Source organism: Phaeobacter sp. CECT 5382, from assembly GCF_001457775.1.
Classification (GTDB): domain Bacteria; phylum Pseudomonadota; class Alphaproteobacteria; order Rhodobacterales; family Rhodobacteraceae; genus Pseudophaeobacter.
On sequence record NZ_CYSG01000003.1, the window covers coordinates 168,110 to 283,452 of the forward strand.

Genomic DNA, 115,343 nt, shown 5'->3' on the forward strand with positions numbered 1-115,343 from the left:
GGCTTGATGCACTGGGGTGAACCGCCTTCCTGTCACAGTTGGCGATATCAGTGTTCTCCTGCCGACCTGTTTAGCCCTTTGGACATTGTTTCAGTTCTCTGGATTTCAGCTCTCTGGGTTTCAGCCCCTGGCGTCAACAGGTGCCGCAGCAGTGCGACCGGATGCGCCTTGAGCGACAGGCGCATGGCGACATAATCCTCGACCACCTCTTCCCCCACAGTCATCTGCGGCAGGTGAGCCTCTGGCTCCTGAATGCTCTCGCCTTCCATTTCGCGCGCAAACAGCGGTAGCGGTTTCTTGGCGGTGATCGCCTTGGCCGCCCACAGCGCCTCGCGCCGATTGAGACCCAGCGCGGCAAAGGCATCCGCCTCGGCCAGCCGGGTGATCACCGGCGGGTTCAGGCCCGCACGGCGCCACAGATCCTCGACCTCCATGTAGCCATTACCGCGCGCGGCGGTCAGCCAGCAGGCATCGTCCTCGCTGAGGCCTTTGATTTGGCGAAACCCCAACCGCAGGGCCAGATCACCCTGGCCGTCCGGCTCCATCACATTGTCCCAGTAGCTGGCATTGATACAGATCGGGCGCACCGTCACCCCGTGTTCGCGGGCGTCGCGCACGATCTGGGCCGGGGCGTAAAACCCCATCGGCTGGGAATTCAGCAAGGCGCAGGCAAACAGGCCTGGATGATGGCATTTGATCCAGGCCGAAGCATAGACCAGCAACGCAAAACTGGCCGCATGGCTTTCGGGAAACCCGTAGGAGCCAAAGCCTTCGATCTGGGAAAAACAGCGCTCGGAAAACGCATCATCGTAGCCGTTTCGCTTCATGCCGCGCAAAAACAGGCTGCGGAATTCGCTCACATTGCCATGGTTTTTAAAGGTCGCCAGTGAGCGCCGCAAACGGTCCGCCTGTTCCGGCGTGAAATCCGCCCCGACCATGGCGATCTGCATTGCCTGCTCCTGAAACAAGGGCACGCCCAGGGTCTTGCGCAGCACCGCCCCCAGGGCATCGGAAGGGTACTCGACGCTTTCTTCACCATTGCGACGGCGAATATAGGGATGCACCATATCGCCCTGAATGGGACCGGGGCGCACGATGGCCACCTCGATCACCAGATCATAGAAATTGCGCGGCTTCATCCGTGGCAGAAAGTTCATCTGCGCCCGGCTTTCGACCTGAAACACCCCAAGACTATCGGCCCGGCACAGCATGTCGTAAACTGCTGGATCATCAGGCGGCAAAGTGGCCAGATCATAATCCAGTCGGTGATGCTGGCGCATCAGGTCAAAGGCTTTGCGAATGCAGCTAAGCATACCAAGGCTCAGCACATCCACCTTGAGAATGCCCAGCGTGTCGATATCATCCTTGTCCCAGCAGATCACCGTGCGCCCCTCCATGCTGGCATTCTCAATCGGCACCAACTCGTCCAGCCGCCCATCGGTGATGATGAAACCGCCCACATGCTGGCTCAGGTGACGCGGAAAGCCGATGATCTGCTGCACCAGCTCCAATGTCTGACGCAGACGCCGCGCCGTGGGATCGAGGCCAATTTCGGTCAAACGCTGCGTGGTGCTGCCAGAGCGGTCAAAACCGCCCCAAAGCTGCGAGGACAGCGCGCCGATAGTGTCTTCCGACAGGCCCATGGCACGACCCACCTCGCGAATGGCGCGCTTGCCACGATAGTGGATCACCGTTGCGCACAGCCCGGCTCGGTGGCGCCCGTAACGCTCATAGATCCACTGGATCACTTCTTCGCGGCGTTCATGCTCAAAATCCACGTCGATATCGGGGGGCTCATCGCGGGCCTCGCTGACAAAGCGTTCAAACACCATGGTGCCCATCTCGGGGCTAACCGAGGTGACGCCAAGCGCGTAGCAGGTGACCGAATTGGCAGCCGAGCCGCGGCCCTGACAAAGAATGCCGCGAGACCGGGCAAAATCAACGATGTCATGCACTGTCAGGAAGTAGGGCTCGTACTTCAGCCGGGCAATAAGGGCGAGCTCATGCTCCAGCATGGCGCGCACCTTGGGTGGCACCCCGCCTGGATAACGCCAGATCAGCCCAACCTCAGACAGGCGCCGCAGGCGGGCAGTTGGGCTTTCGCCGTTCAGACCCTCATCCGGGTAGTCATAGCGCAGCTCGTCCAACGAAAAACAGAGCTTTTGCGCCAGGGCTCCGGCCTCTGCGACAGCCTCTCCGTAGTCCTTGAACAAATGTTTCATCTCAGCTTGGGAGCGCAGACGCTGCTCTCCGTTAGTCAGGGCAGCCCGTCCCAGATCCTCGACCCGGCAGCGCAGGCGGATGGCGCTCAGCACATCCGCGAGACGGCGCTGGCAGCCGTGATGCATGCGTGGGGCCGCACTGGCCAGAAGCGGCAGTTTCAAGGTCCGCGCCGCCGTCGCCAGATGGGCGAAACGCGCCCTGTCTCTGCCATCATAACGCGGAGCGATCAGCAGATGCATCCTGCCAGCAAAGCGGCGCGTCAACGCCTCGATATGTGGGGCCCAACCATGCGCGCCGCCAGGATCCTGCAGCGCCTGTGGCAGCAAGAGCAAGTGGAGACCTTCGGCGTGCTCCAGAAGATCTGCCAAGCAGAGCTGACATTGCCCCTTTGGCGCCCGCAACCGGCCAGTGGAAATCAGGCGCGCAAGCCGCCCCCATCCCGCGCGATTCTGTGGCAGTGCGATCACCGCTGGCGCATCCGCCAAAATCAGCCGGGCCGCCGGAATCAGCCGCAGGGTTGCATAAACCGGAAAAGACGGCGGCGGCACTATATGATCAGGGCATGGTGGGCCAATCGCTGCATTGCGCTGGTCCCAGGCTCGCCGCTCGCGCACCCGGCGGGCAATATCCAGACACTCAGCATGCGCCCGCACGATGCCAGCTACGGAATTTTCATCGGCAATGGCAATCGCCTCCAACCCCAGCATCAGAGCACGGTGCACATAATCCTCGGGGTGCGAGCCCCCGGTGAGAAACGTGAAGTTGGACAGACAGGAGAATTCGGCAGGCATGAGAGTACAGTATTCTTGTTTTGTTCTCATGACGAGTCCCATGGCAATTCCCAACGGCTTCTTACGCCTTGCCTTACGACCCTGTTTCTGACCTGAGCACAAACCTAGCCGACAACCAGCCCGCGCTTCGGTTAGACAGATACGCCCCGCGCAGCACTCCACAGGAGGGCTGCGCGCCAGGCCCAACGGGTGGATGGCGCATCTTTGATGCACCATCACCGGGCGGGAGCCCCCGCTGCAGCTACACCCAAATGCGCATGATTCGGATCGCCCGCTCAAGGCACTTTGGGCAAATGTCATGGAAGTACGCCAAAATCACAAAGGAAAGCCGATGCCCAGAATCACTGCTCTGCCCACCGATCTAGTCCGACAGGTACAAAATGGCGGATCAGACGCCCATGGCCAGATCCCCGAACGCGTCATCGCACAGGGAAGCGCCAACCCCTGTCGTCACTGCCTGCGCTACATACCCGAAGGTGCCGAGATGCTGATCCTCGCCCTGCGCCCCTTTCCTGCGGCCCAGCCCTATGCCGAAACCGGCCCGATCTTTCTTTGCGCTGCCCCCTGCGCCCGTCACGTGGGACCGGAGCTGCCCGAGATCTTGCAAGACTCTCCGGACTATCTGATCAAGGGCTACAATACAGAGGATCGTATCGTTTACGGCACCGGTCTGGTGGTGCCACAGGACGCAATGATGCAGCAGGCCGCAACAATCTTTGACGACCCACGTGTCGACTACATTCACATCCGGTCCTCACGCAACAATTGCTACCAGGCCCGTATCGACAAATCTTGAAGCCGCCAAACAGAGTGCAGTCTGCGTAAAAGCACTGCACTCTCGACACGAGCACTCTCAACACAAAAAAGTACCGCAAGCGATATATATTAAAGGGGAAAATGGGGCGACTGATGGGGATCGAACCCACGACAACCTGGACCACAACCAGGGGCTCTACCACTGAGCTACAGCCGCCGCAATTGGGGGAGTACTAGCCCAGGTCCAAACCATTGTCCATACATTTTCGAAGGCTATTTCCACCAATGTGAAAAGATTTTCACGCCCCTACTGACGCAGGCAAAATCACATTGTTTCAGATAGATAAGGGAAATCTGAACATCGTCGGCCTTCCTGTGGCACCCATCTCCGATCAAAACCGTCCTGTTTCCTGCGATTCTCTCAAGCCTCCTTCGACATCAGGCCTTGTAGAAATCAGCCCCAGTAGAAATCGGGCATAAAAAAACAGGCCATGGGATATGGCCTGTTCCTTGATCCTGTCATTTTGCGCCGACGGCCTCCGCAAACCCGACCCGATCCAATCCGACCCGGCAAACCCGCTCAGCCCTGTAAATCAGCCCTGTAATCAGCCCTGTGGCGTCCCGGAGAAACTGCCCAAATCCACGCTTTGCTGATCACCGGTTTCCATATTCTTCAGGAACGCGGCTCCGTCGCGGATAATCCAGACAAAGGGAATACCCTTGTTGTTGGCATATTTCAGCTGTTTGTCCAGCTTGGCCACACCAGGCAGAGTTTCGGCGTTCCAGCCCAACTGGCGCAGTCTGGCGGCTGTCGCCGTCAGGGTGCTGTAGTTGTCCGGCGCGTCGCTCGCAACCAGCACCTGTGTTGGCGTTTTGCGGCCCACATCCAGCAAACCCTCTTTCAGCAGCTTGGTAAAGATCCGGGTATGGCCGATCGAGATCCCAACACCGGGCAATTTACGGCGCATGAAAGATCCCACGAGGTTCTCATACCGCCCGCCGGCACAAATCGACGGATAATCCGGAAAATCGATGAATTTGGCCTCGTAGACCACACCGGTATAGTAATCGAACCCACGCGAAATCGACAGATCACCCAGGATCTCGACCTGTTCAGGTCGGCTTTTCTCCACGCTTTCCAGCGTGTCGCAGAGCTGCTGCTGGCCTTCGCGAATGTGGTCATTCATCAGCCCCAGACGCGCCAGACCGTTTTCAATATCGCCCGCATTGCCGCGGATCTGCGAAAAGGCGATGCAGGTATCGATACCCGCCTGATCCAGCTCTAGCTCGGTGCTCAGACGCGTTGACAACTGTTCGGTTGTCAGCTTGTCCACCTTGTCGAGGATACGCGCCAGCAGGGTCGCATCCGCAAGGCCCAGCGCTTCACCGAGACCATTCATCAGGCGACGGTTGCTGACCTGAAACCGGACCGGTCCGGTTTCCAGCAGACCAAAGGCGGCGGCTGCGATTTCCAGCATCTCACCATCATAGGCCAACGAGACACTTTCGCTATCGATCACATCGATATCGCATTGGGTGAACTCGCGAAAACGCCCTTCTTGCGGGCGTTCGCCGCGCCACGCGCGCTGCATCTGATAGCGCTTGAACGGAAAGGTCAGCTGGCCGTGGTGCTTGGCAACATAGCGCGCGGTGGGCACGGTCATGTCATAGTGCAGGGCATATTTCGCCTTGCTGTCACCGTCGTCAGCCAGACGGCGCAGCGCGTAGATCTCTTTGTCGACATCTTCGCCCTTGGCGGCAAGGGTTTCGACCTTTTCGACCGAAGGCGTTTCGATGCTAGCATAGCCATAGCTTTCGAACAGCTTAGAGAGCTGGTTGAGCCATTTCAGTTCAACATCGCGCACCTCGGGGGTGTATTCCGGAAAGCCGCTGATCGCAAAATCAAGCTTCGTTTTTGCCTTCACCATCTGGATATACTCCGCGTCGCTATCAATAGGTCTGTATTTTGGGGTCGCGCGGTGAATAGCACGCGCGCGCGCAATTGCAACCTGCAAGCCCTCATCCCCAGCCCGCCCCAGTCTGGGATCAGTCTGTGATCAGACGCCTTTGGCCGTCAGCGCCAAAAAGACGTCCTCGAGATCCGCCTCGGCGGTTTTGACGTCCCGGATCGAAATGCCTGCCGCACGGACCGCCGCCAGAACCTGTTCGGCGCTGGTCTCATTGCCATGATAGCGCAGCAGCACCGCGCCGTCGTCACGCAGCTCGGATGTAATACCTGGCCCCTGCGGCAGGAGCGTGACCGGGCTGGCGGGATGTACCACCATGGATTTGGCATCCAAGCGTCCCAGCAGATTGGCGGTGCTGTCGCGCGCCACCACTTCGCCCTGGTTGATGATGGCGATCTCGTCGCACATCTCTTCGGCCTCTTCCAGGTAATGCGTCGTCAGGATGATGGTCATGCCCTGCTGGTTCAGCTTGCGGATGTTCGCCCAAAGCATCTGGCGCAACTCGATATCCACCCCTGCTGTAGGCTCGTCCAGCACCAGAATATGCGGATGATGCACCAGTGCTTTGCCCAGCAGCAGGCGCCGCCGCATGCCGCCAGACAGGGTGCGGGCATAGGCATGCGCCTTATCCGTGAGGCCGATCATTTCCAGGATCTCGTCGCTGCGGCGTTCCGGTTTTGGCACACCATACAGCCCCGCCTGCACCTCCAACGCGCCGCGCGGAGTGAAGAACGGGTCCAGGTTCAGCTCCTGTGGCATCACTCCGATGGCAGCGCGACTTTGGCGGGGATTGGTATCCTGATCAAAACCCCAGATGGTGACCTTACCGGATGTTTTGCGCACCAGACCCGCCATGATGTTGATCATGGTTGATTTCCCGGCGCCGTTGGGCCCCAGCAGACCAAAGACGGATCCGCGTGGGATGGTCAGATCAATGCCTTTCAAAGCATGCTTTTCGGGCTGGCCTTTGCTGCCTTTGTAGGTTTTGCGCAAGCTTTCGATACGGATTGCCTCATCTCTCATTGCAGCTCTTGCCCCCGGATTTTGCATCAGACATACATGGTTCCAACATGCGCCTAGCCGAAAACCGAGAGGACTGCCAGCGATGACCATCCAAGCGCCCGAAACCAAGATCGTTGATACCTACCGCGTTGCCTGCGACGGCGGCGAAGGCGCACTGGGCCATCCCCGGGTCTACCTGCAGATCCCAGAGGACGTAGGTTTCGTGGAATGCCCCTATTGCGACTGCAAATACATCCACAAAGATTTCGCTGACAACGCCGAGTGATCCTCACTTAAGACACAGCGCCTTTGCTGTGCGGCCTCTGGCACGCCTGCGCAGAGTTGCAGGTTGGCTGAAAACACCTTCATCCACGTCGGCCATCCACGTCGGCGAAAGTTTTTCGTAGCTTTTTCTCGTAGCTTGCTGAACGCAGTTCTGGGTTTCAGGACTGCGTTTACGTGCCAGTGGTTATGAGTCTGTGGTCTGATCCGGTCCATCGCGATGGACCAAATGCGCAGACTGCGGTATCCTATTGTACGGCCCTGCACCATATTTCGAGTCGCAGGGTCATCTTTTTTCGACGCTGCGTGTAGATGCCTCATTATTTCATGAGTGCTGACGCTTTGGTTTTCTGCCTCTGACCCAGCTCCGGTCTGCTTCGGTCTGCCTTTCGTCCGCCCGCAATCTGCCTTCCGTTTGGCCAGCGTCACCCTTGTTTGTGAGTTGTTTTTGCATGACCGATCTATTGCCCACGAAAGAGCGTGAAGAGGCCCAGACCTCGCTGATCCAGGCGATCTATGAGGTCGCGATCGACCCCAATGTCTACGACAAGCTGGTTGATCTCTGGGGGAGGCATTTGTTGGCCACATTAGGCGAGGACCTGCAGACCCCGCAGGATTTGTCACCCGTGGTGGCACAGCATCTGTTGCGCGCCTTTGAAATTCTCAACCGGCTGGGACGTCAGGAGCAGGCACAGGCGCCAGCGCAGCCAAAATCAGATCGCGCCGAACTGCGTCTCTCGCAGAGCGGCGAAATCCTCGACACCAGCCCGTTGGCGACCGAAGTCCTGGGCGCCGCCCCACAAGGGTCGGTCTTTGATCTGGCGCTCTCCTCAGAAAGTGCAGCCCGCCTGCGTCTGGAGATTGGTGGCAAGAAGGCCAGCGCCCTCGCCAGTAACGCCGCCGATGACGCCGCCAGCGAGATCTATGTGTTTTTTACCAAAGGCGACAAACACCCCTATCCGATGGTGCGCGAGCAGCCAGCTGAAGGCGGGACCGGGCAAGACTTCATTCTGGCTGGCCTGCATAACAAATGGACCGAGGCCCATGATCAGATCCTGCGGAAGATGTTCGGCCTTACTGACGCCGAGACCCGCGTTGCCCGCGAGCTGCTGACCGGCGCCACCCTGCCGGAAATTGCCGCCACCACCGGGCGGTCGGTGGATACACTGCGCACGCAGCTCAAATCTATCCGCCGCAAGACCTATACTTCGAACCAGCAACAACTGGTGCGTATCATGACGGGGCTGGAAACCTTGATCAAAACCAGCAGCATGTCCAGCAACAGCAGTGACAGAACCGATCACCATTTCATTTTGCCAGACGGGCGCAAAATGGCCTATCGCTGCTTTGGGCCGGAACAGGGACAGCCCTGCCTGTTTATACACAACATGCTGAACGGACCCAATTTTCCCGATGCCTTGATCCCTGAAATCCACCGGCTGGGTCTGCGCCTGATCTGCCCCATTCGCCCCGGTTTTGGCAGCAGCGACCCGGATCCCGTCTCCAGACGCCACCCGCGCGAAGCCCCGGATCGCTTTTGCGCCGATATGAGCGCCTTTCTGAAACATCTGGGGCATCGTCGACTGGTCGCCATCGGCCATATGTCCGGCGCTGTTTTTGCCTTTCGGCTGGCGCAACTGCATCCCAAGCTGATCACCGGGGTATTCAACATTTCCGGCGCGGTGCCGCTCACCGATATGGGCCAGATCCGCGCCATGCACTATCGCCAGCAGATCATGGCCCTCACCGCCCGGTTTACTCCGCGCATGCTGCCGACACTGCTGCGGGCCGGCATCGCCCAGATCGATGCAGGCGGGGTCGAAGCCTTTTTGAACGCGCTCTATCGCCAGGGTACCCCTGATCGCGCTATTGCCGAGCATGCCGAACACCGCGACATCCTGTTCACGGGGTTTCGTCAGACCGTCCAGCAGGGACATTGGAGTTTTGCCATCGATTCCCATCACGTGGTCCGTGACTGGTCGCGCTATTGTGCCTTTCTGGCACAGCCGGTGATTCTGATCCATGGCACGGCCGACCCCGTGGTCACCGAGGCCAGCGCCCAAAGCTTTGCGGCCCGCATGGGGTTTCAGTTTCACAGCTACAGTGATGTTGGCCAACTGGTACTCTACCAGCAAAGCCGCGACGTGCTGCAGCGGCTTAAACAAATGGCCAGCGCAACGCTTGAATGAAAACGCCCCGGTTTTCGCAAAAACCCCCCATCCCTACCCCATCGGGGGTATGACGGCGCGCCAAGGCTCTGACTAACCTCCGGCATTGTTTACGGAGTTAATTATGCGAGATTTCATTTCCTTTATTCAGGGTTACCCTCAAATCCTGCAAGTCATTGGTGTATTTGGATTTTCATTGTACATCACAGTCTTCACCTTGCTGCAGACCGGGCGTATTTGCGGCAATAGTATCGGCTATACCTGCTTTGTGGTGACTGCCGCCTCCTGCGTTTTGATCAGCCTTGTCACCGCCTTTAACCTTGCCGCCTTTCTGATCCAGTCCAGTTATGTTTGCATCGGGCTGTTTGGTTTGGCGCGGCGTTTTGTGATCCGGCGGATGCACCAGACCCGCTATCACCCTGCGCCGATACGGCAATCCTTTGCTGCCGCCATGCGCCAGTCACGATAGGCCAGTCACGATAGGCCTTCACGACATCATCGTCGTCAGGGCCACCTACCTCAGGGCCAATTTTCCGTAGACGATCTCTCCACCTGGCCCTGTGCCCTGCCCCGGCGGTTTTACCTCCTGCCGGGGCAGGTTTTGCACCTGCGCGTCTCGGGTCACCTCGTACCCCAGCAACAAACTGACAACGACGGGAATGGCAATTGCCCTCGGATGCCGGATCACCGATAACGGAGGTCACACGCGCAACACCCGGAGCATCAGGCCATGAGCGAGACCAAATTCGGCAAAGGCTGCCATCTGCATTTGATCGATGGCTCAGCCTTCATTTTTCGCGCTTATCATGCGCTGCCGCCGCTGACGCGTAAATCCGACGGGCTGCCCATTGGTGCCGTCGCCGGGTTCTGCAACATGCTGCACCGCTATGTCGAAGGCAACACAGGCCCGGATGCACCAACTCATGCAGCGGTGATCTTTGATCATCCCGGCAAAAATTTCCGCAACGATCTTTACGATCTCTACAAAGCTAATCGCCCCCCCACCCCGGAGGATCTGCGCCCGCAGTTCCCATTGACCCGCGATGCCACCCGCGCCTTTAATATCGCCTGCAAAGAGGTCGACGGGTTCGAGGCCGATGACATCATCGCCACCCTCGCCCATCAGGCCCGCGATGCCGGTGGTCGCTGTACCATTATTTCCTCCGACAAGGATTTGATGCAGCTGGTTGGTGGCGGCGTCGAAATGCTGGATGCGATGAAAAACAAACGCATCGACAGTGAAGGTGTCGTGGAAAAATTCGGCGTTGGCCCCGACCGGGTGGTGGATGTGCAGGCTTTGGCTGGCGACAGCGTCGACAACGTACCAGGTGCGCCGGGGATCGGCATCAAAACCGCAGCACTGCTGATCAACGAATTTGGCGATCTCGAAAGCCTGCTGAACCGCGCCGAAGAGATCAAACAGCCCAAGCGCCGCCAGACCCTGATCGACAAGCGCGACCAGATCGAGATGTCAAAACAGCTGGTACAGCTCGATTGCAATATGGATCTGGATTTCACCATCGAGGATCTGGAGGTTCTGGACCCTGACCCCGAGGCGTTGCTTGGCTTTTTATCGGAGATGGAGTTTCGCACCCTCACCAAGCGGATTTCCGACCAGCTGGGCGTAGAAGCGCCGGTCATTCCTGAGACCACAGGACTGGGCAACTCGGCCACAGCAGAAGCGCCAGAGGCCGTCGCTTTTGACGCCGAAAAATACGACTGTGTGCGCGACGCGGCCTCTCTGCAAGGCTGGATCGACCAGATCATCGAACGCGGTTATGTCGCGGTGGATACCGAAACCACCGGCCTCGACTCAATGGTGGTGGATTTGGTTGGCATCTCACTCTGTGTGGAGCCCGGCCAGGCCTGTTACATCCCACTGACTCACAAACAGGGCGGCGATGATCTGTTTGGCGGCGAGGGCCTTGCCGAGGGGCAGATGCCGCTGGAGCAGGCGCTTGCGATGCTAAAGCCAGTGCTTGAGGATCCCGCGATCCTCAAGATCGGCCAGAACATGAAATATGACGCCAAGATCCTCCACCGCTATGGCGTTAAAGTTTCCCCCATCGATGACACCATGTTGATGTCTTATGCGCTACACGCCGGTGAGCATAATCACGGCATGGATATCCTGTCAGAGCGCTATCTCGATCACAAACCAATCCCGATCAAACCCCTGCTGGGCACCGGCAAATCCGCCATTACCTTTGACCGGGTGCCGATCAAAGATGCGGTGCCCTATGCGGCCGAAGACGCTGATGTCACGCTCCGGTTGTGGCAGCATTTCAAGCCCGAACTGCACCGGGTCCGGGTCACCACCGTGTATGAAACCCTGGAACGCCCGCTGGTGCCGGTGCTGGCCGAGATGGAGATGAACGGTATCAAGGTCGACCGCGACACTCTCAGCCGGATGTCCAATGCCTTTGCCCAGAAGATGGCCGGGCTGGAGGCAGAAATTCACGAACTTGCCGGCCAAAGCTTCAACGTCGGCTCTCCCAAACAGCTGGGTGAGATCCTGTTTGACAAGCTGGAACTGCCCGGCGGCAAGAAGGGTAAAACCGGCGCCTACGCCACGGGTGCTGATATCCTAGAAGATTTGGCCACCGAACATGACCTGCCGGCCCGTGTGCTAGATTGGCGTCAGCTGAGCAAGCTGAAATCCACCTACACAGATGCCCTACAAGACCATATCAACCCCGAAACAGGCCGGGTGCATACGTCTTATATCCAAACCGGGGCCAACACTGGCCGGATGGCGTCGTCTGATCCCAATCTGCAGAATATTCCCGTGCGATCCGAAGAAGGGCGTCGGATCCGCGAAGCCTTTATTGCTGAGCCAGGCAATGTGCTGCTGAGCCTCGACTATAGCCAGATTGAGCTGCGCATTCTTGCGCATGTCGCAGGTATCGACACGCTCAAGCAGGCCTTTGCGGATGGGCTTGATATTCACGCAATGACCGCCTCTGAAATGTTCAATGTGCCGATGGAAGAGATGACACCGGATATCCGCCGTCAGGCCAAGGCAATCAACTTTGGCGTCATCTACGGTATTTCCGGCTTTGGTCTGGCGCGGAACCTGCGTATCCCCCGGGCCGAAGCACAGGGCTTTATCGACCGCTATTTTGAGCGCTTCCCGGGTATTCGTACCTATATGGATCAGACAGTGGAATTCGCCAAAGAGCACGGCTATGTGCAAACGCTGTTTGGCCGCAAAATCCACACCCCCGAAATCGCTGCCAAAGGCCCACGTGCGGGTTTCGCCAAACGTGCGGCCATCAACGCGCCAATCCAAGGCACCGCCGCCGATGTGATCCGCCGGGCCATGGTGCGGATGCCCCAGGCCATCGCGCATCTGCCTGCCCGAATGTTGCTGCAAGTCCACGACGAACTTTTGTTCGAAGTACCCGAAGCTTCGGTGGAGGAAACCATCGAGACTGCGCGTCGTGTGATGGAAGGTGCCGCCGACCCGGCCGTTCACCTTGATGTGAAACTTTCTGTAGATGCAGGGCAGGGCAGCAACTGGGCCGAGGCGCACTAACCCCACCGAATTTGTTCGCTAAAAAGGCAGGGTTCCCGCGCGCTGCAGTCCATCACCGAGATCGGCGCCAAGACTAACCCGGACGCCTGCTAGGCAGAGCTACCGCGCCGCGCGAAAGCGCGGCGCCATGCCCAACAAAGGCGTGACATCCCTTGGGATGTTGCCGATTTGGCGGGAGAGCTACCGGCAGCCTCTCCAAAAAATGCACAGGGCAGAATCTGGTGCGCGGGTGTAGCCTCTTTGTTAGCCCCGCTGCGAAGGTTTTACGAATTTCCCAACCCAGTTTCGCACGACAGGTGACGCCACCAGAACAACGCAGAACGCAATTGGCCACCCAAACATCCAGGCCTCCAACCAGACTGAGAGGGTCTGAGCTCCCACTCCAACATTTTTCAACGCAGCGACAAGCGTCACGATGCAAGACATCAACCCCGATAGGATCAGGCTGACAACAGCAGGTGCGAAACGGGCAGGGATCATGGCAAAGGCTTCCGATTAGAATGGCAATCACCAGACAAATACATTCCAAAAAGAGAATGTAAATATCACTCTGCCAACTCTCTGACCAAAATCTGAAAGGCCCGCCTTATCCCATCCAGGCGAGACTATCCTCAGTACGCTTGGTCGATGGCGTATATTCGGCACTCACCCAGCCTTGATAGCCGCTGGCATCAATAGCCTGAAACAGCGCGTCAAAATCGACCGGGCCGGTTCCCGGCTCACAACGGCTGGGGGCGGCACCGATCTGGACATGAACCGCCCTATTGCCAAAGCTCTCCCAGACCTGCGCGGCGTCACCGTGGATCATCTGGGCATGATAGGCGTCATACTGCAGACCAACATTTGGCCGATTCACAGCGTCCAGAATCTCTGCTGCCAGATTATAGTCATCCAGAAAATACCCGGGCTGATCCCCGGTATTCAGCGGCTCGATGGTGAACTGCTGTTCCGGCGCGCGATCCGCAGCCCAACGCAGATTTTCGACAAATGTCTCCTGCGCCTCATCGCCCTTGGCATAGCCCGCCATGATATGAATGGCTCCTGCCCCCAGCACGTCCGCATAGCGCAACACCCGCCGAATATCGCGCTGAAAGCGATCGCTGCCGCCAGGCTGTGCCGCATAGCCCGGTGTGCCGCCTGTGTAGTTGGGCGGAGGTGCATTGATCAGCAGCAGCTCGAGATCATGACGCAGCAGCGCCCGCTTGGTCTCTTTTGCGGCCAATTCATAGGGAAACAGGATCTCCACCGCCTTAAACCCTGCGGCGGCTGCCGCAGAAAAGCGTTCCAGATAAGGTAGTTCGGCAAAAAGCATCGAAATATTCGCCGCAAATCTTGGCATTCTGGAGATCTCCTGTCTGTCTGTACCCTTGGTCTAGCTTCGCTCGGCAACTGCGCCAAGCAGAGAAAACAACGCATTTTTTCTAACAATTTGCTGAAACAGAGATGCCAGATCCAGATTTTTTCAGATCCCGGTTTCGCAGAAAACGCCTAGTCTCAGCTCTCGGGTAGCTCCTGCGATGGAATCACCGGAAAGAAAACGCCACCGGACCACAGTCCGAACCAGCCATCATGATGCACGCCAAGATCCACCAGGCGGTAAAAGCTTTTGCGATCAATCAGCGCTTCCAGATCCGCACGCACCAGCACATAGGGCGATGGCTCGCCGGTCTCGGGGTCGCGTTCAACGCGAATCGGATGCGCCGCCCCGGCCTGCATCTGATCCCCGACATGGGTGGTAAAGGTGAGGGTCTGCGCAGCACCGCTGCCATCGGCCTCAAAATCCACCGCAACAAAGGGCGCATCATCCACGGTAATGCCGACCTTTTCCACCGGCGTGACGAGGAAATACTTGCCGTCTTCGCGCTTCAGAATCGACGAGAACAGCTTGACCAGCTCAAAACGTCCGATGGGGGTCCCAAGGTAAAACCAGGTGCCGTCGCGGGCAATCCGCATATCCAAATCACCGCAAAAAGGCGGGTTCCACAGATGCACCGGCGGCAATCCGCCTTTGCCCGCAACCTTGCCTGCCGCATTTATCGACGCCGCAAGCCCATCTGCTGATGGTGTCACAGTTTTTTGTCCACTCATTGTTTTTGCCATTTCTCTCAACCGCGATACACTAAGATCATATATGCGCCGTGAAAGGAATGTCATGTCCGAACCCCACTCCGAACCCGATGATCTGCTGGCTGCCATCGAAACGCTCGAGGCAAAGCTGCAATTGGCGCGGGACTCGATCACCCGCCGCTTTATCGGACAGGAACGCGTGGTCGACCTGACGCTGGCCACCCTGCTGTGTGGCGGCCACGGGCTGCTGGTCGGCCTGCCTGGCCTTGGTAAAACCCGACTGGTAGAAACCCTGTCCACTGTCATGGGCTTAGACGGCAACCGGGTGCAGTTCACCCCGGATCTGATGCCGGCCGATATCCTTGGTTCAGAAGTTCTCGATACCAGCGAAGATGGCAGGCGCGCCTTTCGCTTTGTGCCTGGTCCGGTGTTCTGCCAACTTCTGATGGCGGATGAAATTAACCGCGCCAGCCCCCGCACACAGTCCGCCCTGCTGCAGGCCATGCAAGAACGCCAGGTGACGGTCGCTGGCGAAGATCGCCCGCTGGGACAGCCCTTCCACGTGCTGGCGACCCAGAACCCGATCGAACAGGAAGGCACCTACCCGCTGCCCGAAGCCCAGCTGGACCGTTTTTTGTTTCAGATCGATGTGCCCTATCCCAACCGGGACACCGAACGCGAGATCCTGCTGACCACCACCGGCATCGACGAAGAGGTCGCGCATCAGGTGTTCACCACCGCCGAACTTCTGGAGGCGCAGACCCTGCTCAGACGGATGCCAGTTGGCGACTCGGTGGTCGAAATGATCCTCGATCTTGTCCGCGCCTTCCGACCCGATGAGCCGGGCGTGTCGGACCGGGTGGCCCAGACCGTGGCCTGGGGCCCTGGCCCCCGTGCAGCACAGGCCCTGATGCTGGCGGTGCGCGCCCGCGCCCTGCTGCAAAGCCGCCTCGCCCCCAATGCCGAAGACGTTCTGGATATGGCTCTGCCGGTGCTCAGCCATCGCATGCAGCTCAACTTTGCCGCCCGGGCCCGTGGCGACAACCTCAGTGATCTGATCCAGACCACAGCAGCGGATCTGGCCCAAAACGGAATTGCCGCATGAGCAATCGCACCGGATCAGCGGCTGCAACAGCGCCTTTGCCCCTGCGTGAACGCGCAGAGTCAGAGGCCAGCGCACTGCCGCCGCTTCTGGTGCAGGCGCAGCAGCTGGCGGGATCGGTGCTCAGCGGTGAACACGGGCGCAGGCGGGCCGGACTGGGTGATGATTTCTGGCAATACCGCCCTCTGCAACAAGGGGACAGCCGCCGCATGGTGGATCACCGCCGTTCTGCCCGCGGAGATCTGCAATTTGTTCGGGAGCGGGAGCTCCAGATTGCCCAGACCGTGCATCTATGGGTGGATCAGGGGGCCTCGATGCGCTTTGCCTCAGCACCGGGTCTGCCACAAAAGATCGACCGGGCGCGCCTGTTGGGCCTGGCGCTGTCGATCCTGATGCTGCGCGGCGGTGAACGGGTTGGCCTCACAGGTGGGTCCCTGCCGCCCAGACGCGGCAATCAGCAAGTCCTGCGTCTGGCCGAAGCCTTCGGCCAAGACAACACCGAAGACTACCAGCCCCCTGAAGACCGCGCCATGGCACCGCACGCTCGCGCCCTGTTCATATCAGATTTTCTTGGGCCCTTTGATGCGCTGGAACGCGCCCTATCCAAAGCGGCTGATCGTGGTGTACGTGGCGTCATTCTGCAGGTTCTGGATCCCGCCGAAGAACAGTTTCCCTTTGCCGGGCGCACCCGCTTCGAAAGCGTCACAGGGACGTTCAGTCACGAAACCCTCAAGGCTTCCGCGCTACGGGATCGCTATCTTGACCGGCTCGCGGCGCGTCGTGATGCCCTGGAAAGGCTTTGCCGGGCCGCCGGCTGGCGCCTCGGTCAGCATCACAGCAATGACAGCGCGCTCAGCGCCCTGCTCTGGCTCTACCACGCCATGGATCGGAGCGCCTCATGATTGAGTTGGCCGGTATAGGCTTTGCCAGCCCCTGGCTGCTGCTGGGGCTCTTGCTTCTGCCGCTGCTGTGGATTTTGCTGCGCGCCGTGCCGCCAGCACCCAAACGGCAGGTCTTTCCTGCCGTCACCCTGCTTTTGGGGCTTTCTGATTCCGACAGCCAATCCGACCGCACGCCCTGGTGGCTGCTGTTGTTGCGCTGCATTGCTGTCGCCGCTGCGATCATCGGCTTTGCCGGACCAGTGCTGAACCCCGACAAGACCAGCAGCGCTTCCGGGCCTTTGTTGGTCGTACTTGATGCCTCCTGGGCCGGGGCCCAGAATTGGCAGGCCACGCAAGAGCAAATCTCAATGCGACTGGATGAGGCCGCCGCTGCCAACCGTCGCGTCGCCCTGCTGCAGCTGAGCCGCCCAACAGAGATCCAGTTTCTCGCGGCCACTGCTTGGCAACAGCAACTGCCCGGCGTGATGCCCATGCCCTGGCAACCCGGTCCACAACAGATCCGTTCCAGCCTTGATCAACTAGGCAAGATCCCCGGCGACTTTGACACGCTTTGGGTCAGTGACGGGCTCAGCTATGAAGGGCAGGAGAGCCTCACCCAGGCTTTGGTCGCACGCGGCGCTGTCACCGTTTTGAGCAGTGGCCTGCCGGTCTATGGCCTGCTGCCCGCTCGCTATGTGGATGGGGTGCTTGACCTTACTGTTTTGCGCAGTCAGCTCGCCACCGGGGTGCAGACTGACAGCGTCACACTTCTGGCACGCGGGCGCGATCCCAATGGTACCCAGCGCAATCTGGCGCAGATCACGGCGACCTTCGCGCCGCAGGCAGTGCAGGCCGTGGCTCGTCTCAGCCTGCCAGCCGAGTTGCGCGCCCGCATCGACAGGTTCGAAATTGCCGGTCAACGCTCTGCCGGCGCTGTTGGCTTGAGCGATGACAGTCTGCGGCGGCGTGAGGTCGCGCTGATCAGTTCTGGTGCGGCGGACGAAGGTCTGGCGCTGCTGTCCCCGCTGCATTATCTGCGTAAGGCTTTGGCCCCCAGCGCTGATCTGCTCGAAGGCAGCTTGGGGGATCTGCTGCCCGCCAACCCCGATGTGATCATTCTGGCCGATGTTGCCCGGCTGTCTCCCGATTTAGAAACCAACCTCACGGATTGGGTCCAAGACGGCGGCTTGCTGGTGCGGTTTGCCGGGCCCAGACTGGCTGCCAGCGATACCGCCCGCGACACCGAAGAGCCCCTGATGCCCGTGCGCCTGCGCATCGGAGGCCGCAGCATTGGTGGCGCCATGAGCTGGGGCGAGCCCAAGACTCTGGCGCCTTTTGCGGAAGGATCACCTTTCTTTGGCCTCGGCATTCCGGAAGAGGTTTCCGTCGCCTCGCAGGTGGTGGCGCAGCCAGATCCCCAGCTCGCCGATCGTGTCATTGCCGCGCTCGACGATGGCACCCCGTTGGTCACCCGCAAGCCGCTGGGCCAGGGGCAAGTGGTACTGTTTCACGTCACCGCCAATGCGGAATGGAGCAGCCTGCCGCTGTCCGGTCTATTTGTTCAAATGCTGGAGCGGCTGGCAGTGTCTTCTGCGACAAAACCACCCGAGGCACGCAGCCTCGAAGGCACCAGCTGGCAGCCGATTTCTGTGCTAGATGGGTTTGGCCGCAGCACCGAAGCTGCAACCCTGCCCGGTGTCGCAGGCCCCGATCTGGTCACCGCCCAGGTCGGCCCGGCCTTGCAACCAGGTCTCTATGCAAGCGAAGACCGTCGTCTGGCCCGCAGTGTTTTGCGCGCAGGTGACAGCCTCTCTGTCGCCAGTTGGGGAAGCGGTGTCAGCTTGACGGGATATAGTGCCGTCCGGGAGCAGCCTCTAACCGGAGCCCTTCTGGGGCTCGCACTTGCCCTGCTGGCTTTGGACATCATTGCGACCCTGCTGATCACCGGCCAGCTTGTGCCACCACGCCCGGTTGCCATGATCGCCACACTTGGTCTGGGCCTTGCATTCGCCCTGTCAACGCCAAGGCCTTTGCTGGCGCAAAACAGCTCCCCCCCCCCGCAGACCGAAACGGTGACTGAAACGCAAAGCCCGGCAGAACATGTCGACCGCGCTGCCGAGCTTACTCTGGCCCATGTCCTCACCGGGGATGCACGCGTGGACCGGGTGGCACTGGCCGGGTTGCGTGGCCTGTCGGACACCCTGTTTTTTCGCACCTCGGTCGAGCCATCGAACCCGGTAAGTCTGGATCTTGAACGCGATGATCTCGCGCTTTATCCGCTGCTCTACTGGCCGGTCACAGCGCGCCAGCCGCTGCCTTCGCCCGCAGCCTACGACCGGCTGAATGGCTATCTCAGTTCTGGCGGCATGATCCTGTTTGACACGCGCGATGCCGATCTTGCCAGCACCGGGGCCACCAGTGCTGCGGCACGCCGCCTGCAGCAACTGGCACTGCCGCTGGACATTCCCCCGTTGGAGCCAGTGCCGGGCGATCATGTTCTGACCCGCGCCTTTTATTTGTTGCAGGATTTTCCCGGTCGCCATCCCCGCGGACCTCTCTGGGTCGAGGCCGCCCCGGCGGATGCGCAGCAGATCGAAGGCATCCCGTTTCGCGATCTCAATGATGGGGTGACACCTGTGGTCATTGGCGGCAATGACTGGGCCTCGGCCTGGGCAGTGGACCGCGACGGACGTCCCCTGCTGCCGGTCGGGCGCGGCTATTCCGGCGAACGCCAACGCGAGCTGGCCTACCGCTTTGGCGTCAATCTGGTGATGCATGTGCTCACCGGCAACTACAAGTCCGATCAGGTCCATGTTCCGGCCCTGCTGGAACGGCTGGGGCAATAGGCGCGACAATGACTCAAACCCTGCTCTTTGATCCGCTGCTGCCCTGGCCTATCTTGTGGGTACTGGCTGGGTTTGCGCTCATAACAATTGCACTGGCCGCCTGGCGTCAGCTGCCCGGCTGGGGGCTGCGTGGCCTGGCTGCACTCTGTCTGCTGGCGACCCTCATGGGGCCTTTGGCGCAAAACGAGACCCGGGCACCGCTCAGCGATATCGTTTTGGTCGTCGTCGATGAAACCGCCAGCCAGAAGCTGTCCACCCGTCCCGTGCAGACAGCCCAGGCACGGGTTGACCTGGAGCAGCAGCTGGCCACACGCGCAAATACCGAAACCCGCTGGATCACCCTTAAGGATGATGTGGGCGACGGCGGCACCGCCCTGATGCAAGCCGTTTCGCATGCTCTTGCGGATGAGCCGCAGGGGCGTGTGGCCGGGGTCATCGCGCTTTCGGATGGTCAGGTGCATGACACCGACCAGCAACTTACCCTGCCCGCGCCAATGCACCTGTTGATGACAGGCCAGGCACAGGACTGGGATCGCCGCCTGATCGTACGCAACGCCCCAGCCTTTGCTATCATTGGTGAACCCGTGACACTGACCCTGCGGCTGGAAGACAGTGGCGCAACACCCGAAGACTTCCGGCAGGCACCGCTGGATATCTCGATTGATGGGGCAGCCCCCCAGCGTTTCAATCTGCCTCTGGGAGTAGATTTTGATCTGCCCCTGACACTGCCCCATGGCGGGCGCAACGTGATCCGGTTTTCCACCCCCGAGGCTGCAGGCGAAATCACCGATCGCAACAATTCCGCCCTGGTGCAGATCAATGGCGTGCGCGATCGCTTGCGGGTGCTTCTGGTTTCAGGTGAGCCGCATCCTGGCGGGCGTACCTGGCGTAACCTACTGAAATCGGACAGCTCTGTGGATCTGGTGCATTTCACCATCCTGCGCCCTCCCGAAAAACAGGACGGTGTGCCGGTGGATGAACTGTCGCTGATCGCCTTTCCCACCCGCGAGTTGTTTTTGGAAAAGATCGAAGATTTCGACCTGATCATCTTTGACCGCTACAAACGGCGCGGCATTCTTCCGGCCATATATCTCGACAATGTCGCCAACTACGTCGAAAAAGGCGGCGCGGTTCTGGTGGCAGCAGGGCCGGATTTCGCCAGTGCCTCGTCGATCTATCGCTCGCCCCTGTCGCGCGTGTTGCCCGCGATGCCAACCGCGCGGGTGATGGAACAGGCCTATCGCCCCAAGATCACCGACCTGGGGGAACGCCATCCGGTCACCCTTGGGCTTGACCCAACTCCCGGTGATCTTCCCAGCTGGGGCAGTTGGCTCCGCCAGATCGAGGTCACAGCCCCCGAAGGCCATGTTTTGATGAGCGGCGTCAATGATCGCCCTTTGCTGGTTCTGAACCGGGTTGCCGAAGGCCGCGTAGCCTTGCTGGCCTCGGATCATGCCTGGCTCTGGAGTCGGGGCTATCAGGGGGGCGGACCGCAACTGGAGCTGCTGCGCCGCCTTGCACACTGGATGATGAAAGAGCCAGAGCTCGAAGAAGAGATGCTTTGGGCAGAAGTAAGCGGTCAAAACATGCAGATCTTTCGTCGCCGTATGGAGGGCGCAGCTGGCAAGCTGACGATCACCGCCCCCGACGGCAGCGAGGCAGAAGTCCCCTTGCAAGAGCGCGCACCGGGACTGTGGGAAGCGCAGTACTTGGGCGACCAGCAAGGTCTGTATCGCCTGCGTGAAGGCGATGTAAGCACCGTCGTTGGCCTAGGCCCGGCAGCCCCGCGCGAATTCCAAGACCCGCTTGCCACTGACACGGTGCTGGCCCCGGTGATCGCGCCCCTGCGCGGTGGCCTCATGTCGATCGAAGGCGGGGTGCCGAGGCTGCGGGATGTGAAACCGGGCCGCCCGGCTGCCGGGCGCGGCTGGATCGGCCTGACGCCGCGTGCTGCTTATGAAACCCTGTCTGTCTCGCAAAGCCAGCTGCTGCCGGCTTGGCTTGGCCTTTTGTTGGTTGCCGGCCTCGCACTGGCCGCCTGGTTACGTGAGGCGCGTCGCTAGGAAGTCGTCTGAAAAACCTGCCGAATTAGTCGATCCGCACGGAAACCTGACCACTGCGACCGGAGCTGTCGACCACCGACAGGCTGGAAAACCCGGTACCGGGATTGGGAACCTCGAACTCACGTCGGTGCTGCCCTTTGGCCAGCACACGCCCGTCCGCCAGCAGGGTAAAGGGGGCGGTGCCGCCGCGCAGTTTCACCACAAGTGCGTCGCCCGCCAGATCCAGCCGAGCCCCTTCCGGTGGAAACAGAACCTTTGGGTCGGCGCTGTCCTGCGCAAAGGCCGCATCCCGGCTGCGAAACCGCCGCAGGGGGAGCGGCAACTCGGCGGCAGTTACAATCAGCGTCGCCGTAGGTGGCGCGCGGTGTTGCGCGAAATCCGGTTTCAGCCGACCAAAGGCCTCGAACAACACAGGCGCTGCCAGATCGCCACCAAAGGCCCCCGGCACGGGCGTGCCATCAGCGCGCCCCATCCAAATGCCAATCACATGACGCCCGTCCCAGCCGATGGCCCAGGCATCACGATGACCATAGGAGGTGCCGGTTTTATAGGCCAGCACCCCGGCCCGCGCACCTGGCGGCGGTGCCAGACCTCGCAGGATATCGCTCAGCTGCCAGGCCGCCACATCCGAGATCACCCGTGGCAATGCAACAGGCAACGTGCCTTGCCGCACCCGCAGCGTCAGCCCCTGACCGCCTGCTGCCAGCCCTGCATAAATCTGCACCAGATCCTGCAGCGACGTGCCGATGCCGCCAAGACTGATCGCCAGTCCTGGCTTGCCGCCAGGCAAAGCAGGCCGCGCACCTGCACGACGCAGGGCTGCCAACAGCTGTGCCGGACCCAGCTCGCGGGTGAGTTTCACAACCGGGATATTCAGCGACTGCTGCAAGGCAGCCCGCACCCGCAGATCTCCCCGGAAAACCCCATCGAAATTCTGCGGTGCGTAGCCATCGATCTCGATTGGCCCGTCGTGGATCAGGCTTTCGGGATGCACCAGCCCCTGATCAAAAGCGAGCCCGTAGACCAGCGGCTTCAAGGTTGAACCCGGCGACCGCAGCGCCTGGGTCATATCGACAAATCCCTGCCGTCCGCTGTCCTCGTATGAGGGCGATCCAACCGAGGCCAGTATTTCGCCGGTCTGATGGTCCACCGCCATGAGCGCCGCCGAGATCCGTGGCCCTGCCCGGGCAGCAGCCGTCTGAACAAGATGCTCCATCTTGGTCTGGATTTCTGCATCCAGTGTCAGGGAAAGGCGGGTCTGAGCTGGCGCCTCTACGATAACACGATCCGCCAGATGCGGTGCCAGCCGTGGAAAGCGGCGCATCTGTCTTGGGACACCTGCCTGCAGGGCAACGGCGACCTCGGCCTGCGATATCAGATCCTGTTTCACCAGTCGCACCAGCACCCGGTTGCGGGCTGCCACCGCCGCGCTATGCGCCCGGTCCGGGCGGCGTTGCTCTGGCGACTGTGGCAACGCGACCAGCAGTGCTGCTTGCGATGGCGTCAGGCGTTTGGGCTCTTTGCCGAACCAGGCAAGGCTCGCGGCGCGCAGCCCTTCGAGATTGCCGCCATAGGGCGCATGGGTAAGGTACAGTCGCAGGATCTGTTGCTTGCTCAGACGGTGTTCCAGCGCCAGTGCCAGACGCATCTGACGTAGCTTGCCGGCCCAGCGTCCGGTGCTGCCATCCTCCAGCAGGCGCGCCAGCTGCATCGTCAGGGTAGAGCCGCCTGAAACCGCACGCCCATTCCAAATCGCCTGCCCCACCGCGCGCAGCATCGCACGGGGGTCAACGCCCGCATGGCTGTAAAACCGCTTGTCCTCATAAGCGATGAGCATTGCCAGAAACAGCGGGTCGACCTCGTCCAGTGGCAGGGACATGCGCCAGATGCCATCCGCCACCGGATAGACCCGCAGCAAAGCCCCGTTGCGGTCCAGCACCTCGGTCGAGGTTTCCGCCAGAGTGATCGGCAGCTCCGTCGTCGCGACCCAGCGATCAAAGGCTCTGGTGCCCGTCAGCAAGGCCACTGCCAAAGCAACAGGTGCAAGAAGCCACCACAGACGGCGGCGCCCTGATGAAGTGGCGTCCGTCACCGGACCTCAACCCGGCTCGCAGCGGTATGTGCTCGGTAAGCCGGGCGATACATGTCCTCGACCTGTGCTGCCGGAAGATGGAAGACACCCGGCGTTACCGCACGGGCAATATAGGCCAAAGTCACCGGTTTGTGGCCTTTAACATCTATGGCCGCCAGAAACCGGTCACTGCGGAATTCGGCATGCTCGGCCTCGGCCAGCTTCAGCCAGTCCAGATCTCGCAGATCCCCCGAGCGCAGCAGATTGGGGTTGTCGATCTCAAGACCCGCAGCAAGCGGATCATTGACCATCAGTCGCGCGCCGACCGTCTCATGCGGAGTGATCCGCAGCACGGTGACAAAGCGTGCCCCCATCTCGAAACTGCTCCCGTCAAGCTCTTGCCCATCTAGCGCATAGAAGCTGCGATCAATTGTATATCCATAGCCGCCTGCCGGTGGTGCCACCTCTGGCACCCCAAGCGTGGTCAGGGTCAGATCTGTGGCCGCACCCGATGCGGTGGAAATGGCCTGATCCACTGCAGCGCCATCTTCCATGATCTGCACCATCGGGCCTTGCGTGGGCTGGCCATTCACCAACAGGCCCGATTCTTCGGGATGTTTGATCAGGGCATGGGCCGCCAGCAGCGTCCAGCTGGCCTCTTGGGTGGACATCTGGCTGGCATCGCGCAGCAACGGTCGCGTCAGGCTCTCGTGGCTTATGGCCTCGGATCCGGCCTCGACCAGCAGGGCAAGGACAGCAGCGGCATCCCGGCGATGAGTGCCATAGTCAGCCCGCCAGACAGGTGTTTCCCCCTTGGCCTGCCGCAGCAGTTCACCGGCACGGGCAAACATCCGGTCCGCCCGGCGCTGATCACCATAGGCTGAAAGGGCCGCGCCCAGCTGCGCCGCCGCCAGAGGGGTGGCAAAGGCTTTCGCCTTCACATCAGCATAGTAGCGCAGATCGCCCATGGCTGCGGCCCCTTCACGGGACAGAACCAGTAGCGCATAGGCGATATCCTCGCCACCGTGATCAAAGTCCGAGGCGTAGTTGATGCGGTTGCGCAGATTATCCATGGCACGGGCAAAGGCGGCTTCGGGCACTGCATGCCCCTGCACGCGGGCCCGTGACAAAAAGTCAGAGGTATAGGCATCCAGCCAAAAGTCCCCGCTTTCGGCCCGCCACAGCCCAAAAGCACCATTGCTGGCCTGTCGGGTCAGAACCCGGCGAATGGCGGCCTGAATGCGCGCGTCGACCAGAGGACCTTTGCCCAGCCCCATCGCATCGGCCACCGAAGACAGATAGAGCAGCGGCATCGCTTTCGAGGTCACCTGTTCGGTGCAGCCATAGGGGTATTGATCCAGACTGGCCAAAAGCCCCGGCACATCGAATTTCGCCAGCGGCCCGGCAGACAGAACTGCCCGCGCGGTGCCCGGTCTGAGCCCGTCAAAAACATCACTGGTGAAATGAAATGTGCTGCCTTTTTCAAGAGTGAGGCGCCGGGTCGTGGCAACCACCGGATTATTGGCCCGCACCGGCAGGCGCAGCACCTGTGTCAATGCCTTGCCATCCGGCGTTGTCAGCGACAGCACCACCTCAGGGTCGCCCACTTCGATCGCGGTGACCGGCAGTTCCAGCACTGCCTTGCCCTGATCCGCCAATGTGATCGATCCCGGCAAGGCACCAAGCGAGAGCCCGGCGCCAAGGCTGCTTGCCAACAGGGTCATCTCGCCGCTCGGCCCATCGGCATGCACCAGTTCAATGCGTACGCGGCTTTGATCTCCGGGGGCCAGGAACCGCGGCAGTGCCGCTGTCACCACCACCGGATCGCGCACCAGCATGTCGGCCTCGGCCTGACCAACAGCGCGCTGCGACCAGGCGATGGCCATGACCCGCACCGTGCCGTTGAAAGCCGGTAGATCCATCGGAAAGGCGACCTGCCCTGCGGCGTCAACCTGCAAGGGACCAGAGAAGAACGCCACCAGATCCTGCGTCGGAGGCGGCGATTGCATCTGCATGCCACGGTTTGCGTCACCGCCAGACCGGATCTGCCCGAGCACCCCATTGCCCGGATCGATCAAGCGACCATAAAGATCACGCAGCTCCATGCCGAGACGCCGTTGGCCATGGTAGTATCCACTGGGGTCAGGGCTTTCAAAGCCCGTAAGGTTGAGGATCCCCAGATCCACAGCCGCAAGCGTCAGCCAGACCTCTTCGCCGGGCTGCGCCCCAGATACCGTTACCTGCGCCACTTCTTGGTGGCGCGGGCGCGCCACTTCCGGCACTGCGATACTGACAGACAGTTCCTGCCCCGGCTGTTCCACGCGCGCATGCGCCAGCCCCAATGCCCGCGTAGGTGTGCGACTTGCCTGGCCCGAAAGTGGCTGCAGCACCATCGCCGTGACATAGGCCCCACTGCCCCAATCCTTGCTGACCGTGAGGGGGATGATCGCCTCGCCTGCCTGAACCTCGACCGCGTGACGTTCGATCACTCTATTGGACAGCACAGAGATCAGCGCGGTACCCGCGCTTTGCGATACCAGACGCAGCTTGGCAGTGTCTCCGGGCTGATAGCTGTCGGTATCCAGCGACATCTCCAACCGGTCCGGTGTGGCAGAGCCATCCGCCGGGGCATACCAGCCCGCGTAAAAATCAACTGCTGCTTCGACATAATCACCATCAAGCCGTTCCACCACCAGCTCGTATCGGCCCCAGTTTACCGGCTTGGACAGAACCAGCGGATCCGCGCCCAGCGTGACTTCGCCCGAGGCCACCGCATGGCGGCGCGTGCTCGGCTCCCAGTTCCAATTGCCATAGAGCTGATACCAGTGGTAGCGGGTCTCGACCCGGTTGAGGCTCCATTTCACCCGCATCGGCTGTGGGTTCAGCTGTTCCGACAGAGCGATCAGCTCGAAGCCTGCTTCGGTGCCCTCGGCCACTACATCCTCAAACAGCGGCTTGATACCAAGGATGGGGCCTGCGGGTTGCACCGCCAGGTCCAGGCTGCGTTCCACCGGGCGCCCGGATCCATCCGCAAGCCGGGTTATGACAGAAACCTGCAGCGGCATGCCCATTGTTTCGGTTTCAGGCAGATCAACGGTCAGACGCGCCTTGCCTTCGGCATCGGTGACATCGCCACCGAAATAGCTGCTTTGACTGTTGCGCGCCGCATCATAGCGGCCAAAGCGATAACCAGGCCATTTTGCCAGTTCCGCGGTCGGGCGCAGGCGCAGATCACCATCGATGGTCAGATCCGCTCCAGGTGCGCCAAAGAGATAGCGCGCAGAGATCTCCAGCTGGGCGGCCTCACCAGGGCGCAAGATGGCAGCATTTGTGATCTGCTGTTCGAAATCTATCCGTTCGGGCAGGAAATCCTCTACCAGGATCTGACGGCTGGCCAGCGCCGGTGCCTTTGGGTCGCTCTTGATATCCAGCCGCCAGGTGCCACGTGGGGCCGAGGTTCCCACGGGCAAGGCAAAGACATGACCGCCCATCTTGTCGCCGCTCGAGATATGACGACTGTATTCGACCCCATCGGGTCGGGTCAGGATGGCGCTTAGCGGCAGATCTTCGATGGCCTGCGCGGCACCATCACGGGTCAAGACCGTGACATGAAGGGTCTCACCTGCGCGGTAGGCACCGCGATCCGTGGCCAGAAACACATCCACGGGCCCCGGCGCCGGACGCCCCTCGACGCCGCGGTCCGACAGGTCAAAGGCTGCATCTTTCAGCGATAGAAAGGCAAAATCATCCTCGCCTTGTTGCGCCAGAACCATGGCCGGAGCGGCCCCTGCCCGCCCACGGGACAGGCCGGGAGCAAAATGCGCATAGCCAGTGACATCGCTGACCGTTGTGCCCAGCACCGCATTGGCATTGGAGATCAGCGTCACCTTAACCCCCGCGCGGGGGTTTGCATCCGTCAGGCCCTGGACCTGCACATGCAGCCCATCGCTGCCTGCCATGCTGCTCAACCCCAGATCTGTCAGCACAAACCACTGGGTGGCACCGGGATCGTCATAGGGGTCTGCCCCGGGAATACGCGCCGACAGCGCATAGATGCCCACTGGCTGATCGGCGATCGCCTCGACCAGAGGCAATCGCGTGGTCATGTCCTGGTTCAGCTCATTTTGCAGCACCGCGCTGCCGGTCCAGACCTCTTCGGCGATGTCACTGGCAAAATGTTCTTCCTGCCATTGCGACAGGGGACGGCCAAAATAGCCATCCTGAATGCTGCGCAACAGGTTACGGTCACTGATACGACGCAGGCGCAGATCTATTTCTGTCAGGTTGACGCTTTCAATCGGCAAGGCTGCCTGATCGCTTTTGGCCAGCACATAGGCCCGCCCGGGAAACCGCACTGACGGGCTGCGATCCCCAATGTAATGCGTCAGCTCCACGTCCTTGAGCAGGGCTTCGCCACTGCTGGCAGGAAGGCCCCGGCGCAGCGTCAGGGTGTAGCGATTGCCGTGCTGCAAGCCATCAACGCAAAGCTGTCGCCCCTCAGCTGAGGCAACAAGCCCCGGATCCGGCAGTTTAACGTAATCCCCATAGCTGATACCACTGCGCACCAAATCTTCAGAGAATTCAACACAGATGCGCGGCGCGGCACTGTCGTTTTCGACCTGACTATCTGTGATGCGAAAACCATATTTGGCAATCGCCTTGTCCAACATGCGCGCCGTATCGCGACGCGGGAACCGGTCTTGCGCCAGACGCAGCATCGGCAACATGTCACGACCACGTCCCAATGCCTCCAATGCCTGCGCAGCAGCAATCAGGCCGTTGGCCTGCACCGCCTCAGAAGGGGCGCGCAGATAAGCATTTAGTCCGGCGACAAGCGCCTGACCGCGTGTCTGATTTTTGTTGCGTTTTTTGGCATTGCCATAGTCCAGCAAAACTGCGGAGTATTCCGCCCAAAGCCCAGCTTCGTCGCTCAACGCAACGGCCTGTCCTAGCCAGCGCAGCGCCGCCTGATAATTTCCGGCCCGTGCCTGTGCCTGCCCCGCAGCCACCATGTCGTCAAGCCCGGCGTCACCCGCCGGATAGCGCAGCGCTATTTGCTCGGCTTCGCGATAGGCGAGGACCAGATCCTGTTCGTTTAGAAATTCCAGTGCCTTGGCCCTGTTCCCCCCCTGCGCCAGCAGCTCCGGAGATTGTTGCTGTTTCAGCGCAGAGATCGCTCCAACATATGGCGAGGGCGTCTGCATGCTTTGCTTTGGGAAACAGGCATTGGATCGGGCATTGAAAGAAAACCCGGCGCAGGCCTCTTGTGCCGAGCAGGCTCGCTGGCAGGAGGCCAGATCCGTTTCAAAGAGCGCCTGCAGATCAGACCCAAAATAATCAGTATCGGCCAATGTCTGATAGCGCAGCGGCGGAATCGCCTGGCTCTCCTGAGCGGAGGCAGCGGATGATCCGCCAATGAATACGAAGCTTAAAGACAGTAACCCTAAGATGATAAGAACAAAACGCGTCATAAAATAACCTGGCATGACTTCCTCCCAAATCCCTCACAGGCTGACACGGGCTTAACGCCATAGCAAGAAGTTAGCGGGTAAGACTCAGCCTCGACATTTAATTTCTGGCACAGCTTTCGGCACCTTCTTTTTCATGGAGCCGGTTTGATTTTTGGTGGAGCACGCAGGGATGAGCCTTGCTGACAAAATCGCGGAAGAACGCCGGGCACGACTGGCGGCAGAACGGTTGCTTGAGCTGAAGCAGGCCGAGCTGACAGCCGCGAATCGAAAGCTTGGCCGCCACGCCCTGGCCCTGACCAAACAAATCGGTGCCTCGCAAGCAGAAGTTGCCACCGTTCGGGACGAAAATGCCAAGGTCAAATCCGACCTCAGCATGGCAAACGAAAAAATCGAAAAGGCCGAGCGACGCCTTTGGCACTCGATTCAGGCCTTTCAGGATGGTTTTGCCTTTTTCGATGCCGACAGCCAGCTCATCGGTGCCAATACCGCCTACTTGAATAATTTTGACGGGCTAGAGGAGGTCACACCGGGGATTTCCTATGTCCGTATCCTGCAGATCCTCACCGATGAAGGACTGGTCAATACCGGGGAGATGAAACCGGATGCCTGGCGCGCCATGATGACAGATCGCTGGATGTCATTGTCCCCCAATCCGATCGTCGTTCAGCTCTGGGATGATCGCTATCTGCGTCTGATTGACCAACGTGGGCACGGCGGCGATATGGTCAGCCTGGCCCTCGATATCACCTCGACAGTCCACTACGAAGAAGAGCTGCGCAGCGCCCGCGAACATGCTGAGGCCGCCAACCGGGCCAAATCCGCCTTCCTGGCCAATATGTCTCATGAGATCCGCACGCCGATGAACGGGGTTGTCGGCATGGCAGAGCTGCTCAGCGATACGGAACTGTCCGAAGAACAAAAACTCTACGCCAATACCATCCGCAATTCCGGCGAAGCTCTGCTGGTGATCATCAACGACGTTCTCGACTACTCCAAGATCGAGGCCGAAAAACTGGTGCTGCACGAAGAACCCTTTGATCTGGAACGCTGCATCCATGAAATCGTCATGTTGTTGCAGCCCAATGCGCGGGAAAAGGGTCTGACCATGCTGGTCGACTATGATCTCTTCCTGCCAACGCGGTTTGTTGGCGATCCCGGGCGCATCCGACAGGTTCTGACCAATCTGGCAGGCAATGCGGTCAAATTCACCAGTCAGGGCCATGTCACGCTGCGGGTCACCGGCATTTCAAACCCGGACGAACACACATGTTCGGTGCATTGCCTGATCGAAGACACCGGCATTGGCATTCCCGCAGAGAAAATCGACCACGTCTTTGGCGAATTCAACCAGGTTGAAGATGAGCGCAATCGCAAGTTCGAAGGCACCGGCCTGGGGCTGGCAATTTCCAAGCGCCTGATCGAATTGATGGACGGCGAAATTTGGGTGGAAAGCGACGAGGGCAAAGGCTCCTGCTTCGGCTTCCGCATTCCGCTGCCTATTGTCGAGGGCCCCTACGCCGCGACACCCAATCTTCCCGAAAGCCTGCGCCATATCCTGCTGGTCGATGATTCTGCATTGAATTGCGAAATTCTGCAGCGCCAGCTCATGCTGCTGGGGATCGAGGCCACAACGACTGATAGCGTTGCCGCCGCGATGGAGATAATGAGCGATACCTTTGATCTGGTGATTTCTGATCATGCCCTGCCCGGCGGTGGCGGCCTGCAGTTGGCGCGGAAGCTGCGGCAAAGCCAATGGCAGGAAATACCGATCCTGCTACTGTGTAGCAATCTCCATGAATTTGCCGCCAACGACATCAAAGAACTGCAGTTGGAGCTCCTGCCCAAGCCGACCCCGAGGGACGAGCTTTTTGCCAAGCTCGCGAGCCTGGGGGCACAGCTATCCACACTGGACCAAAGCGCCGATCAGCCTGATACAGCGGCGGCACCCGGAACCGCAGTCCCGGTATCAGACGTCCCAGCAGCAGTCCCACAATCTGTTGGATCAGATCCTGTCGTACCGCCCCCCAGCGGTGAGTCTGAACCAGAACCACATGTGCAAACGCTGGAAGAAGCCTATGCCGCCGACAATGCCGCAGCAGCATCGGTCGCGCCCCCTGCATCACAGATCCCGGCGGAAACCAGCGCACCGCGAATGCGCATCCTGGCCGCCGAGGACAACAAAACAAATCAGCTGGTGTTTCGCAAAATGGTCAAGGCGCTCAATATCGATCTGCGCTTTGCCAACAACGGGCTTGAGGCCGTCGCGCTTTATCAGGATTTCGAGCCAGATCTGATCTTCATGGATATCTCGATGCCTGAAATGGATGGCAAAGAGGCCACCGGTGCCATTAGAAAGATCGAAGAAAAAACCGGTCGTCACGTGCCGATCGTCGCGCTCACCGCCCATGCCATGAGCGGTGACTCCGAAGGTATTCTGGCCGCAGGTCTGGATTTCTATCTGACCAAACCACTGCGCAAGGCATTGATCGTCGAACGCATCCTGGAACATGTTCCAGAAAACGTCTCGCCGGTCGAAATTACCTCTGCAGCCTGAACCAAAGCCCCGTCTGGCACCCCATCAGATCCAAATTCTACTGTGCGTTCCGCAGAAACACCGGCTTCAAAGGCTCCGACAATTGCGGCTGATAGGCATAGCCACCGCTGTCAAACTCCTGCAGCGCTGCAACGTCCTGCAACCGGTTTTGTATCACGTAGCGCGCCATCGCCCCCCGTGCCCGTTTGGCGTAAAAGCTCACGACCTTTGGCGTACCGTTCTTGTTTTCCATAAAGACCGGCGTCACCACCTGTAGCTTCAGCGCTTTCAAATCCACCGCGCCAAAATATTCCTGGCTGGCACAGTTCACCAAAATCTGCGCGCCCACGGCTTCTGCCTGCGCATTCAGCGCCTCTGAAATCTGGCTGCCCCAGTATTCATACAGGTTCTTGCCACGCGGATTTTTCAGCCGTGACCCCATCTCCAACCGGTAGGGTTGCAGCGCATCCAGCGGACGGAACAGACCATAAAGCCCTGAAAGAATGCGAAAATGATCTTGAGCCCAGGCCATTTCATCTGGATCGAGCGAGGCCGCTTCGAGTCCCTGATAGGTGTCGCCGGCAAAGGCCAGCGCTGCAGGTCGCAGGTCTTCGTTTTTGGGGTCTTCGGAAAAGTCGCGAAACCGGTCATAGTTGAGCTTGGCCAGATCCTCGCTGATATGCATCAGCTTCATCAGCTCGGCTACTGTCAGCTCGCGCGCCACGGCGTTCAGACGGATCGCATCATCCTGAAACGCAGGAAAGGTCATGTCCATGTTCCGCTCCGACCAGTCCAGTTTCTTGGCCGGGGATACCACTACCAGCATCGCGCTCTCCTCTGAATGTTTCTGCTTTGTTTCCGCTCCAAGACTTAATCACTCTGATGCAAAACGTCCAGAAAAGCTGGCAAGAATCTCTCGGCCCGGCGTTCGCCTAGCAGCATCGTGATGCCGCGCTCATCCTCCGGCCGCATCTGCGCTAGTTTTGCCAGCATTGCGGCCGGACAGCTGAGCGGCTTCAGAGTGCCACAAGCCCCGCGCAATAGCTGCGTCTGCGCGTCCATCAGCGCATCATAGGTCGTGCCGGCCCCCTCGCGTGTGGCCAGTTTGCGCCGGGCAGGGTGCAGCTGTTCGATGGCACCAGTGATCACCGCAAGGAATTCATCGCCATAGCGTTCCAGTTTTTTGGCACCAACGCCACCGATCCGCGCCATCTGATCCAGGGTTTCTGGCCGGGTTTCCGCCATCTCGATCAAGGTCTTGTCGTTGAAAACCACATAGGCCGGCACTTTCTGCGCCTCCGCCAGGGCGCGACGCTTGGCTTTGAGCGCCGACATCAAGGGCGCGTCCTCTTCCGAGACCAGCGCCTTGACTGCCGGGCGGCGATCAGCCGATTTTATGGTATCTTTGCGCAGGGAGATCTGAGCATCGCCCTTTAGCACCGGCAGGGCTGCGTCAGTCAGGCGCAGCGCACCATGGCGTTCGGGATCCGGGCGCACCAGATCATGCCCCATCATCTGGCGAAAAACAGCTTGCCACTGGCGCTTGCCATATTCCTTGCCACAGCCGAAGACCGACAGATCGTCATGGCCCTTTTCCCGCACCCGGTCCGTTTGGTTGCCATAGAGAATGTCGATGAGATGGCCCGCGCCATAGGTCTCGTTGGTGCGCAGAATGGCCGAAAGTGCTTTTCGCACTGCTGTAGTGCCGTCAAAAACCTCCACCGGGCTGTCACACAGATCGCAATTGCCGCAGGGCTCTGACTCTTCTTCAAAATATTTGAGCAGGTTTTGACGGCGACAGGTCAGCGCCTCAGCCAGCCCCAGCAGGGAGTTCAGCCGCGCGTGGTCAGCGGAGCGGCGTTCCGGCGGGGCAAGCCCTTCGTCGATCTGATTGCGGCGTAGGCGGATGTCCTCGGGGCCAAACAGCGTCAGAGTTTCAGCCGGGGCGCCATCGCGCCCGGCGCGGCCGATCTCCTGATAATAGGCTTCAATGCTTTTGGGCAGATCGGCATGGGCGACCCAGCGGATGTCCGGCTTGTCGATGCCCATGCCAAAGGCCACCGTTGCCACCACGATCAACCCATCCTCGCGCGCAAAACGGGTTTCGACATCCCGGCGTTCCCCGGCCTCCATACCACCATGATAGTGACAGGCGGCATGGCCTGCATCGCGCAGGGCACGGGCCAGATCTTCGGTCTTGGCACGGGTGCCACAATAGACAATGCCAGACTGGGTTTTACGCGCCCCGGCAAAGTCGAGGATCTGCCGGCGCGGCCCATCCTTGGCGGCAAAGGCCAGATGGATATTAGGCCGATCAAAGCCGCGCAGAAAGGCGCGGGGCGCCTGGCCGCTGAACAGCTTGCGCACGATCTCTTCGCGGGTCTCGGAATCAGCCGTGGCGGTAAAGGCCGCGAGCGGCACATCCAGCGCCTGACGCAGCTCTCCGATGCGCAAATAGTCGGGGCGGAAATCATGGCCCCACTGGCTGACGCAGTGCGCTTCGTCCACCGCTATGAGGCTCACATTGATGCGATGCAACATCCCCAGCGTCGCCCCCGAGGCCAGACGTTCGGGCGCCATGTACAAAAGCTTCAGCTCGCCCGCTTCAATGGATTGCCAGACGGCTTCGGTCTCTTCTTCGGTATTACCTGAGGTCAGCGCGCCTGCATTGACCCCGACGGCCTGAAGGGCGCGCACCTGATCGCGCATCAGCGCAATCAGCGGCGAGATCACCACGGTGATGCCTTCGCGTTGCAGCGCGGGCAGCTGGAAGCAGAGTGATTTGCCGCCGCCCGTAGGCATGATGGCCAGCACGTTTTCCCCTGCGGTCACCGCATCAACGATTTCTTCCTGACCAGGGCGAAAGGCATCAAAGCCGAATATATCGCGCAGCAGGGGCGAGGCGGCAGAACTGCCCATCTCACTGCCCATCTCTTGGGTCGCTGGCGCGGCTGTCATCGGGGAGGCCTCATCGAGTCTGTTCTGCGGTTATGTGCTGCTCTGGTTTGAGCGCCACAATCCCACAGCTCGATTCGGGCGGCAAGAGCAAGGGGCAAAGCTTTACGCTTCACCCCTTCACTTTTACCCGAACGATCCCCTGAAACTAAGTGCAAAGGATGTGTCGTGGCGGCCTAGTAGAAGGACGCCATATTATTCTGGATGATGATCCGCAGCGCATAGACCGCGATCAGCACCACCAAAGGTGCCAGATCCACGCCGCCAAGATTGGGCATAAATCGGCGTACGGGGCCATAAAGCGGCTCAAGAATACGCTGCAACATGTACCAGATCTGGCTGACCAGTTGCTGTTGCAGGTTCAGGACCTGGAAATTGATCAACCAGCTCATGATCACATGCGCGATGATGAAGAACCAGACGATGTCCAGGATCAGCAGCAGAATTTGAAACAGAGAGAGCATTCTTTACCTCTTTGGAATATCGACCCTACAGGTAAGCAGCCCGCCCGATTTGTGCAAGGCTTCCGCGAGGTTGCAGTTGACCACTGGTTAATCGGTGGCAAGAGGGGCACATTCCCACAGGAGAGTATCCCGATGTTTCCGATTTTCCGCCTGATCAAAGACCTTTTGAAGGCGCGCCGCATGTCACCAATGGGTCTTACTGAAACCCATGTCTCCAGCCATATCTGCTGGCCTTGGGATCTGGACATCTGGATGGAGCTGAACAATGGCCGCGCCATGACGCTCTATGATCTGGGGCGCACCATGCAGGCACAGCGGGTCGGGCTGATTGGGGCGCTCAGGCAAAACCGCTGGGGCATGACGGTGGCGGGCACCACAGTGCGGTTTCGCCAGCGCATTCGCGGCTTTGAACGGTTTGAAATGCGCAGCCGCGCCGTGGCCTGGGATGACAAATTCATCTATCTGGAACAGTCGATGTGGAAGAAGAATGGCACCTGCGCCAGCCATGTGATGCTGCGCACAGCGCTCACCGATCAAAATGGCATCGTGCCGCCCGCAAAGGTACTGGAGCGCATGGGGCTGAGCGGCACCGCAACCCCCGCAATGCCCGACTGGATCGACGCCTGGCGCGCGGCTGATGCGCAACGTCCCTGGCCGCCAATGCAAGAGGGGCTTGCTTAGCGCATCACTCCTCTGTCTTATCGCCGGTAACAAACACTCGCGGGGACAGAATGAGCGAAATTTCCATGCGCAAGCGCATCTGGGGCTGGTGGTTCTTTGACTGGGCCAGTCAGCCCTATCATACGCTGCTGGTCACCTTTGTCTTTGGCCCCTTTTTTGCCGCCGTTGCCGCCAATTTCTACATGAGCGAAGGGCTGGAATCCGAAGCCGCCAAGGCGCAGGCCCAGACCATGTGGTCGATGGGACTGACCGTGACGGGATTGCTCATCGGCTTTGGCGCGCCTTTTATTGGCGCTTTGGCTGATATTTCAGGACGAAAGCGTCCCTGGTTGCTGGGCTTTTCTCTGATGTATGTTCTTGGTGCCGCAGGTATCTGGTTCATGAACCCTGACGGTAGCAATCTCTGGGCAATGCTGGCCTGTTTCGGCCTCGGCTTTATCGGCGCCGAATTCGCACTAATCTTCGCCAACTCGCAGCTTCCAAGCCTTGGCGACAAAGACGACGTCGGCGCCATCTCTGGCTCTGGTTTTGCCTTTGGCTATCTCGGCGGCGTGCTGGCGCTCTTCATCATGCTGCTGCTTTTCGTCGAGCAGGGGTCCGGCAAGACCCTGATCGGACTGGATCCGTTGCTGGGACTGGACGCTGAGGCCCGCGAGGGCACCCGCGCCGTCGGTCCCTTCACCGCGCTTTGGTTCCTGGGCTTCATGGTGCCCTATTTCCTATGGGTCAAAGACGATGCCCGCACCGGAAAACGTGGCACTCTGGGCGAAGCAGTCAGTCTGGTTATTACCTCGGTCAAGGCCCTGCGTCGGCGCGCCAGTCTGGCACGCTATCTCGGCTCCTCCATGCTGTACCGCGATGCACTAAACGGGCTCTATGGATTTGGCGGCGTCTATGCCAGCCTAGTCCTGGACTGGGAAATCACCCTCATCGGGATCTTTGGCATCATCTCCGCGATTGCAGCAGCCATGTTTAGCTGGGTCGGTGGCATAGCCGATAAACGCTACGGCCCCAAACCTGTCATTGTCGCCGCAATCTTGGTGCTGACCCTGGTCTGCATCACTGTGGTGAACATGTCGCGTGAGTCGCTCTTTGGTCTGCAATTGGCCGAAGGCTCCACGCTACCCGATGCGATTTTCTTTGGCTGCGGCATGCTGATCGGAGGTTTCGGCGGAATCTTGCAGGCCGCCAGCCGCAGCCTGATGGTGCGTCATACCGATCCTGCAAAGGCCACCGAGAGCTTTGGTCTTTACGGTCTGTCCGGTCGCGCCACCGCCTTTTTGGCACCGGCCCTCATCGGGGTTGCCACAACCCTGACCGGTAGCGCACGATTGGGCATCACCCCGGTGATCTTCCTCTTTCTACTGGGGTTGATTCTCTTGCACCGGGTGGAGGCACAGGGAGATCAGGGTTGAAACGGTTTTTAGCAGGTTTTTGTTTTATCATCGCATTGGTCGCATCACTTGGCTTTGAGGCAGGCGGAGCAGCGAATGCCGCGACCCCGGCCAAACAGTTGTTTGGGGCCAAGGCGTCCGGATCGCAACAGGCTCCAGCTTCTTATGGCTCTTATGCCAAGGGCTGCGTCGCAGGCGCAGTACAGCTGCCGGAAACCGGCCCCACCTGGCAAGCCATGCGCCTGTCGCGAAACCGCAACTGGGGGCACCCTGAAACCGTTGATTTCATACGCAAACTCAGTCGGTTTGCCGCCAAACAGCCCGGCTGGGACGGCTTGTATATCGGCGACATCAGCCAGCCGCGTGGCGGGCCAATGCTATCGGGTCACCGCAGCCATCAGGTCGGTCTCGACATTGACATCTGGATGCGCCCGGCGGATCGGTTGAATTATAGCCGTGCCCAGCGCGAGAAGATCTCGTCAATTTCCATGCGTCGCTCCAAGGGCGCCTATGTCAACAGCGCCTGGAGCAGCGCCCACCACGAGATCCTCAAGGCCGCCGCCAAGGACAAACGCGTAGCACGGATCTTTGTCTTCCCGGGCGCCAAGGTCCAGATGTGCAAGGATGCCAAAGGTGATCGGCGCTGGCTGCGCAAAATCAGGCCCTGGTGGGGACATCACTACCATTTCCACGTGCGTCTCGCCTGTCCGCGCGGTGCTCGTGGCTGTACCGATCAGGATCCGCCGCCCCGCGGTGACGGCTGTGATGCGGCGCAACAATGGGTCAATGACATCCTCAGCCCGCCGCCGCCGAAACCTGTTGACCCCAATGCGCCAGCCCGTAAACCCAGGCGGGAATACTCCCTGTCGGATCTACCCAAACAATGCGCCGCCGTCTTACAATCAAACTGAGCCTAGGGCTGGCCCTCGTCACAGGGCTGGCCGCTGCCGCAAGCGCACTTGGCATCGGTCAAGATAGACCAGAAAAACAGGGTCATCGCAACGCAGCCCAACTGGTCGGTGCCTTTACCTGGCACGCCGAGCCAGACTGGTTTGGCGGTTTTTCAGGTATCGAAGTCTCGGCAGATGGCCGCGAGATGACAGTTCTGAGCGACCGCGCCACTCTGGCACGCGCACGCCTTCACCGCACGGGCGGGGAAATCTCCGCTGTCCAATTACAAAGCGCCCAGCACCTGCGCTCTTCCAAAGGGGCCCTTCTGAGGGGCCGAATTGTCGACAGCGAAGGGCTGGCTGTCGCGGGGGATGGATCGCTCTACATCTCGTTCGAAGGTGTGTCCCGCGTGGTCCATCACAAACGGGACACGGCACGGGCACGGGTTCTTGCGCGCCCCAAAGCGTTTCGCAAATTACCACTGAACAAGGCACTGGAAGCCCTGGCTATCGATGCAAGAGGGCGTCTTTACACCCTACCAGAGAATGCCCCCAATGCCGCAGGAGACATCCCAGTCTGGCGCTGGGAAGAAGGTCGCTGGAGCCAGCCCTTTGCCCTGCCGCGCCACGGTGGATTTTTGCCGGTCGGCGCCGATTTCGGCCCTGATGGGCGGTTCTACCTGCTGGAACGCAACTTCGTGTTCATTGGCTTTCGCAGCCGCATCAGACGCTGGGATATCACCGACCAGGGCCCCCAGAACGAGACCACACTGCTGGAAACAGCTACCGGGCTGCACGATAACCTCGAAGGCCTTTCGGTCTGGCAGGATGGCAGCGGCAACCTGCGTGCAACGATGATTTCCGACGATAATTTCCGCTCATTGCAACGGACGGAGCTGGTGGAATACATCCTGCCCGCTGGCACCTCTCGGTAAAACTGGCACCTCTCGGTAAAAACGTCTCGAACCCTTGCTAGGGCCTTACTCGGACCTTGGACTGACCCGTTGACCTCTCCACGATCGGCTGCGCGCCGCGCGCCAGCGCGGCGCCGGGCCCAACGGCAAAGCCACATTCTGTGAATGTGGTTGCGCGGGCGGGAGCCCCCCGTTTTCCTCTCGCTCAGGCAGCACCAAAGCAGGACGAAGGCTTGAACTGGTCGCGGACAATGCTTGCAATGCTGGGCAATCGGGCCTAACTGGGCCAGTCTTTCGTGCTTTTGCCCGGAAACAAGTCGCCGCGACCTTGTATAAAAAACGGAACTTGAAATGAACCGCTCATACCTTCCTGGCATTCTTGCCATGGCCGCTGTTGTGGTGGCCTCCAATATCCTGGTGCAATTCCTCTTTGGCCAATGGCTGACCTGGGGCGCCTTCACCTATCCCATCGCCTTTCTTATCACCGATGTGATGAACCGCGTTTATGGCACTGGTCCTGCACGGCGTGTTGTCTTTGCCGGTTTTGTAGTCGGTGTTCTTTGTTCATTGATCGGAACACAGATCATCGGCGAATTCGGCCCGCTGGTCACCCTGCGCATCGCAATCGGATCGGGCCTTGCCTTCCTGACGGCACAGCTGCTGGATGTTTCGATCTTTGCAGCCCTGCGTGGTGGCAAATGGTGGCGCGCGCCGCTGATCTCTACCCTGGTCGGCTCTTCCGTGGATACCGCGCTGTTTTTCACCATCGCCTTTTCCGGAGCCCTCAGCTGGATCGAGCCCAGCAATGATGTGTCCTGGGCCGGTGAAATGCTGCCAATGCTGGGAACCGGACCAGTCGCGCCGCTCTGGGTCTCGCTTGCCGCAGCCGACTGGATGGTCAAGCTGTCGCTGGCGCTGCTCGCACTGGTGCCGTTCCGCATCATCGTGACCCGCCTGACGGCCAAACCGGCCTAAGTCGACAGACTGTGGCGTGCCACAGTCACAATACAACAGTTCCAGCAAAAGGCCGCCTCATACAGAGTGCGGCCTTTCCCATTTGCACAAGCCGCGCTAAATCCAGCCCCATGCTTCATATCAAGGATAATATAGCGCTACAGGACTGGGAATTAACCGAGAGTTTCATGCGCGCCTCGGGCCCCGGCGGGCAGAATGTGAACAAGGTGGCCACCGCAGTCGAGCTGCGGTTCGAGGCGGCCCGTTCCCCTGCGCTTACGCCTGCGGTGAAGTCCCGTCTCAAACGGCTGGCCGGACGGCGCTGGACCAAAGAAGGGGCCATCCTGCTGCAATGCGACGAAACCCGGTCGCAGCAACGTAACCGGGAACTGGTGCGCGAGCGTCTGGCGGATCTGATCCGCAAGGCGCTGGTCGTGCCCAAACGTCGTATTGCGACCAAACCGACTCGTGGCTCAGTCAAGCGCAGGCTGGAGTCGAAAAAGCAGCGCGGTGAAGTCAAGGCGACGCGGGGTAAGATCACCCCTGATTGAAGCTTGCGATTGCACCTCCCTTTCCCCTTGGTCATGTTTGCCCAAAATCATTTGGAGGAAATGCATATGCGGCTTGAAGGAAAAACGGCTATCGTAACCGGTGGTGCTTCGGGATTTGGCCTTGGTATTGTTGACAAATTTCTGGCCGAAGGTGCCCAAGTCATGATCGCCGACATCAATGGCGCTGCTGCCGAGCTGCTGGCCGCTGAGCGTGGCACAGCTGCCATTTCGCAGCAGGTCGATGTGGCCGATGGAGCCTCCGTCAATGACATGGCAGCGGCCGCCATCAAAGCCTTTGGTCAGGTGGATATCCTGATCAACAACGCAGGCGTCACCCATCTGCCAACACCTCTGGACGAAGTGAGCGAAGAGGATTTTGACCGCGTCTTCAACGTGAACATGAAATCCGTCTATCTGACCGCCCGTGCGCTGGTGCCCCACATGAAACAACGCGCTACTGGTGCCATCCTGAACGTGGCCTCCACAGCCGGGGTCTCCCCACGCCCGAACCTGAACTGGTACAATGCCTCTAAGGGCTGGATGATCACTGCCACACGCACCATGGCAGTGGAGCTCGCACCCGCAGGAATTCGCGTCAATGCAATCAATCCGGTGGCCGGAGAAACACCGCTGCTGAAGTCCTTCATGGGCGAAGACACGCCAGAGATCCGCGCCAAATTCCTGTCAACGATCCCGATTGGCCGTTTTTCCACCCCCGAAGACATGGGCAACGCCGCCTGCTACCTCTGCTCTGACGAGGCCAGCATGGTCACCGGCGTGGCGATGGAAGTCGATGGCGGGCGCTGTATCTAGTCGGAAACTCTGATCACCGGGGCCTCAGGCAGTCGGGGTTTCCGGTGCTCATTTTCGGTTTTCGGGCCGGAAAGCCCCTTCTCGCGGTCGCGAGAGGTGACCGGTTTGCGCGGGATCAAAGACCGCATCACAATCATGCCTAAAACGGGGAGGCGATTCTGTCTCGCCCCGGCTTTGCAACAGGAGATCAACGGATGATCCCAGGCCCCAGAAACCTGATTACCGATGTGCCCGGCCTTTTGGTCGGCAGCGCACAGGACTCGGCTCTGAAATCCGGCAGCACTGTGCTTTTGGGCGAGACGCCGCTGACCGCATCGGTCCATGTCATGGGCGGAGCACCCGGCACCCGAGAGACGGATCTTCTGGCTCCGGATAAATCCGTGGCAAAGATTGATGCTCTGGTGTTGTCTGGTGGCTCTTCCTTCGGGTTGGATGCCTGTTCGGGCGTCGTCGACGGTTTGCGCGCACAGGGGCGCGGCTTTGCGCTTGGCCCTGCTATCATCCCGCTCGTCCCCGGCGCTATCTTGTTCGATCTGTTGAACGGCGGCGACAAGTCCTGGCAGAGCAACCCCTACCGGGCCCTGGGTCGTGCCGCCTTTGACGCTGTATCCGAAGAGTTTGAACTGGGCAGTCACGGGGCTGGAACAGGCGCTTTGACAGCGATGCTGAAAGGCGGGCTGGGCTCGGCTTCCTTTGTACTGGAAAGCGGTGTCACGGTCGGCGCCCTTGTCGCAGCAAACCCGATGGGCAGCGTGACGACACCGGGCGCGCGCCATTTCTGGGCCGCCCCTTTTGAAGTAGACGGCGAATTCGGCGGATTGGGGCCGGATCCGGCCAGCGGGTTGGGGCGTCATCTCGACAGCCGCAAGATGCAGGCGATGCGAGATCTGGCCGCAGCGGGGGATCTCCCGACCGAACGCGGCAATACTACCATCGCTATCGTCGCCACTGACGCCGACCTCACCAAAGCGCAATGTCTGCGCGTGGCAACGGCAGCCCATGACGGCATCGGCCGTGCCACTGTTCCCGCCCATTCGCCCGGCGACGGCGATCTCGTCTTTGCCGCCAGCACCGGCTCTAGGCCACTTGCGCAGCCCGAAGCAGAGCTTGGCCATATTGGCCATGTCGCAGCCCTGTGTCTCAGCCGGGCAATCGCGCGGGCTGTCTTTCACGCAACCCCAGAAGAAAAAGATCTCTTGCCCTGCTGGAGACCGGGCTAGATTGGAAGAACAGCGCCTGAAAGGCGCCTGACAAACATGTCACGTTCATGTGGCGAAAACATCTATTGACTATACCCAAAAATGGGCACGTATTTGCCCTAGCCAACTCAAAACCGGAGCAAGCTTATGAAAACCGTCCTGACCGCTGCAATCCTTGGCCTACTGGCCGCCCCCGCCTTTGCCGAGGGTGACCCGGAAAAGGGGCAAAAGGGCTTCAACAAGTGCAAATCCTGTCATGCCGTGACCTCGGACACAGGTGAAAAAATCGTTAAAGGTGGCAAGACTGGCCCCAATCTCTGGGGGATCGTTGGCCGTACCGCCGGAACCTATGAAGGCTTCAAATATGGCAAGGATCTGGTTGCTGCTGGCGAAGGAGGCCTGGTCTGGGACGAAGAAACATTTGCCGCCTACACCACTGATCCGCGCGGCTTTCTGCGTGAACACCTGGATGACAGCAAGGCCAAATCCAAAATGTCCTTCAAGCTGAAAAAGGGCGCCGAAGACATCTATGCCTTCTTGGCCAACCACGGTCCAGTCGTCGAAGCCGAAGAGGCCGAGGCTGAAGGCACTGAGGCGACAGAAGAAGCTGCTTCCGATTAAGGTACACCGGTTGCTGCAAATCCGGGCCTGGTTTTTAGGCCGAAACTGTTTGCTGTTCGAGAATCGGGCAATTTGGGCCGTGCCTTCAGGGGCGCGGCCTTTCGCGTAGTTGCTTTGCATCCCGTCTCGCGCTAGCCAAGGCAGGCTGCGAATGAACGGTAGCCTGATCATGGACCCGGAATGCCCCATTTGATCCCGGCCTGGGTGAACGGCGAACTGACACCAGTGGAGAAGCTTCTGGCTCATGAACAGGGGCTAAAGCACAAGGCCGTCTCGGTTTTTGTGGTCAAAGGTGTGAAGATTCTGATGCAGCGCCGGGCCTTGGGAAAGTATCATACCCCTGGGCTTTGGGCGAATACCTGCTGCACCCACCCGATGTGGCAAGAGGCCTCTTCGGCCTGTGCGGTGCGGCGCATGGAAGAAGAACTGGGCATCAAGGGGCTCTATCCAGAGTTTCGTCATCAACTGGAATATCGCGCCGATGTCGGCCATGGCATGATCGAACACGAAGTTGTGGACGTGTTTCTGGCCCACAGCCATCGTCCACTGACCCCTTCCCCCAATCCGGATGAAGTCATGGAAACGCGCTGGATGGACTATCATGACCTCCTGGCCGAAGTGCAGCGCCATCCCGAACGCTTTACCCCGTGGCTCAAGATTTATCTTCACAAATATGCCGACGTGATATTTGGCCCTGATTTGATCATCGCCTCCAAAACCTGACAGCGCCGGTCCAGACAGCGCCGGTCCTGATCTTCTTTTCCCTTGCTTTGCCAGGACCCAACGTGGTTTTCTGTATCTGATAATTTAGGAGGCATACTTATTATGTCAGTGATCATTGCCGGTGGCGGCATCGCCGGGCTCAGTCTCGGATTGACCCTGCACCAGATTGGTGTGCCCTTTCACATCTACGAGTCTGCCGCTGAGCTGAAGCCCATGGGTGTCGGGATCAATCTGCAACCCAATGCGGTTCGTGAATTGTTTGATCTCGGGCTTGAGGCCGAACTTGAACAGATTGGCATCCGGACACAGCAGCTCGGGTTCTATTCCAAACTCGGCAAAACGATCTGGGAAGAGCCCCGCGGTATGGCGGCCGGCTATGCTTGGCCGCAGTTCTCTGTCCATCGTGGCGCCTTGCAGATGATGCTTTACCAAGCGTTGGTGTCACGGGCCGGTCCCGATTGCATCACCACAGGCGCACGAGCCGTTGGGTTCCAAACCCATGAGACAGGCGCTGATTTGCTGCTGGCCGATGGCTCGCGTCAGTCTGCCCGGCTGATCATTGCCGCTGACGGCATTCATTCGGCCCTGCGGCGGCAGATGTATCCAACCGAAGGCGAACCCATATGGAACGGCCGCATCCTGTGGCGTGCCACAACCAGGACACGGCCATGGAAGGGCGAGGCTGCAATGGTGATGATCGGCCATGACGCCCTGCGTCTGGTGGCCTATCCGATTTCGCGTACCAGCCCGGATGGCACCGCTACAATCAACTGGATCGCGGAAAAGAGCTTTGATCCCGCGACCCCGTGGAAGAAGGAAGATTGGAACCGGGCGGCGGATATCAATGATTTCCTGCCCGATTTCTTGGATTGGCGCTTTGACTGGATCGATGTTCCGGCGCTCATCCAGGGGGCAGAGACCGTCTATGAATATCCGATGGTGGATCGCGATCCCTTACCGCATTGGCAGGTCGGCCCTGTCACTCTGATGGGGGATGCGGCCCATCCAACCTATCCGGTTGGCTCAAACGGAGCCAGTCAGGCCATTCTGGACGCGCGTGTGCTGGGGGCGAGCTTTTTGGAAAAAGGCCTCACCGAGGAGGCACTTACCCACTACGAATCAGAGGTACGCCCAGTGGCCACAGCAATTGGGCAGACCAATCGCGCCGGCAAAGGACCAGATGCCGTGCTGCAGCAAGTGGAGGATCTATGCCAGGGTGATTACAACGATATTGAAGACGTCATACCGGCAACAGACCTGGCCGCCCATGCGGCGCGCTATAAGTCCATCGCTGGTTTTTCCATCGAAGAGCTGAATGCCCGCAGGCCGACCATCGCAGCTGGAGCACGCTATAAACGGCAGCCGTAGCGCTCCCGCCCGTCATCGAGCCTTGCAGGCTCTCTTCCCGTTGGGCCCGGCGCCGCGCTGCCGCGCGGCGTGCGTTCTGCAGCCAGCCCAGTCAGCGACACAACCGCGCCGCGCGTGAGCGCGGCGCCATGCCCAAGGCCGCCAAGGTCAATCGGCGTTAAGCCGAATGACCTGCGGGCGCGGGAGCCCCCCGCTCTTGGTCTTGTTAAGGACTGATGACTAGACGCCGATAGTAGCCTGCACAGCCCGCTGCCAACGCGCGTAGGCCGCCTCGCGCAGATCCGCATCCATCTGCGGTGTAAACTGGCGATCCAGAGCCCAGGTCGCAGCAAAACCCTCTTGATCCGGGTAGATCCCTGCCTGCATCCCAGCCAGCCAGGCCGCACCCAATGCTGTAGTTTCCTGCATTTTAGGGCGATCTACTGCAGCCCCCAACAGATCCGACAGGCTCTGCATGGTCCAGTCGCTACCGCTCATGCCGCCGTCCACGCGAAGGGTGACATGTGTTTCGCCCTGCCAGTCCGCTCGCATCGCTTCCCATAAATCGCGGGTCTGATAGGCTACGCTTTGTAGCGCCGCGCGGGCAAACTCAGAAGGGCCCGAACTACGGGTCAGTCCAAAGACAGCGCCGCGACAGTCCGGCTGCCAGTAGGGTGCACCAAGCCCGGTAAAAGCCGGCACCAACAGCACATCCTGGCCGGGATCCGCCTGCGGCGCCAGATCGCCGGTCTCGGCGGCGGTTTTTATGATGCCAAGCCCATCGCGCAACCACTGCACCGCAGCGCCGGCAATGAAAATCGAGCCCTCCAGCGCATAGGTGGGTTTGCCATTCAGCTGGTAAGCCACGGTGGTAAGCATGCGGTTCTTTGAAACGACCGGCGCGTTGCCCGTATTCAGCAACGCAAAGCAGCCCGTTCCATAGGTGGATTTCATCATCCCTGGCGCAAAACAGGCCTGGCCAATCGTGGCCGCCTGCTGATCCCCCGCAACCCCAAGAATGGGCACCTCTGCCCCGAGGATGTCCGACGTCGTGGTGCCGAAATGAGCTGCACAATCCTGCACCTCTGGCAGCATCTGCATCGGTACATCCAGCAGGGCGCAAATCTCGGCACTCCAGGCGCCCTCACGGATATCATAGAGCATGGTCCGCGAGGCATTGGTGGCATCGGTGACATGCGCAGCCCCACCCGTCAGCCGCCAGATCAGGAAACTGTCGACAGTGCCAAAAAGCAGCTCACCGCGTGCCGCCCGCGCCCGCGCATCCGGCACCGCATCGAGAATCCATTTTACCTTGGTTCCCGAAAAATACGGGTCCAGCAACAGACCGGTTTTGTGGCGGATCATCGCCTCGTGACCGCCAGCGCGCAGCACCTCGCAGTGATCCGCAGTGCGGCGATCCTGCCAGACGATGGCGTTGTGGATTGCCTTACCACTGGCCCTGTCCCAAACCACCGTCGTTTCGCGCTGGTTGGTGATACCGATCCCGGCAAGATCTCCTGCCGTCACCCCTTTGTCTGCTAATACTTGGCGACAAGTCGATACAGTGGTCTCCCACAGATCTTCCGGGTCATGTTCGACCCAGCCAGCCTGGGGGAAATGCTGCGCAAATTCCCGCTGGGCCGTCGCCACAGCCTGCATCTGGGCGTCAAACAAAATCGCCCGCGTCGAAGTGGTGCCCTGGTCGATTGCCAGAATATAGGTCATGTCCCGCCCCCCGTGATAATTCTCCTCAAGGCACGAGTTTAGACATGAAATATGCGGCGCGACCAGCCCTTACTAAAAAGTTAGTTAGGCTGCTACTTTGCCGCTGGTTCAACGGCCACATTATCGATCAGGCGCACGCCTTCCAACCAGGCGGCCACAAAGAGCCGCGCCGGACACACCGCATTGTTCAATGGGCGCAGATCGTCAGCCGCGCACAGCGACAGGTATTCGATCTCATCAAACCCTGCTGCGGCAATGTCAGCCTTCGCAGGCCCCACCAGGTCGTCAAAGTTGCCACCGGCTGCCAGGTCCGAGGCAAGTCGCATCAAAATAGGATGCAACTTGCCTGCCTGCACCAGGGCCGCGTCGGACAGGCGCATGTTTCGCGACGACATCGCCAGACCAGAGGCTTCGCGCACTGTCGGACAGCCAATGACCTCGATCGGGATATCCAGATCCCGCGCCATCCGGCGCACCACCAACAGTTGCTGGTAGTCTTTTTCGCCAAAAAACGCCTGATGGGCACCCGTTTGAAGGAACAATTTTGCCACCACCGTGGCAACCCCGTCAAAATGCCCGGGCCGCTTGGCCCCTTCCATCACATCCGTCACGCCTGCGACCGTAACACTGCTGGCAAAACCCGACGGATAGACCTCTTCCGGGTCGGGCACATAGATCACGTCGACACCATAGGGGCTGAGCTTATCCGCATCCGCATGTTCGGTACGCGGATAATTGGCCAAATCCTCGGGTGAATTGAATTGCTTTGGATTGACAAAGATCGTCACAATGACCCGGTCACAGGCGGCCTTTGCAGCCTCGACCAATGACAGATGGCCTGCGTGCAAAGCACCCATCGTGGGCACCACGCCGACGACCTCTCCGGCGCGGATCCAATTACGATGTATGGCCCGCAGATCAGCGAGACGGCGAATAATCGGAGCAGTCATGGCTGGCGTCAATCCTTGGGAGAAGTCTTGGAAGGCGCCTGATCGGCAAAAACATGTTCCGCCGCAGGGAAGAGCCGCGCGCGCACTTCTGCGGCATATTCGGCAATCGCCGCTTCGGCCTGCACGCCAAGATCACCGTAGCGTTTTACAAACTTTGGTTTGAAGGCGGTGAACAGCCCCAGCATGTCATCCACCACCAAGACTTGCCCATCACAGCCGGCCGAGGCCCCGATGCCAATGGTCGGGATGGGCACGGCGGCCGTGATCTCATCCGCCAGCACCTGTGGCACTTTTTCCAGCACGACCGCAAAGGCACCAGCCTCAGCCACGGCGCGTGCGCCGTCCAGCACCTGTGCGCCACCTTCAGCGCGGCCCTGTACCTTGTAACCACCAAGCGTGTTGATCGACTGCGGTGTGAGACCAACATGGCCCATCACCGGGATGCCGCGTGCCACCAGAAACCGGATGGTCGAAGCCATCTCGACGCCACCCTCCAGCTTGACCGCCGCCGCGCCGGTTTCGCGCATCAGGCGGGCCGCATTGCGAAACGCCTGCTCCGGGCCTTCTTCGTAGGACCCAAAGGGCATGTCGATCACCAGCATTGCACGGGATAGTCCGCGCGCAACGGCCTGTCCGTGCAGAATCATCATCTCCATGGTCACGCCCAGCGTCGACGGAAGCCCATGAAGCACCATGCCGACACTGTCGCCGACAAGGACAAAGTCGCAATGCGCGTCCATCATCTGCGCCATAGGCGTTGTATAGGCCGTCAGGCTGACGATTGGCTGTTTACCCTTCAGAGCAAGGATATCCCCTGCGGTGATTGCGGGGGTCTGAGTGTTCGCGCTCATGATTTTCCCTGGTTTCGTACGGCTTGCGCACGCCTAGCAACTAACGCCGCGTGCTTCCAGTGCGCGAAATGTCCCGCTCCCCTTGATTACCTCACGGAAAAGAGGAAACACTTGGTATTAAGACCCCGGCAACAGGGGATTTTCGCAGACAGGGAGTTATGAGATGACATTCAGAACAATCATTTTTGCCGCCAGTTCGACGCTGGCCCTGATGGCCGGGGCTGCCTTTGCCAAGGAAAACGTCACCATCGGACTGCAGCTGGAACCCCCTCATCTGGATCCGACCAGCGCCGCTGCCGGCGCCATTGATCAGGTGCTTTATTCCAATGTCTTCGAAGGTCTGACCCGCTTCATGGGCGACGGATCTGTGGTAGCGGGCCTGGCCAAAAGCTGGGATATCTCAGCCGATGGCCTTGTCTATACATTCCACCTGAACACAGGTGTCACCTTTCATGATGGCAGTTCGATGGATGCAGAGGATGTGAAATTCTCGCTGGATCGTGCGCGCGCCGAAGACAGCACAAATGCGCAAAAGGCACTGTTTGCCGATATCGCCAGCGTCGATGTTGTTGACCCTGCCACCGTCAAAGTGACCCTCAGCAAAGCCAACGGCAACATGTTGTTCAATCTGGCCTGGGGCGATGCTGTCATCGTCGCGCCTGAAAGCATCGACAATATCAAAACCACACCCGTGGGCACCGGCGCGTTCAAGTTCTCCGGCTGGGTACAGGGCGACCGAATCGATCTGGAAAAGAACGCCAACTACTGGGGCACACCGGCGCATCTTGATGGCGCGACCTTCAAGTTCATCTCAGACCCAACTGCGGCCTTTGCGGCCATGATGGCAGAAGATATCGATGCGTTTTCCGGCTTTCCTGCCCCAGAAAACCTGCCGCAGTTCGACGCTGACCCAAGGTTCCAGGTGCTGGTTGGATCGACTGAAGGTGAGACCATCCTGTCCACCAACAACAAGCAAGCACCGTTTGATGATGTCCGCGTGCGTGAAGCTCTAGCCCATGCCATCGACCGTCAGGCCATCATCGATGGGGCCATGTTCGGCTACGGCACCCCGATCGGCACCCATTTTGCGCCGCACAACCCGGCCTACAAAGACCTGACCGCCGGGTCCGCTTTTGATCCCGCCCGCGCCAAAGCGCTGCTGGCCGAAGCGGGTCTTGCGGATGGGTTCGAAACCACGCTGCATCTGCCGCCACCATCTTATGCGCGACGCGGCGGTGAAATCATCGCGGCCCAGCTGGCGCAGGTCGGCATCAAGGCCGAGATCATCAATGTGGAATGGGCCCAGTGGTTGGAAACCGTGTTCCGCGGCAAGGATTTTGGCCTGACTATCGTCAGCCATACCGAACCCATGGACATCGGCATATATGCCCGACCGGAATACTACTTCCAGTATGACAACGCAGATTTCCAGGCGTTGATGGCCAAACTCAACGCCACTACCGACCCCGATCAGCGCACCGCCATGCTGCAAGAAGCGCAGGAAACCATCTCAAAGGACTATGTGAATGGCTACCTGTTCCAACTGGCCTCTCTCAGCGTGGCCAAAACAGGATTGCAGGGGCTTTGGGCCAATGCCCCCACACAGGCAACCGATCTGACAGCCGTCAGCTGGGCTGAATAAAACAATTCTCATTGCTGCCGGGCGCGAACATATTTGCGCCCGGCTCACCCCTCTTTTCAGGACAAATTCAATGATTGATTTCTATCCGGCAGGATCGCGCCCCAGCCGCCAAGCCCCGGCCCAATGGTTCACGGGCACGGTCTGGATGGATCCTATCATCTCAGCGCAATCCCCTGCCCGGCTGAACGCGCTGCGTGTCAGTTTTGAGCCCGGCGCGCGCACGGCCTGGCATACCCATCCATTGGGACAAACCCTGCATATTCTGCAGGGCACCGGGCTGATCGGGATGCGTAACGAAGCCCCACGATACATGCAGCCGGGTGACACGATCTGGATCCCCGCCGATGTAGAGCATTGGCACGGGGCCGCACCGGAGTGCGGCATGGTCCACCTGGCCCTGCAGGAAGAGGTGGACGGCTCTGCCGCAGACTGGCTGGAACATGTCAGCGACGCAGACTACCTACGCGACGCCAGCTGATCTGACACCCATGCTTCGCTATGCCCTCAAACGCGGTCTGTCGCTACTACTCAGCCTCGCCGTTGCCTCGCTGGTGATCTTCTTTGTCATCGAGGTGGCACCGGGAGATCCCGCGTCCTTCATGCTTGGGATCAATGCCGAACCCGATACCGTGGCCGCCCTGCGCGCCGAGCTGGGTCTCGACCAAAGCAAGGCCCAGCGCTATCTCGCCTGGATTGGCGGCATGGTGACGGGCGACTTTGGCATGTCATATACTTATCGCACGCCCGTGGCTGGCATGATTGCAGACCGTATGTGGGTATCGCTGCCGCTAGCGCTTTATGCGCTGGCGCTATCCACGTTGATTGCCTTTCCGGCTGGCATCTATGCCGCTGCGCGACGGGGAAAGGCCGGTGACATGGCCGTCATGGGGGCGACCCAACTGGGCGTGGCGGTGCCGAATTTCTGGTTTGCCATGATCCTGGTGCTCATCTTTGCCATCAATCTGCGCTGGTTCGGCGCGGGCGGCTTTGCCGGTTGGGACAAGGGATTTGGCACCGCCATTCATTCCCTCACCCTGCCCGCAATCGCGCTGGCGCTACCGCAAGCCGCCATTCTGGCCCGCGTCATGCGGTCCGCCCTGCTGGATATCCTGGGAGAAGATTTCATGCGCACCGCCCGCGCCAAGGGGCTGACGCGCCGTCAGGCTCTGTGGCGGCACGGGCTGCGCAATGCGATGATTCCGGTATTGACCATCATCGGGCTACAGTTTTCCTTTTTGCTGGCAGGGGCCATCATCATCGAACAAGTGTTTTTCCTGCCCGGCCTTGGACGGCTGGTGTTTCAGGCAATTTCGTCACGCGATCTGATCGTGGTGGAATCGGTGGTGATGATCCTGGTCTTTGCCGTGATCAGCGTGAATTTCCTGGTCGATCTGACCTATGCGCTGGTCGATCCCCGCCTGAGGAGCCGCACATGAGCCGCAACCTTCTCTTGGGCACTGTGCTGTCATCGCTGGTGGTGCTGGCGGCCCTGGTCTCGTTCTTCTGGACCCCTTTTGATCACACGGCGATGGATATTCCGGCCAAACTGCAACGCCCCAACGGTCTGCACTGGCTTGGCACCGATCACTTTGGTCGCGATATCTTTTCCATGATCATGGTCGGTGCGCGCACCTCCATTGCCGTAGCACTGGTGGCCGTGGGCATCGGCATGGGGATCGGTATCCCGCTGGGCCTGACAGCAGCGGCACAACAAGGCAGCTGGCTGGATGAGGTGATCATGCGCGCCAACGATCTGGTCTTTGCCTTTCCCTCGCTGGTGATTGCGATCCTGATCACCGCCATTTTTGGCGCCGGGGCCGTGAACGCCATCATCGCCATCGGCATTTTCAACATCCCCGTCTTTGCCCGTATCACCCGCGGTGCAGCCCTGTCGCTCTGGGCGCGCGAGTTCATTCTGGCGGCACGCGTCTCCGGCAAAGGCGCTGCCCGTATTTCAGCCGAACATATCCTGCCAAATGTCGCCAATCTGCTGATCGTGCAGGGCACCATTCAGTTCTCGCTTGGCATTCTGGCCGAGGCAGGCCTGTCTTATGTGGGGCTTGGCGCACAGCCTCCCACGCCCAGCTGGGGCCGTATGCTGGCCGATGCCCAGACCATGGTCAGCTTTGCGCCCCATCTGGCGCTGATCCCTGGCTCTGCCATCATTCTGACGGTGCTGGGTCTCAACCTGATGGGAGACGGCCTGCGCGACTGGCTGGACCCAAAGCTGAGGGTATCGCGCTGATGAGCCTGCTTCAGATATCAAACCTGTCACTGCGGATCGGCAGCCATGCCATTCTCAAAGCTGTGTCGCTCGCAGTCGCCCCCGGTGAAATCGTCGCCGTCACTGGTGAAAGTGGTTCTGGCAAGTCGATGACCGCCTTTTCAGTTATGGGGTTGCTGCCCGAGACAGCCATGGCCAGCGGCAAGATCATGCTTGAGAGCACAGATCTGCTGACCCAGAACGAAGCGCAGATGTGCACCCTGCGCGGGGCAAGTATCGGCATGGTGTTTCAAGAACCCATGACGGCGCTGAATCCGGTCAAGACAATCGGCGATCAGGTGATGGAGACCATCCTGATCCACAAGGCCATGCCAGCGGATCAGGCCCGCACCCGCACACGCTCGTTGCTGGATCGTGTTGGCCTGTCTGCGGATCGCTTTCCCCTGTCGCGCTACCCGCATGAGCTGTCCGGCGGCCAACGCCAGCGGGTGGTCATTGCCATGGCCATCGCCCTGCGCCCCAAGCTGTTGATCGCGGATGAACCAACAACGGCGCTGGATGTCACCACCCAGGCGCAGATTTTGGATCTGCTGCGCGATCTGGTGCACGAGTTTGACATGGGGCTGCTGATCATCACCCATGACCTGGCGGTTGTTGCTAATCTCGCCGATCGCATCGTGGTCATGCGCCATGGCGAGGTCGTGGAAACAGGCTCTACACAGGTACTTTTGCGCGATATGCAGCATCCCTACACAAAGATGTTGTTTGCCGCCTCGAGCCATCAGGTGACCTTGCCGGAACCTCCGGCACCGCAACCGCTGCTGGAGGTCAGGGGCGCGATACGGGACTACCCCTTGCCACGTGAGACACTGTTTGCAAAACCAAAGCAGTTTCGGGCCGTCAAAGATGTCTCTTTCACCCTCTATCGTGGCGAGCGTCTGGGACTGGTGGGTGAGTCAGGCTGTGGAAAATCGACCCTAACTCGGGCCATTTTGGGGCTAGAGCCGCTTCAGGGCGGTGAAATTCTGCTGGATGGCACCCCCATCACCACGACCCAAAACTCAGAAATCCGCCGCAAGATGCAGGTGGTGTTTCAGGACCCCTTTGGCAGCTTCAACCCACGCCACCGGGTGGACAAACTGATCACCGAACCCTTCCATATTTTGAGCGATCCGCCACAGGGTTCCGCCCGCAGTGATCTGATCACCGAAACCTTGCGGGCGGTGGGGTTGCAGCCCGAAGACGCACAGAAATACATCCACCAGTTTTCCGGCGGCCAGCGCCAGCGCATCGCCATTGCCCGCGCCCTGATCACCCGCCCGGAACTGATCCTGTTTGACGAAGCCGTCTCGGCGCTGGATGTCTCGGTGCGCGCCCAGATCCTCGATCTGCTGGCAGAGCTATGTGAGGCCTATGCCCTCAGCTATCTGTTCATCAGTCATGATCTCAGCGTGGTGCGCACCATTACTGATCGCTGCCTGGTGATGCAAAAGGGCGAAATCGTCGAAGCGGGCGCGACCGAGGCGATCTTCTCCTCCCCGCAACACCCCTATACCCAAGCCCTGATTGCGGCCGCCCCGGTGCTGCCCGAAATCGATCTGGGGGCGGCATGAGCACGGCATCAAAGGTCTCTCTTTCCCTGATCATGCCGCGCGAACAGACAATGCTCGCCTCGGTTCTGGCCCCCTATTTCAACGAGGTCGCCCCGACGGCGCGCATAGATGTCACCGAACGGGCCAGCCAGATGCTGCACCGCAAAGACGTAACCGCCTTCTGGATCCGAAATGGCGCGACCCGTATCGGCTTTGCGTTGGTGCTGAACCTGCCGGATGATCGCCGCGAGCTGACGGAGTTTTCCATCTCGGCGCAGCACCGTCGACAGGGCTTGGGGCAAGAGGCCGCTCGGCTGTTGCTACAGGAATTCCCTGGCCGGTGGCGCATGGGGATTTCGGCCCATTCAAAGCACGCACTGGCCTTCTGGGGCACCTGTCTTAGCATTCTGCCCGGCGTGCGTGAGCTGCGCGAAGGTGCGCCGTTCACCGAACATCAGACCAAAAGCTACACATTTGACATTGCAGGACCACAAAATGCCAGGACGACAAAATGACTGATGCAAACCCGATCTGGTTCGACCCGACCCTCTGCCTGATTGGCGGTCAATGGCGACCCGCAGCTGGCGGTGAAACCCTGCCATTGGTGAACCCGTCTGATGGCAGCGCGCTCTGTGAAATCGCCCGCGGCGGTGCCCCTGACATTGATGCGGCAGTACAGGCCGCGGAGGCCGCGCTCAATGGTGAATGGGGTCGGATGACGGCCCTGGATCGGGGCCGCATCCTGACCCGTATCGGCCAACTAGTGTTGGAGCGGGTGGATGAACTCGCTGCCATAGAGGCGATCGATGTGGGCAAACCCCTAACCCAGGCACGTGCCGACGCCGTAGCGCTGGCGCGCTATTGCGAGTTTTATGGCGGGGCCGCTGACAAGGTGCATGGCGAAACCATTCCCTATCTGGACGGCTACACGGTTTATACACTGCGCGAACCGCATGGGGTAACCGGTCATATCGTGCCCTGGAACTACCCGATGCAAATCATCGGCCGGTCTGTCGGGGCGGCACTGACCATGGGCAATGCTTGTGTGCTGAAACCCGCCGAAGAGGCCTGCCTCACAGCACTGGCCTTTACCCATATCGCCATGGAGGCAGGGCTGCCGGCCGGGGCGCTAAACGTGGTGCCGGGCATTGGTGCCGAAGCTGGCGCTGCGTTGACCGCGCATTCTGGGGTGCACCATATCTCGTTTACCGGGTCTGTCGCCACCGGTGCACTGGTCCAGCAGGCTGCTGGCAAGAATGTGATCCCCGTCACGCTGGAGTTGGGCGGGAAATCCCCTCAGCTGGTGTTCGACGATGCCGATCTGGATGCGGCCCTGCCGTTTCTGGTCAATGCCGGCATACAAAATGCCGGTCAGACCTGCTCTGCCTCCTCGCGTATTCTGGTCCAGCGCGGTGTCTATGACGAGGTCAAGCAACGCATGTCAGCCGCCTATGCCGAACTGACCGTCGGCCCCGCCAGCGAGGATCTACGCCTTGGGCCGCTGATCTCAAACCGGCAGAAAGAGATCGTCGAAGGGTTTCTAAAGAAGGGGGCGGATCTGGAACTGGCGGCCACAGGGCGCATCGTCGACCAAGCCCCCGCGACAGGCGCCTATGTCCGCCCCAGCCTGTTTGCAGATGTCCCTGCAGATCATGCTTTGGCTCGGGATGAAATCTTTGGCCCGGTCCAGGTCCTGATCCCCTTTGATACTGAAGAAGAGGCGCTGCAGATCGCCAATGCCACCGAATATGGGCTTGTGGCCAGTGTCTGGTCCCGCGACGGCGCCCGCCAGATGCGACTGGCCAAGAAGTTGCGTGCTGGCCAGGTCTTTCTCAACAATTATGGTGCCGGTGGCGGGGTTGAGCTGCCATTTGGGGGTGTTGGGAAATCCGGCCATGGCCGCGAAAAGGGCTTTGAAGCACTCTATGGGTTTTCACAGCTAAAAACCGTAGCGGCCCATCACGGCTAAAGAGGCGCTTTGGAAAGTAACGCCGCCTGAGGTTTTGCGCCGCGCAAGCGCGTCGCGGGGGGGCAGGCCGCGCCTTTGGCGCGGCCTGCCCGGCCCAAGGGGATCTGTGGCATTTCTATGCAACGGAGACGCGCGGGAGCCCCTGTTTTCTGGTTTGTGGCAAGACCAGCGTCAGACAACAACCTCTTGCCTGACCTGCTCGCCGACGCCAAAGACACGTTTGTAGCGTGCAATCTCTGTCGCTGGTCCCATCGCCTTTTCCGGATTATCGGATAGTTTGACCGTCGGACAGCCATTGGCTGAAATGGCTTTGCAGACCAGCGAAAATGGTGCCAGCCCGTCCCCAGGGACAAGCCCGCGAAAATCATTTGTCAGCAAAGTACCCCAGCCAAAGGATACCTTGGTGCGGCCAGAAAACTGCTGATGTAGTTCGATGATTTTTTCCACGTCCAGTCCGTCAGAAAAGATCACACGTTTCTGGCTCGGATCTTCGCCGCGGTCCTGCCACCATTTGATTGCAATTTCGGCACCCGTTGCCGGATCACCGCTGTCGATACGGATGCCGGTCCAGCCTGCCAGCCAGTCGGGCGCGTGATCCAGAAAGCCCTTGGTACCATAGGTGTCAGGCAAGATGATACGCAGGTTGCCCTCGTGTTCATCATGCCAATCGGACAGTACATCATAGGGGGCTCGCGCCAAGGTCGCATCATCTGCTGCCAGCGCCGAATAGACCATCGGCAGCTCGTGTGCATTGGTGCCGATCGCCTCGACCTCGCGCTTCATCGCGATCAGGCAATTCGAGGTGCCGGTAAATTTTGCCCCCAGACCTTCGCGCATCGCCTGCACGCACCAGTCTTGCCAAAGGAACCCATGCCGCCGCCGGGTACCGAAATCGGCAATGCTTAGGCCATCAACATCACGCAGCTGTTCGATCTTTTCCCAGACCCGCGTCATTGCTCGGGCATAAAGCACCTGCAGTTCAAACCGGCCCATGTCATTCAGCACTGCACGAGAGCGCAGCTCCATCAAGACCGCCAGCGCCGGGATCTCCCAGAGCATGACCTCGTGCCATTTGCCCTCAAAGGTCAGCTCATACTGATCGCCCTTACGCTCCAGGTGATAGGGCGGCAGGCGCAGGCCTTCGAACCATTCCATGAAATCGGGGCGAAACATCTGCCGCTTTCCGTAAAAGGTATTGCCCCGCAGCCAAGTGCTTTCACCGCGCGACAGCGACAAAGAGCGGATATGGTCCAACTGCTCACGCAGCTCGCCCTCGTCGATCAGCCGCGCCAGCGGGATCTTGGTAGATCGGTTGATCAAAGAGAAGGTCACATTGGTGTCCGGCTTGTTGCGAAACACCGACTGACACATCAGCAGTTTGTAAAAATCGGTATCAATCAGGGATCGGATGATCGGGTCGATCTTCCATTTGTGATTGTAGACGCGGGTTGCGATATCCACCGGCGACCTCATGCAAGTTGCTTCAAGAATTGATAGGACAGGCACGGCACCGGGGCAAGGGATTCAACCGGTTCGTTGGCTGCGGGCGGGATGGCTATAGTCTCTTAGCACTTGCAACAACTGGTTTCGGTTGACGGGCTTGGTGACAAATTCATTCATGCCCACCGCCAGACAGGCCTCACGATCCGTGTCAAAGGCATTTGCTGTAAGGGCTATGATCACCGGTTGGGCGTGCGCTGAAGATCGAATGATATGGGTTGCTTCCAGACCATCCATGACCGGCATACTGATATCCATGAGGATGATGTCCGGCGCAAATCTTTTGGCCAAATCCACTGCTTCGGCACCATCCTTGGCGAATTCGAGCTCAATCGGCGCATTCTTCAGGAATTTCTGCACCAACAACCGGTTGACCCGATTGTCCTCTGCTACCAATACCCGCATTCCGTCCAGTTCTGTGTCATCACTTTTGCATACGGCTTCGACTTCTGTTCTGTCATTTGCAGTTTCAACCGCGGGTCGCTCACCTACAGCTTCAACCGCTGGTAAGATCTGAGCACCGCTGGCAGTTTCAAACGGCAAAGCAATGGTAAAGCAAGACCCGGCACCTAGTTGAGACGTGACAGCGATTCGCCCTCCCATGGCTTCGGCCAGACGGCGCGAAATCGCCAGACCCAGCCCAGATCCTCCAAAGCGGCGGCTGATTGCAGCATCTGCTTGAGAGAAGCGTTCGAAAATCCCCGTGAGCATCTCAGTTGCAATGCCGATCCCAGTGTCAGCAATCGCACAGGTGAGGAGCACGGACCCATCCGTATCCGTCTCTGCCTCAAGGCTGATCTTGACCCTGCCTTTTTCAGTGAACTTGATGGCATTCCCCACCAGATTGATCAAAATCTGACGCAGGCGATGATCATCACCATGCAGGAACTGTGGCACATCCGCATCGCGTTCAAAGATCAGCTCCAGCCCTTTGATTTCAGCCTGAGCGCGCAGCAAGCGGATGGTTTCCTCAAAGCAGCGGTGAAGATCAAAATCGCAGGGGTTTAGCGTTATCTCTCCGGCATCCAGTTTCGACAGATCCAGAATGTCATTGATCAGCGCCAGAAGCGTGCGCGCGGAGCTGAGAATAGTATCGGCATAGAGCTGTTGCTCGGCGTCCAGTCTTGTCTCTTCGAGCAGCTGCGCCATACCGATGACACCGTTCATGGGTGTGCGGATTTCATGGCTCATGGTGGCCAGAAAATCGGACTTGGCGCGGTCGCCTTCCTCGGCTGCAGTGCGGGCTTCCTCTAGGTGTTGGGCATTCTGTTTCGCAGCGGTGATATCCCGTTCGATGGCAATATAGGACATCGAGCCACCGTCTTGGTCCAGGATCGGGACCTGATTGGTCTCCAGCCAAATACCGCTACCATCTTTGTGCTTGTTCAGGATTTCAACTCGGAACGGTCGCCCGTCGCGACGCCCGTCATTAATCGCCTGGATCGCCTGAAGGTCGGTGTCCGGATGGTTCAGGAATGTACCGGGATCATGCCCTAGGACTTCGTTGAAACGATAGCCGGTTATTTGGGTGAAAGCCTCGTTCACCCATTGCACCTTGCCGCTTTTGTCGACCAGAAGAATGCTGTCATTGGCGTGGCGAGCAACCAGTGCCAGCTTTCTTGCCTCAGCCTGTTGATCCAAAAGACGCTGGTAGGCGCCCTCAAGCTCCTGTTGTTGCAGGGCCTGTGTCAAAAGAATGCTGCGACTGTGCGCGAAGCTGCGCGCCACAAAAATGAGGTACCAGAGCAAAGCCCCGTAGAGCACCAACAGGCCAGCCAATTGCAGCTGGAAGTCCATATGCTCCACATTCACGGCTCCCACCACCAGCAACAGGATCGGCGCCGTAGCATAGCAAATCAGCCGGGCATAGGTCGCCCAGCGATGATAGGGGAGCAGCAGGCCCGCATTAATCGCCCCACCGGCCAAGAGCCCGACTGTGAAAAGGGGATCCATGAAGACCGGCGCAGTCGTCGGCCCCAGAAGCAGCGCGCCCCAGAAGGGGCCAGCTGCGCCAATGCACATCGCAATACCCTGCAGAAATGCCGTGACGGTCGTCAGGCGCCGAAAACGCTGGCCGGACTCTCCGGCCTGCATGCGTTGATAGGCGTACCGCAAGCACAGACCATCGACGATTTCCGCAATCCCCGCCACCAGAAGCGCAGTTATCCCAACCTGGGGCGCGACAATGGAGCCAAGCATCAGGCAGACCAAAGTGATAAAGCCCATTCTCGCCCAGAAAATTCTTATCTGGCCGCGCAAGTAGCGCAGAAACAACCCGTCCAGGCTATATTGGTCGTGATGCTGCGCCAGAGGGCTTTTGCCCGACTTGCTGCCCTGTTCGGTCATCTTACGCCTTGTCCCCGCACCTGAGACCACAGGAATACCAGCCCGCCTCTTTCAAAAATCCTAAAATGACCCGCTATTTTAACCCCACCCCGGCGGCCGTCATATCGGCCAGTGCCCTGTCCAGAGATCCATCAAGGTCAATGCCCCGGCAGGCCTGCAGCTCGACCGTTACATCAAAGCCCAACCTAGCCGCATCCAGAGCTGAGAATGCAACGCAGAAATCAGTTGCCAACCCCGCCAATGTCAGCCGTGTTATGCCTCTGTTGCGCAGGTAGCCCTCCAGCCCGGTTGCTGTCTTTTTATCATTTTCAAAGAAGGCGGAATAGCTATCCACCACCGAACGAAAGCCCTTGCGCAGAATGAGATCACCGCGGGTAATAAGGTCAGGGTGGAATTCGGCACCTGCACTGCCCTGCACACAATGGTCCGGCCAAAGCACCTGACTGCCATAGGACATCTCGATTGTGTCAAACGGATGCTTGGAAACATGTGTCGAGGCAAAAGAAGAATGCCCCGCCGGATGCCAGTCCTGGGTCAGAATCACCGTTGCGAAATCGCGCATCAAATCATTGATCGGCGCGACCACCTCATCGCCATCGGGAACCGCAAGTGCCCCGCCCGAACAAAAATCGTTTTGCACGTCAATCACAATCAGGGCCTGAGACATTCTGTGCTCCTTACTGCCGCCTGTCCGTCCAGTCTAACCTGCGCAAACATTCTTGGAAACCAATGCCTTTACGATAATTTAACCACTTTCGATCTGTTTCACGCGCCGTTTCGGGCCAGTTTCAGGCATGCGTCTCACCGAGTTTGATATTGTCAGACTGATTGTTTTTCTTGAAATGCGCGCCCGGGAGTTCTAAGGGCCGAGCATGTTCAGAATTGCCGCACTGTACCACTTCACCCGCTTCGCCGATCCTGCCGCCCTGAAACCAGCGCTGTTGGACCTCTGTCTGAGCGCGCACGTCACCGGCTCACTCCTGCTGGCCCATGAAGGCATCAACGGCACCATCGCCGGCCCTGTCGAGGGCATCGAGACAGTCCTGGCCCATATTCGATCCCTTCCCGGCTGTGCCGATCTGGAATGGAAAGAGGCGAGCAGCGACCATCCTCCTTTTGGCAAGATGAAGGTTCGTCTGAAAAAGGAAATCGTCACCATGGGGCAGCCGGATGTCGACCCCAAAGCTCGCGTCGGCCACTATGTCGACCCCGAGGACTGGAACGATCTCATCCGGGCCGAGGACGTCGCGGTCATCGATACCCGCAACGACTACGAGGTGGCAATCGGCACCTTTGAAGGCGCCATCGATCCCGAAACCGAGAGCTTTCGCGATTTTCCAGCCTGGTGGGAGGCCAACAAGGAGCGGTTTCACAACAAACGCGTGGCGATGTTCTGCACCGGCGGCATTCGGTGCGAAAAATCCACCAATTACCTGCTCAGCCAGGGGGTCGAGGATGTGTACCACCTGAAAGGCGGGATTTTACGCTATCTCGAGGAAACCCCCGTCGAGGACAGCAGTTGGCAGGGGGAGTGTTTTGTTTTTGACAATCGCGTTTCCGTTGGCCACGGGCTGGTCGAAGGCCCGCATGAGCTGTGTCATGGCTGCCGCCACCCAATCCTGCCCGAAGACAGATCCCGGCCCGAATTCGAACTAGGTGTATCCTGCCACAACTGCATCGATGTCACCTCAGAAGCGGACAAGACCCGTTTTCGCGAGCGGCAGAAGCAAATGCGACTGGCACAGGCCCGCGCAGAGGGCTGATAGGCACTTTCTGCTCAAACTTCTGCCCAAACAACAGACCTCATTTCCAGCTGCGTGACCAGGCCGCGCGGGATGTATGCGGGATGTATCCTGTGAGCGGCCAAACTGAACGCCCGGCTGAACGTCCCAGAGCCTTCCCAGTGCGTTTTTTGCTTTGAATATTTCCGCCCCACCTGCGCAGAGACCCGCTCACAGCCCCTGATTGCAATCACAACAGATACTTCATACCGAAAAGTTTTTTTGTTGCGAAACCATGCTCAATTGATGCATGATTTAGATAGGTTTAAGTATTTTCACGATAAGTTGTGCAGTCAGTCGAGCGTTTTCAGATGACCCTGCAAATATGTTATCCCCTTATTTCATTTGGATATTTTCCAATTGGTGACGCTGTTCCCAATCCGGATTTGCGCACCGGAGAAAATTTGTGCGGCTGAAGATCTGGTATGAGTAAAAATGAGGCTATCGTGAGTTTGACCCAAGTAAAGCAAATGACCCCAAGTATTTCCCTAGGTGATATTCGCATCCCTGATCTGTTTCGCGATCTGCCAGATGCGGTGATCGTGGCGGATGAAAACCAGCGTATTTCTTGGGTAAACCCCGCCTTGCAGGACATGTTTGGCTATAGCCTTGAAGAGCTGGCAGGTCAGACCACAAAGAACCTTTATGCCGATCACCAGAATTACGAAGAACAGCGAAATGGGCGCTTCAGCCTCACTGCCAGTCAGCGCGGCCACACCTATGACATGCGCTACAGACGCAAGAATGGCAAAGCTTTTTTGTCGCAGACAACGGGTGGGCCAATCCGTGACAAAGACGATTTCATTCTGGGCTATTTCGCCATCATCAAGGACATTTCCAAGACCCGCGCGTTCGAGGATCTGCTGCACAGCCTGTTCCATATCTCATCGGATCAGGACAAGGATGCCACCCAGAAGATTCAGGAAATCATGAAGCTCGGCTGCGAGCATTTCCAAACCGATTCAGGTCTGGTGAGCTGGGTTCATGATGGAACCTACACGATCCTCTACAGCTACTCCGATCTGGTAGATATTCCACGCGGCACGACCTTTCCGCTGGGCGAAACCTATTGTTCGGAGATGCTGTCCGGCAACGGCCCGCTCGCCTGCCACAGTGCCAGGCATTCCAAGTTTGCGGCACACCCCTGCTATGATCTTTTCCTGCTGGAGACCTATATCGGCGTGCCGCTCATCGTGGACGGGAAACTTTTCGGCACGCTGAATTTCACCTCTCCAGACGAACGCCACCCGTTTGAAGACGGTGACCTCGAGGTGATCAAGATGTTTGCCGCCTGGATTGGCCAGCAGCTGAGTTTTGAAAAAGCCACCAATCAGCTGCCACAACCGGGACAACCTGCGCCGACCTAGCCCGCTGCACTGCCTTTTTTGCCCACCGCATATTGGCTTTTTGCCCACCGCAATGACCTATTGTGCTGTACCACAAATTGGGGCTGCCCTGATCTGACAGGATCCGGCAACGCAACAGGCCGCTCCTCTGTTCAGGGCATCCTCTTCAGGGTATCAGGCGCCGATGTTGTCATGATCGGTCAGGCATTCCGAATGATCGCGCAGCACTTCCAGAACTCGGCATTGCGCCACGGAATGATGGCTGCAATCGCAGATCATCCGTTTCAGCTCGACCTGCAAGACCTGCAAGCGGGCGATACGGTCTTCCACCTGTTTCAGCTGCCGCTGGGCGATGGAATCAGCCTCGGCGCAGGATTGCGCCGGATTGTCCGCCAGATCCAGCAACTCGCGGATTGCCTCAAGCGAAAACCCAAGTTGTCGACCGTGCCGGACAAAGGCGAGCCGGTCCAGCTCCGCTTCATCATAGCGGCGCTGGCCGCCCGCGGTTCGCTGCGGCGGCGGCATCAGCCCGATTGTCTCGTAGTAGCGGATGGTCTGCACCTTGGTACCGGTGCGTTTGGCCAAGGCGCCGATTGTCAGCATTTCATCCAACCTCTTTTGCTTGCAGCAAGCGCAGTGCGTTCATTACCACCAAAAGCGAGACCCCCACATCCGCCGCAATCGCCCCCCACATCGAGGCCATTCCCAATGCGGTGGCCACCACAAAGACCGCTTTGGTCAGCAGCGACAAAGCGATGTTCTGATGAATCACCGCCATGGTGCGGCGCGCGTGGCGGATCAACCAGGGCAGACGGCTGATATCATCGCTCATAAGTGCAATATCTGCCGTTTCAATCGCGGCATCCGACCCCATAGCGCCCATGGCGACAGCAAAATGCGCCCGCGCCATGGCCGGGGCGTCATTGATCCCATCCCCCATCATCGCGACCATATCATAGCGGCGGGTCAGGTCTTCGATCGCGGCAACCTTGTCCGCTGGCAGCAGTTCGGCATGGACCTCATCAATCCCGGTCTCGCGGGCGACGGCTTCGGCGGTTGCCGCATTGTCCCCGGTCAGCATCACCACCTTCTGGACCCCAAGGTCATGCAACGTCTGGATCATTTGCCTTGCCTCCGGGCGCAGCCGATCACGCAGCGCAATCAGCCCCAGCAGTCCCGCCGCAGTACCGACCACGACCAAGGTCGCCCCTGCCGCTTCGATCTCGCGCATCTGCGCCTGCGGCAGATCTGCCTCAAACCCTTTTTCCGCAGCATAGCGCGCAGAGCCCAACCAGACCTCCTGCCCCCTGTAGGTGCCTTCGACGCCGCGCCCTGGCACGGTGCGGGTGTCCTGCGCGGCTGGTCCCGCTACATGTTCACGCTGTGCCTTCTCAAGAATAGCCAAGGCCAGAGGATGCACCGCACGCGCCTCCAGCGCCGCCGCCACCTGCAGCAGATCGTTGCGGCCCGTGTCGCCCAGAGGGTAAAGCCCGGCAACTTCGGGGCGGCCCTCTGTCAGGGTGCCGGTCTTGTCCAGCGCGATGGCCTGCAGCCGACCCGGGGCTTCGATATAGGCGCCCCCCTTGATCAAGACCCCGGCACGGGCCGAGGCGGCAAGCGCTGCAACGATTGAGACCGGCGTTGAAATCACCAGTGCACAGGGGCAGGCAATGACCAAGAGCACGAGTGCGTTGTAGAACCAGAACCCCCAGTCTGCCCCCGCCAGCAGCGGTGGCAAAACCGCCAAAGCAATCGCGAGACCCATCACCACAGGTGTGTAAATGCGGGCAAATTTGGTCACCCATTGCTCGACCGGTGCGCGACGGGCGTGGGCCTCTCCGACCATGTGGGTGATCTTGGCCAGCACCGTGTCCTGCGCCAGCTTTGTGGCCTCAACCGTCAGACTGCCATCGCCATTGATGGTGCCGGAATAGACCTCGTCGCCGACCTCTTTGGCGACCAGCGCACTTTCGCCCGTGATCGGCGCCTGATCGACCGCCCCGGCCCCGGCTGTCACCACCCCGTCCAGCGGAATGCGGTCGCCACCGCGCACGACAAAATGCTGGCCGATCTGCACCTCTTCGGCGGGCACATCAATCTCGCTGCCATCCGTGCGGATCAGGCGGGCTGTGGGAGGTGCCAGGTTCAGCAGCGTCGCCACGGCGTTGCGCGCGCGCCCGACGCTCCAGGATTCCAGCGTGAGCGAAAGCGCAAAGAAGAAGGCAACGGTGGCGGCTTCAAAATACTCGCCCAGGGCCAGAGCGCCAAAGACCGCCACTACCATCAGAAGGTTCATATCCGGCGCAAGGTGACGCAGTGCATACCAGGCCTTGGGCAGCACCAGCCAGACACCGAACACCACCGCAATCAGGAACAACCCCAGCTCTGGTAATGGCACCGGCAAATCGCCATGTCCGGCAAACAGCTGGCCCAGCCCTGCCGCGCCGGAATGCCCGATATGCCAGGCCAGGCCAGCCCCCCAAAAGGCGGCACTGGCCCCGGTGAATTGCTTTTGCCGCGCCAGATGCGCCGCCTGATCCGCCTCGGCGCCCTTGGCATCCCACAGTTTGGCATTCATCCCTGTGCGTTTGACCCGCGACACCACTTCGGCATCCGAGATATACTGGGCTGTTTCCAGCAGGGTCATGCGGCCATTCAGAACATCAAAAGCAAGGTGTTCAGCACCGCCTATCGCAGGGCCTATAGCCCGGTTCAGGATTGCGACCTCTTCGGCACAGTCCAGCCCGTTGACCCGAAAACTGCGCCCGGAGCTCAGCTGATCAGGACGGACCAAAGGCACAGCGGCAGTACTGCCACAGCAGCCGCCCTGCGATGCGGCATGGCTATGACCATCATCAGCCACCGGCTGCTGAGCGGACTGGTCCTGAGAGATCGACGAAGAACAGCTATCGTGGGGCATGAGTGGCCTCGTGTTTTTAAAGACCTGTCCTAGATAGACCCTTCAGCCACTAGAGGTTCAAGAGGTTTATTCAAAAACTTTTGGCCGATCTCGGTGCGGTTGCGACCCAGCTCAGTTGAGGGCAGCAACCGCAGCTTTTCGGCTAGCCCGCCAGCGCGCGCTGCAACTCGGCCGGAGGCACTTGCTGCGCATCGCAATAGGCGCTGCGGCGCACTGCCTGCGGGCTGACACCTAACTGTTTGTGAAACCAGCGCGACAGGTTCGACCGGGTGCCAAATCCAGTCGCCGCGACGATCTCATAGACATTCATGCTGGTATGCGTCAGCAGCTGATGGGCTCGTTCGATCCGCAACATGCGATAGGCGGTGTGCGGCCCACCTCCGGTACGGTCACGGAACCGGCGTTGCAGTTTGCGGGTGGATACCCCCTGCTGTCGGGCCAGTTCGCAGATCGAGATCGGCTCTTCGATATGCTGCTGCATCAGGTGCAGGCTTTTCTCGATCAAATTATCACCACCGGCCCGTTGCAAAATATCCAACGTGGCTTTGCTTTGGAACCGCGTGTCGCCCGCATCCAGTCCGACATATTCGCCCAGGGCGTCTGCCATGAACTCACCATGCTCGCGGCCGATGAGATCCAGCAGCAAACGCAGGGTCGCCAGCGGGCTGACTGCGGAATGGACCGGATCGGCAAGGTGGTACTGCGTGCCGACCGCAGCGCTTTGCAGTGCTTCTTCGCTGGCGGCCGCAGCAAAATTTGAATGCACCGCAAGAGCGTGGCCATCGAACATACCCGCCTCGCGCAGAAGAAAGACGGCACCGCCCACCAAAACCGGCTGACGACAGCGGTGCAGCAGTGTTTGCAGAGCTGCGCGGTCGCTGGAGCTGACACGCCAGCGTGCCCGTATATCGCCAAGAAAGATGCACATGCTACGCTGCTGGCGACCATGGCTCAGGTGGTTGAAATCAGACAGACGCAGAATTGACACGGCATAGCGTGCGTCAGGTATGACCTCATTGGCGCTGAGCAAAAGATCCGCCAGAATCTGGCCCGCCCCGGGTGCTGCCCCATCCGGCAGCAGGATCGCCACCTGATTCACGTAAGGGACAGTCGCCCGGGAGACTTGTGTCTCGGCTGCCGCAGGGCAGCTCTTGGTCTCGGTAGTTGGAACTCGGCTTTGGAACGTCATGTCCGCCTCCTCCGATTGCTTGCACGAAATCCCGGTACGGGGTCTCGCAGTTTCAAAGGGGAGTTGGTGCCGCCCCTTTCATTTGCGGGGCGGCACCAGTGAGTATTGCGATCAGCTGTCGCCGTCTTCTTCGTAGTCCGACATCGGCGGGCAGGTGCAGATCAGGTTGCGATCGCCATAGGCGTTATCCACGCGGTTGACCGGCGACCAGTATTTGTCGACACCCAATGAGCCGGGAGGGAAGCAGGCAGCTTCGCGGCTGTAGGGCCGGTCCCAGTCCCCCACCAAGTCACGCACCGTGTGTGGTGCGTTCTTCAGCGGGTTGTTTTCGGGGTCGATCTTTCCGTCGATCACATCCTGTGCTTCACCCCGGATCGACAGCATGGCGTCACAGAAGCGATCCAGCTCGTCTTTGGGCTCTGATTCCGTGGGCTCAACCATCAGCGTGCCAGCCACAGGCCAGGACATGGTTGGCGCATGGAAGCCCGAGTCCACCAGGCGTTTGGCCACGTCATCGACGCTGACGCCGCCTTGGTCGTTCAAAGGACGGGTATCCAGGATGCATTCATGCGCCACACGACCGGTCGCGGAGGTGTAAAGGATGCCATAGGCGTCTTTTAGGCGGGCCGCGATGTAGTTGGCGTTCAGGATCGCAACCTTGGTTGCCTGTGTCAGACCTGCGCCACCCATCAGCAGGATATAGGCCCAGGACACGGGCAAGATCGAAGGAGAGCCAAAGGGCGCCGCCGAAACCGGACCAACAGCAGAGCCATATTCCGGGTGACCCGGCAGGTGTTCTGTCAGGTGCGCCTTGACGCCGATGGGACCCATGCCGGGGCCGCCGCCGCCATGCGGAATGCAGAAGGTCTTATGCAGGTTCAGGTGGCTGACATCGCCGCCAATCTTGCCGGGCTGGGCAAGGCCCACCATGGCGTTCATGTTGGCGCCGTCGATATAGACCTGGCCGCCGTGCTCATGGGTGATGTCACAGACTTCCTGCACGGTTTCTTCAAACACACCGTGGGTCGACGGATAGGTGATCATGCAAGCCGCCAGATTATCCGAGTGCTTTTCAGCCTTGGCACGGAAATCGGCGACATCGATGTTGCCGTTGTCATCTGCTACAACCGGAACCACCTTGTAGCCCACCATCTGCGCCGAGGCGGGGTTGGTGCCATGGGCCGAGGTCGGGATCAGGCAGACATTGCGGTGGGCTTCACCGCGCGCTGCGTGGTAGTTGCGGATGGTCAGCAGGCCGGCATATTCCCCCTGCGCGCCCGAGTTGGGCTGCTGGCTGATCGCATCATAGCCGGTGATCTGGCAGAGCTTTTCGTTCAGATCGTCGATCATCGCGTGATAGCCCATCGCCTGATCTTTGGGGCAGAAGGGGTGCAGGTTGCCGAACTCGGGCCAAGTGACCGGGATCATCTCGACGGTGGCGTTCAGCTTCATGGTGCAGGACCCCAGCGGGATCATCGAACGATCCAGCGCCAGATCGCGATCTGCCAGACGGCGCATGTAGCGGGTGATTTCTGCCTCGGCCCGGTTCTTGTGAAAGATCGGATGGGTCAGGTATTCACTTTCACGCAGTGCATGCTCGGGCAGACGGTAGGCACGGTTGGCCTGGCTGTCGTCCTTTTTCGTGATGCCAAAGGCACCCCAGACGGCCTCGATGGTTTCTGCGCGGGTCTGCTCGTCGAGGCTGATGCCGACCTTGGTTTCACCCACCTTGCGCAGGTTGATGCCACGGGCAACGGCAGCTTCCATGACAGTCTGCTGCAGTGGGCCGACCTCAACCGTGATGGTGTCAAAGAAGACTTCGGGCTCAACGCTGAAGCCGTGCTCTTCGAGACCCGCCGCCAGACGCGAGGTTTTACGGTGGACCGACTGCGCGATCGCCTTGATGCCGTCGGGGCCGTGGTAGACAGCGTACATGGAGGCCATGACAGCCAGCAGCGCCTGTGCAGTGCAGACGTTGGAGTTGGCTTTTTCGCGACGGATGTGCTGCTCGCGGGTTTGCAGCGCCAGACGGTAGGCTTTGTTGCCACGGCTGTCGATGGAGACACCGATGATACGGCCGGGCATGGCGCGCTTCAGCTTATCTGTGGTGGCCATATAGGCCGCGTGTGGGCCACCATAGCCCATGGGAACACCAAAGCGCTGGGTCGAGCCGATGGCAATATCAGCGCCCATTTCACCGGGGCTTTTCAGCAGCGCCAGCGACAGGATGTCAGCGGCCACAACGGCGATGCCTTTGTGGTCATGCAGGGCTTTGATTTCATCGGTGAAATCGCGCACATGCCCATAGGTCCCAGGATACTGGAAGATGGCACCAAAGACGGCACCGGCGTCCAGCTCATCGGGGTCGGCAACCACAACGTCGATGCCCAAAGGCTCAGCCCGGGTCTTGATCACGGCGATGGTCTGTGCGTGGCAATTCTGGTCAACAAAGAAAGCCGCGTTGTTGGCTTTGGAGCGCGAGCCACGATGCGCCATGGCCATGGCTTCGGCGGCGGCGGTAGCCTCGTCCAGAAGCGATGCGTTGGCGATATCCATGCCGGTCAGATCGCTGACCATAGTCTGGAAGTTCAGCAGCGCCTCAAGGCGACCCTGGGAGATCTCGGGCTGATAGGGTGTATAGGCCGTGTACCAAGCCGGGTTTTCCAAAATGTTGCGCAGGATCGGCGCAGGTGTCGAGGTGCCATAATAGCCCTGACCGATCAGCGAGGTCAGTACCTTGTTCTGGCCAGCCACTTCTTTCATGTGGAACAGCGCGTCACGCTCGGTCATCGCCGGGCCCCATTCCAGCGGTTCTTGCTGGCGGATGGCGGCGGGCACGGTGGCGTCGATCAGGTCATCAAGGGTTTTGAAGCCGATCACCTTCAGCATCTCGGCCATTTCAGCCGGCGAAGGGCCGATGTGGCGACGGTTTGCGAAGTCGTAAGCTTCATAATCGGTAAGTTTAAAGGCCATGTTTTTGGTCCTTAAGTCAGGGCTGTGAAAGATCCCGAAAGAGGGTCCCCGCCGACCAGAGTCGGCGGGCAGTGATATTAGCCGATCAGGGCTTTGTAGCCGTCCAGATCCATCAGCTCTTCGAGCTGACCTTTGTCCGCCAGTTTGATCTTGTAGATCCAAGCGTCGCCCTCGGGGCTTTCATTCAGCGCACCGGGGGTGTCGGCCAGCGATTCGTTGGCCTCAACCACTTCGCCATCCAGCGGTGCGTAGATTTCCGATGCCGCCTTGACGGATTCGATCACGCCGATCTCGTCGCCTTTTTCAAAATCGTCGCCAGCTTCTTTTTGCTCAACGAAAACGATCTCACCCAGCTGGTCAGCCGCATGCTGGGTGATGCCTACAGTGGCGATATCACCTTCAACGGTGACCCATTCGTGCTCTTCGGAATAATAGGTGGTCATAGCAGACTCTCCTCGTATCTTATCGTTAGTCTTGTTCTGATTTTCAGCGTTTGTAGTTCTGGGTCACAAAGGGCAGCGCGACGATTTCGGCCGGCTGGGCCTTGCCCCGGATGATCAGATTTACTTTCTCGCCTGGCTCGCCATGCCCTGCAGAGACATAGCCCATGGCAACGGGCCCACCGACAGTTGGACCAAATCCGCCCGAGGTGATGGCACCGATGGTGTTGCCCTCAGAGCATTGCACCTCAACACCCTGACGGGCAGGCGCGCGACCTTCGGGCTTGATGCCGACCAATTTTCGCGCAGCACCTTCAGCCAGTTCCTTCTGGATGCGCGCAGCCCCCGGAAAGCCGCCCTCTTCGCGGCGGCGCTTCTGCATCGCCCAGGTCAGCGAGGCCTCAACAGGCGAGGTGTCGTTATCGATGTCATTGCCATAGAGGCAAAGGCCTGCCTCAAGGCGCAGGCTGTCACGCGCGCCCAGACCTGCAGGCTCGCAGTCTTCATGCGCTAGGAAAGCGCGGGTGATTTCCACGGCCTTGTCTTCTGGGATCGAAATCTCGTATGCCGTCTTCTGCTTGAAAAAAAAACGCGACAGGCGGCATTCAACCCCCATGATCTCGGCCACGATGGTTTCCATGAACTTCATGTCACGGGCAGCGGGGCACAGATCACCAACGACGTTTTCCGCCGATGGACCCTGCACGGCAACCAGAGCGCGGTCAAAGATCTCGGTGACCTCAACGCCCTCAAGGTTTTTCGCCATATGAGGGATGTCCTGATGGCGCATCGAAGCATTGACCACGACAAAGAAGTGATCGCCTGCATTGGAGACGATCAGATCGTCCATGATGCCGCCGTTCTCATTGGTGAAGAACGTGTAGCGGGCCTTGCCCTCTTTCAGCGTGGTGAAAGCGGAAGGTGCGATCTTTTCCAGCTGAGTGGCAACATCACCACCTTTGAGGATCACCTGCCCCATGTGAGAGACATCAAACAGACCGGCCTTTTCGCGGCACTGCTTGTGTTCGCCCATGATACCCATGGGGTATTGAACCGGCATTTCCCAGCCAGCGAAATCAACCATCTTGCCGCCGAGTTCGACGTGCAGATCGTAAAGCGGGGTGCGTTTGGGTGCGTCAGTCATTGTTTGATGCCTTTGTGTTCGAAGATCAGTCGCGGACAACCATAACGGTGCAATGAGCATTACGCACCACACGGGCGAGATTGGGTCCGATCTCGTAGTTCGGGAAATCACCCTTGGCCGAAGCCATGATGATCATGTCAAAACCGTCTTTATGCGCGAGTTTGAGAATACCGCGGTAGGCGCTGCCTTCTTCGATATGCACAGGCACATCGGATGCATTGCCGTTATCCAGGATCGCCTGCACTTTAGCGCGCACATAGTCTTTGGCTCCGGCGCCGTAGTTGGCGGGCAGATTGGGCAATTGGATAATCTCGGGGATAACCTCCACCGCGTGCAGCTCGGCACCGTAGAATTTGGCTTGCTCCAGGGCGAGCGGAAGTGCTTTTTTCCACGACCGGTCATCAGTGTGATCAATCGTCAGCAGGATCTTTGTAGCCATCTGTCGTCTCCTCAAGAGGTTAATTCAAGTTTGGGGAGTGGGGGCTGTACGCGCCAGCCCCCCGGGACTTTTCTATGGTTGCTTACTCAGCAGCCGAGGAACCGCTTCCTTCAGACGCCCCGTTTGATGCGAAGAATTCGCGGGTGAGCTTGAAAACGATCGGGCTCAGCAGGGCCAGCGCGATCAGGTTCGGGATGGCCATCATGGCGTTCAGCGTATCAGCCAGCAGCCAGATAAAGCCGAGATCCGCAGTGGCGCCGAAATAGATCATCACGATCCACAGAACACGGTAAGGCATCAAAGCCCGGGCGCCAAAGAAGAAGCCGACGCATTTTTCACCATAAAAGGACCAGCCGAGGATAGTGGTGAAGGCAAAGATCGACAGGGCAACCGCAATCAACGCACCACCCAAACCAGGCAGAGACTGCTCAAAGGCCAAAGAGGTCAGTGCGGCACCGGATTCGCCAGAGGTCCAAGCACCGGATGCGATGATCGCCAGACCGGTGATCGAGCAGACAATAATGGTGTCGATGAAGGTACCCAGCATGGCGACCAGACCCTGGTTCACAGGGCCAGCGGTCGAGGCCGCAGCATGTGCGATAGGGGCAGACCCCAGGCCCGCCTCATTCGAGAACACACCACGGGCCACACCGAAACGGATCGCCATCCAGACAGCTGCACCCGCAAAGCCACCTTCAGCTGCCGAAGGCGTAAAGGCATGGGTGAAGACCAGGCTCACCGCGTCAGCGATACCACCGATGTTGATCAGCAAAACCAGCAAACCCGCCACGATGTAGCTGACGGCCATGAAAGGCACCAGTTTCCCTGCCACTGCACCAATGCGGGAAATCCCGCCAAGGATAACGGCAGCCGTCAGAACCATCAGGATCACGCCGGTCACCGACGTGTTCACGCCAAAGTTGGATTCCAGCACCGAGGCAACACCATTTGCCTGCACACCGTTGCCGATGCCAAAGGCCGCAATCGCGCCGAACAGAGCAAATGCACCACCAAGCCAGGCCCATTTCGCATCGAGACCGTTTTTGATGTAATACATTGGACCGCCAACATAGTTGCCCAGCTCGTCCTGTTCGCGATATTTAACCGCCAGAACTGCCTCTGCATATTTGGTGGCCATACCGACAAGGGCGGTCATCCACATCCAGAACAAGGCACCCGGCCCGCCCAGAAAGACGGCAGTCGCCACGCCGGCAATGTTGCCGGTGCCGATGGTGGCAGACAGCGATGTCATCAGCGCATTGAAGGGGCTGATCTGACCTTCTCCGCCTGCTTCGCGGCCCTTGAACAGCAGATTAAAGCCAGTGCCCAGTTTCAGGATTGGCATGAATTTCAGGCCAACCTGCAAGAAAAAGCCAACGCCCAGAATGAGAACCAGCATCAGCGGCCCCCAGACGACGCTGTTCACTTCGCCTACAATATTACTCAACGCTTCCATGGTTTCCCTCCCAATGCGTTTCGGTCAAACACTCTCGGCCAATGCCCTGTCCCGGGCCTGTTTGAGAGCGGCAAAATCTTCGTCCGCGTGAAACGAGGAGCGTGTCAGCGCCGTGGCCGACACCCCAAGAAAGCCCTTGTTGCGGGCAATCTGTTCCAGTTGTTCGAATTCTTCCGGCGACCAGAAACGGTCGATCGGGTGATGCTTTGGTGTCGGCTGCAGATATTGGCCGACGGTCAGAAAATCGACATTCGCAGCCCGCAGATCATCCATCACCTGGCGCACGTCGCTCATGCTCTCACCCAGGCCCACCATCAGGCCCGACTTAGTGAACAGAGACGGGTTGGCGCGTTTGGCGTCATCCAGCAGGCGCAATGATGTGTAGTAGCGGGCACCGGGACGGACGGTGGCATAAAGATGCGGCACCGTTTCCAAGTTGTGGTTGAACACATCCGGCGCCGCGTCAAAAACTGCCTCTGCCGCCGCACCCTTGCCGAGAAAATCAGGTGTCAGCACTTCGACGGTTGTTTCGGGGTTCTGGTGGCGTACGGCGCGAATGGTCTGGGCGATGTGGGCGGCGCCGCCGTCCTCTAGGTCATCACGATCCACCGAGGTGATCACCACGTGGCGCAGTCCCAGTTTCTTGACCGCCTGCGCGACGCGACCGGGTTCAAACGCATCCAATGCGTCGGGGCGGCCGGTTGTGACATTGCAGAAAGAACAGCCTCGGGTGCAGATCTCGCCCATGATCATCATGGTCGCGTGACGTTTGGACCAGCATTCGCCGATATTGGGGCAGGATGCCTCTTCACAGACCGTGGCAAGGTTGTTGTCTCGCATCAAGCGGCGGGTCTCGTAGTACTCGGCGCTTTCGATCTTTTTCTTGCGGATCCACTTGGGCTTGCGTGGTATCACGCTATTGGCCTTCTTGGCCTTTTCGGGATGACGCAGACGCGGTGCTTGGATGTTCATTTGGGTTAACCTCCTCAGGCGTGGATCGCGCGTTCCAGTGAATCGAGACAAGCTTCCTTCACCGCTTCCGCCATCGACGGATGCGCGTGACAGGTCGCCGCGACCTCCTGAACCGTGATGCCCTTGGCCATGGCCAGCACCAGCTCCGAGATCAAATCACCGCCATGGGCACCACAGACATGGGCGCCTAGGATCTTGCCTGCGGGATCCGCCAGTACCTTCACCGCGCCATCTGTCTCACCGCTGGAGCGAGCACGGGAATTGGCCATGAAGGCGAATTTTCCGACCTGGTATTCAACGCCATCCTCTTTCAGCGCCTCTTCGGTCAGACCAACCGAGGCCACTTCGGGGTCGGTGTAGACCACGCCGGGAACGGTGTTGTAATCCACATGAGCCTGCTCCCCTGCGAGCATTTCCACACAGGCAACACCGTCTTCCTCGGCCTTATGCGCCAGCATTGGGCCGGGCACGCAGTCGCCAATGGCATAGATGCCAGGCACCGAGGTCTGGAAGGTCTCGTCAACCTCAATAACTCCACGCGCTGTCATTGACACGCCAAGCGCATCCAAGCCCAGGCCGCGGGTGACTGGGCGACGACCGATGGCGATCAACACCTTGTCGGCTTCCAGCTGCTCAATTTTATCTTTGCCAACGCGTTCCAGCGTCAGCGACAGACCTGCATCTGTCTTTTCAATGGACTTCAGTGCCCGCCCCAGCTGGAACTTCATCCCCTTTTTGCTGAGCGCGCGTTGCGCCAGTTTGGCAATCTCGCCGTCGATGCCGGGCAGCACCCGATCCAAATATTCGACAACAGTCACCTTTGCGCCCAGGCGTGACCACACTTGACCAAGTTCAAGCCCGATCACGCCGGCGCCAACCACCACTAGATGCTCTGGCACAGAGGAGAGATCCAGAGCACCGGTGCTGGTCAGCACATCCACCTCATCGATCTCCACTCCAGGGAGGGGCGTGGGTTCGGATCCGGTGGCAATGAGAATGTTTTTTGCTTCGATCGTGGCGTCGCCAACCTGAACCAGTCCTGGCGCGGGGATGCTGGCCCAGCCTTCAATCAGCTCAACTCCGTTCTTCTTGAACAGAAAGGCGATACCTTTAGTCAGATCGCTGACAACCTTGTCCTTGCGCGCCATCATGGCAGGCACATCCAGCTTTGCGCCTTCGACTGATACTCCATGCGCGGCAAGATGAAAGAGTTCGGAAAATTTGCCCGAGGATGTCAGCAGTGCCTTTGACGGGATGCAGCCGACATTTAGACAGGTACCGCCCAATGAGCCGCAGCCTTCAACACAGGCAACTTTCAACCCCAACTGGGCTGCACGAATTGCCGCGACATATCCACCAGGGCCACCGCCAATTACCACCAGATCAAAGCTGCCCATCCGAATTCCCCTCTCAGGCCTTTACGTTCCGAAACATGAATGTATGCGCCAGTATGCGGCTCTTGTGATCGTTTAGGAAACTTTTCCCCTTTAATCAACAAAAGATCTCGTGTGGAAATTTTGACTAGGGAATACATCAAAGCTAAGGTTCAGTCGCAACAGGAGAAATCACCCGAATGGAACCAGTTCAGTCAGAAGAAACAGGGCTCGCACCCGAGTCGATGGAGGCTCCGGACGGGGAAGTCCTAGGCAAAATGATTCGCGATGCGCGCAAGGAAAAAGGCCTGACACTGGAAGAAGCGGCTAAGGCAGCTGCCATTGGACGCTCGACTCTGTCGAAGATCGAAAACAATCAGACCCGTCCCAGTTTCGAGATCATCCGCCGTCTGATGCAGACGCTGGAGCTGGAAACGCCGCAGCTTTTTGTGCAATCGGCCCAAAGCAGCATTTCCGGGCGACGCGACTACACCCTGTCAGGCCGTGGCGAGCACCAGGAAACCAAGACCTATGATCACGAACTGCTGTGCACCGAGCTCACCAGCAAGCGGATGCTGCCATATATCAGCACGATCAAGGCGCGGGACGTTACCGAATATGAAAGCTGGGTCCGCCATCGCGGCGAAGAATTCATGTATGTGATCAGCGGCGATCTGGTACTCTATACGGAACACTATCGCCCGCTAAACATGACGGCCGGTGACTCGGTTTATTACGACAGCGGCATGGGCCACGGCTGTGTTTCCACCAGCGAAGAGGACGCCAAAGTGCTCTGGGTCTCGCTGGAAATCTGACCCGATTTACGAAGATCCGCCAGGTCAGCAACCCTCAACGATGGTGATGCTGGCCTCACAGGCTCCAGCACGCAGCGCCCGGGCCTCTTTGTATTCCGGTGAATTATAACAGGCGCGTGCCTGTTGCAGGCAATCGAATTCGATCACCACATGGCGCTGCCAGCTCGCACCCTCAAAGGTTTCAGCTTCGCCGCCGCGGGCAAGAAAGCGCGCGCCATGGGCCTGAAAGGCTGCAGGGGCGACGGCCTGATAGCCCGCATAGGCTGCGGGGTCAGTCACTGTGACATGGGCGATCCAATAGGCTTTTGCCACCACGCTATTCCTGTTCTTCCGTCGACAGCAGTCGTTCGGCCACCGCCGAGGCATCCGCCAGATGGGTCTCGACAGCCTGCCGCGCCGCAGCTGCGTCGCCAGCAACAATCGCGTCACAAATCGCCTGCATGTGAAACAGCCCCGGCTGTTGCCGCTCGGCCGCCGACAGGGTCATGGCCCGCAACCGGCTGATCCGGCCATTGAGGCGATTGACCACCTCCCAGGCGATGTGATGGCCTGCTGCCTCGAACATCACCTGATAGAACCGGGTCGAAGCCTTGAACAAAGCCCCCGGCACCGCATCCGCCGCGTTTTGCGCAAAAGCCTGCTTCAGCGCCGCAAGTGCGCTCTGCAAATCTCGGTGCAACTGCTTTGACCCTGATTGCGCACAGGCCATGGCCGCTTCGGTTTCCAGCATGCGGCGAATCTCATAGATCTGGCGCGCATCTTCCCAGGAGAGCGGCGCCACGATGGGGCCGCGATTGGGCAGGATTTCTACCAACCCCTCGGCCTCCAGATAACGAATCGTTTCGCGAACGACGGTGCGCGAGACGCCAAGCTGATCGCAAAGCGGGCGCTCGACCAGCCGTTCTCCCGGAGCAAACAACCCCGAAATGATGGCGTCCCGCATCTTCTCCTGCACAATTTCGCGCAGCGTCGCAGGGGGTTGGTCGATTTTCAGCTGAGCAAAAGCAGGGTTTTCCATGCCATCTTCCTAGCAGCGCCTCGGCGGCAAGACAACAGGATCTTGACTAACAAGATTATGGTATACCATAAGTCAATCTAACAGTTTCACTTCAACTCAGGTGCCACCAATGCCCGCAATCATTCGCAAAACCCTGCTTCATGTCGAAGAAACCCTGATCGAGGGCGGCAAAGAAGCCGCCACCCCGCTCAAGATGATTGCCGCCATCGCGGTGATCAAAAACCCCTGGGCGGGCCGTGGTTTTGTCGATGACCTGAAACCGGAAATCCACGACTGCGCCCCCGGCCTGGGCGAAATGCTGACCAAGATGGTGCTTGATGCCGCCGGTGGCGGTGACATGGTCGAGGGCTACGGCAAATCTGCCATCGTGGGGCTCGATGGCGAGATCGAACACGCATCGGCACTGATCCACACCCTGCGGTTTGGCAACCACTACCGCGAGGCCGTCGGCGCCAAAAGCTACCTCGCCTTTTGCAACACCCGCGGCCCCGCCAACGCACCGCTGATGATCCCCTTGATGGACAAGAACGATGGTGGCCGACGCTCGCATTACCTCACCATTCAATGCTCGGTGGCGGATGCCCCGGCTGCGGATGAAATCGTCGTCGCTCTAGGTGCTTCGATCGGTGGGCGCCCGCATCACCGTATTGGTGACCGATATCAAGACCTCAAGGATCTGGGCCATGACGTCGACAACCCTGCAGCTGTCTGAGCCCTTCGGCACCCTCTGCTATCGTGAGGTCGGCACGGGCGAACCGCTGGTGCTGATCCACGGGGTTGGCATGCAGAGTGCTGCCTGGGCGCCACAGCTTGAGGCGCTGTCGAAAACCCATCGTGTTCTGGCATTGGACATGCCAGGCCACGGTGGCAGCAGTGCCCTAGCCGCAGGTGCAGAGCTTGCAGAATTCGTCGCTTGGCTGAAATCCGCGCTCACGGCGCTGAACACCGGGCCGGTCAATCTGGCGGGACATTCCATGGGGGCGCTGATCGCGGGCGGCTTTGCCTGCGAGCACCCCGACATGCTGCGCCGTGTTGCGCTACTGAACGGCGTCTTTCGCCGCTCAGATCAGGCCCGCACCGCAGTTCTGGCCCGCGCCGCTGAGATCAAGACCGGCAAGGTCGATCTGGAAACGCCACTCAGCCGCTGGTTTGGCGACACACCGGTCGAACAGCAGGCTCGTTCGCTGGTTTCCAACTGGCTATCGCAGGTCGAAATGGAGGGCTATGCCACAGCCTATGGTGCCTTTGCCCGCAGCGACGCCACCTACGCAGACAGATGGCAGCAGATCAGCTGCCCCTTGCTGGCCCTGACCGGCGATGCCGACCCCAATTCCACCCCGGCGATGTCGCGCGCCATGGCAGAACTAGCCCAGGACGGCGAGGTGGAAGTCCTGCCCGGTCGTCATATGGTCAACCTTACCGCAGCCGAAACCGTGACCCATAGTCTGCTGCGCTGGCTCCGCCGCGCTGAAACCGCACCAACACCGAAGGAGACCCCAATGGCCCCTGCCCCGCTTGATCCGCGCGCCCTGCGTGATGCCTTTGGCACCTTCCTGACCGGCGTTACGGTGGTGACCAGCCACGACGCTGAGGGGGCTCCAATTGGCTTCACGGCCAATTCCTTTTCCTCGGTTTCGCTCGACCCGCCACTGGTGCTGGTCTGTCTGGCTAATACCTCGCGCAACTATGACGCCCTGACACAGGCCAGCGGCTTTGCAGTAAACATCCTCGCCGAAGACCAGAAAGACATCTCCAATACCTTTGCCCGCCCCTCTGACGACCGATTTGCAGCGGTGGACTGGCAAAAGGGCCCGCAGGGCGCGCCCATTCTTTCGGGTGTTTCGGCCTGGTTTGACTGCTCCATGCACAAAACGGTTGAGGCCGGTGATCATGTCATCCTGATCGGCAAGGTCGAAGGTTTTGACACCAGCACCGCGCCTGGTCTGGGCTATGCCCGTGGCGCCTATGTCACCCCGGCTGCCGAGGCTGAGGCGTTGGCGCAGGGAGCCAATCTGGTGGTGTCAGCGCTGATCGAACGCGCTGGCGAAGTGCTTTTGGTCGACGATGGCAATGGGGGGCTTACCCTGCCGCAAAAACCTGTGGGGCGTGCCGGTGCTTCGGCTGCCCTGACTGAACTGATCGCGGCCTCAGGCCTCGAAGCAGATCCCGGGTTTATTTATTCGGTCTTTGAAGACGCCGCGCGCGAACACCAGCATATCTCGTTCCTGTGTCAGGCCGCCGATGGCGCGCCAAAACAGGGTTGTTTCACACCGCTCAGCGCTTCGACCATGATGGAGGTGACCGATCCGGCCCTGCGCATCATGCTGGAGCGTTTCGCCAGTGAAAGCCGCATGGGCAACTACGGGGTATTTTACGGCAATCAGATCAGCGGCGATGTCCGCAAAATCGTGTCAGGGAGTTGAGTGACATGAAGTTTTCCTTGTTTGCGCATATGGAGCGCATCTCGCCCGATCAGGACCAAAAGCAGCTTTATGATGAGTTCATCGAACTGTGCAAAATCGCCGATCGTGGCGGCATGCATGCCATCTGGACCGGAGAGCACCACGGGATGAATTTCACCATCTCGCCCAACCCCTTTCTGAATCTCGTCGATATGGCACGCCATACAGAAAATGTGCGCCTGGGCACCGGCACCGTAATTGCGCCTTTCTGGCACCCAATCCGACTGGCAGGCGAGGCCGCACTCACCGATATCATCACCGATGGGCGGTTGGATCTTGGCATTGCCCGTGGCGCCTATTCCTATGAATATGAACGCATGATGCCCGGTATGGACGCCTGGGAAGCCGGCCAGCGCATGCGCGAGCTGATCCCTGCAGTGCAGAACCTGTGGAAAGGCGATTATGCTCAGGAGGGAGAGTTCCACTCCTTTCCCAAAACCACGTCCTCGCCCAAGCCATTGCAGCAGAACGGGCCGCCGATCTGGGTGGCAGCGCGGGATCCCAACAGCCATGAATTTGCTGTGTCCAATGGATGCAACGTGCAGGTCACGCCGCTCTGGCAGGGGGACGGTGAAATCGCCAGCCTGATGACCCGTTTCACGGATGCCTGCGCCAAATTCCCCGACGTGCCCCGCCCCAAGATCATGCTGCTGCAACACAGCTATGTGGCCGACAGCCCAGAGGACGTGGACCTTGCCGCGCAGGAGCTGAACAGGTTCTACTGCTATTTTGGCGCCTGGTTCAAAAACGAACGCTCCGTCGATCAGGGCTTGATTGCGCCGCTTTCGGAGGAAGAAATCAAAGCGCATCCCTTCTATTCACCCGAGGCCATGAAGCGCGATCTGGTGATTGCCGAGGCCCCCGGTGTGATCGAACGGGTAAAGAAATATGAGGCGATGGGCTATGATGAGTATTCGTTCTGGATAGACTCCAGCATGAGCTTTGAGCGCAAGAAAGCCTCGCTTGAACGTTTCATCAACGACGTCATGCCCGCTTTCGCATAGCCGCCCGCCTTCGCATAAGGACAGATCATGCAGGAATATCAGCAGTATATCGGCGGCCAGTTTGATGCGGGCGCCGCCCAGTTCGACAGTATCGATCCCGCGACCGGTGCGGCCTGGGCCAGGATGCCCGCGGCCAGTGTGGCAGACGTGGACCGGGCCGTTCAGGCAGCCGAACAGGCTTTTTTTGCCTCTGACTGGGCCAATATGACGGCCAGCCAGCGCGGTAAGCTTTTGTTGCGACTGGCGGACCTCGTGGCCGAAAACGCGCAGCGTCTGGCTGAGCTGGAGACACGTGATACTGGCAAGATCATCCGTGAGACCACGGCTCAGATCGCCTATGTGGCCGAATTCTATCGCTACTACGCTGGCCTTGCGGATAAGATCGAAGGTGCCCACCTGCCGATCGATAAACCCGACATGGAAGTCTGGCTTCGGCGCGAACCGCTCGGTGTGGTGGCCGCGATTGTACCGTGGAATTCGCAACTGTTCCTGTCGGCGGTCAAGATCGGCCCGGCGCTGGCCGCGGGCTGCACTGTGGTGCTCAAAGCATCAGAAGAAGCCCCGGCACCCCTGCTGGAATTTGCCCGTATCTTTGATCAGGTCGGCTTTCCGCCCGGCGTGCTGAACGTGATCACCGGCGGGCCAGAGGCTGGCGCCGCACTGACCAGCCACTCAAAGATCGCCCATGTGGCTTTTACGGGCGGTCCGGAAACTGCGCGTCATATCGTGCGCAATTCAGCTGAAAACCTCGCCTCTACCTCGCTGGAGTTGGGCGGGAAATCGCCTTTTATCGTCTTTGACGATGCCGATATCGAGAGCGCAGTAAATGCCCAGATCTCTGGTATCTTTGCCGCTACGGGGCAAAGCTGCGTTGCGGGGTCCCGCCTGGTAATTTCCAACAAGATCAAGGATCAGTTTTTAGCACGGCTCAAGGAAAAGGCTGAGGCCGTGGTGATTGGCGCGCCCAATGATATGGCAACCGAAGTTGGCCCGCTGTGTACAAAGGCGCAGCGCGACCATGCGCTAGCGCTGATTAAGGCCTCAACAGAGGCGGGCGCAAAGTTGGTGACAGGTGGCACCACGCCTGATGGGCCAGGCTATTACTTCCCCCCTACCATTCTGGATTGCTCTGACAGTCCCAACGCCCCCTGCCTCTCTCAAGAGTTCTTTGGCCCGGTCTTGTCGGTGATCAGTTTCGACACCGAGGCCGAAGCCCTGGCCATTGCCAATGACACCAAGTTCGGTCTCGCCTCGGGCGTCTTTACCCAAAGCCTGACACGCGCCCACCGGATGATACGGGGCATTCGCGCCGGTATAGTCTGGGTCAATACCTACCGGGCGGTTTCGCCTATTGCTCCCTTTGGCGGTCATGGCCTGTCCGGGCACGGACGCGAAGGTGGGCTGCAGGCGGCACTGGATTACACCAAGGTCAAAGCGGTCTGGTTGCGCACATCAGATGATCCTATCCCAGACCCCTTTGTCATGCGCTAGCTGGTTTCGCTCGCCTCTAAGGCGCTTTGGCATGGGCATCGTGAAAATTCTGCCTATGGTACCCGCATGATACCATAGGCAGGACCCACACGACCTGCTGGCCCAAAGGAGCGCATACGATGAGCAAGTCCCTGTTTTCCCTACCAGAGCCACTGTTGATCCCGGTACGCGGCGAAGAGGCTGGTTTTCCAATTGGTCGGATCTTCTGCGTCGGGCGCAATTACGCCGCCCATGCTGCCGAAATGGGCGTCGAGGTCGATCGCGAAGCGCCGTTCTATTTCACCAAATCAGCGGCCAATGCAGTGCTATCTGGCGGTTCGGCTCCCTATCCGCAGGGCACCGAAAATTTCCACTATGAAATGGAGCTGGCACTGGCCATCGGCAAACCTGTGTTTAAGGCAACCCCAGACGAGGCCCGCGCCGCCATCTACGGCTATGGCTGTGCGCTGGACATGACCCGGCGCGATCTGCAAATCCGTGAGCGCAAAAAGCAACGCCCCTGGGATCTGGGCAAAGATCTGGAACAGGGCAGCGTTTTCGCCCCCTTGACCAAGGCCGAAGACTGGGGACCGGTGAGCGACCAACGTATCTGGCTGACTCTGGACGGGGAGACCAAGCAGGATGCCAGCCTCGCAGAGCTGATCTGGTCGGTCGAAGAAATCATCTGCCACCTGTCCGGATTCTATCACCTGCGACCTGGTGATCTGATTCTGACAGGCACCCCGGCCGGAGTCGGACCAGCCCTGCCCGGACAGACCATGCTGGGAGAAATTGATGGGCTAGATCCGGTTTCACTGAAGCTGTCAGCAGCGGATCAGAAGTAGCCTCTGCCCTATCGGACAGCACGACAGGTACGAAACCGGCAAGATCATGTATGCTTGATCCATTCGCAATGATGGTTTTGCTTTGCATATTAAAACCTGCCACTGCGTTTCAAGGATCACCAGCTCATCCTGAATGCAGTTTCACCTGCGCCCTCGTGTCGCCCGCAAAACGTATAAAAGAAGGATTGATATTCACAACATTTGATGTTGGAATGTATCAAGATGACACAAGAGGCTAGAATCCTGTAACATTAATGAAAGCCGCAGCGGCAAGACGCGCCGTTCGAAAATTTCATGAGTGAAAAATACATAATCTGCCATTGATGGTTACAAATGCACCCAATAGCAGAGGGATCGACGGTTCGTTTTGCGAACCACGCCAGGGTCGTTGAGATCAGAATGGAAAGAAACGCGCCAGTTATTGCAACATCGTTACAGGTTGATGATATGCTGGCAAAATCGAAGGTCAAAGGGAGGAACCACATGACCACTCGCAGAAAGCTTCTCGGAGCCGCAGGCGCCACAGCCCTCGCAGCGCTCTGCGCCACTTCGGCATTTGCCGAAAACGTCACCCTGAAAATGCACCAGTTTCTGCCAGCTCAGGCCAATGTGCCAAAGCTGATTCTGGACGTCTGGGCTGACAAGGTCGAAGCAGCATCCGGTGGCGAGATCACCATTGATCGCTTTCCTTCCATGCAGCTCGGCGGTAAGCCACCAGAGCTGATGGACCAGGCCATCGACGGGGTTGCAGACATCGTTTGGACCGTTGTTGCCTATACTCCCGGCCGTTTCCCTTCGACCGAGGTGTTTGAACTGCCCTTCATGGTGACCAATGCCCGCGCCACCTCGCACGCGTTTTGGGAAATGTTCGATAAGCACATGAAAGACGGTGAATTCAAGGACGTCAAAATCCTGGGCACATGGGTACACGGCCCCGGCATGATTCACTCTGCCGATCCGGTTGAGACCCCTGGCGATCTGCAGGGCATGAAGATCCGTGGCGGTGGCCGCTCGGTCAACTCGCTGCTGACACAGCTGGGCGCAACCCCCGTTGGCATGCCCGTTCCAGCGATCCCCGAAGGCCTGTCAAAAGGCGTGATCGACGGCACCACCATTCCATGGGAAGTCACCACCGCGCTGAAAATTCCTGAGCTGGTAGAAAACCACACCGAGTTCACCGGCAAGGCTCTCTATTCGCTGACCTTTGTTCTGGCGATGAACAAAGAGAAATACGAAAGCCTGTCGGACGCGCAGAAAGCGGCGATCGACGAGAACTCCGGTCTTGAATTCTCGGTCTTTGCCGGCGGTGTTCAGGAAGACTCCGATGGCCCTGCCCGCGAGTTCGCGCTCGACAATGGCAACAATGTCATCACTCTGGATGAAGCCCAGACCGCCGAATGGCGCAAGCTGGCGCAGCCCGTCTATGACAAATGGCTGGCCGACATGACCGAAAAAGGTATCGACGGTCAGGCGCTTCTGGACGAAGCCTCCTACCTGATCGAAAAATACACACCACAGTACGTCAAGTAAGTTAGAAATACAGCCAAAGGGCCGCAGCAGCATCTGTGCCGCGGCCCTTTGCGCATTATTAAAGGGTTTAAACCATGCACAAGCTCATGATGGGGCTGGCCAGATCCATGGCCATATTGGGTGGTATGGTCCTCTCTCTCCTGATCATCCTGACCTGCCTGTCGATTATCGGTCGCCTACTGAATGGCTTCCTTCACGGCGACATGATGCAAGCGATTGCGCCCGGGTTTTCAAATTGGATGATCACATGGGTCGGACCGATCAATGGCGATTTTGAGCTGGTCGAGGCCGGCGTTGCCTTTGCCATCTTCGCCTTTCTCCCCCTCTGCCAGATCACCGTTGGCCATGCGTCGGTCGATGTTGTGGCCGATGCCTTTCCCCGTGGCGTGAAACGCTTTTTGCGCATGGTGACAGAACTGCTGTTTGCAGCCGCATTGATCCTGATTGCCTGGCGCCTGGCTGCGGGCACGATCAGCAAGTTTGGAAATGGCGAGACCTCGTTTCTGCTGGAGTTCAAGGTCTGGTGGGCCTATGGCGCCAGCCTCTTTGGCGCTGTGATTGCCGCTATCGTCGGCGCTTATATGGGTGCCATGCGCACCATCGAATTTTTTACCGGCCGCATCCAAATTTGGGACGGCGTGGAGGGTGAACAGTGACTGCTCTTGAAATTGGCATTGCCTCCTTTCCCATCCTGATGGGTCTGATTTTCCTGCGGGTTCCTATTGGCCTGTCGATGTTTCTGGTTGGCCTTGGCGGGCTGATTCTGGTGACCGACGGCACCCAGGTGGCCTTTGGCCGCTTGAAAAGTGAGACCTACACCACCTTCTCCTCCTACTCGCTGACCATCGTGCCGATGTTCCTGTTGATGGGACATTTTGCGACCCTGGGCGGAATGTCCTCGGCACTGTTCAAAGCTGCCGAAGGCTTTCTGGGCCACAAAAAAGGTGGCGTCGCCATGGCCTCGATCGGCGCCTGCGCTGGTTTCGGTGCTATCTGTGGTTCATCGCTGGCGACAGCCGCCACCATGGGCCGCGTTGCCCTGCCCGAGCTGAAGCAATACGGCTATGCGGGTGGTTTTTCTACCGCAACACTGGCAGCAGGCGGCACCTTGGGCATTTTGATCCCGCCCTCGGTGGTGCTGGTGATCTATGCCATCCTGACCGAACAAAACATCGCCAAGCTGTTTCTGGCGGCCTTTATCCCCGGCCTGTTGGCGGCCATTGGCTATGTCATCGTGATTTCGATCTACGTGCGCCTGAACCCCAAGGCCGCAGGCACCCGTCCTGCCATTCCCTGGTCCGAACGCTTTGCCAATCTGGTCAAAGTCTGGCCGGTTCTCACGGTCTTTGGTCTGGTTGTGGGCGGTATCTACGGCGGCTTGTTCACCCCAACCGAGGGGGCAGCAGTGGGTGCCTTCGGCACCGGTTTGATTGCCTGGCTGAACGGCGGCTTGGATCGCCCAAATCTAGTCGACAGCTTCATGGTGACAGCGCGTTCCACCGCGATGATCTTTTTCATCGTGCTCGGTGCTGGCTTTTACAATGGCTTCCTCGCCCTGACCAAAGTGCCACAAGAACTGGCTGATTTTGTCGTCAGCCAAGGCTTCAGCCCCTGGATGGTTCTGGCCCTGATCCTCGCCTTCTATCTGGTCTTTGGCTGCCTGATGGACAGCCTTTCAATGATCCTTCTTACCATTCCGATCTTCTTCCCGGTGATTTCGGTCATGGACTTTGGCCTGCTATCCCTGATCGATATGCAAGCAAGTGCAGCCATGGAGGTGCTGAACAACGGGATACCTGATGGCATGGGAGCAGAGATGCTCGCCTCAATTCAGGATGCCATCGCCACCGGAACTGAGCTCACCCGCGAACAGATGAAAGAGCTGGGCATTCGGGTCACCGAGGGGCGCGTCAACCGTATCGAAGCCGAATATGTCGCCATCTGGTTTGGTATTCTGGTGCTCATCGTGGTCGAAGTTGGCTTGATCACACCTCCAGTTGGGATGAACCTGTTCATCATCAACGCAATGGATCGCAAAACCAGGATGATCGATACCTACAAGGCAGTGATGTACTTTGTGGCCTCGGATATCATCCGTGTGATCATCTTGGTGCTCTTCCCGTTCATCACCCTGCTGCCGCTGTATCTTTTGTACTAAAGCCCGGCACGAGGAGATCAAACAGCGCCCTCTTCCAGCCCTGCTGGAAGGGGGCTTTTTGATAGAGGCGTTTGAAAGCCCTCTGCCCCGAAGTTAGGGTGGCGCAGGCAAAGCGCAGGCGCAGAACAGGCAAGGAATTATGATGACAGAACAGGTTAGCAAGACAGGCAACAGCCCCACCTTTGTCCACAGTATCCGTGTTGGCTGGGGCCACTGCGATCCAGCCCAGATCGCCTATACCGGCCACCTGCCCGGCTTTGCGCTGGAGGCCATCGATGCCTGGTGGGAGCACCACCTAAACGGCGATGGCTGGTATCAGATGGAGCTGGATCGCGGCACTGGCACGCCCTTTGTGTCAATGAACCTCGAATTTCGCAGCCCAGTTACCCCCCGCCACCGCCTGGAGTGCGAAGTCTGGCCCTCGGCTATTGGCACCAAATCGGTGACCTTCCGCGTCGATGCCCGCCAGAACGACACCCTCTGTTTCGAGGGCCGGTTCACCTGCGTCTTTATTGATCCCTCAGAATTCAAAGCGCGCCCCGCCCCCGCTGACTATCGCGCCGTGATCGAGGCCAATCTACGGCCAGAGTAAGAGCGCTACAGCGCCTCTCTCAGCCAGCCATCCGCAAACCTGACTTGGCTAAGCCCGGCAAAACGCGCAACGCGTTCCAGCTCTGCCTCAAGCCGCTTAAGACGTGCAGGCGAAAACGTAGCGCGCCGCTCAGGCCAGAGCGCCGTCACCCGCAGGCAGTCCCCAGCCCGATCTGCTTTCATGTCGATGCGCCCGACCATCTTTTGCCCTTCGATGAGCGGAAAGACATAATAGCCATAGATGCGTTTTGGCGCGGGCGTAAAAACCTCGATCCGGTAGTGAAAGCCAAACAGCCGCTCGGCGCGTTTGCGATCCCGCAACATCGGATCAAAGGGGCTGAGCAGCCGCAGCCGACCGGGTGCCGCTCCCAGTTCTGCGGCCTGCGCAATGGTATCCGGGCGGGCAAAGCTTTTGCGCAGGCTCCCGTCTGCCGCCTCGACCTCGATTTCTTCAATCTCACCGCGCGCCTTGGCCGCGCGGCACCAATCGCGCGCTTCGGCAGCTCTGGCCGTATCCCAAAACGCTGCAAGTTCCCCAGAGGTCGCAAAACCCAACCGGTCCAGCGCGGCATTGCACAACCAGTCAACCGTGGGCGCGGGGGCCAGCGGATCTGGCGGCGCATGCAGCCGCTCTTCGATCACCCGCTCGGTCAGGTCATAGCGTTTTTGAAACCCCTCACGCCCCACCACAGTCAGCGCGCCAGTGCGCCACAGGTATTCAAGGGCTGTCTTTGAGGGATGCCAGTCCCACCAGCCGCCAGATCCTTTCTTCTCGTCTTTGCCCAGATCCGAAGAGCTGACGACACCATGGTCACGAATATGTTTCAGCACCGTCTCAAACTGTTGCTCAAAGCCATCGCGCCGCCAGTTGCGCCAGCGCTTGCGCAGCAATACCTCATCGCGCTGAAACCGCAGATGCCATTGCGGATAGAACTCTAGCGGGATCATCGCTGCATCATGGGTCCAGTGTTCAAACAGTGCCCCACCGCCGTGGTAGAGTTCCGTCAGATGCTTGGGTCGATAACTGGGTCTGCGCGAATACAGGATCACATCATGCGCCCGCGCCAGGGTGTTGATACTGTCGAGCTGCACAAAACCGAGCCGGGAAATCAGCTGCAACAGATCCGCGCCTTTGGATGGCCCCGAGGGCTGTTCCAGCAGCGCGTGACGATCCATGAAGAGACGCCGCGCCGCAGTGTTCCCTAGACGCGGCAGGCCCATCAGCGCCGCTTCAGCGTGTCGCCATAAGAAATCGTCGGTGTAAGGGTCACGTGGCGTTCCAACTCCACCTCCGGGTCATCCAGTTGTGCGGCGATAATTTCAGCCGCCTTGCGCCCAATTTCCAACCGGCAGGCATCCATGGTCGCCAGCTGGCGCGGCAACCCCTGCAAAAGCTCAACCCCGTTAAACCCCGCCAGACCGATCTGACCCGGCACATCAATGCCCTGATCCATCAGATAGAGCAGCCCACCTGCCCCAATCATATCGTTGGAATAATACAGAAAATCCAGATCCGGAGAGCGTTCCAACATCTCCTGCGTCATCTCGCGCCCCTTCGCCAGGGCAGAGCCACCAGAATAGAATGCGCGATCCTCGATCTCTACGCCTTCCTTGGCGAGCGCTTCGGTGAAGCCCTCGAACCGTTTGCGCGCCCGATGATCCAGCGGCATCTTGGTCCCCATGAAACCGATATGGCGATAGCCTGCTTTCAGGATCGCCTTGGCCATTTCACGCCCGGCGCGACGGTGCGAGATCCCCACCATGGCATCCACTGGTTTGCCATCCGTATCCATGATCTCGACCACGGGAATGCCGGATGCATTGAGCATGGCACGTGCCGCCTCGGTATGTTCCAGCCCGGCAATGATTACACCAGAGGGACGCCAGGACAGCATCTCGTAGAGGACTTTTTCCTCTTTCTCTGGCTGGTAATCCGTCACCCCAACAACCGGTTGCAGCGCTGTATTTTCAAGTACCTGATTGACGCCTGTCAGCACCTCAGGGAACACCATGTTCGACAGCGAGGGAATAATGACAGCAACCAAGTTCACCCGATTGGAGGCCAGTGCGCCAGCGATCTTATTGGGGACATAGCCCAGCTCTTTGGCCGCAGTGAGCACTTTAAGGCGGGTTTTCTCTGAGACATCCCCCCGGTTTCGCAACACACGGCTAACCGTCATTTCCGAAACGCCTGTAGCGTCTGATACATCGCGAAGGGTGAGCGGGCGCTTGTTTTCCGTGGTCACGTTTTACGGCCTCTTATTATGCTGCAATTCGAAGGTTAGCGCACAGTGTGCACTCTGTACAATGGGCCGCGGCCAGCCTGCGTAGAAATACGAACTGTAGGCGGCACCTGCCATTGTGGTGACAGGTATGATTTGCTATCGCGTAAACAGGTCCGGCCCCGTGGCTCAACTGGATAGAGCAGCCCCCTCCTAAGGGGCAGGTTGCAGGTTCGAATCCTGCCGGGGTCGCCAAATAAAAAAATTATTGCAATTCAAGGTGGTTACAGGCAAGTGGGAACCGATTTGTGGTGTTAGGGACACCACTGAGGGACACTACCGGAGCACCGTCATGCAATACATTGAGCAGCCGAAAGGACCGGGGACCGCCTATCGCTTCAGGATGAAGGCCCCTCAGAGTTTGCGGGGCACGCCAAATCCTTGGGCAGAAGGCAAGTCCATCGGAACGTGGATCATCAGATCAATGGCAGGTGAAAGGCATCTGCCCAGCGCCAAGAAACTGCGGGACATTTACCTAGCTGAGGTGCGGAAGCTTGAGATCGAATACCGGGCACGGCACAGGTTCAGTCTGGAGAAGGCAGAACTATGGGCAAACGCACTGCGGAATGACCGCGACGCCACCCTTGTGCGCGACCTCGTCTACGACGAAGCCGAGAGGGCACCCGAGAGCGACCGCAGGGCATTCCTCAAGGTGGCCACGGCGACTACGCTACCACTGTCCAAGGCGAGAGAACAGTATCTCGAGGCACGGGAACCGGGCAATCCCTACGGAAACAAGCCGCTTGGCAAGACGTCGGCGAACGAGGTGGTGACGGCAGTCAACTACCTCTGCGCCTTCATGGACACGACGCCTGATGCCCTGTTTCTCGATGAAATCACTCCCGAACTGGTATCAAACTTCCAGCATGAGTTTCTCCCCGCGCAAACGTCCAAAAAGACGAGCAGGCCGCTCACACCCGCGACCACTGAGAAGCTGATCACCATGCTTCGAGGTCTCTGGCGCTGGGCGCTGGCCAGACGGAAGGTAAAGCTGGAAGCGAACCCATTCAACCGGCCCGATGACGACGTGCCGAGAGTAAAGAAACAGAACGAGCCAAAGCGCGACCAGTTCAAGCCCGAGGAGACCCGAAAAGTGCTCGCAGCGGTCGCTCAGGGTGACCGGTTGGGAGACCTTTTCAGGTTGGGGCTGGTGACCGGGGCGCGGGTCACGGAGATCGCAAAAGTGTCCGTCGCAGGAACGAAGGAAGACGGGTCGGTTTTCCTCATCGCAGGTGGCAAGTCCGAGAATGCGAAGCGCGTCGTCCCCGTGCCCACGGTCGCACAACCCATCGTCCAGCGTCTTCGTGCCGCTGCGCTGGAGGGAGAACATGATCGGCTGTTTCACGCATTCCCTATCAATGCCGCGACGGGGACAGCCAAATCAGCTTCTAAGGCATTCACCGGGTTGCGGCGGAAGGTGCTCGGCAGAGAGACCGATGAGCGCCTAGCATTCCATTCTCTTCGACATACATGGAAGACGCTCTCTCGCAGAGCCGGTCTATCAATCGACGATGCCCACGACCTCGGCGGATGGGCCGGTGTAAGAAGAACATCAGACCCATACGACCACGGGCTGAACGAGAAAGAACTTGCTGCAGCACAGGAAAAGGTCGCATCGTTACTTGAAAAAGAGGGCTTCCTCGAAGGTTTTTGAGGCCTGTCCTTCCAGAAATTTTGCCAATAATCCTATCTATTATGCTGCCTTCATCGCACAAGTCAGACTCGTTCAACAACGGTATCGTAGAGCCCATACCGAGAGAGGCCCGAGTGACTTGCGATGCCACTATAAGAAAGCGACGCATCCTCATACCTACGAAAGGCAAATACGGCTTGGTTCATATGCTCCGTGTTGAACACCTTGAGGCGAACCAGCAAGTGGAAGTCGGCAACGGTCAGCCCTGTCACGCTCAAGAAAAGGTCGGGTTCGAGTTTCGTGATTACATCTTGCAGCGTGTTTTCGCGGAAGTCTGTCAGATACATAAACGCGGGTATCCGAGTTGCGAATTTTACTAGCTTTTCTTGAACAAGTTTCCGCTTCGATTTGAATTCTCTCTCCTCTGCGGAAAGCTCATTCCTTTCTTTCTCCGTGATGTCGCCGGACTTGGCCTTCCCCTTTAGTTCTTTGACCTTTTCGCTCTTGTTGATGATCGTTTCGATGATGTTGTCGCCGAGCGCGCGCCACCCTTCGATACGTTCCACCGCCTTCATGGCTTCTTCGTCGTCCATGATGCGGCGTAGGGTATCGTTATCGACGTTCACCAACAGCGCGCTTTCCCATTTACGAGCCAGCAGCGTCGCAGAAGTTCCGGCCATCGCAATGTCCAGAATGCCGCCAGCATCAATCTGGGTCATGTTCGCGCCGTCGTAGGCCAGCACCGGCAAGAACGACACAAGATCACGAACTGCGTTTTCAGGGTTTGGTTCGTTTGGCGAAAGCCCAATGCCGTATTCCGACAACTGACGAAGAGCGCGGGTCGGTGCAAAATCGAAGACAAAGCAAACCGGCTTGAGAACTTCTTCCTCGTTGGGATTGTCGCCATTCGGGTTCTTGATCGCCCACGGTGATTGCACCCTAAACGCGGCTTGAAAATACGTTTCCGGCGATTTCAGGTTCCGCAGCATCAGGATTGAGGACCATTGCTTGACCGTCACGCCAGTGGTGAGCTTGCCGCAGGACAGGGTTATCGACTTCGTGTCAAAGCCGCTGCCGATAGCCTCGCGAACTGGTGGTAAGGCTTCAAGCCCGATGCCAGCGGACGTGCCTGCCGACACAACCACGTTGTATTCGTGCCAAAAGGTGTTTTGCCGCTCGGCCAACAGTTTTGCCATCGCATGACATGCGGCGACGTTTGGCAGGAACCAGAAAGAGTGCTGGAGGTATGGCAACAGCCGCACGTCGGAATATGGAAACGGCGGTCGTGTCCCTGTTCTGAGGTTGTCCACCACGTGAGCCCCGTGCTGGCCCCTGATGATATTCAACCACGTCTGAACTTCATCCTTGTAGTTGAACTCGGCATCTACGCCTGTCCCGGTCGCAGCAAAGAACTCGTTTAGGTCGAACTCGTCAAACTCACCGGTGCTGGCAATGGCCAACAGATCATCCGGCATTTGATAGGTCAGCAACCTCATCTGTGGCAGCGAGCCGTAAGGGTTCCATTGGCCAGGGTGGTTTGCGGAAAACTCAGCCTTGGCGCGTTGCTCGTCGGTGTAGGTCCAGTTGAAAATCTGTTCTTCAATGAACTCGCCCGTTGCCAGCGCTTTGAACGGCGTGCCTGATAGATAGAGAAATGCCCGCGTTTTGATCGACAGGAACTCTGCCTCAGCCTCAAGCGGTTCAGCCATCTCGGCCACACGGTCAGTGAGTTTCTTTGCATCTTCGAGAAGCTTTTCCTCGCGCTCAAGAGCTTCTTCTTCGCCTTCGAACAACTCCTTCGCGCTCTCGCGCCATGCGCCGAAATGGTATTCGTCAAAAACCACCAAGTCCCAATTGACCGCGTGAAGCCATTCGTTCTTCGCCTTGACGTGACCCAGCTTGTCCTTGCCCAACATGTCTTGGAACGATCCAAAGTAAACCACAGGTTTGCTTTCGTCGATCTGGGTTGGATCGGCATCCGACTTGCGGGACAAGTATTGCCAGCCATCGAAATCGACATGGCTTTCAAGATCTGTTTGCCACGCATCTTCTACGGCTGGCTTGAAGGTCAGCACCAGCACCCGTTTTGCGCCCATCTTGCGGGCCAACTGGTAGGTGGTGAAGGTCTTGCCGTAGCGCATCTTGGCGTTCCACAGAAAGCGGGGAACGGCGTGCATGTCCTCGGACCAGCGCGACATGTAATAGGCGTGGGTTTCCTCGACCGCTTCAGCTTGTTCCCGACGCATGGGAAAGTCGAGATGATGGGTGCCAGAAAGTTTCTGCCCGGAGCGCAGTTCCGTAAGGACGGTCTGCACATCCGCAAGCGAACAACGCATCCATTCTTTTTCAGTATTCACAAAACCCTTGCTGACAAGGCGCGCACGCACTTCATGGTCGGTTATGAAAGAACCGTCCGCGCGTTCTGCTGGCTCATCAAGTTCGATGGTGAAATTCTTGATCGCAGCGGTGCCGAGTTGCTCGTTTACCCGTTGCCGCACATCCCGTGTGGTCTGCCCGACTTTGAGAAGGCCCGCGTGGGCGGCATCGTCAATCGAATAAGCATATATGCGGGGGCGAGCCTTTGGTTTTGGCTCTAGAATGTCGTCTACGGTTCGCGCCATCAATCATCTTTCAGCTTGTCGAACAGGTCCAAGTCCATCGGGCGGACGATTTTTTCGACAAAGGCGATTTCCTCGTCATTCAGGCCATACTTTTCATACAGTTCTTCATCGGTCCACTGACGATCCCAGCTTTGCTTCGGCACAAATGTGTAGACCCGCTTTGTGGTGTCCTGAGAGGGCTTGTGCAAAAGGATCAAAAAGCGGGTCAATCGGCATCCCAAATACGATAGGGCACTTTGTGCTTCCTCCTTCTCGGAGAAAGGGCCAATGCAAAGATATGTCTCGGATGAGATTGAAGCCGGCTCGCCAATAAAGGGTGTGCTAATGATTTTATGTGGATAGGTGTCTCTGTTTCCCGTGCCAGGTGCAGCGCGGCCAGTAAAAACCTTCCATCCATCGATGTAATTCAAACCAGCTTTTATGGTTTCTCTAGGAGTAAAGCCGACGCCTCCGTTTTGATACACTTTGAGGTCGTTCTCTTTTGGCGTCTTCTTCCCCTTGAAAGTTGTTGTTAACCCAAAGGGCTTCCGCGAACTGACCATCGTGTCAAAGCGCTGATCGTCTGGCAAGACGAGGGTTTCATCTTGGCCAGTCTCAACTTTCATAACCTTCTTTAGGATTGAGACCCCCTCATTGAACCTGACAAAAATCTCCACCCCGTTTTCCAACAATGGCCGGGTTGCTTCGGATACAGGCCAGTCCTTAAAATTCGTTGAGATGCGACAATCTCCGGGGTGATCTTTATCCCACAGGAAATAGCAAACGCCCCCTTTGAGGCCAACGCCGGGAAATACATCTGCCGCACTGAGGTAATCGTTGATCGAACGCAGGCGGTCATCTTCGAGCATGGATTTTCGGAAATCGTCAAGGCCCTTCCCTCCAGCGAACCAACGAGAAGGTATCACCATTGTCAGGTAGCGTGGGTCGAGCGCTTTCGCCTGCTCTACGAACTTGTGGTAGATGGGTGCTGCGCTTGTACCATGCCCTCCATCGTCCAATTGATAGGGTGGATTTCCGATTACCACGTCGAAGTGCATGTCGCCTCCAAACAGCGCTGACACGCGCTCTTGTATGTTGTCTGTATGGATAAAAGCATAGGCGTGACTTTCGCGGTCATCACCTCGATCCAGTGTTGAACTGCTGGCTCCGCAAAAGATGCACTTTCCCTTGTTCTTTTCGTTCGGTTTTTCCCAAGTATGTTCCACCCGTTCAAACCAGACATTGCCAGTTTCAGAATTGATGCCGCGCGTGATCGAATGCGGGCCATTTGCGTGTTTGGAGCAATACAGCGACCGCCGTGCCAGCATGGCCGTCAGTTCGGTGATGCCAATGCCGAACACCTGCCGAGTCAGGATGTGGTCTACACGCGCTTGTAACTCGGGCATCTGTGGCTCAAGGCCGTCGATCAGACGTTTGGTGATTTCGCGCAGGAACACTCCTGACTTGGTGCATGGGTCAAGGAACCTGACGGACGGGTCGGCCCAAATATTTGAGCCGTTATTGTCCGCTGCCCATGCTTCTGCCAGCGTGTCCAACATCCGGTTGGCGAACTCAGGCGGCGTGAACACTTCGTCGTTGGACAGGTTTGCAATGCAGGACAGAACGTCCGGGTTCCGCCCGCGCAGCGTGAAGGCGGCTTGATTCATGCTGCGGCCTCGGGTGCTGGCCCATTTTGCTCGGCTAGGTCTTTGATCGTCATTGGCGGATAGGTCTTCGTCGGTTTGAAAATTTCGTGGTTCCCAAGACCCGCGAATAGCGACCCCTCGGCGTTAAATGCAGATGCGCCGGTTAATGCATCCAATCGGAAATCCCGACGCTGGAACTTACCTTTGCCAATATATCCCCATTCCGCAAATGAAATCGGACCACCAAGAGTTGTTTTCATAGATAGCGCATCGCCGTGAACGAGGTTGGTAGAAAGAACATGCGACGCAGCACGGTACAGATCATCCTCTAACGAAAGGCCCAGATAATCTGACAGCACTTCCAGCATATTGGCCCGGCATTCTTCGATATTGTCGGCCAGAAGCTCGATCCCGTAGCAGCACATCAGAGCCAAGAGCGTATAGTGACGGCGGTTGAAATCAGACTTGCCAAACTTCATCTGAACAGCCGCCAACTTGCGTTGCAGGACCGGCACGAGGAAGTTGCCGCTACCGCACGCGGGTTCTAGGAAGCGGGCATCGATCCGCTCTGTCTCGCCCTTCACAAGGTCAAGCATAGCGTCCACCATCCACGCAGGGGTAAAGACTTCGCCATGGTCGGCGACACGTTTTTTCGAACGAATGAGGCTCATAAGCTATTAATCGCAAAAATAATCGTGCCCTCCAAGGGCTAACCTTGGAAATCAACTGGTTCATTTACACCCTACTTGGGGCGGAAAAACATGAAGCAGTTGTGGAAGCAAAAGTGAAATACTTTCTTTGAAAAAATCTGCCAAGGAATGAAATTTATCGAAGCTGGAGATCCCCCCCGGGTGCCCCTTTCCTCCTCCCACAAGTTTCAACGCTCCAGCATGCCCTTCGATTAAGTTCGCAACTCACAACGAGCGTGCATTAGGGTATAGGCTGACGAACACGTCAGAACATAGCGCTTAGTCTGTTCAAGAGGGTTGACTTCGCTTTCTGAACACCCCAGTCATATGAACAGAACTCAAGTGAACAGGAAAACACCATGTCCAAGGCAATCTTCTATGCCCGCGTTTCCACCAGTGAACAGACCAGCGACCACCAAGAACAGCAGGCGCGGTTGGCAGGGTTTGATATTGATGAAGTTGTGACCGATCATGGCACCTCAGGCGTCACCACCAAATTGGCGGAAAGACCCAACGGCAAGCGGTTGTTTGATATGCTACGCGAAGGTGACGTTCTGGTGGTCCGTTGGGTGGACCGCTTGGGGCGCAACTATCAGGACGTGACGGACACCATTCGGGCGTTCATGCGGCGTGGCGTAATCATCAAGACCGTGATCAATCGCATGACCTTCGACGGTTCCACCACAGACCCCACACAGCAGGCCGTCAGGGACGCTCTCATTGCCTTCATGGCCGCAACCGCACAGGCCCAAGCGGAGGCTGTAAAAGAGGCCCAAAAGGCTGGCATAGCGTTCCACAAAAACGCATCCCCAGAGAAGTTCAAGGGCCGCAAACCCTCCTTTGACAGGGCCGCGTTTGATCAAGTGATGGCCTTACATCAGGCGGGTCAGGGTCAGTCAGCCATCGCCAAAGCAACGGGTCTACAGCGCAACGCAGTCATTCGGATTACAAGCGACCCTGCGAAGGTGGACGCGACGTTGAGCCGATGGGGCATGTGAGGCGAACAATAAACCCGCAACCTATCGATTAGCCCGCATCCTTGCCCAAAAGAGGCGTCCGGCGATTAACCCACCCCCTGTCGATTAACCCACCCCCTAGCCATAGGAAGCAGGGGCGCTCGGCGCGAATTGTTCAGTCGGTCGCACTTCTCAAACGTCATGTTCAGTCTAAAAGCTGCCCCGCCTTGACCAACGCGTCAGGTGCGGGCGTCTTTGTTCTGCGCGTAGTTTCGAGATAGGGCGACCAGTTCTTTTCACGAGACAGGGTCACCAGCCTAGACGCTTCAGCGGGGTTTCCCGTTCGGCATCCTCCAACAACATCATTCAGTAATCGCAAGGACCACCCACATGACGACCATCAAGAAACCGGCTGGCTTGTCCAGCGCGGCCCCATTGTGCTGCCCGCAGTGCAGCGTAGAGTTTCACCCCAAGAGAAAAGACAAGAAGTACTGTTCATCCAAATGCGCCAAGGCGGCGACGCGAAATGCATCGCGCGGTGGAAGATCATTTGAGCAGAAAGTGACGAATGAAGTCCACTACTGCCGCGCCCGTGATCTTGCCGATATGCTATACACGGCCCCCGTCACTGCACGACTTGGCATAATGAAAGCGATACTGGACGCAGCATCAGATCACGACAGCGGGTTGCGGCGTATATTGACTGACCCAACGTTCCTCAAAGCATCCCCAGAGACCCCCCATTTATTCCATCGCCGCGCGCCTAGTTCCTACAAGACCATCAGCCAAGCAGCGAACGCCTACACCCAGAAGTTCCATGGCATTTCCATCCAAACCTACCTCAAGGATGCCCGTTCGGGGGCACTGAAAGAACATCACGAGGTCAGCCGGAAAGTGGACTATGGTGCGGTGCCGGTGCTGACAAAGATCAGGAAGCCAAAATGCTGGCACCGGCCTCTGTCTGACGACAAAAACATGGAAGCATCTGAGCAACTTGCCTCCGACATGGAGCGAGTGCAGCGTATTGTTGATGATGCGCAGGCTCGTGCAGAAGGTCTTCTTGAAGCTGCCTGACGTGGCCCCGAACGTCCCTCCGTATATGTAATAGAGAACACCTTAATGGGACCTTTGGGTTCTACTCCGTCTTGGCTGTGCCAAGATCAAGATCATCTTTCAACGCTGCACTTTCATGAGCACTTGATCACCAATCCTGCTTCGCAGGGTCCAACATCAGGTCGCTTGAATGGGAAACTCTCAATTCGGCTTCGCCTTGGGAGACCCATTGAGGAGATAGTCACCATCGGGCAGCCTCTAACACATCAGCTTTAGATTCAGCCTCAGGATGCAATTTATGCCGACGCGCCCTCGGCATGGGTCTCGGCAAGCGCAGCGATTATCCAGTACTTGGGAATGTGGCCATGAGGCAATGACTTATTAAGTTCCTAGTCGGGGGGCAGTGGGGAGGGCTTTACGGCTCTCCTCATTGTTCAAATCTTAATGATCACGTCTAGCGACAACCGGGTTACAAATGGTCGCTATGCGGACTTTGCGACCGATCATCACAAGCAAGGTGATAGCAACCGGAGCACTGAAAAACGTGGTCTCTGTTGGTCGACGATTTGCCGAGAAGGTCAGCGAGCGGCTAGGCCACCTTCAGCTTAGCATCGTTCCCGCCATAGACCCTATCACCAAGGCCCCCGGCAGTGTGGCCCATAATCCTGCTCTCGACACGCTCGGACGTGCCAGCCAAGATCAGTCAATTTTTCATGTTATGGCGCAGTGACTTAACCACATGGTGTGAGTTCTTGGTCACGGAGCGTAGGTGCCTCATCAAGGCCGCAGGGGCCGCGTTAGGGCCATTCTCGCGAGCATATTTCGGGAACAACATGAGGCGTACTGACGCCCCTTAGAGGCAGCTAGAGCGTCGCCCGCGAGGAGAGCCGACATGCCTAACCACGATGATATAGGGTTCATCAAAGGTGCCCGCGACTTGGATGAGGAAGCTGGCACTGAACTTAAAAATGCTACCAGCGCAAGGCTTCACGTATAGAGCTTTCCAAGGGTGTCGGGTGTGCTGGTAGAGCCACCTTTCTAAGTAGTGTAAAGTTCACCACTGCATAAGTACACCACCTCAAAAATTATATTTATTATTGAAATCAATTATATAAACGAATTTTGACCGCTTGCGCTCCCCCTCCTGCCGGGGTCGCCACTTTTCTTCTAAGCGAAAAGACCGCCTATACCTGATCTATCTCTACATGTTGGCCTTGGGCGCTGGCATGGCGATGGCCTTCAGTGCTGTCTCTCACGGGAGCAAGGTCAATCTGATAGCTTTGCCACACAATTGAGTGTTCTAATCTGGGGTTAGCCCTGCCGAGGTTCCCGCTTGAAGTTCGAGACGATAGGCTTTGGGTGTTTGACCTGACCAGCGCTTGAACGCGCGCGAAAAGGCACTTTGTTCCGAAAACCCCGTAAGAAAGGCAATTTCAGAGAAAGAATAGGTTGAGGCGCTGATGAGCTGCTGGGCCAGTTTCTGTCTTGCCTCATCAACCAGAGCCTGAAAGCTCTTTCCTCTTTCATTCAGCCGCCGCTGAAATGTCCGCCCTCCCAGCCCCATGGTTTTTGACACCTCTGAAAGCTGCGGAACACCGCCGCTCAGAAGTTTCGCGATCTCTTCGATCACCTGTGTTTCAAACGGCTGCTCGCAGACTTCCTCCTTGGCGAGAGCCTGATCCAGATGCTCGATCAGGAAGCTCCAGATCCCCGCATCGCCAATTGTGCAGGGCTGGTCGACCTGTTCGATGTCAAAATGCAGAGCGTCTGATTGCGCACCGAATTCCGGCACACAACCGAAATGCGCAACCAAAGCATCAATCGAGCCTTCTCTTTCATGGACAAATTGCACGTGGCGTGGCTGCAGATCATTGCTGGTTGTTTCGCGACAGAGTGTGAGTGTGGTCGCCATTGCGGCCTCGTTGGACAGAAAACTCCCAAGCCGGTCGACATAGGGCGCCTGCATGGACCAACAGAACCGGTCACCGTCCTGATCAGCCGAGAAACTGGCAACGCGGTTGTGTAGCCGGATGTAGCGCCAGATACGTTGGAAACCATGGCGCAATGTCGGAGCCGATTTGAAAGCGAGACCAAAGACACCAAATTCGTCGCAACACATACTGCGACAGGTTTTCATATGAAACTGAAGGTCAGGAAACTCACTCTCGGCAATCGCTTCAAGCAGATCATAGTAATCCGCGACAGAGACCATCACCGATGGATCCCTGACCGTCTCTGGGGTCAGGCCAATGATGTCAAACAGCCGGTCCTTGTCTGGGATCTGTACCGCATGTTCGATCTGTTTTCGGGCATAAATAGCGGAAACGGTCGTCAAATCCCTACTCCAAAATGTGGCGTCTCAAATGATGCGCCAAGAATAGGACGCGGTAACTAATCCGTTACCAAAGGTTCCGCCTTTGGCATACCCTGTCAAGTCTTTGGCACGTTCGGTCAATATTTGAGCGCCTCAAATTGCGTAGTCATCAAAGCACACAAGGAGTTTTGATTTTTCCTGTCTCCTTGGATCTAGCCGCGCGCAGGTCGCGCATTGTTTGACAGTAAGGACGCAATCATGAACTCCTCCATTACACCATTCATCAAATTTATGGCCGTTGCCCTGCTCGGGGGATGCGCCACACTCACCGCAGCAACCCTGGTATTGGGTCTGGGTACTTTGCCTTTAAGCGCACAAGAAGCGCGTGTCGCCACCGCCAAGCTGCCTCCGATCAACGATGGTTTGCCGATGCCGGGTTTCGAGGTCACAACGTCGGACACGGCCATTGTGATTACAGATCCCCAAAATGACTTTTTGTCGCCCGACGGTGTTACCTGGGGCGTGGTCGGGGAAAGCATCACCAAGAACGGTACCGTCGCCAACCTTGATGCCCTCTTCTCGGTCGCTGAGGAAACCGGAATGCCGGTCTTTGTCTCACCACATTACTATTTTGAACATGACCATAAGTGGAAGTTCGAGGGGACACTTGAAACCCTGATGCACAGCATTGGCATGTTCGACCGACCCAGCGCGCTGGACAAAACCGGATTTGAAGGTTCCGGCGCAGACTGGCTGGAAAGCTACAAACACTATTTTGAAAATGACAATGTGATCGTGTCCAGCCCGCATAAAATCTATGGCCCTGATAGTAATGATCTGGCGCTGCAGCTTCGCAAGGCTGGCATCAACAAAGTCATCCTGGGTGGCATGTCGTCAAACCTGTGCACGGAATCACACATGCGGTCGCTGATCGAAGCCGGGTTCGAAGTCATGGTCGTCACCGATGCGACCGCTGGTGCCATCACCGAGCACTACGATGGCTACGCCTCGTCACTCACCAATTTCCGTATGATTGCCAGCGCAATCGACAATACCGAAAACACAGTGCGCGCCATCCAAACAGCCTATGGCATGTAGTGTTTTCAGGGTGAGAATGCCCGAGAGATCACCCTGAACGGCGATCATTTGCTCTTCTGCGCCTCAGAACAGCTTGCGCTTGATCGCCCCTCCCGGCCCCGACGACATTCTCGTTGGGGTCGGGCTGGTTCTGCCGACTGGTTTTGAGCCCCATTGGGCCGCCGGTCAGCCGGTCAGCCGGTCAGCTGGTGTATTTACCACGCCCAAGACTGTCGAGCGTCCCGCCACCGATCAGATGGTCTAGGATCAATTCCCTTTGGTAAGCATCGCTTGTGTTCAGCGCCTGAACCTCCTGTGCGGTCAAATCCCGGCGTACATATCCCTGCTCTCCCAGGCAGCGATCGACCGCTCTGACTTCGCCATTGGATCGGATATTTTTCTGGTTTGACGCCACAATAATTGGCCCCACAACCACGCCTCCCAACAGAACTCCAGCAACATAGCTGCCCGTGACAGCGCCGCGCCCGCCCTTTTGCGCCACCCCCTGACAAGAGGCCAAAGCGACCTTTGCAGAAGCCAAATTCTTGCCGGGCTGTGACGGCACAGACGGGCCCGGCGTTTCAGCGCATCCGGTCAAAACCATCACTGCCAGGCAGGCAAAACACTTGCTTTGCTCACCCATTTTTCTCAGCAAAAAATCCGCGTTCTGGAAAAATGACATAGGCCAACCTTCAAAAATTCAAATACCCTCGTAGTTTGCTACCGTAGAATTACAAAAATGAGAACGCTTAAAAGGCATTGGCCACTGGCAACCAAGCGCTCTGCCGCACCACTTGCCAAAGCGCAGATGCGACCGAAGATCGAAACCTACGCCGGAACAAAGGCCTCAAGCAGGCCCTGCTCTGCGAGGATCGCTTCGGCGTCAGGTCGGCTCATCTGCGGCAGTGTCACACCTGTGTCGATAAAGCCCGCCCGTTTCAGCGACTGGCCGATCTTTTCCAGATTAAGCTCACCGATGCGGACCTGGCGATATGTTTCCGGATCGCGCGGGATCCATTCCCTATGCAGCTCATCCAGGACATGAATGGCTGCGCCTCGAAAGCTCTCGATCTGACTGATCGGCTCTTCGCTCCAGCTGGAACGGCGCACGATATAGGCAATACGCTGGTCTGGCCGACACACAAAACCAAGCAAATGCGCCGCTGAACCATCCGCAATGATGATGTCCTCGGCGGCGCGATAGGCTGCGATCTGGGCTTTGATCGAATGATCCTGTGGATGAAAAATGGCATAGCCACAGCGCTCCAGAAGAGTTTCCAGTTTGCTTTCACCAATCATCCCGGCGGTTTCCAGCGGGAGTTTCGAGCGCGAAACATATAGTCGTCTGGCCCCTTGCGGCGCCACGCTTTGGCTCAATTTCTGACTAAAGGTTTGGCGGAACTCGGGCGTTGCAGCGGCAATGTCTCCCAATCCAAACCCCTGTCCCGGCACCACCAGTTCCTCGAACCGGGCCGCGGGTTTCACGATATGAACCGGTACATCACGCATCAAAAGATCGATAAAATCGCGTTGAAATCCACCAAGCTGCGGCGGCATCCGCGGCCGCTTGTTCACAAAGACAATACCGCTGAGAGGCTTTTCGTAGTGTTCAAGCGCCCATAGCCGGGCCGTGCTTTCCACCAGAAAATGGCCAAAGTGGTGAAACAAAAGTCCGCCCCACAGCCAACGCCCGGGAATCCGCCCCTGCGGGTTTGGCACCGATTTGGGGTGTAGTGTCATGCGATTGTTGTAACGCCAGGTCGCCCCTTGCGGACAGTAATTTCCATCGCGATCAAACACCCCACAATGCTGGCGAAACCGGCTGTTTTCCGGCGCCATGACCACGGCGTCGTGCAGCTCGACAATGACGCGCGCCCATCCCTGTTTTGGATCCGGTGGCTGGGCTGCGGAGAAATCAGAAGTCAACGGCAGGTCTCTCACAATTGGTCAGGTTTGGTCAGGCTGAAAACAGCCCCTAGCTAGCGGGTTCCGACTCTGGAATGGACCGGGCGATAGCTCTGCCCCTTGTCCAGAACGACGATTGAGTCATGCACATGAATGCCGGCGACTGCCTCGCTCAGTATCGGGAAACTGACCGGGCGTTTGTGGTACCAGCGGTGCATATCCTCGACCATCAAGGCCACTTTTCGAAAGAAATTGCCGTTCCTGCGAAAACCACCACCAAACTGATCCCAATAGGCCGTGTGCAGGTCTTCGATCATATAGGTTCCACCCTCGCTCAGCAGTGGAAACAGGACCTCCAGGCTTTTTGCAACATGGTCCATTTGATGACTGCCGTCATCCAGCACGACATCCACTCCGCCCATCTCGGCCACAACTGCTTTCAGAAATTCCGGATCATCCTGCGAGCCGATACGAACCTGCCCCGCCTGACCATCGAACTGGGCACAAGTCGGGTCGATATCGATGCCGAATATGATTGCCTCCGGACCAAAATATTCTCGCCAGATCTGCAAGGACCCCCCTTTGGAAACGCCAATCTCGAGAAACCGGAGAGGGCGTTTCCGGTAGCGAGAAAAATAACGATCATAGAGTGGGATATAGTGATGCCATTTATGGACAACCGGCCCGGCGTTTTCGACAAAGATGCGCGCAAGGTCACCAGAGAAGCCGTATTTATCCTCGATGTCCTTTGCGACATCTGCGCCGTCGAACCGATATTTTCCGATCATGTGCTTCTCTTACCGCCCAAACCCCTGTGGAATACCCTTTGGGACCACATTTGCCAATTTTACACAAGAGAATACACGGTCGACCAACAAGGGGGCCAGCAGGGGCGTCAGGACGGGATGCGCGCGGGATCGAAGGCCTGAAAGGGAGCGGCAAACAGGCAGAGCCGCAAGCAGGATTCGCATGACTTCAGACTGGGCGAGACAGAGCCGCAGCCCAAAATCGGTGGCATCACAGGCTTGCCTAAATCAGTATCCGTCGTGCTATTGAGGTTAGTACAAGAGAAAGTGGTGAGCCGTGATGGGTTCGAACCATCGACCTACTGATTAAAAGTCAGTTGCTCTACCAACTGAGCTAACGGCCCACTTTCTTGTCGCGGTCTAAGTGATTTCTCCAAGAGGATCAAGCACTTATTTTGCTATCGTCTGGCGCTTCCTAGCTGGTAACGCCGTCTCGATTGGCGGCTGTCTACGGTCAGGACGGGAAAGGGTCAAGCCCTTTTTTGAACTTTCTGCGACACAGACTGGATTCATTTCCATCTCAGGTCTATATGCCCGATATGAACACACACTCCGACACCCAGTTCCCCTTTATGAAGATGCACGGCCTCGGCAATGATTTTGTCGTTGTCGATGCGCGCCATCAAAAGCTGGAGATCACTCCCGCTTTGGCAAAGGGCATAGCCCATCGTCAGTTCGGTGTCGGCTTCGACCAGCTGGCTTTGATCGAACAGGGCACAGGCGACGCGCATCTCACCTTCTATAATGCCGATGGGTCCACCTCGGCGGCCTGTGGCAATGCCACCCGCTGCATTGCCCGTCACCTGATGGACGAGAGCGGCAAACCCGCGCTTCACCTGACCACCGACCGTGGAGATCTGTTTGCCCGCGACGCCGGGGATGGCCTGACCGCTGTTAATATGGGGCACCCCCAGCTGGACTGGCAAGAAATCCCGCTGGCCTCTGCCATGGAAACGCTAGAGCTGCCCATCGACAGCATGCCAAGTGCATCCGGGCCAACTGCAACAGGTATGGGCAACCCCCACTGCACTTTCTTTGTTGAAGATGCCGAACAGATCCCGCTTGCAGAATTTGGCCCCCGTTTTGAACACCACCCGCTGTTCCCGGAGCGCACCAATGTGCAGGTCGCACATCTGGTTGGCCCCGATCATATCCGTATGCGGGTCTGGGAGCGTGGTGTGGGCGTAACCCTTGCCTCTGGCTCTTCCTCCTGCGCCACGGCCGTTGCCGCCGCGCGGCGCGGCCTGACAGGGCGCAGGGTCCAGATCGATCTGGACGGCGGCACGCTCTGGATCGACTGGCGCGACGACGGCGTCTGGATGACCGGTCCCACCATGCATGTCTTTAGCGGCACATTCACTGCCGCCTTTCTGGAAAGCCTCTGACCATGTCCGCGCCCAAGTTCACGACACTCGGCTGCCGTCTCAACGCCTATGAGACCGAGGCGATGAAAGAGCTATCCCAGGCAGTCGGTCTGGAAGACCTTGTCGTTGTGAATACCTGTGCTGTGACGGCAGAGGCCGTGCGCAAATCCCGTCAGGAAATCCGTCGACTGCGCCGTGAAAACCCCGAGGCCCGCATCGTGGTCACCGGCTGTGCCGCGCAAACCGAACCCGAGACCTTTGCCCAAATGGCCGAAGTCGACACAGTGATCGGCAACACAGAGAAAATGCAGCCCGAGACCTGGCACGGCATGGCGGCAGATTTCGTCGGTGAGACGGAAAAGGTCCAGGTTGATGACATCATGTCCGTGACCGAGACCGCCGGTCATCTGATCGACGGTTTCGGCACCCGCAGCCGCGCTTATGTACAGGTGCAAAACGGCTGCGACCACCGCTGTACCTTCTGCATCATCCCCTATGGCCGTGGTAACTCCCGGTCAGTCCCTGCGGGTGTTGTGGTCGACCAGATCAAACGGCTGGTCGGCAAAGGCTATAACGAGGTGGTCCTCACTGGCGTTGACCTCACCTCTTGGGGCGCAGATCTGCCCGCCACGCCCAAACTTGGCGATCTGGTCATGCGCATCCTGAAACTGGTGCCCGATCTGCCACGCCTGCGGATTTCCTCCATCGATTCGATCGAGGTGGATGAAAACCTGATGCAGGCCATCGCCACCGAGCCCCGTCTGATGCCGCATCTGCATCTGTCGCTGCAGCATGGGGATGATCTGATCCTCAAGCGCATGGCCCGACGCCACCTGCGCGATGATGCCATCCGCTTCTGCGAAGAGGCCCGCAGATTGCGCCCTGACATGACCTTTGGCGCCGATATCATTGCAGGCTTTCCAACCGAAACCGAAGCCCATTTTGAAAACTCGCTGAAACTGGTTCAGGACTGCGCGCTCACCTGGCTGCATGTCTTTCCCTATTCCAAACGCGACGGAACCCCGGCCGCCAAGATCCCCAACCAAGTCAACGGAAAGGTGATCAAGGATCGCGCTGCCCGACTGCGCGCTGTCGGAGAGGTTCAGGTCCAATCCCATCTGGCTTCGCAGATCGGTAAAACCCATCAGGTCTTGATGGAAAACCCGCATATGGGCCGGACCGAACAATTCACCGAAGTGAACTTTGCAGCTCCCCAGAAGGAAGGCCAGATCGTGACGGCAACGATCCTAGGTTTGGACGGCACTCAGCTCATGGCCTGAAGCAGGCAGCCAGGGCGTGAAACAGCCCCATGGCATAGCCCCCGAAATACAAAAGCCCCCGCAAGTGACCTTGCGGGGGCTTTTTGATCTAAACAGAATCCGACCTATCAGGCGGTTTTCTTGCCTTTATGTGGTGCCCAAAGCTTTTTGTTGGTCAGATACAGCAGGACCGACAGAACAGTCAGGATCAGAACGCCAACAAAACCAACCTGCTTCCGCGCCATCAGTTTTGGTTCGGCAGTCCACATCAGGAAGGCCGCAACATCCTGCGACATGTGGTGCACAGAGTTGTCATGACCGTCGGCAAATTCGACCTGCTCGTCGGACAGCGGTGGTGCCATCGAGATCCAGCCGCCAGGAAAAGCGGTGTTCTCATAAAAGATGGTGCCAGCCTCTTCCTTTTCTTCACCGGTATAGCCGTCCAGCAAAGAGGCGATGTATTCCGCGCCCCCCATACCTTTGAACAGCTGGTTCATACCGGAACCGTAAGGACCGTGGAAACCGGCACGTGCCTTGGCCATCAGGCTCAAGTCGGGCGCACCAGCAGCGGTGTTGGCCGGAAAGTGATCCACTGGCTTGGCAGGACGATCTTCATCCAGTTCCGCGTCATAAACCGAGAAGTTCTCGGCCGCGTAGGCACGAACCTGATCCGCAGGCAGCGCAGGGCCACCCTCGTCTGCCAGCGTACGCAGAGGCACGAACTTCAGCCCGTGACAAGCTGCACAGACCTCGGTGTAGATCTGCAGGCCGCGCTGCAGCTGGTTCTGGTCATAGGCGCCAAAAGGCCCTTCGAACGAGAATTCAAAATCCTCGACATGGCCGCTTCCGCCTGCCGCATGGGATGCGACAGGGGCAAGGGCCAGAGCGAAGGCGGCACCGATTGCGAGTTTCTTCAACATTGGTAGCTGTCCTTCTCAGTTACTCGGCAGGAGTGGCTGCATCGGATTTCTTGCCATAGTGGGCGTCGAAATCCTCTTCGATTGTAGCAGGCTCTGCCAGTGGCTTCTCAATGACGCCCAGGAGCGGCAGGATCACCAGGAAGTAGCCGAACCAATAGGCCGATGCGATCAGCGAGAACGATGCATAGGGCTCTTCAGCGGGCATCGCACCCAGCCACATCAGGGCAAAGAAGTCGATGACCAGCAGGTAGAACCACCACTTGAACATCGGACGATACCGACCGGAGCGCACGCGGCTGGTGTCGAGCCATGGCACCAGGGCCATGATTGCGATGGCACCGAACATGGCCAGAACACCAAAGAACTTCGCATCGATGATACCACCGGTCACAAAGGAGGCAATCTGAACAACCCAGACTTCGGAAGTGAAGGCCCGCAGGATCGCGTAGAACGGCAGGAAGTACCATTCAGGAACGATATGCGCAGGGGTTACCAGCGGGTTCGCCTCGAGGTAGTTGTCGGGGTGACCCAAGTAGTTTGGCATAAAGCCGACGATGGCCCAGAAAATCACCAGCACAACGGCGAGACCGAGGAAATCCTTGATCACGAAGTATGGCCAGAAGGGCAGCGTGTCTTTTTTGACTTCGTCTTTCGAGCCTTTGCGCACATCAACACCAGTTGGGTTGTTGTTGCCGGTGGTGTGGAAAGCCCAGATATGGACGATCACCAGTGCAGCAATGACGAAAGGCAGCAGATAGTGCAGCGAGAAGAAGCGGTTCAGCGTGGCGTTATCCACCGCAGGCCCACCCAGCAGGAATGTCTGCAGCGCGTCGCCTACAAAAGGAATGGCACCAAACAGGCCGGTGATCACGGTCGCACCCCAGAAGGACATCTGACCCCAGGGCAGAACGTAGCCCATAAAGCCGGTCGCCATCATCAGAAGGTAGATGATCATACCGATGATCCAGGTGATTTCGCGTGGGGCCTTGTAAGAGCCGTAGAACAGACCACGGAAGATGTGGATGTAGACGGCTACAAAGAACAGCGAGGCGCCGTTGGCGTGCAGATAGCGCAGCATATAGCCGCCATTCACATCACGCATAATGTGCTCGACGCTGGCAAAGGCCATGTCAGCATGCGGCGTGTAATGCATCACCAGAACAATACCGGTGACGATTTGCAGCACCAGGCAGAATGCCAGAACGATGCCCCAAATCCACCACCAGTTCAGGTTCTTGGGGGTGGGGATCATGATGGTGTTGTAAAGCAGGCCAACGATGGGCAGGCGGCTATCTAGCCACTTTTCTGCGCCTGTCTTTGGCTCATATGTGTCGTGCGGAATACCGGACATGGTGCGTCTCCTTATCCCAGCTTGATGGTTGTTGCGTCGGTGAACTCTGCGACGGGTACGTGCAGGTTCTCAGGCGCGGGGCCTTTACGGATCCGGCCAGCGGTGTCGTAGTGCGACCCGTGGCAGGGGCAGAACCAACCGTTGAAATCACCGGCGCCATCACCCAAAGGCACACAGCCAAGGTGGGTACAGACGCCCATCATCACCAGCCATTCGCCGTTTTCATCCATGGCGCGGTTTTCATCCGCGGCATCGGTGCCAGGCTTGTTGGGGTTTTCCGACATAGGGTCGATCAGTCCAGACAGCTCCACAGCGCGGGCTTCGTCGATCTCTGCCTGAGTACGACGGCGAATGAACACGGGTTTCCCCAAGAACATCACACTGATCTGCGTTCCAACTTCTACACCGCTGATATCCACGAGGATCGAGGACAGCGCCTTGACGTCAGCCGAGGGGTTCATTTGGTTGACCAGGGGCCAGATAGCGGCACCCGCGGTCACTGCCCCGGCGCCGGCAGTGGCGTAGTAGAGGAAATCTCTCCGGGTTCCTTCGTTGTCTTCTGCGTGGGACACGAGGTTTTCTCCAATTCCAGCGCCCGTTTAGGGCAAACATGCGCATGCACCACGAAAAACGCGGTGACTCATCGCGGGTCATAAACCGGTGAGGCAGTTTCGTCCAGCGGTCAAAGCCGCACATGTCACTCCAGTTTCAAGTTTCTTTGAAACGGCGGTGTCAAAGCCACAGACAAAGCTGCCTCAGCCCCTATTTTGTAAGAAATCGTTAACCCTCTGGTGGGCGTGTCGCCTGCATCGACGGACGTGATTCGAAGATCTCGAACCAGTCCGCGAGCGCTTCATTTCCCACGCGCCAGCCTGCATCCGGGTGCCGGAAGTCGAGATAGGCCAGGGCGCAGGCCACTGCGATCTGCCCAATATCCAGAGGCCCGCGAAGGTGGCTCATCCAGCGGGCATTCAGCGCCGCACAGGCCCCCAGCGCCTTGCCGCGCTGCGCTGTGATCCAATCCTGGGATTGCAGCGCCTCCGGACGCAGGCGCATCTCATAGGTCATCAGCACGGCGGCATCCATGATGCCATCAGCCGTGGCCTCCAGGATTTTGCTGTCCCAGCCCGCCGCGTAGAGCCCGGAGTCGGCCTGCTCATCCAGATATTCGCAGATCACCCGGCTATCATAAAGCGCAGGCCCGTCGCCCCGTTCCAGCGCCGGGATCTTGGCAAGCGGGTTGCTGGCCTGCACCTCAGCACTGGGGGAAATGGGTGTTGTCGCCACATTCAGCAGCTCCACCGTATCAAGTGTGTCGGTTTCATGTAGCAAAACCATGACCTTGCGCACAAAGGGGGAGGTTGGGGCATAGTGAAGTTTCATGGTGGTCTCCTTGACGGTTTGCCGCAGCCTAGCTGCTGCAGCCAAAATGGGAAGCCCAGCTTCGAGTCACAGGTCCATGTCACACATGCAAGACGACTGATACGAGGCTTGCACTTCCCAGCGCTTCTTGGCAAAATCCTATTTGTTCTCAGGGCGGGGTGAAATTCCCCACCGGCGGTAAGCAGGGTCCAACTGGTCTTCTGTCAGCCCGCGAGCGGCTTTTCGTGTCCACGACCCAAAACTGGGAACCGGTTTTGGGGAACTTGTGGAATTTGCGCAAAAAGTGTCCAGCAGATCTGGTGTGATTCCAGAGCCGACGGTGAAAGTCCGGATGGAAGAGAACGTGCGACAGAACCGTATCCGGAAAAACCGGGTGCAGTCCTGCCGTTCGTTATCGCCTTGGGTGACGTGTCAAAACGCAAGGAGATAACGATGACACACACCCGTTTTGCTTTTATCAAGGCGCAATGGCACGCCGATATCGTCGATCGCGCATTGGACGGTTTCTTGGATCTCGTCTCGGGCGATCAGGTGGACGTAGTAGATGTCCCCGGCGCTTTTGAGATGCCGTTGATGGCGCAGGAACTGGCTAAAACCGGCAAATATGGCGCGATTGTCTGCGCGGCATTTGTCGTGGACGGCGGCATTTACCGGCATGATTTTGTTGCGCAATCGGTTGTTGACGGATTGATGCGGGTTGGTCTGGACACCGGAGTTCCGGTCCTGTCTGTCTCGCTGACACCGCATCAGTATCAGGAAACCGAACATCACAACACGATCTACCGCGACCACTTTGAGGAAAAAGGGCGCGAAGCCGCACAAGCCGCCTTGATGATCACCAAGGCTCGCGAAAAAGCGCAGGAGGCAGCCGCCTAGCTGCAAAGGTAGCGCAGATACTGGCAGGCTCGTACTGGCAGGCCTACGCCTGCCACTTCTGCCGCCGTCGGCATCCTACCCCAAGTAGTCCTTCAGAACCGGCGGCGGGTTGTCCAGCAATTCCGCCGTTGGCATGGGGCTGCGCGCTTTGCCGTCGGCCACCAGAATCACAGCGTCGGCAATACGGCGCGCATCCTGCGGGTCGTGGCTCACCATCAGCACAGTGGCGCCAGTTTCCGTGGCGATTTCCGCCACCAGATCCAGCATCTCGGCCTTTAGCGCAGGCCCCAGCGCCGCGAAGGGCTCATCCAGCAGTAGCAGATCCCGTTTCTGCAACAACACCCGCGCCAGAGCCACCCGGCTTTGCTGCCCCCCCGAAAGTGCAGCCGGTTTACGCGCGGCTAAATCGCCCAACCCCACACGCTCCAACGCCTGTTGCACCTGCGCCTGTTCCGCCTGGTTCAGCCGCAGATTCGCCCGCAGGCCAAGCCCCGCGTTCTGTGCCACGCTGAGATGGGGAAACAGATTGCCATCCTGAAACAACATCGCCACCGGACGCTGTCCCGGCGGCAGGTCCCTCAGATCCAGATCTCCCCACATGATCCGCCCTTGGCTGAGCGGTAAAAACCCTGCGATGGCTTCGATCAGGGTTGTTTTACCAGCTCCGGATGGGCCGATTACAGCCACCCGTGCCCCCGCATTGACCTGTAAATCCGCCAGGACGCTAAAGTCGCCGTTTTCAATCTTGCACTTCTCAAGCCTCAGCATGCCAGCGTCCTCCGCGATCCAAAATCCAAAACGCCGCCATCGACAGCAGTAACAGCAAAAGCGCGGCCCCTGCTGCGGCCTGCATCTGGTAGGCGCCCATCAAGCGATAGATCTGCAGTGGCAGCGTGGCTATCTCGGGATCTGCAAACAAAGTGATCACGCCCAGATCGCCCATCGACAAGGCTGCCGCCAGACCGGCAGCAAAGCCGATCTGCGCCCGCATCCGGGGCAGAAAAACCCGCCACAAGAACGCCCAGCCTGCCATATCGAGCGAAAGCACCAGCTTGCCATAGCGCGACACCACCGCCTGCGCCTGTGGCACCAAAATGCGCAGGGCAAAAGGCAGCGCCATCACTGCATTCACCAACGCTGTGACCGGCAGGGCCAGATCAAACGGATCCGCGATGGGATAGATCACGATGAACAATCCAGTCCCGATCACCAGCGGCGAGGCCGCCAATCCCAGAATCCCCGCGACCTCGATCAACCTCGCCTTTCCCAGCGCCACCGAAGCCGCCATTGGCACCGCCAACAAAAGCAAAAGTACCGTACTACCAGCAGAGACCAAAATGGATGTCAGCGCCGCCTCCCAGACTGCGATTTTCAACAGAACCAACCCTGAGACACCCGACAAGACCACTGCGATCAGTGGCAGCAACAAAAACACCGTCGCAAACAGTATCCAGGCCCAATCAATTGTTTTGGCCCTCCCCCCCGTTCCATCCCAGCGGCGCAGGCTCCGATCCAACCCGGCGCCCGTTCCCTCAACCGAGGATGCCCTCAGCGCCAGATAAGCGGCACAGCCCGTCAGCAGCAGCTGTACTGCGGACAACAGTGCGGCCCGTCCAAGGTCGAAATCAAACCGGAAGGCCTGGTAGATCGCCAGCTCGATCGTGGTGGCGCGTGGGCCACCCCCGAGGGTCAGCGCTACGGCGAAACTGGACAGGCAGATGGCAAAGACCACCGCCAGCGCGCCGGGCACCACGCGCGCCAGCATCGGGGCCTCCAACAGGTGCCACATAGCACCGGGGCCCGCGTTGATCTGTGCGGCCAGGCGAAAGCGTTCTGCCGGGATTTCCTGCCAGCCCTGCAGAATCAGGCGGGTTGCCAGCGGCAGGTTGAAAAACACATGCGCCAGCACCACCCCGTGCAGGCCATAGATTTGCAGAGATTCAAAACCAAAAAAGCCCAGCGCCTGACTGATCCACCCGGCACGACCAAAAACGGCCAGAAGTCCCAGAATGGCAACAATTACCGGCAGGATGAAGGGCGCGCCCAGCAGTGCAATCAGCAGCGACCGACCAACAAACCTGCGCCGCGCCAGCGCCCGGGCAACGCCAATGGCCAGCCCGACACTAAGGACAGCTGACAGCACCGCCTGGGTCAGGGTAAAGCGCAGCGCGGCCCAGTCACTGGCCGCAAAGCCACGTCCGGCTTCGGCCCGCAGCGCCACCGCTGCAAGTGTTCCCAGGATGAGCGCGGCCACCAGAAGGGCCGCGCCAGCGCCGGGAATAGCGCTTATTGGCTGAGCGCGTCGAGCCATTCGCCCAATGCGCCATCACGCACTGCTGCCGCCTCATCTGCCGACAAAAGCAGCGATTTCGTCGGGGTGATCAGGGTCTCGAAGCCCTCGGGCAATCCAGCCGCCGGAGTCACCGATGGGTACATCCAGTTGGTGGTTGGAATGATCGACTGGAATGCGTCGGAAACCATGAACTGCATGAAATCGCGCGCCAGTTCCGGCTGATCACTGCCTGCCAGGATGCCAGCCACTTCGACCTGCATATAGTGACCTTCATCAAAAGCAGCGGCGGCTTTGGAGCCGTCTTCTTCGGCAATCAGGTGATAGGCAGGCGAGGTGGTATAGGAGAGCACCATATCGGCCTCGCCTTCCAAGAACAGACCGTAAGCCTCGGACCAGCCTTTGGTCACGGTGACCACATTGTCCGCGAGATCCTTCCAGATCATGGGGGCCTCATCGCCATAGGCGGCCTTGACCCACATCAGCAGACCCAGACCGGGGGTGGAGGAGCGGGGATCCTGAATGACGATTTTCATGTCACTGGCCGCCAGTGATTTGAAATCTGTCGGCGCTGCCGCGTCCGCATTATGGACAAAGGCAAAGTAGCCCCAGTCATAAGGGGCAAAGGTAGCATCATCCCAGGCGATCGGCAGGCTGTAGTCCGCAGTCACGCCATGTTCGGCAAACAGACCGGTTGCGGCGGCAGCTGCCGTAAGGTTGGTATCCAGCCCCAGCACCACATCCGCATCTGAACGCGCGCCTTCCAGTTTGACGCGTGCCAGCAGGGCGGCGCCGTCGCCTGCCCCAACCAGTTTCAAGTCACAGCCGCACTGGGCCTCAAAGGCTTTTTCCACCGCAGGGCCCGGGCCCCAGTCAGAGACAAAGCTGTCATAGGTATAGACGGTCAGTTCTGGCGTCTCGGCATATGCTGCCGATGCGCCCAAAAG

91 protein-coding genes, 3 tRNA genes and 1 riboswitch (1 of these 95 cut by a window edge) are annotated in these 115,343 nt (G+C 58.6%); of the genes, 48 read left to right on the forward strand and 46 right to left on the reverse strand.

Annotated features, from left to right (window positions below):
* Positions 1–47: 47 nt before the first annotated feature.
* Positions 48–3,014, reverse strand: coding sequence for an error-prone DNA polymerase (locus tag PH5382_RS04585; protein WP_082645558.1), 2,967 nt, complete (start codon positions 3,012–3,014; stop codon positions 48–50).
* Between the two features lie 331 nt (positions 3,015–3,345).
* Between PH5382_RS04585 and PH5382_RS04590 the strand changes: the two genes are divergently transcribed.
* Positions 3,346–3,810 (forward strand): DUF1203 domain-containing protein, encoded by a 465-nt coding sequence (locus tag PH5382_RS04590; RefSeq protein ID WP_058333180.1) that lies wholly within the window; start codon positions 3,346–3,348, stop codon positions 3,808–3,810.
* 102 nt (positions 3,811–3,912) lie between these two features.
* On the opposite strand, the gene PH5382_RS04595 is transcribed toward PH5382_RS04590, so the two are convergent.
* The 3 genes from PH5382_RS04595 to PH5382_RS04605 form a co-directional block, all read right to left on the reverse strand.
* Positions 3,913–3,987, reverse strand: a tRNA-His gene (locus PH5382_RS04595).
* A gap of 388 nt (positions 3,988–4,375) precedes the next feature.
* Positions 4,376–5,698, reverse strand: coding sequence for a histidine--tRNA ligase (gene hisS, locus PH5382_RS04600; RefSeq protein WP_058333331.1), 1,323 nt, complete (start codon positions 5,696–5,698; stop codon positions 4,376–4,378).
* A gap of 129 nt (positions 5,699–5,827) precedes the next feature.
* Complete coding sequence (locus PH5382_RS04605) at positions 5,828–6,760, reverse strand: ABC transporter ATP-binding protein (protein ID WP_058333181.1); 933 nt, start codon at positions 6,758–6,760, stop codon at positions 5,828–5,830.
* Between the two features lie 82 nt (positions 6,761–6,842).
* Between PH5382_RS04605 and PH5382_RS04610 the strand changes: the two genes are divergently transcribed.
* The 4 genes from PH5382_RS04610 (at position 6,843) to polA (ending at position 12,727) form a co-directional block, all read left to right on the forward strand.
* Positions 6,843–7,025, forward strand: coding sequence for a zinc-finger domain-containing protein (locus PH5382_RS04610; protein WP_058333182.1), 183 nt, complete (start codon positions 6,843–6,845; stop codon positions 7,023–7,025).
* 448 nt (positions 7,026–7,473) lie between these two features.
* Positions 7,474–9,210, forward strand: coding sequence for a bifunctional helix-turn-helix transcriptional regulator/alpha/beta hydrolase (locus PH5382_RS04615; protein WP_058333183.1), 1,737 nt, complete (start codon positions 7,474–7,476; stop codon positions 9,208–9,210).
* 103 nt (positions 9,211–9,313) lie between these two features.
* On the forward strand, positions 9,314–9,658 hold the full coding sequence (locus PH5382_RS04620) for a CBU_0592 family membrane protein (RefSeq protein WP_058333184.1): 345 nt from the start codon (positions 9,314–9,316) through the stop codon (positions 9,656–9,658).
* Between the two features lie 261 nt (positions 9,659–9,919).
* Positions 9,920–12,727: a DNA polymerase I gene (gene polA / locus PH5382_RS04625; protein ID WP_058333185.1), complete on the forward strand. Its 2,808-nt coding sequence runs from the start codon at positions 9,920–9,922 to the stop codon at positions 12,725–12,727.
* Positions 12,728–12,970: 243 nt separating this feature from the next.
* Here the strand turns inward: polA and PH5382_RS04630 are convergent, their stop codons facing one another.
* The 3 genes from PH5382_RS04630 to PH5382_RS04640 all read right to left on the reverse strand — a co-directional run bounded on the left by PH5382_RS04630 (position 12,971) and on the right by PH5382_RS04640 (position 14,815).
* Positions 12,971–13,207: a DUF2798 domain-containing protein gene (locus PH5382_RS04630; protein ID WP_058333186.1), complete on the reverse strand. Its 237-nt coding sequence runs from the start codon at positions 13,205–13,207 to the stop codon at positions 12,971–12,973.
* A gap of 106 nt (positions 13,208–13,313) precedes the next feature.
* Positions 13,314–14,066 carry a hydroxypyruvate isomerase family protein gene (locus PH5382_RS04635; protein WP_058333187.1) on the reverse strand — a complete coding sequence of 251 codons (753 nt, stop codon included), beginning with the start codon at positions 14,064–14,066 and terminating at the stop codon, positions 13,314–13,316.
* A 155-nt stretch (positions 14,067–14,221) separates the two neighbouring features.
* Positions 14,222–14,815, reverse strand: coding sequence for a DUF1285 domain-containing protein (locus PH5382_RS04640; RefSeq protein ID WP_058333332.1), 594 nt, complete (start codon positions 14,813–14,815; stop codon positions 14,222–14,224).
* Positions 14,816–14,858: 43 nt separating this feature from the next.
* Here PH5382_RS04640 and PH5382_RS04645 point away from each other — a divergent pair, with 43 nt between their 5' ends.
* Genes PH5382_RS04645 through PH5382_RS04660 form a run of 4 tightly spaced genes read left to right on the forward strand, consistent with a single transcriptional unit; the run spans position 14,859 to position 21,686 of the window.
* A complete protein-coding gene (locus PH5382_RS04645; protein ID WP_231751791.1) occupies positions 14,859–15,899 on the forward strand; it encodes an AAA family ATPase in 1,041 nt (346 codons plus the stop codon).
* The gene (locus PH5382_RS04650) at positions 15,896–16,798 is read left to right on the forward strand and encodes a DUF58 domain-containing protein (protein WP_058333189.1); all 903 of its coding nucleotides are present in this window, start codon (positions 15,896–15,898) and stop codon (positions 16,796–16,798) included. The genes PH5382_RS04645 and PH5382_RS04650 overlap by 4 nt, the downstream gene beginning before the upstream one ends.
* Entirely contained in the window at positions 16,795–19,623 is a 2,829-nt protein-coding gene (locus PH5382_RS04655; RefSeq protein ID WP_058333190.1) for a DUF4159 domain-containing protein, read from the forward strand. The genes PH5382_RS04650 and PH5382_RS04655 overlap by 4 nt, the downstream gene beginning before the upstream one ends.
* A gap of 8 nt (positions 19,624–19,631) precedes the next feature.
* Positions 19,632–21,686 carry a hypothetical protein gene (locus tag PH5382_RS04660; RefSeq protein WP_058333191.1) on the forward strand — a complete coding sequence of 685 codons (2,055 nt, stop codon included), beginning with the start codon at positions 19,632–19,634 and terminating at the stop codon, positions 21,684–21,686.
* 25 nt (positions 21,687–21,711) lie between these two features.
* Here PH5382_RS04660 and pbpC read toward each other — a convergent pair whose 3' ends face one another.
* On the reverse strand, positions 21,712–23,712 hold the full coding sequence (gene pbpC / locus PH5382_RS04665) for a penicillin-binding protein 1C (RefSeq protein ID WP_306341242.1): 2,001 nt from the start codon (positions 23,710–23,712) through the stop codon (positions 21,712–21,714).
* 62 nt (positions 23,713–23,774) lie between these two features.
* Positions 23,775–29,243 (reverse strand): alpha-2-macroglobulin family protein, encoded by a 5,469-nt coding sequence (locus PH5382_RS04670; protein ID WP_231751792.1) that lies wholly within the window; start codon positions 29,241–29,243, stop codon positions 23,775–23,777.
* A 154-nt stretch (positions 29,244–29,397) separates the two neighbouring features.
* Between PH5382_RS04670 and PH5382_RS04675 the strand changes: the two genes are divergently transcribed.
* Positions 29,398–31,782: a response regulator gene (locus PH5382_RS04675; RefSeq protein ID WP_058333192.1), complete on the forward strand. Its 2,385-nt coding sequence runs from the start codon at positions 29,398–29,400 to the stop codon at positions 31,780–31,782.
* Between the two features lie 37 nt (positions 31,783–31,819).
* On the opposite strand, the gene yaaA is transcribed toward PH5382_RS04675, so the two are convergent.
* The 3 genes from yaaA to PH5382_RS04690 form a co-directional block, all read right to left on the reverse strand.
* Complete coding sequence (gene yaaA, locus PH5382_RS04680) at positions 31,820–32,587, reverse strand: peroxide stress protein YaaA (protein ID WP_058333193.1); 768 nt, start codon at positions 32,585–32,587, stop codon at positions 31,820–31,822.
* 44 nt (positions 32,588–32,631) lie between these two features.
* The gene (gene recQ / locus PH5382_RS04685; RefSeq protein WP_156414838.1) at positions 32,632–34,680 is read right to left on the reverse strand and encodes a DNA helicase RecQ; all 2,049 of its coding nucleotides are present in this window, start codon (positions 34,678–34,680) and stop codon (positions 32,632–32,634) included.
* Positions 34,681–34,892: 212 nt separating this feature from the next.
* A complete protein-coding gene (locus tag PH5382_RS04690) occupies positions 34,893–35,180 on the reverse strand; it encodes a YggT family protein (protein ID WP_058333195.1) in 288 nt (95 codons plus the stop codon).
* A gap of 132 nt (positions 35,181–35,312) precedes the next feature.
* Here PH5382_RS04690 and PH5382_RS04695 point away from each other — a divergent pair, with 132 nt between their 5' ends.
* The 11 genes from PH5382_RS04695 (at position 35,313) to PH5382_RS04745 (ending at position 45,288) form a co-directional block, all read left to right on the forward strand.
* Positions 35,313–35,861, forward strand: a complete 549-nt coding sequence (locus PH5382_RS04695) for an acyl-CoA thioesterase (protein WP_058333196.1) — start codon at positions 35,313–35,315, stop codon at positions 35,859–35,861.
* A gap of 50 nt (positions 35,862–35,911) precedes the next feature.
* Positions 35,912–37,276, forward strand: a complete 1,365-nt coding sequence (locus tag PH5382_RS04700; RefSeq protein WP_058333197.1) for an MFS transporter — start codon at positions 35,912–35,914, stop codon at positions 37,274–37,276.
* 35 nt (positions 37,277–37,311) lie between these two features.
* On the forward strand, positions 37,312–38,166 hold the full coding sequence (mepA, locus tag PH5382_RS04705; RefSeq protein WP_231751793.1) for a penicillin-insensitive murein endopeptidase: 855 nt from the start codon (positions 37,312–37,314) through the stop codon (positions 38,164–38,166).
* On the forward strand, positions 38,139–39,080 hold the full coding sequence (locus PH5382_RS04710; protein WP_058333198.1) for an esterase-like activity of phytase family protein: 942 nt from the start codon (positions 38,139–38,141) through the stop codon (positions 39,078–39,080). The genes mepA and PH5382_RS04710 overlap by 28 nt, the downstream gene beginning before the upstream one ends.
* Before the next feature lie 330 nt (positions 39,081–39,410).
* Positions 39,411–40,034, forward strand: a complete 624-nt coding sequence (locus tag PH5382_RS04715) for a queuosine precursor transporter (RefSeq protein WP_058333199.1) — start codon at positions 39,411–39,413, stop codon at positions 40,032–40,034.
* A gap of 110 nt (positions 40,035–40,144) precedes the next feature.
* Positions 40,145–40,564 (forward strand): alternative ribosome rescue aminoacyl-tRNA hydrolase ArfB, encoded by a 420-nt coding sequence (gene arfB / locus PH5382_RS04720; RefSeq protein WP_058333200.1) that lies wholly within the window; start codon positions 40,145–40,147, stop codon positions 40,562–40,564.
* Positions 40,565–40,630: 66 nt separating this feature from the next.
* Positions 40,631–41,377 (forward strand): SDR family oxidoreductase, encoded by a 747-nt coding sequence (locus PH5382_RS04725; RefSeq protein WP_058333336.1) that lies wholly within the window; start codon positions 40,631–40,633, stop codon positions 41,375–41,377.
* Between the two features lie 194 nt (positions 41,378–41,571).
* Complete coding sequence (locus PH5382_RS04730) at positions 41,572–42,597, forward strand: P1 family peptidase (protein ID WP_058333201.1); 1,026 nt, start codon at positions 41,572–41,574, stop codon at positions 42,595–42,597.
* Positions 42,598–42,723: 126 nt separating this feature from the next.
* Positions 42,724–43,197, forward strand: a complete 474-nt coding sequence (locus PH5382_RS04735) for a c-type cytochrome (protein WP_058333202.1) — start codon at positions 42,724–42,726, stop codon at positions 43,195–43,197.
* A 180-nt stretch (positions 43,198–43,377) separates the two neighbouring features.
* Positions 43,378–43,920: an isopentenyl-diphosphate Delta-isomerase gene (gene idi, locus PH5382_RS04740; RefSeq protein ID WP_058333203.1), complete on the forward strand. Its 543-nt coding sequence runs from the start codon at positions 43,378–43,380 to the stop codon at positions 43,918–43,920.
* Positions 43,921–44,022: 102 nt separating this feature from the next.
* The gene (locus tag PH5382_RS04745) at positions 44,023–45,288 is read left to right on the forward strand and encodes a flavin-dependent oxidoreductase (RefSeq protein WP_058333204.1); all 1,266 of its coding nucleotides are present in this window, start codon (positions 44,023–44,025) and stop codon (positions 45,286–45,288) included.
* 219 nt (positions 45,289–45,507) lie between these two features.
* Here PH5382_RS04745 and glpK read toward each other — a convergent pair whose 3' ends face one another.
* The 3 genes from glpK to panB all read right to left on the reverse strand — a co-directional run bounded on the left by glpK (position 45,508) and on the right by panB (position 48,793).
* The gene (gene glpK, locus PH5382_RS04750; protein WP_058333205.1) at positions 45,508–46,992 is read right to left on the reverse strand and encodes a glycerol kinase GlpK; all 1,485 of its coding nucleotides are present in this window, start codon (positions 46,990–46,992) and stop codon (positions 45,508–45,510) included.
* 92 nt (positions 46,993–47,084) lie between these two features.
* Entirely contained in the window at positions 47,085–47,942 is an 858-nt protein-coding gene (panC, locus tag PH5382_RS04755) for a pantoate--beta-alanine ligase (protein ID WP_058333206.1), read from the reverse strand.
* Between the two features lie 8 nt (positions 47,943–47,950).
* Positions 47,951–48,793 carry a 3-methyl-2-oxobutanoate hydroxymethyltransferase gene (gene panB / locus PH5382_RS04760; RefSeq protein ID WP_058333207.1) on the reverse strand — a complete coding sequence of 281 codons (843 nt, stop codon included), beginning with the start codon at positions 48,791–48,793 and terminating at the stop codon, positions 47,951–47,953.
* A gap of 163 nt (positions 48,794–48,956) precedes the next feature.
* On the opposite strand from panB, the gene PH5382_RS04765 reads away from it, so the two are divergent.
* From PH5382_RS04765 to PH5382_RS04795, 7 genes are all read left to right on the forward strand, one after another.
* The gene (locus PH5382_RS04765) at positions 48,957–50,435 is read left to right on the forward strand and encodes an ABC transporter substrate-binding protein (protein ID WP_058333208.1); all 1,479 of its coding nucleotides are present in this window, start codon (positions 48,957–48,959) and stop codon (positions 50,433–50,435) included.
* 70 nt (positions 50,436–50,505) lie between these two features.
* Positions 50,506–50,913 carry a (R)-mandelonitrile lyase gene (locus PH5382_RS04770; protein WP_058333209.1) on the forward strand — a complete coding sequence of 136 codons (408 nt, stop codon included), beginning with the start codon at positions 50,506–50,508 and terminating at the stop codon, positions 50,911–50,913.
* 10 nt (positions 50,914–50,923) lie between these two features.
* Positions 50,924–51,871 carry an ABC transporter permease gene (locus PH5382_RS04775; RefSeq protein WP_058333210.1) on the forward strand — a complete coding sequence of 316 codons (948 nt, stop codon included), beginning with the start codon at positions 50,924–50,926 and terminating at the stop codon, positions 51,869–51,871.
* Positions 51,868–52,680, forward strand: a complete 813-nt coding sequence (locus PH5382_RS04780; protein ID WP_058333211.1) for an ABC transporter permease — start codon at positions 51,868–51,870, stop codon at positions 52,678–52,680. Before PH5382_RS04775 ends, PH5382_RS04780 begins: the two co-directional genes overlap by 4 nt.
* On the forward strand, positions 52,680–54,272 hold the full coding sequence (locus tag PH5382_RS04785; RefSeq protein WP_058333212.1) for an ABC transporter ATP-binding protein: 1,593 nt from the start codon (positions 52,680–52,682) through the stop codon (positions 54,270–54,272). Before PH5382_RS04780 ends, PH5382_RS04785 begins: the two co-directional genes overlap by 1 nt.
* Positions 54,269–54,766 (forward strand): GNAT family N-acetyltransferase, encoded by a 498-nt coding sequence (locus PH5382_RS04790; RefSeq protein WP_058333213.1) that lies wholly within the window; start codon positions 54,269–54,271, stop codon positions 54,764–54,766. The genes PH5382_RS04785 and PH5382_RS04790 overlap by 4 nt, the downstream gene beginning before the upstream one ends.
* Positions 54,763–56,220: an aldehyde dehydrogenase family protein gene (locus tag PH5382_RS04795; RefSeq protein WP_058333214.1), complete on the forward strand. Its 1,458-nt coding sequence runs from the start codon at positions 54,763–54,765 to the stop codon at positions 56,218–56,220. Before PH5382_RS04790 ends, PH5382_RS04795 begins: the two co-directional genes overlap by 4 nt.
* 171 nt (positions 56,221–56,391) lie before the next feature.
* Here the strand turns inward: PH5382_RS04795 and pncB are convergent, their stop codons facing one another.
* The 3 genes from pncB to pncA all read right to left on the reverse strand — a co-directional run bounded on the left by pncB (position 56,392) and on the right by pncA (position 60,733).
* On the reverse strand, positions 56,392–57,681 hold the full coding sequence (pncB, locus tag PH5382_RS04800) for a nicotinate phosphoribosyltransferase (protein WP_058333337.1): 1,290 nt from the start codon (positions 57,679–57,681) through the stop codon (positions 56,392–56,394).
* Positions 57,682–57,744: 63 nt separating this feature from the next.
* The gene (locus PH5382_RS04805; RefSeq protein ID WP_058333215.1) at positions 57,745–60,066 is read right to left on the reverse strand and encodes a hybrid sensor histidine kinase/response regulator; all 2,322 of its coding nucleotides are present in this window, start codon (positions 60,064–60,066) and stop codon (positions 57,745–57,747) included.
* A 73-nt stretch (positions 60,067–60,139) separates the two neighbouring features.
* Positions 60,140–60,733 (reverse strand): bifunctional nicotinamidase/pyrazinamidase, encoded by a 594-nt coding sequence (gene pncA / locus PH5382_RS04810; RefSeq protein WP_058333216.1) that lies wholly within the window; start codon positions 60,731–60,733, stop codon positions 60,140–60,142.
* A gap of 205 nt (positions 60,734–60,938) precedes the next feature.
* On the opposite strand from pncA, the gene PH5382_RS04815 reads away from it, so the two are divergent.
* Both PH5382_RS04815 and PH5382_RS04820 read left to right on the forward strand, forming a co-directional pair.
* Positions 60,939–61,829: an oxygen-dependent tRNA uridine(34) hydroxylase TrhO gene (locus tag PH5382_RS04815; protein WP_058333217.1), complete on the forward strand. Its 891-nt coding sequence runs from the start codon at positions 60,939–60,941 to the stop codon at positions 61,827–61,829.
* A 488-nt stretch (positions 61,830–62,317) separates the two neighbouring features.
* Complete coding sequence (locus tag PH5382_RS04820) at positions 62,318–63,214, forward strand: PAS domain S-box protein (RefSeq protein ID WP_058333218.1); 897 nt, start codon at positions 62,318–62,320, stop codon at positions 63,212–63,214.
* A gap of 153 nt (positions 63,215–63,367) precedes the next feature.
* Here PH5382_RS04820 and PH5382_RS04825 read toward each other — a convergent pair whose 3' ends face one another.
* The 9 genes from PH5382_RS04825 to lpdA form a co-directional block, all read right to left on the reverse strand.
* Positions 63,368–63,796, reverse strand: a complete 429-nt coding sequence (locus PH5382_RS04825; protein WP_058333219.1) for a MerR family transcriptional regulator — start codon at positions 63,794–63,796, stop codon at positions 63,368–63,370.
* Position 63,797: 1 nt separating this feature from the next.
* Positions 63,798–66,113 (reverse strand): heavy metal translocating P-type ATPase, encoded by a 2,316-nt coding sequence (locus tag PH5382_RS04830; RefSeq protein ID WP_058333220.1) that lies wholly within the window; start codon positions 66,111–66,113, stop codon positions 63,798–63,800.
* A gap of 142 nt (positions 66,114–66,255) precedes the next feature.
* On the reverse strand, positions 66,256–67,302 hold the full coding sequence (locus tag PH5382_RS04835; RefSeq protein WP_231751794.1) for a helix-turn-helix domain-containing protein: 1,047 nt from the start codon (positions 67,300–67,302) through the stop codon (positions 66,256–66,258).
* A gap of 111 nt (positions 67,303–67,413) precedes the next feature.
* Complete coding sequence (gene gcvP / locus PH5382_RS04840) at positions 67,414–70,275, reverse strand: aminomethyl-transferring glycine dehydrogenase (protein WP_058333222.1); 2,862 nt, start codon at positions 70,273–70,275, stop codon at positions 67,414–67,416.
* 77 nt (positions 70,276–70,352) lie between these two features.
* Positions 70,353–70,718 carry a glycine cleavage system protein GcvH gene (gcvH, locus tag PH5382_RS04845; protein WP_058333223.1) on the reverse strand — a complete coding sequence of 122 codons (366 nt, stop codon included), beginning with the start codon at positions 70,716–70,718 and terminating at the stop codon, positions 70,353–70,355.
* Between the two features lie 1,166 nt (positions 70,719–71,884).
* Positions 71,885–72,298, reverse strand: coding sequence for a universal stress protein (locus PH5382_RS04855; protein WP_058333225.1), 414 nt, complete (start codon positions 72,296–72,298; stop codon positions 71,885–71,887).
* An 82-nt stretch (positions 72,299–72,380) separates the two neighbouring features.
* Positions 72,381–73,754 (reverse strand): alanine/glycine:cation symporter family protein, encoded by a 1,374-nt coding sequence (locus PH5382_RS04860; protein WP_058333226.1) that lies wholly within the window; start codon positions 73,752–73,754, stop codon positions 72,381–72,383.
* A gap of 24 nt (positions 73,755–73,778) precedes the next feature.
* The gene (lipA, locus tag PH5382_RS04865) at positions 73,779–74,726 is read right to left on the reverse strand and encodes a lipoyl synthase (protein ID WP_058333227.1); all 948 of its coding nucleotides are present in this window, start codon (positions 74,724–74,726) and stop codon (positions 73,779–73,781) included.
* A gap of 14 nt (positions 74,727–74,740) precedes the next feature.
* Positions 74,741–76,123, reverse strand: a complete 1,383-nt coding sequence (lpdA, locus tag PH5382_RS04870; protein WP_058333228.1) for a dihydrolipoyl dehydrogenase — start codon at positions 76,121–76,123, stop codon at positions 74,741–74,743.
* A 176-nt stretch (positions 76,124–76,299) separates the two neighbouring features.
* On the opposite strand from lpdA, the gene PH5382_RS04875 reads away from it, so the two are divergent.
* Entirely contained in the window at positions 76,300–76,914 is a 615-nt protein-coding gene (locus PH5382_RS04875) for a helix-turn-helix domain-containing protein (protein ID WP_058333229.1), read from the forward strand.
* A 24-nt stretch (positions 76,915–76,938) separates the two neighbouring features.
* On the opposite strand, the gene PH5382_RS04880 is transcribed toward PH5382_RS04875, so the two are convergent.
* The gene (locus PH5382_RS04880; protein ID WP_058333338.1) at positions 76,939–77,226 is read right to left on the reverse strand and encodes a DUF1330 domain-containing protein; all 288 of its coding nucleotides are present in this window, start codon (positions 77,224–77,226) and stop codon (positions 76,939–76,941) included.
* A 4-nt stretch (positions 77,227–77,230) separates the two neighbouring features.
* Positions 77,231–77,932 carry a GntR family transcriptional regulator gene (locus tag PH5382_RS04885; RefSeq protein WP_058333230.1) on the reverse strand — a complete coding sequence of 234 codons (702 nt, stop codon included), beginning with the start codon at positions 77,930–77,932 and terminating at the stop codon, positions 77,231–77,233.
* A gap of 109 nt (positions 77,933–78,041) precedes the next feature.
* Here PH5382_RS04885 and PH5382_RS04890 point away from each other — a divergent pair, with 109 nt between their 5' ends.
* The 9 genes from PH5382_RS04890 to PH5382_RS04930 all read left to right on the forward strand — a co-directional run bounded on the left by PH5382_RS04890 (position 78,042) and on the right by PH5382_RS04930 (position 87,993).
* Positions 78,042–78,644 (forward strand): amino acid synthesis family protein, encoded by a 603-nt coding sequence (locus PH5382_RS04890; protein ID WP_058333231.1) that lies wholly within the window; start codon positions 78,042–78,044, stop codon positions 78,642–78,644.
* Entirely contained in the window at positions 78,616–80,355 is a 1,740-nt protein-coding gene (locus PH5382_RS19370; RefSeq protein ID WP_082645560.1) for an alpha/beta fold hydrolase, read from the forward strand. The genes PH5382_RS04890 and PH5382_RS19370 overlap by 29 nt, the downstream gene beginning before the upstream one ends.
* Positions 80,356–80,360: 5 nt before the next feature.
* Complete coding sequence (locus tag PH5382_RS04900; protein WP_058333232.1) at positions 80,361–81,398, forward strand: LLM class flavin-dependent oxidoreductase; 1,038 nt, start codon at positions 80,361–80,363, stop codon at positions 81,396–81,398.
* A 27-nt stretch (positions 81,399–81,425) separates the two neighbouring features.
* Positions 81,426–82,889: an aldehyde dehydrogenase gene (locus PH5382_RS04905; RefSeq protein ID WP_058333233.1), complete on the forward strand. Its 1,464-nt coding sequence runs from the start codon at positions 81,426–81,428 to the stop codon at positions 82,887–82,889.
* Between the two features lie 119 nt (positions 82,890–83,008).
* Complete coding sequence (locus PH5382_RS04910; protein ID WP_058333234.1) at positions 83,009–83,713, forward strand: fumarylacetoacetate hydrolase family protein; 705 nt, start codon at positions 83,009–83,011, stop codon at positions 83,711–83,713.
* A gap of 483 nt (positions 83,714–84,196) precedes the next feature.
* A complete protein-coding gene (locus PH5382_RS04915; protein WP_058333340.1) occupies positions 84,197–85,243 on the forward strand; it encodes a TRAP transporter substrate-binding protein in 1,047 nt (348 codons plus the stop codon).
* 74 nt (positions 85,244–85,317) lie between these two features.
* Positions 85,318–85,899, forward strand: coding sequence for a TRAP transporter small permease (locus tag PH5382_RS04920; RefSeq protein WP_058333235.1), 582 nt, complete (start codon positions 85,318–85,320; stop codon positions 85,897–85,899).
* Entirely contained in the window at positions 85,896–87,401 is a 1,506-nt protein-coding gene (locus PH5382_RS04925; RefSeq protein WP_058333236.1) for a TRAP transporter large permease, read from the forward strand. Before PH5382_RS04920 ends, PH5382_RS04925 begins: the two co-directional genes overlap by 4 nt.
* A 142-nt stretch (positions 87,402–87,543) precedes the next feature.
* Positions 87,544–87,993, forward strand: coding sequence for an acyl-CoA thioesterase (locus PH5382_RS04930; protein WP_058333341.1), 450 nt, complete (start codon positions 87,544–87,546; stop codon positions 87,991–87,993).
* Between the two features lie 5 nt (positions 87,994–87,998).
* Here PH5382_RS04930 and PH5382_RS04935 read toward each other — a convergent pair whose 3' ends face one another.
* Both PH5382_RS04935 and PH5382_RS04940 read right to left on the reverse strand, forming a co-directional pair.
* Positions 87,999–89,213: a winged helix-turn-helix domain-containing protein gene (locus PH5382_RS04935; RefSeq protein WP_058333237.1), complete on the reverse strand. Its 1,215-nt coding sequence runs from the start codon at positions 89,211–89,213 to the stop codon at positions 87,999–88,001.
* A complete protein-coding gene (locus PH5382_RS04940) occupies positions 89,213–90,238 on the reverse strand; it encodes a LacI family DNA-binding transcriptional regulator (protein ID WP_058333238.1) in 1,026 nt (341 codons plus the stop codon). The genes PH5382_RS04935 and PH5382_RS04940 overlap by 1 nt, the downstream gene beginning before the upstream one ends.
* Positions 90,239–90,392: 154 nt before the next feature.
* Between PH5382_RS04940 and PH5382_RS04945 the strand changes: the two genes are divergently transcribed.
* Both PH5382_RS04945 and PH5382_RS19375 read left to right on the forward strand, forming a co-directional pair.
* Positions 90,393–90,469, forward strand: a tRNA-Arg gene (locus PH5382_RS04945).
* 97 nt (positions 90,470–90,566) lie between these two features.
* Positions 90,567–91,928 (forward strand): tyrosine-type recombinase/integrase, encoded by a 1,362-nt coding sequence (locus PH5382_RS19375; RefSeq protein WP_082645561.1) that lies wholly within the window; start codon positions 90,567–90,569, stop codon positions 91,926–91,928.
* A 62-nt stretch (positions 91,929–91,990) separates the two neighbouring features.
* Here the strand turns inward: PH5382_RS19375 and PH5382_RS04950 are convergent, their stop codons facing one another.
* From PH5382_RS04950 to PH5382_RS04960, 3 genes are read right to left on the reverse strand one after another with little or no spacing between them, the layout of a single operon-like run.
* The gene (locus PH5382_RS04950) at positions 91,991–94,528 is read right to left on the reverse strand and encodes a GIY-YIG nuclease family protein (RefSeq protein ID WP_058333239.1); all 2,538 of its coding nucleotides are present in this window, start codon (positions 94,526–94,528) and stop codon (positions 91,991–91,993) included.
* Positions 94,528–96,174 carry an Eco57I restriction-modification methylase domain-containing protein gene (locus PH5382_RS04955; RefSeq protein ID WP_058333240.1) on the reverse strand — a complete coding sequence of 549 codons (1,647 nt, stop codon included), beginning with the start codon at positions 96,172–96,174 and terminating at the stop codon, positions 94,528–94,530. The genes PH5382_RS04950 and PH5382_RS04955 overlap by 1 nt, the downstream gene beginning before the upstream one ends.
* Positions 96,171–96,824, reverse strand: a complete 654-nt coding sequence (locus PH5382_RS04960) for an N-6 DNA methylase (RefSeq protein ID WP_058333241.1) — start codon at positions 96,822–96,824, stop codon at positions 96,171–96,173. The genes PH5382_RS04955 and PH5382_RS04960 overlap by 4 nt, the downstream gene beginning before the upstream one ends.
* 377 nt (positions 96,825–97,201) lie before the next feature.
* On the opposite strand from PH5382_RS04960, the gene PH5382_RS04965 reads away from it, so the two are divergent.
* The gene (locus tag PH5382_RS04965) at positions 97,202–97,840 is read left to right on the forward strand and encodes a recombinase family protein (RefSeq protein WP_058333242.1); all 639 of its coding nucleotides are present in this window, start codon (positions 97,202–97,204) and stop codon (positions 97,838–97,840) included.
* A 348-nt stretch (positions 97,841–98,188) separates the two neighbouring features.
* Positions 98,189–98,872 (forward strand): hypothetical protein, encoded by a 684-nt coding sequence (locus PH5382_RS04970; RefSeq protein WP_156414834.1) that lies wholly within the window; start codon positions 98,189–98,191, stop codon positions 98,870–98,872.
* 1,279 nt (positions 98,873–100,151) lie between these two features.
* Here PH5382_RS04970 and PH5382_RS04980 read toward each other — a convergent pair.
* A complete protein-coding gene (locus PH5382_RS04980; RefSeq protein WP_058333245.1) occupies positions 100,152–101,186 on the reverse strand; it encodes an AraC family transcriptional regulator in 1,035 nt (344 codons plus the stop codon).
* A 237-nt stretch (positions 101,187–101,423) separates the two neighbouring features.
* On the opposite strand from PH5382_RS04980, the gene PH5382_RS04985 reads away from it, so the two are divergent.
* On the forward strand, positions 101,424–102,263 hold the full coding sequence (locus tag PH5382_RS04985; RefSeq protein WP_231751796.1) for an isochorismatase family protein: 840 nt from the start codon (positions 101,424–101,426) through the stop codon (positions 102,261–102,263).
* Between the two features lie 181 nt (positions 102,264–102,444).
* Here the strand turns inward: PH5382_RS04985 and PH5382_RS04990 are convergent, their stop codons facing one another.
* From PH5382_RS04990 to PH5382_RS05005, 4 genes are all read right to left on the reverse strand, one after another.
* Complete coding sequence (locus PH5382_RS04990; protein WP_058333343.1) at positions 102,445–102,885, reverse strand: hypothetical protein; 441 nt, start codon at positions 102,883–102,885, stop codon at positions 102,445–102,447.
* A gap of 185 nt (positions 102,886–103,070) precedes the next feature.
* The gene (locus PH5382_RS04995; RefSeq protein ID WP_058333246.1) at positions 103,071–104,168 is read right to left on the reverse strand and encodes a glycosyltransferase family 61 protein; all 1,098 of its coding nucleotides are present in this window, start codon (positions 104,166–104,168) and stop codon (positions 103,071–103,073) included.
* 53 nt (positions 104,169–104,221) lie between these two features.
* Complete coding sequence (locus tag PH5382_RS05000) at positions 104,222–104,935, reverse strand: class I SAM-dependent methyltransferase (protein ID WP_058333247.1); 714 nt, start codon at positions 104,933–104,935, stop codon at positions 104,222–104,224.
* Between the two features lie 286 nt (positions 104,936–105,221).
* Positions 105,222–105,297: transfer RNA gene (locus tag PH5382_RS05005), tRNA-Lys, on the reverse strand.
* A 186-nt stretch (positions 105,298–105,483) separates the two neighbouring features.
* Between PH5382_RS05005 and dapF the strand changes: the two genes are divergently transcribed.
* Entirely contained in the window at positions 105,484–106,338 is an 855-nt protein-coding gene (gene dapF / locus PH5382_RS05010; protein ID WP_058333248.1) for a diaminopimelate epimerase, read from the forward strand.
* A 2-nt stretch (positions 106,339–106,340) separates the two neighbouring features.
* Positions 106,341–107,597, forward strand: a complete 1,257-nt coding sequence (gene mtaB, locus PH5382_RS05015) for a tRNA (N(6)-L-threonylcarbamoyladenosine(37)-C(2))-methylthiotransferase MtaB (RefSeq protein WP_058333249.1) — start codon at positions 106,341–106,343, stop codon at positions 107,595–107,597.
* A gap of 107 nt (positions 107,598–107,704) precedes the next feature.
* On the opposite strand, the gene PH5382_RS05020 is transcribed toward mtaB, so the two are convergent.
* From PH5382_RS05020 to PH5382_RS05035, 4 genes are all read right to left on the reverse strand, one after another.
* Positions 107,705–108,496: a cytochrome c1 gene (locus PH5382_RS05020; RefSeq protein WP_058333250.1), complete on the reverse strand. Its 792-nt coding sequence runs from the start codon at positions 108,494–108,496 to the stop codon at positions 107,705–107,707.
* A 19-nt stretch (positions 108,497–108,515) separates the two neighbouring features.
* Positions 108,516–109,847, reverse strand: coding sequence for a cytochrome b (gene petB / locus PH5382_RS05025; protein WP_058333251.1), 1,332 nt, complete (start codon positions 109,845–109,847; stop codon positions 108,516–108,518).
* Between the two features lie 11 nt (positions 109,848–109,858).
* Positions 109,859–110,419: a ubiquinol-cytochrome c reductase iron-sulfur subunit gene (gene petA / locus PH5382_RS05030; RefSeq protein WP_058333252.1), complete on the reverse strand. Its 561-nt coding sequence runs from the start codon at positions 110,417–110,419 to the stop codon at positions 109,859–109,861.
* Positions 110,420–110,627: 208 nt separating this feature from the next.
* On the reverse strand, positions 110,628–111,230 hold the full coding sequence (locus tag PH5382_RS05035) for a glutathione S-transferase (protein WP_058333253.1): 603 nt from the start codon (positions 111,228–111,230) through the stop codon (positions 110,628–110,630).
* Between the two features lie 140 nt (positions 111,231–111,370).
* Positions 111,371–111,577: riboswitch (FMN riboswitch) on the forward strand.
* A 79-nt stretch (positions 111,578–111,656) separates the two neighbouring features.
* Here PH5382_RS05035 and PH5382_RS05040 point away from each other — a divergent pair.
* Positions 111,657–112,106 carry a 6,7-dimethyl-8-ribityllumazine synthase gene (locus tag PH5382_RS05040; protein WP_255354091.1) on the forward strand — a complete coding sequence of 150 codons (450 nt, stop codon included), beginning with the start codon at positions 111,657–111,659 and terminating at the stop codon, positions 112,104–112,106.
* A 75-nt stretch (positions 112,107–112,181) separates the two neighbouring features.
* Here the strand turns inward: PH5382_RS05040 and PH5382_RS05045 are convergent, their stop codons facing one another.
* The 3 genes in view from PH5382_RS05045 to thiB are tightly spaced (each overlapping or abutting the next) and all read right to left on the reverse strand, a layout consistent with a single transcriptional unit that may run on beyond the window.
* The gene (locus tag PH5382_RS05045) at positions 112,182–112,874 is read right to left on the reverse strand and encodes a thiamine ABC transporter ATP-binding protein (protein WP_058333255.1); all 693 of its coding nucleotides are present in this window, start codon (positions 112,872–112,874) and stop codon (positions 112,182–112,184) included.
* Positions 112,861–114,417 (reverse strand): thiamine/thiamine pyrophosphate ABC transporter permease ThiP, encoded by a 1,557-nt coding sequence (locus PH5382_RS05050; RefSeq protein ID WP_058333256.1) that lies wholly within the window; start codon positions 114,415–114,417, stop codon positions 112,861–112,863. Before PH5382_RS05050 ends, PH5382_RS05045 begins: the two co-directional genes overlap by 14 nt.
* Positions 114,393–115,343, reverse strand: partial view of a thiamine ABC transporter substrate binding subunit gene (gene thiB, locus PH5382_RS05055; protein ID WP_058333257.1) — the 3' portion only. The gene runs 27 nt beyond the window's last position; 951 of the gene's 978 nt are visible here — the last part of the coding sequence; its start codon lies off the right edge, out of view — the gene reads right to left on this strand; its stop codon occupies positions 114,393–114,395. The genes PH5382_RS05050 and thiB overlap by 25 nt, the downstream gene beginning before the upstream one ends.

Bases quoted from the DNA above. Each gene is read 5' to 3' on its own strand.
- panB (WP_058333207.1), bottom strand. From the start codon at position 48,793: ATGAGCGCGAACACTCAGACCCCCGCAATCACCGCAGGGGATATCCTT.
- PH5382_RS04735 (WP_058333202.1), top strand. From the start codon at position 42,724: ATGAAAACCGTCCTGACCGCTGCAATCCTTGGCCTACTGGCCGCCCCC.
- PH5382_RS05000 (WP_058333247.1), bottom strand. From the start codon at position 104,935: ATGATCGGAAAATATCGGTTCGACGGCGCAGATGTCGCAAAGGACATC.
- PH5382_RS04820 (WP_058333218.1), top strand. From the start codon at position 62,318: ATGACCCCAAGTATTTCCCTAGGTGATATTCGCATCCCTGATCTGTTT.
- PH5382_RS04730 (WP_058333201.1), top strand. From the start codon at position 41,572: ATGATCCCAGGCCCCAGAAACCTGATTACCGATGTGCCCGGCCTTTTG.
- PH5382_RS04795 (WP_058333214.1), top strand. From the start codon at position 54,763: ATGACTGATGCAAACCCGATCTGGTTCGACCCGACCCTCTGCCTGATT.
- lpdA (WP_058333228.1), bottom strand. From the start codon at position 76,123: ATGGGCAGCTTTGATCTGGTGGTAATTGGCGGTGGCCCTGGTGGATAT.
- PH5382_RS04825 (WP_058333219.1), bottom strand. From the start codon at position 63,796: ATGCTGACAATCGGCGCCTTGGCCAAACGCACCGGTACCAAGGTGCAG.
- PH5382_RS04790 (WP_058333213.1), top strand. From the start codon at position 54,269: ATGAGCACGGCATCAAAGGTCTCTCTTTCCCTGATCATGCCGCGCGAA.
- PH5382_RS04835 (WP_231751794.1), bottom strand. From the start codon at position 67,302: ATGACGTTCCAAAGCCGAGTTCCAACTACCGAGACCAAGAGCTGCCCT.
- PH5382_RS05020 (WP_058333250.1), bottom strand. From the start codon at position 108,496: ATGTTGAAGAAACTCGCAATCGGTGCCGCCTTCGCTCTGGCCCTTGCC.
- PH5382_RS04950 (WP_058333239.1), bottom strand. From the start codon at position 94,528: ATGGCGCGAACCGTAGACGACATTCTAGAGCCAAAACCAAAGGCTCGC.
- PH5382_RS04900 (WP_058333232.1), top strand. From the start codon at position 80,361: ATGAAGTTTTCCTTGTTTGCGCATATGGAGCGCATCTCGCCCGATCAG.
- PH5382_RS04585 (WP_082645558.1), bottom strand. From the start codon at position 3,014: ATGCCTGCCGAATTCTCCTGTCTGTCCAACTTCACGTTTCTCACCGGG.
- PH5382_RS05035 (WP_058333253.1), bottom strand. From the start codon at position 111,230: ATGAAACTTCACTATGCCCCAACCTCCCCCTTTGTGCGCAAGGTCATG.
- PH5382_RS04635 (WP_058333187.1), bottom strand. From the start codon at position 14,066: ATGCCAAGATTTGCGGCGAATATTTCGATGCTTTTTGCCGAACTACCT.
- PH5382_RS04775 (WP_058333210.1), top strand. From the start codon at position 50,924: ATGCTTCGCTATGCCCTCAAACGCGGTCTGTCGCTACTACTCAGCCTC.
- PH5382_RS04670 (WP_231751792.1), bottom strand. From the start codon at position 29,243: ATGCCAGGTTATTTTATGACGCGTTTTGTTCTTATCATCTTAGGGTTA.
- PH5382_RS04610 (WP_058333182.1), top strand. From the start codon at position 6,843: ATGACCATCCAAGCGCCCGAAACCAAGATCGTTGATACCTACCGCGTT.
- PH5382_RS04690 (WP_058333195.1), bottom strand. From the start codon at position 35,180: ATGCTCTCTCTGTTTCAAATTCTGCTGCTGATCCTGGACATCGTCTGG.
- PH5382_RS04890 (WP_058333231.1), top strand. From the start codon at position 78,042: ATGCCCGCAATCATTCGCAAAACCCTGCTTCATGTCGAAGAAACCCTG.
- pncA (WP_058333216.1), bottom strand. From the start codon at position 60,733: ATGTCTCAGGCCCTGATTGTGATTGACGTGCAAAACGATTTTTGTTCG.
- PH5382_RS04620 (WP_058333184.1), top strand. From the start codon at position 9,314: ATGCGAGATTTCATTTCCTTTATTCAGGGTTACCCTCAAATCCTGCAA.
- gcvP (WP_058333222.1), bottom strand. From the start codon at position 70,275: ATGGCCTTTAAACTTACCGATTATGAAGCTTACGACTTCGCAAACCGT.
- PH5382_RS04990 (WP_058333343.1), bottom strand. From the start codon at position 102,885: ATGGGTGAGCAAAGCAAGTGTTTTGCCTGCCTGGCAGTGATGGTTTTG.
- PH5382_RS04805 (WP_058333215.1), bottom strand. From the start codon at position 60,066: ATGACCGAACAGGGCAGCAAGTCGGGCAAAAGCCCTCTGGCGCAGCAT.
- PH5382_RS04885 (WP_058333230.1), bottom strand. From the start codon at position 77,932: ATGGAAAACCCTGCTTTTGCTCAGCTGAAAATCGACCAACCCCCTGCG.
- PH5382_RS04675 (WP_058333192.1), top strand. From the start codon at position 29,398: ATGAGCCTTGCTGACAAAATCGCGGAAGAACGCCGGGCACGACTGGCG.
- PH5382_RS04615 (WP_058333183.1), top strand. From the start codon at position 7,474: ATGACCGATCTATTGCCCACGAAAGAGCGTGAAGAGGCCCAGACCTCG.
- gcvH (WP_058333223.1), bottom strand. From the start codon at position 70,718: ATGACCACCTATTATTCCGAAGAGCACGAATGGGTCACCGTTGAAGGT.
- PH5382_RS04645 (WP_231751791.1), top strand. From the start codon at position 14,859: ATGCGCCGTGAAAGGAATGTCATGTCCGAACCCCACTCCGAACCCGAT.
- glpK (WP_058333205.1), bottom strand. From the start codon at position 46,992: ATGACCTATATTCTGGCAATCGACCAGGGCACCACTTCGACGCGGGCG.
- hisS (WP_058333331.1), bottom strand. From the start codon at position 5,698: ATGGTGAAGGCAAAAACGAAGCTTGATTTTGCGATCAGCGGCTTTCCG.
- arfB (WP_058333200.1), top strand. From the start codon at position 40,145: ATGCTTCATATCAAGGATAATATAGCGCTACAGGACTGGGAATTAACC.
- dapF (WP_058333248.1), top strand. From the start codon at position 105,484: ATGCCCGATATGAACACACACTCCGACACCCAGTTCCCCTTTATGAAG.
- PH5382_RS04830 (WP_058333220.1), bottom strand. From the start codon at position 66,113: ATGCCCCACGATAGCTGTTCTTCGTCGATCTCTCAGGACCAGTCCGCT.
- PH5382_RS04780 (WP_058333211.1), top strand. From the start codon at position 51,868: ATGAGCCGCAACCTTCTCTTGGGCACTGTGCTGTCATCGCTGGTGGTG.
- PH5382_RS04955 (WP_058333240.1), bottom strand. From the start codon at position 96,174: ATGAATCAAGCCGCCTTCACGCTGCGCGGGCGGAACCCGGACGTTCTG.
- PH5382_RS04970 (WP_156414834.1), top strand. From the start codon at position 98,189: ATGACGACCATCAAGAAACCGGCTGGCTTGTCCAGCGCGGCCCCATTG.
- PH5382_RS04965 (WP_058333242.1), top strand. From the start codon at position 97,202: ATGTCCAAGGCAATCTTCTATGCCCGCGTTTCCACCAGTGAACAGACC.
- PH5382_RS04715 (WP_058333199.1), top strand. From the start codon at position 39,411: ATGAACCGCTCATACCTTCCTGGCATTCTTGCCATGGCCGCTGTTGTG.
- PH5382_RS04935 (WP_058333237.1), bottom strand. From the start codon at position 89,213: ATGGGCCTGCCGCGTCTAGGGAACACTGCGGCGCGGCGTCTCTTCATG.
- PH5382_RS04630 (WP_058333186.1), bottom strand. From the start codon at position 13,207: ATGATCCCTGCCCGTTTCGCACCTGCTGTTGTCAGCCTGATCCTATCG.
- PH5382_RS04785 (WP_058333212.1), top strand. From the start codon at position 52,680: ATGAGCCTGCTTCAGATATCAAACCTGTCACTGCGGATCGGCAGCCAT.
- PH5382_RS04905 (WP_058333233.1), top strand. From the start codon at position 81,426: ATGCAGGAATATCAGCAGTATATCGGCGGCCAGTTTGATGCGGGCGCC.
- mtaB (WP_058333249.1), top strand. From the start codon at position 106,341: ATGTCCGCGCCCAAGTTCACGACACTCGGCTGCCGTCTCAACGCCTAT.
- PH5382_RS19375 (WP_082645561.1), top strand. From the start codon at position 90,567: ATGCAATACATTGAGCAGCCGAAAGGACCGGGGACCGCCTATCGCTTC.
- PH5382_RS04960 (WP_058333241.1), bottom strand. From the start codon at position 96,824: ATGAGCCTCATTCGTTCGAAAAAACGTGTCGCCGACCATGGCGAAGTC.
- PH5382_RS04815 (WP_058333217.1), top strand. From the start codon at position 60,939: ATGTTCAGAATTGCCGCACTGTACCACTTCACCCGCTTCGCCGATCCT.
- petB (WP_058333251.1), bottom strand. From the start codon at position 109,847: ATGTCCGGTATTCCGCACGACACATATGAGCCAAAGACAGGCGCAGAA.
- PH5382_RS04855 (WP_058333225.1), bottom strand. From the start codon at position 72,298: ATGGCTACAAAGATCCTGCTGACGATTGATCACACTGATGACCGGTCG.
- PH5382_RS04640 (WP_058333332.1), bottom strand. From the start codon at position 14,815: ATGAGTGGACAAAAAACTGTGACACCATCAGCAGATGGGCTTGCGGCG.
- idi (WP_058333203.1), top strand. From the start codon at position 43,378: ATGCCCCATTTGATCCCGGCCTGGGTGAACGGCGAACTGACACCAGTG.
- panC (WP_058333206.1), bottom strand. From the start codon at position 47,942: ATGACTGCTCCGATTATTCGCCGTCTCGCTGATCTGCGGGCCATACAT.
- PH5382_RS05045 (WP_058333255.1), bottom strand. From the start codon at position 112,874: ATGCTGAGGCTTGAGAAGTGCAAGATTGAAAACGGCGACTTTAGCGTC.
- PH5382_RS04700 (WP_058333197.1), top strand. From the start codon at position 35,912: ATGAGCGAAATTTCCATGCGCAAGCGCATCTGGGGCTGGTGGTTCTTT.
- PH5382_RS19370 (WP_082645560.1), top strand. From the start codon at position 78,616: ATGACGTCGACAACCCTGCAGCTGTCTGAGCCCTTCGGCACCCTCTGC.
- PH5382_RS04745 (WP_058333204.1), top strand. From the start codon at position 44,023: ATGTCAGTGATCATTGCCGGTGGCGGCATCGCCGGGCTCAGTCTCGGA.
- PH5382_RS04695 (WP_058333196.1), top strand. From the start codon at position 35,313: ATGTTTCCGATTTTCCGCCTGATCAAAGACCTTTTGAAGGCGCGCCGC.
- PH5382_RS04915 (WP_058333340.1), top strand. From the start codon at position 84,197: ATGACCACTCGCAGAAAGCTTCTCGGAGCCGCAGGCGCCACAGCCCTC.
- PH5382_RS04655 (WP_058333190.1), top strand. From the start codon at position 16,795: ATGATTGAGTTGGCCGGTATAGGCTTTGCCAGCCCCTGGCTGCTGCTG.
- PH5382_RS04605 (WP_058333181.1), bottom strand. From the start codon at position 6,760: ATGAGAGATGAGGCAATCCGTATCGAAAGCTTGCGCAAAACCTACAAA.
- PH5382_RS04650 (WP_058333189.1), top strand. From the start codon at position 15,896: ATGAGCAATCGCACCGGATCAGCGGCTGCAACAGCGCCTTTGCCCCTG.
- PH5382_RS04660 (WP_058333191.1), top strand. From the start codon at position 19,632: ATGACTCAAACCCTGCTCTTTGATCCGCTGCTGCCCTGGCCTATCTTG.
- PH5382_RS04860 (WP_058333226.1), bottom strand. From the start codon at position 73,754: ATGGAAGCGTTGAGTAATATTGTAGGCGAAGTGAACAGCGTCGTCTGG.
- PH5382_RS04930 (WP_058333341.1), top strand. From the start codon at position 87,544: ATGACAGAACAGGTTAGCAAGACAGGCAACAGCCCCACCTTTGTCCAC.
- recQ (WP_156414838.1), bottom strand. From the start codon at position 34,680: ATGGGCAGTTCTGCCGCCTCGCCCCTGCTGCGCGATATATTCGGCTTT.
- PH5382_RS04910 (WP_058333234.1), top strand. From the start codon at position 83,009: ATGAGCAAGTCCCTGTTTTCCCTACCAGAGCCACTGTTGATCCCGGTA.
- PH5382_RS04725 (WP_058333336.1), top strand. From the start codon at position 40,631: ATGCGGCTTGAAGGAAAAACGGCTATCGTAACCGGTGGTGCTTCGGGA.
- polA (WP_058333185.1), top strand. From the start codon at position 9,920: ATGAGCGAGACCAAATTCGGCAAAGGCTGCCATCTGCATTTGATCGAT.
- PH5382_RS04985 (WP_231751796.1), top strand. From the start codon at position 101,424: ATGAACTCCTCCATTACACCATTCATCAAATTTATGGCCGTTGCCCTG.
- lipA (WP_058333227.1), bottom strand. From the start codon at position 74,726: ATGAACATCCAAGCACCGCGTCTGCGTCATCCCGAAAAGGCCAAGAAG.
- PH5382_RS04710 (WP_058333198.1), top strand. From the start codon at position 38,139: ATGCGCCGCCGTCTTACAATCAAACTGAGCCTAGGGCTGGCCCTCGTC.
- yaaA (WP_058333193.1), bottom strand. From the start codon at position 32,587: ATGCTGGTAGTGGTATCCCCGGCCAAGAAACTGGACTGGTCGGAGCGG.
- PH5382_RS04875 (WP_058333229.1), top strand. From the start codon at position 76,300: ATGGAACCAGTTCAGTCAGAAGAAACAGGGCTCGCACCCGAGTCGATG.
- PH5382_RS04765 (WP_058333208.1), top strand. From the start codon at position 48,957: ATGACATTCAGAACAATCATTTTTGCCGCCAGTTCGACGCTGGCCCTG.
- PH5382_RS04920 (WP_058333235.1), top strand. From the start codon at position 85,318: ATGCACAAGCTCATGATGGGGCTGGCCAGATCCATGGCCATATTGGGT.
- PH5382_RS05050 (WP_058333256.1), bottom strand. From the start codon at position 114,417: ATGGCTCGACGCGCTCAGCCAATAAGCGCTATTCCCGGCGCTGGCGCG.
- PH5382_RS04590 (WP_058333180.1), top strand. From the start codon at position 3,346: ATGCCCAGAATCACTGCTCTGCCCACCGATCTAGTCCGACAGGTACAA.
- PH5382_RS04770 (WP_058333209.1), top strand. From the start codon at position 50,506: ATGATTGATTTCTATCCGGCAGGATCGCGCCCCAGCCGCCAAGCCCCG.